Source organism: Mycobacterium sp. NGS34, from assembly GCF_059812845.1.
Genome location: NZ_JCALDM010000002.1, coordinates 224622 through 334054 on the forward strand (window position 1 = coordinate 224622; position 109433 = coordinate 334054).

Consider the following 109433-nt stretch of genomic DNA (forward strand, 5'->3'; position numbering starts at 1 on the left):
AGCGCGGTATCACGATCAACATCGCGCACGTCGAGTACCAGACCGAGAAGCGCCACTACGCGCACGTCGACGCCCCGGGTCACGCCGACTACATCAAGAACATGATCACCGGCGCCGCCCAGATGGACGGCGCGATCCTGGTGGTCGCCGCGACCGACGGCCCGATGCCGCAGACCCGCGAGCACGTGCTGCTGGCCCGCCAGGTCGGCGTGCCCTACATCCTGGTCGCGCTGAACAAGGCCGATGCCGTCGACGACGAGGAGCTGCTCGAGCTCGTCGAGCTGGAGGTCCGCGAGTTGCTGGCCGCCCAGGAGTTCGACGAGGACGCCCCGGTGGTGCGGGTATCCGCGCTGAAGGCGCTCGAGGGCGACGCGAAGTGGGTCGAGTCCGTCGAGGAGCTGATGAACGCGGTCGACGAGTCGATCCCGGACCCGGTCCGCGAGACCGACAAGCCGTTCCTGATGCCCGTCGAGGACGTCTTCACCATCACCGGCCGTGGCACGGTTGTCACCGGTCGTGTGGAGCGCGGCGTGGTCAACGTGAACGAGGAAGTCGAGATCGTCGGCATCCGCCCGACCACCACCAAGACCACCGTCACCGGTGTGGAGATGTTCCGCAAGCTGCTCGACCAGGGTCAGGCCGGTGACAACGTCGGTCTGCTGCTGCGTGGTATCAAGCGCGAGGACGTCGAGCGCGGCCAGGTCGTGACCAAGCCCGGCACCACCACGCCGCACACCGAGTTCGAGGGCCAGGTCTACATCCTGTCCAAGGACGAGGGCGGCCGCCACACGCCGTTCTTCAACAACTACCGCCCGCAGTTCTACTTCCGTACGACGGACGTGACCGGTGTGGTGACGCTGCCGGAGGGCACCGAGATGGTGATGCCCGGTGACAACACCAACATCACGGTCAAGCTGATCCAGCCCGTCGCCATGGACGAGGGCCTGCGGTTCGCGATCCGCGAGGGTGGCCGCACCGTCGGCGCCGGCCGGGTCGTGAAGATCATCAAGTAATTCGCTGTCACACGAGGCCCGGGCCGCCGATAACGGCAGCCCGGGCCTCGTGCTTTTCGGTCCCCGAATTGGCCCAAACTGGAGGCGGGCCGCGCGGGTTAATATAGATTCAGCTTATTGCGTCCGTGTCTAATGACCGGGCGATTATTGCTTTCGTCGGTGACGTGACCGGGAGGTTGGGATGTCGTTCGTTTTCGCGACGCCCGAATACCTGGCTGGAGCGGCATCCGACCTGGCGAACATCGGGTCGACCATCAGCTCGGCCAACGCGGCCGCGTTGGGCCCCACCTCCAGCGTCCTGGCCGCGGGCGCCGACGAGGTCTCGGCGGGCATAGCCGCGCTCTTCGACGCCCATTCGCAGGTCTATCAGGCGCTCAGCGCCCAGGCGGCACTGTTCCACCAGGAGTTTGTCAACCTCATGAGCAGCGGCGGGGTGCAGTATGCGCTCGCCGAGGCCACGAACGCGTCGCCGCTGCAGACCGTGGAGCAAGGCGCGATGAGCGTGGTGAGCGCCCCCGCCCAGGCCGCGGCGATGGCCGTCCAGGCGGGCACCGGCGCGGCGGGGGCCCCGACCGCCGCCGCCGGCGTCGCGCCCGGAGCGTTCGGCGCGGGCGGTAGCGGCGCGGCCGGCCAGCTGATCAGCAGCGTCGGCGCCGACCCCGGCGCGGCGGCCGTCGGCACCGGGGGATCGTTCAGTCCCGGCGGGGCCGGCCTCACGGCCAGCCTGGTCGCGGGTCAGAACTTCGGCGGCGTCCCCGCGGCCGGTGGGAGCGGCGCGCTGGCCGAGTCCGGCGCCGCCGCGGAGATCGCCGGCGCCGAAGACCTCGGTATCGGGGAGGCGGCCGCGGCCGCTCCGCCGATCACCCCGCTGGCGGGCCTGCCCACGACTGCATCCGCCGCCCCCGCCGCCGCGGTACGACCCGGCACGCCGGCCTACTCTCCCGCACCGGCCGGGACGTCCGAGCCCGCCGAGGAGTGACGGGCGCTCGCTTTGCGAGCGTGGCGCTGGCGACAGCGTTAATCTGACACGGACTTCCCAGCGAGACGAGGAGAGACACGTGTTGGCGCGCTACCTGAAGGCACAGTTGATCGTTTTGCTGTGCGGCGGCCTGGTCGGGCCGATCTTTTTGATCGTCTACTTCACCATGGGTTTCGGTGACCTGCTCGCGTGGATGCTCTACGTCGGCCTGCTGATCACCGTCGCCGACGTGGTGATCGCGATCGCGCTGGCCAACTTCGGGGCGAAGTCGTCCGCCAAGAACGCCGAGCTCGAGCAGAGCGGCGTGCTGGCGCTCGCCCAGATCACCGGGCTCACCGAGACGGGGACATGGATCAACAACCAGCAGGTGGTCAAGGTGCACCTGCACATCTCCGGGCCGGGCTTCCTGCCGTTCGACAGCGAGGACCGCGTCATCGCCCACCTCACCCGGCTCGGCAATCTCAACGCCCGCAAGGTGGTGGTCCTGGTCAACCCGACCACCCAGGAATACCGCATCGACTGGGAGCGCAGCGCCCTGGTCAACGGGCTGGTGCCCGCGCAGTTCACCCTGAGCGAGGACAACCGGACCTACGACCTGAGCGGGCAGGCCGGCCCGCTGATGGAGATCCTGCAGATCCTGAAGGCCAACAACGTGCCGCTCAACCAGGCGGGCGACCTGCGGTCCAATCCGGTCCTGCGTCAGCAGATCTCGGCCGTGGTCCGCCGGGCGGCCGAACAACAGGCCCCGGCCCCCCAGCCCGCCGCGGCGGGCGGTCCCGCACCCGCCGCCACGCCCCAGCAGCCGTCGATCGCGCAGCGGCTCCAAGAGCTGGAGACGCTGCGGGCCAGCGGCGCGCTGACCGACCAGGAGTACAACAGCCGGCGGGCCCAGATCATCTCCGAAATCTGAATCCGGCCCGCATTAGAACACGTTTCAGTTCCGCTGCTAGCCTGTCCTCGTGGCTGCACAGGTTGGATCACTGCAAGGACGGGTGGCGTTCGTTACCGGCGCCGCCCGGGCGCAGGGACGGTCGCACGCGGTGCGGCTCGCCCGGGAGGGCGCGGACATCATCGCGCTCGACATCTGCGCGCGCGCTTCGGACACCCTGACCTACACCCCGGCGTCGCCCGAGGATCTCAGCGAGACCGTCCGCCTGGTCGAAGCCGAGGGCCGCAAGGTGCTGGCCCGCGAGGTCGACATCCGGGACGACGCCGCGCTGCGTCAACTGGTGGCCGACGGCGTCGAACAATTCGGGCGGCTCGACATCCTGGTCGCCAACGCCGGGGTGCTCGGCTGGGGCCGGGTCTGGGAACTCACCGACGAGCAGTGGGACACCGTGATCGGGATCAACCTGACCGGCACCTGGCGCACCCTGCGCGCCGCGATTCCCGCGATGATCGAGGCCGGCAATGGCGGTTCCATCGTCGTCGTCAGCTCGTCCGCGGGCCTGAAGGCCACGCCCGGCAACGGCCATTACGCCGCCAGCAAATTCGGGCTCACCGGCCTGACCAACACTCTGGCGATCGAACTCGGCGAATACGGCATCCGGGTCAACTCCATCCACCCCTACTCGGTCGAAACCCCGATGATTGAGCCCGAGGCGATGATGGAAATCTTTGCCAAGCACCCGCGCTACGTGCACAGCTTCCCGCCAATGCCGATGCAGTACAAGGGATTCATGACGCCGGACGAGGTGTCCGACGTCGTCGTCTGGTTGGCCGGTGACGGCTCGGGCACACTGTCGGGCACGCAGGTCCCCGTCGACAAGGGCGCGTTGAAGTACTGACCGGCCACCGTGGTATGAACTCCACGTGACTGAAAAGGGTGTCGTGATCGTCGGCGGCGGATTGGCCGCCGCCCGGACCGCTGAGCAACTGCGCCGGTCCGAATACGCCGGCCGCATCACGATCGTCAGCGACGAGGTGCACCTGCCCTACGACCGCCCGCCGCTGTCCAAGGAGGTGCTGCGCAAAGAGGTCGACGACGTGGCCCTCAAACCGCGCGAGTGGTACGACGAGAAGGACATCACGCTGCGGCTGGGTGCCGCGGCCACCGCGCTCGACACGGCCAAGCAGACGGTGACGCTGTCCGACGGAACCGCGCTCGGCTACGACGAGCTCGTCATCGCCACCGGGCTGGTGCCCCGGCGCATTCCGGCGTTCGGCGACCTGGACGGCATTCGGGTGCTGCGCTCGTTCGACGAGAGCATGGCGTTGCGCGAGCACGCGTCCGCCGCGCAGCGCGCCGTCGTCGTCGGCGCCGGTTTCATCGGCTGCGAGGTCGCGGCCAGCCTGCGCAGCCTGGGCGTGGACGTGGTGCTGGTCGAACCGCAGCCGACGCCGCTGGCGGCGATACTCGGCGAGCGGATCGGACAGCTGGTTGCGCGGCTGCATCGCGACGAGGGCGTCGACGTGCGCCTCGGGCTCGGGGTGGCGGAGGTGCGGGGCGAGGGCCACGTCGACACCGTGGTGCTGACCGACGGGACGGAGCTCGCCGCCGACCTGGTCGTGGTCGGCATCGGATCGCGACCTGCGACCGAGTGGCTTCAGGGCAGCGGCGTCGATGTCGACAACGGCGTCATCTGCGACGAGGCCGGGCGCACCAGCGCGCCGAACGTGTGGGCGCTCGGCGACGTCGCCTCCTGGCGCGACACGACGGGACACCAAGCGCGCGTGGAACATTGGAGCAACGTCGCCGACCAGGCCCGCGTGGTGGTGCCCGCGATGCTCGGGCAGGACGTGCCGTCGGCCGTGGTGGTGCCGTATTTCTGGAGCGACCAGTACGACGTCAAGATCCAGTGCCTGGGCGAGCCCGAGGCCACCGACACCGTCCACCTCGTCGAGGACGACGGCCGCAAGTTCCTGGCCTACTACGAGCGCGACGGGGTGCTGGTCGGCGTGGTCGGCGGCGGGATGCCCGGCAAGGTCATGAAGGTCCGCGCCAAGATCGCCGCCGCCGCACCCATCGCCGAGGTGCTGGGCTGACGCCCGCATGCCCCGGCTCGCGATACTCGACGACTACGCCGGCGTGGCGCTCGACCTCGCCGACTGGTCTCCGGTGCGAACCCATTGTGAGATAACGGTTTTCGACCGACACCTGTCCGAGGCGGAGGCGGTCGAGGCGTTGCGGCCCTTCGAGGTGATCTGCACGCTGCGCGAGCGGATGGCGTTGCCGCGCACGCTCATCGAGCGGCTGCCCAACCTCAAGCTGATCACCATCGTCGGCCGGAGCCTGCCGAACCTGGACATGGCCGCGGCCACCGAGCGCGGCGTGCTGGTCGCCCACTCGGACTTCGCCAACCCGCGATTCTCCTCGGTTCGCGACGCGACCCCGGAACTGGCCTGGGGCCTCTTGATCGCGACGGTGCGCAATCTGGCCGAGGAGCACCGGCGGATGCGCGACGGGGGATGGCAGGCGAGCACCGGTATGACGTTGTCCGGCAAGACGCTCGGGCTGCTGGGCCTGGGCCGGACCGGCAAGCGGATGGCCGAATACGCGAAAGCCTTTGGCATGCGGGTTATTGCGTGGAGCCAGAACCTCACCGACGAGGCCGCCGCGGCGGCCGGCGCCCGCCGGGTCGACAAGGCCGTCCTGTTCACCGAATCCGACGTGGTCTCGATCCACCTGGTGCTCTCCGAGCGCACCCGCGGGCTGGTCGGTCAACCCGAGCTGGCCCTGATGAAGCCGCAGGCCTACCTGATCAACACCTCGCGCGGGCCGATCGTGGACGAGGCCGCGCTGATCGACGCGCTGGCCATGGGGCGGATCGCGGGTGCCGGGCTCGACGTCTACGACACCGAACCGCCGCCGCCCGACCATCCGCTGCGGGCGCTGGCGAACGTGACGCTGTCTCCCCACCTCGGCTACGTCACCCGCGAAATGCTCGGCGCCTTCTACGAAGACACCGTCGAGGCCGTCGTCGCCTGGCTGGACGGGGCGCCGGTCCGGATCGCCAACCCCGAGGCCCAGAACTAGTTCGGCGAAACCTACTGCCAATTCACCGGCGGGCCGTGCGGATGGCACTCGGCGAGGACCGCGAGCTCGCCACCCGGCCAGCGGCGGGCCCGCACCAAGAATCGGATCGGCGCGCCGGGGCCGTCCCGCGCGGGCTCCAGCGTCAGGTGCGCGAACGGGGACCGGGTGTCGGCCTGCCCGCCGAGCGCCTCGATCCCGTCGCGGACCGCGGCGCGCTCCTCGCCGGACAGGTACTGCCAGGTGATCGAATGCCACAGCACGGTCAGCGCTCCGGCGGCAAGGGTCAGGCCGGCCACCGCCTCGGCCGCCGTCCGGCGCTCGAGGGGCGCCGGGACGTTCCGGGCGACGGCGATGGCGCCGCGCAGCCGGCGCAACCGCTCGTCCTGGTCGGGCCAGACGTAGCTCAACGCGGTCACTTCGCCCTCGGCGCCGGTGACGTCGACGGGCGCGATGTCGTAGCCGTTTCGCTCGACGATGCGCAGGGAGCCGTCGGGCGGCAGGGTGCCGCGCCACGCGTCGTCGATGGTGACCGGTGAGTCGGGCTGTCCCCACCGGCCGGCCTGGTGGCGGTAGTGGTAGTGGTCGGCGCGCATGTTCAGCCCCGCGCTCGACCCGATCTCGAAAAGCCTTATCGGCAAATCTAATCCGCGGTTGAGCCGCAGCAGCCCACCGATCAGCGCGGCGGATCGCCCCACCTCGTTGGTCTGCGGCGGCTGCGCAAGCGCGGCGCGCAGCGGGTCGGCGTTTTCCCCCGCGGTGCGCAGGATTTCGGGCCACGCGTTGGCCGCGTCCCAGGCGCCGCCCGTGCTGGGATACCAGCGGCGCAACTGCGGCGCCCGGCCGTCGAGCACCAACCGGTGCAGCCCGCCCAGCAGCCGGAGCGGCACCGCGTGGCGCGAGGGTGCGTCCTCGTGGCCGGACAGGATGGTCGCGAAGACGCCGCCGGCTTCGACGTCGGCGGCCACCAGCTCGAAGAGCTCCCCGTACATCGGGGAGCCGGAGACCGCGCAGAACCCGCCCTGCGAGCGCAGCATGTGCAGCAGGTGCTCGGTGCCCCCGCTCATCGGTCCAGCCTTTCCAGCCCGGCCCCGACGACGTCGAATGCGTCGCCGAGAGCGGCCGGCAGCGGGACGGATTCGTCCGAGAGCCAGTGCTCGTAGGCGCTCAACGCCACCCCGAGCATCGTCCAGGCGACGGTCTGCGGCAGCGGGTCGGTCGTCTTGACCCCCAGCCGGTGGGCCACGAAGCCCGCCATCACCTCGCGCCAGCCGGCGTACATGGTCATCGAATAGGCCTGCAGCTCAGCGGTTTCCAGGATGACCCGCATGCGCTGGCGGTGCCGGACTGTCTCGCACTCGTCGAAGGTGTTGAACGCCAACAGGGCCCCGCGCAGCGCCTCGTCGAGGGGCACCCGCGGATCGACGTTGTCGAGCAGGTCGCGCAGGTGCGCCAGGTGGGCGTCGAAGTCGCCCCACAGGATCGCGTTCTTGGACGCGTAATAGCGAAACAGCGTGCGCCGGGCGATGCCGGCCGCGTGCGCGACGTCGTCGACGCTCACGTCGGCGAACCCCCGGGAGGCGAACAGGTCGAGGGCCACGTCGGTGATGTGCCCCGGCGTCGTCGAACGGCGCCGGCCCACTCGCGGCTGCGGCATCTTCAGACCCGCCCTTCCATTGCGGCACTCGATGCCATATTGTGTCCAGAACGATCCATCGTTGTCGAGTCCCAAGCGGGAGGAAAAGTTTCATGGAGCACGAAAACGAGACCCAGACCGAGCTCGTCACCGAGACCCTCGTGGAAGAGGTGTCCATTGACGGGATGTGCGGGGTCTACTGATCCGCGTGTTCGACCCCGATCGCGGCTGGCGGCTGCATCCGCAGGTGGCGGTGCGGCCGGAGCCGTTCGGCGCCCTGCTCTATCACTTCGGCACCCGCAAGCTGTCCTTCCTGAAGAACCGCACCATCCTCACCGTGGTGCGGTCGCTGGCCGACCACCCCGATGTCCGGTCGGCCTGCCGCGCCGCGGGCGTCGACGACCCGGGGCAGGAGCCGTACCTGCACGCGCTGGGTGTGCTGGCGGATTCAAAGATGTTGGTACTTCAGGAGGCTCAATGACCGTCACGGTTCCGCGGCTGATCGAGCAGTTCGAGCGCGGGCTGGACGCCCCGATCTGCCTGACGTGGGAGCTGACCTACGCGTGCAACCTGGCGTGCGTGCACTGCCTCTCGTCGTCGGGCAAGCGCGACCCGCGCGAGCTGTCCACCCGCCAGTGCATGGACATCATCGACGAGCTGGAACGCATGCAGGTGTTCTACGTCAACATCGGCGGCGGCGAACCCACCGTGCGGCCCGACTTCTGGGAGCTGGTCGACTACGCGACCGCGCACCACGTCGGCGTGAAGTTCTCGACCAACGGCGTCCGGATCACCCCGCAGGTCGCGGCGCGCCTGGCGGCCAGTGACTACGTCGACGTCCAGATCTCGCTCGACGGCGCCACCGCGGAGGTCAACGACGCCGTCCGCGGCGCCGGCTCGTTCGCGATGGCGGTGCGGGCGCTGGAGAACCTGGCCGAGGCGGGATTTCGGGACGCGAAGATCTCGGTCGTCGTCACCCGGCACAACGTCGACCAGCTCGACGAATTCGCCGCGCTGGCAAGCCGTTACGGCGCCACGCTGCGGATCACCCGGCTGCGGCCCTCGGGTCGGGGCGCCGACGTGTGGGAAGAGCTGCACCCCACCGCCGCCCAGCAGGTCCAGCTCTACGACTGGCTGGTCGCCAAGGGGGAGCGGGTGCTCACCGGTGACTCCTTCTTCCACCTCGCGCCGCTCGGCTCCTCCGGCGCCCTGGCCGGTCTGAACATGTGCGGCGCCGGCCGGGTGGTGTGCCTGATCGACCCCGTTGGCGATGTCTACGCCTGCCCGTTCGCCATCCACGACCGGTTCCTGGCCGGAAACATCCTGTCCGACGGGGGATTTGACAACGTCTGGAAGAACGCACCGCTGTTTCGCGAACTCCGCGAACCGCAGTCGGCGGGGGCCTGCGGCAGCTGCGGGCACTACGACAGCTGCCGGGGCGGCTGCATGGCGGCCAAGTTCTTCACCGGCCTGCCGATGGACGGGCCCGACCCCGAATGCGTCCAAGGCCACAGCGAGCAGGCGCTGACGCGCGATCGCGACACGCCGCGGCCCCGTGCCGACCACTCCCGGGGCCGACCGATCAGCGAGCCGGTGCCGCTCACCCTGTCCATGCGACCGCCGGCGCGGCTGTGCAACGAAAGTCCCGTATAGCCGTGGCACACCAATGGTTCGAAACGGTCGCCATCGCCCAGCAGCGCGCGAAACGGCGGCTGCCGAAATCCGTTTATTCGGCGCTGCTTGCGGGCAGCGAAAAGGGAATCACCGTCGCGGGCAACGTCGAAGCGTTTAGCGAACTCGGATTCGCCCCCCACGTGGTCGGCGCGCCGGAAAAGCGCGACCAATCGACTACCGTTATGGGACAGGATATTTCGTTGCCGGTAGTCATTTCGCCGACCGGCGTCCAGGCCGTCGATCCGGACGGCGAGGTGGCCGTCGCGCGGGCGGCGGCGGCGCGCGGAACGGCGATGGGGCTGTCCTCGTTCGCCAGCAAGCCGATCGAAGAGGTCATCGTCGCGAACCCCAAACTCTTCTTCCAGGTGTACTGGCTCGGCGGGCGCGACGCCATCGCCGAGCGCGTGGAACGGGCGCGCCAGGCTGGCGCGGTCGGTTTGATCGTCACCACCGACTGGTCGTTCTCGCACGGGCGCGACTGGGGCAGTCCGAAGATCCCCGAAGAGATGAACCTGCGGACCATCCTGCGGCAGTCTCCGGAGGCGGTCTTCAAGCCCCGTTGGCTGTGGAAGTACGGCAAGACGCTGCGCCCGCCGGACCTGCGGGTGCCCAACCAGGCGCGCCGCGGCGAGGCCGGTCCGCCGTTCTTCGCCGCGTACGGGGAGTGGATGGGCACCCCGCCGCCGACCTGGGACGACATCGCCTGGCTGCGTGAGCTGTGGGGCGGACCGTTCATGCTCAAGGGCGTAATGCGCGTCGACGATGCCAAAAGGGCTGTGGACGCGGGTGTTTCGGCGATCTCGGTGTCGAACCACGGCGGCAACAACCTGGACGGCACGCCGGCGTCGATCCGCGCCCTGCCCGCCGTGGCCGCCGCGGTGGGGGACCAGGTCGAGGTGTTGCTCGACGGCGGCATCCGCCGCGGCAGCGACGTCGTAAAGGCGGTGGCGCTTGGGGCGCGCGCGGTGATGATCGGCCGGGCGTACCTGTGGGGCCTCGCGGCCGGCGGCCAGGCCGGCGTGGAGAACGTCCTCGACATCTTGCGCGGGGGGATCGACTCGGCGCTGATGGGTCTGGGGCGTTCCTCGGTGCACGACCTCAGCCCGGACGACCTCTTGGTGCCGGCCGGCTTCGCCCGGGCGCTCGGGGTGCCGCCGGCCTAAACCTGGGCACGTCGGGCCTTTTTCCCAAGATTGAGCATGAGCCGTTTTCACCAACGACGCGAAATGGCCCTCTAGCGTGAATCGACGGCGGCGAAAATTGTGGTGCTCGCGAGGCAACCGTGACGGACGAGCCATCAAATTCGGCCGCTTGGTGAACGGCCCAGAAAAAAATTATTTTGTAGGGTCAACAATTGGTGCACGCCAGGTGAATTCGTCCTACCATCAGCCAGTGCCCGTACTCGGCGAATTAGCAACGATGGCGTCGAGCCAGCTATTTGGCACCTCACCCTCATTAATGGTCCCGCTGGGGTCGACCGAACAACACGGTCCGCACCTCCCGCTGGACACCGATACCCGGATTGCGACGGCGGTCGCCCGCGGCGCCCGGGCCCGCCTGGAACAGGACTGGTTGGTGGCGCCGGCCATCGCCTACGGCGCCAGCGGCGAGCACCAAGACTTCGCCGGAACGATCTCGATCGGCACCGAAGCCCTGACGGCGCTGCTGGTGGAGTACGGCAGGTCAGCGGCGTGCTGGGCCCCGCGGATCCTCTTCGTCAACGGCCACGGCGGCAACGTCGGCGCGCTGCGCTGCGCGGTGAGCGCGCTGCGCGCCGAGGGCCGGGACGCCGCCTGGTGCCCCTGCGTCGCCCCCGGCGGCGACGCCCACGCCGGCCATACCGAAACGTCGGTGTTGCTCCATATCTCGCCGGCCGACGTGCTGACCGACCGGTGGCTCACCGGCAACCGGGCGCCGTTGGGAGACCTGCTCCCCGCGATGCGCCGGGGGGGCGTCGCGGCGGTCAGCCGGGTCGGGGTGTTGGGGGACCCGACGACCGCGACGGCCGCCGAGGGCAAGCGCATCTTCGCCGAGATGGTCGACGACTGTGTCCGTCGAGTCGCCCGGTGGTCACCCGGGCCCGACGGGATGATCACATGACGGCTACCCGGTTGCCGGACGGGTTCGCCGTCCAGGTCGATCGCCGCGTGCGGGTGCTCGGCGACGGCTCCGCCCTGCTGGGCGGCTCACCGACGCGCCTGCTGAAGTTGGCGCCCGCCGCCCAGAGCATGCTCTCCGACGGCCGGCTGAAGGTTCGCGACGACGTCAGCGCCCAGCTGGCCCGCACCCTGCTGGACGCCACCGTGGCGCACCCGCGCCCGGCGGGCGGCCCGTCGCACCGCGATGTGACGGTAGTTATCCCGGTGCGGGACAACGTCTCCGGGGTGCGACGCCTGGTCAGTTCGCTGCGCGGGTTGCGCGTCATCGTGGTCGACGACGGGTCGTTCCCCCCGATCGGGCCGGAGGACTTCATCGGCGCGCACTGCGACGTCGAGGTGCTGCGCCACGCCCACAGCAAGGGTCCGGCGGCGGCGCGCAACACCGGGCTGGCCGCCTGCACCACTGACTTCGTGGCGTTTCTGGACTCCGACGTCACGCCGCGCCGCGGGTGGCTGGAGGCCCTGCTCGGTCACTTCTGCGATCCGACCGTCGCCCTGGTCGCGCCGCGCATCGTCGGTCTGTCGCACAGCGAGAACGTGGTGGCGCGCTACGAGGCGGTGCACTCGTCCCTGGACCTGGGGGAGCGCGAGGCCCCGGTGCTGCCCCACAGCACGGTGTCCTACGTGCCCAGCGCGGCGATCATCTGCCGCCGCTCGGCCATCCGCGGCGTCGGCGGCTTCGACGAGACGATGCAGTCCGGCGAGGACGTCGACCTGTGCTGGCGGCTCATCGAAGCGGGCGCCCGGCTGCGTTACGAGCCGATCGCGCAGGTGGCCCACGATCACCGCACCGATGTACGGGATTGGCTCGCGCGCAAGGCCTTTTACGGCGGTTCGGCGGCCCCGCTGTCCGTTCGCCACCCAGACAAGACGGCCCCGGTGGTGATCTCCGGCTGGGCGCTGATGGCCTGGATCCTCGTCGCGTTGGGGACGAGCCTCAGCCAGCTCGCCTCGATCGTCGTCGCGCTGCTGACGGGACGGCGGATCGCCAAGGCGATGCGCGGCGCCGACACCTCGCTGGTGGACGTCCTCACGATCGCGACCCGCGGACTGTGGTCGGCGGCGCTGCAGCTGGCGTCGGCCCTGTGCCGGCACTACTGGCCGCTGGCATTGGTCGCGGCCATCCTGTCGCGCCACTGCAGACGGGTCGTCCTGGTGGCCGCCGTCATGGACGGCGTGGTGGACTGGCTGCGCCGCCGGGACGCCACCGGCGACGACGCCGAACCCATCGGGCTGCTGACCTACGTGTTGCTCAAGCGGGTCGACGACCTGGCCTACGGCCTCGGGCTGTGGTGGGGCGTGGCGCGCGAACGCAACGTGCGCGCGCTCAAGCCGCAGATTCGCACCTGACCGCACCGTGGCCGCCCCGCACAGCGATGTGCTGATCGTCGGCGCCGGCAGTGCTGGATCCGTTGTTGCCGAACGCCTTTCCGCCGACCCCGCCCGCACCGTCACGGTCCTGGAGGCCGGCCCCGCGCTCGCCGACCCGGAGCTGCTCGCCCTGACCGCCAACGGGCTGCAGCTGCCGATCGGGGTCGGCAGCCCGCTGGCCCGGCGCTACCTGACCACGCTCACCGATCGGCACGCCCTCAAGCTGCCGATCGTGCGCGGGGCCACGGTCGGCGGGTCGGGCGCGATCAACGGCGGTTACTTCTGCCGCGCGCTGCCGCGCGACTTCGATGGGGCCGGCGTTCCCGGCTGGGCCTGGCCGGACGTGCTCGAGCACTTCCGCGCCATCGAAACCGACCTCGATTTCGACGGTCCCGCCCACGGTAAGTCTGGGCCGATCGCGGTGCGCCGAACGCGCGAAATGACCGGCACCACAGAAACTTTCATCGCGGCGGCCGAGGGCGCCGGATTTGCGTGGATCGAGGACCTCAATGATGCGGGGCCGCAACTGGTTTCGGGCCTTGGTGCGGTCCCGCTGAACATCGTCGACGGCGTGCGCACCGGATCCGGGGCCGCGTACCTGCTGCCGGCGCTCGGCCGGCCCAACCTGACATTGCTGGAGCGGACCCGCGCGGTGCGACTGCGTTTCGCGGGCGCGGCCGCGGTGGGCGTCGACGTGATCGGACCGCAGGGCCGGGCGACGCTTTCCGCCGACCGAATCGTGCTGTGCGCCGGCGCCATTGAGTCGGCGCACCTGCTGATGCTGTCCGGCGTCGGTGACGAAGCGACGCTGCGTGCGGTGGGCGTCCGGGTGGTGGCGCCGCTGCCGGTCGCGACGTCGTTCAGCGACCACCCCGAGTGGGTGTTGCCGACGAACTGGGCGGTGGCCCCTGGCCGGCCCGTGGTGGAGGTCGTGCTCAGCACCGCCGACGGGATCGAGATCCGCCCGTACACAGGCGGGTTCGTGGCGATGACGGGCGACGGCACCGCGGGCCACCCCGACTGGCCGCACATCGGGGTGGCGCTCATGCGGCCGCGGGCGCGCGGGCGCATCACGCTCGCCTCGCCGGACCCCGTGGTGCCGCCGCACATCGAGCATCGCTACGACAGCGAGCCCGACGACGTCGCCGCGCTGCGCCGGGGCAGTGAACTGGCCCGCGAGTTGGCCGGTGCCGCAACGTCTGTCGGGTCGCCCGTGTGGTCGACGTCGCAACACCTGTGTGGCACCGCGCCGATGGGTGCCGTCGTCGACCCGCGCTGCCGGGTCTATGGCATCGAGAACCTTTGGGTGATCGATGGGTCGATCCTGCCCGAGATCACCAGCCGCGGACCGCACGCGACGATCGTGATGCTCGGTCACCGGGCAGCGGAGTTCGTCGCGTGAGCAAGCCACGAACCGTGCGCGCAGCTAAATAACCACGGCCACCATGCATTCCGTGGTCGTGATGAGGTGCGAATCAGTCTTCGTACGGTGAGATCAGGCCCGGCACCGGCGCTGCGGCCGGCTGTTCCTCTTGCGCAGCGGCCGAGGCTGCCGGGGAATAGGCCGGGGTCGCCGGGGAGTAGTTCGGTGTCGCCGCGGGAGCCGCCGTCAACGGCGTGCCGATCGGCATCGCCTGCGCCGCCGTCGCCGGAGAGAATGCCGGCGCTTCCACCGGCGCTTCGACCGGCGCCGCCGCGACCGGCGCGCCGGCGGCGGCCGGCGTGACGACCTGCGCGGCCGCGGGAGCATAGGCCGGGGTGCTGGCCGGGGCGATCGGCGCGGCCGCCGGCGCCGCCGCCGGCGCCGCCGCGAGTGGCGTGCCGGTCGGCGCCAGCGCCACCGGTGCCGCGGGAGCCGGCGTGGCCGCGGCCGCCGGCGTGACCGCTGCCGCCGGCGTGACCGCGGGCGCGGCCGCGGCCGGCGCAGTGCCACCGGCGACCCCCGCCGCTGCCGCCGGCACTCCCGCCACCGTGGATCCCGCCGAGGCCGCGGTGCCGGCCAGCGGCTGCGCGCTCGACAGCGCCTGGCCGGGGACATTGCCGGTCACCATGTTCTGCACGGTTTGCAGGGGAGAGGCGTTCGCCGCCTCGGTGAGGGCGTATTGCTCGGCGCCGGCGCTCATCAGCTGGACGAACTGGGTGTGGAAGGCCTGTGCCGCGGAGCTGAGCGCTTGAAAGGTCTGCGCATGCGCGTCGAACAGGCTCGCGATGCTCGCCGATACCTCGTCGGCGCCCGCGGGCAGCACGCTGGAGACCGGACCCAAAGCGGCTGAATTGGCGTCGCTGATCATGGAGCCGATGTTCGCCAAGTCCGTTGCGGCGTTGGCCACATACTCGGGCGCTGCGATCACATACGACATTCGGCTCCCCCGGCTGTCTCGACGTCGTCCGCCTCCCCATCACGGACACCGCCTCCGCAGACTATCGCCCACGCGGGGTCTCCCGAGGCGTTTTCGGCGGATCTTCACCGCGCATTCGCCGGCGGTCGGGTCACACCCGATTACCGCACGTGGGGCGGGCCGCGCCGCAGCGCGACCCGCCCCGAAAGATGCGGCGACATTCATGCTGCCCACGTAGATGGCCACGACAAGTGGCGGGCGCGCGGCCGACTTTCCGTCAGGCGCGAACTCTGCGTCGCAATGTTCGTGGACGGCACGACGTCCCGGTTGCGAATATCACCTCCCTTCAGCGATCCGCGATCCGCACACGATCCTCGGAGGCGATCGCTCCCGTAGAACCGGCGCCTGTTTGCTGCAAGAGTCGATACCCATCAACACCACACCCACCTCAACCCGCGAGATGACCTGTACCTGTCGATATATATTTTGAAATACCACGACGAGCAGCCGTGCGCAAGTATCCGAGCCGACCCGGTGGACGCTGGCGGAAAAATTCAGGTCGAGCGGGCTCCGCTCACCGACCACCGGTCAGTCGGTGTCGTTCCCCGGCAGCGACATTGGGCGTTCAGCGGGACGGTTCTCGATGCCGGCCGACGCCCTGGCCGGCCCGGTGGAAGAGCCGGCGCACGAGCCTCAGCTGCCGCCCGTCGCGGCCCGGAGCCCACAGCCCGATGAGGACCGCCGCGCCGGCGACGATCACGGCCAGGACCGTGGTCGAGGCGTGCATCGCCGTCATGAACGCCGCTTTGCTGACCTCGGCCAGCTGGCCACCCTGCGGCCCCAGCTTCCCGGCCACCTCGACCGCCTTGGCCAGTGAATCGGCCGCGGGGCCGCGCACCGCGGCGGGGAAGCCCGCCAATCTCGGTGCGAGCTCGTGTGAGTAGCGGCCGGCCAGTATCGAGCCGGCCACGGCGATCCCCAGGGCCCCGCCCATCTCTCGCGACGTGTCGTTGACCGCGGACGCGACGCCCTGCTTTTGGTCGGGAACCGCACCCATGATCGCCGAGGTCGTTGGCGCGGTGCAGAATCCGATGCCGGTGCTCAGGATCAACGTGGGCCACGCCATCTCGAGGAAAGTCGAGTGGAGGTCGAGCGTCCGCATGCAGAGGAACCCGACGGCCATCGTCAACGTGCCCACGAACAAGACGAGCCGCAGGCCGAACTTCGGCACATACCAAAACGACAGCGCCGAGAAAATGCCCAGCGGGACCATGAACGGACCGAACGCCACCGCCGTCATCAGCGGCGAATAACCCATGATCTGCTGCACGTACTGCATGCCCAGGTAGAAGAAACCGAACGTCGCGCCGAACAGGATGACGATCGTCGCCACCCCGGTGGCGAAACCGGGATCGCCGAAGAGCCGCACGTCAAGAAGCGGGTGCCTCGTCCGGAATTCGACGACGCCGAACACGGCCGCGATGATCGCCCCCGCGACGAGCCCGCCCAAGACCAGGGGATCGCTCCAGCCGCGGTCGGGCGCCTCCAGGATCGCGGCGACCGCGATTGCGACGGCCGCGCCGATCAGGACCGCGCCCAGCGAATCGATCCGGGGCGCGTCGTGCTCGCGCGACGACGCGACGGTGCACGCCAGCGCGAAGATCACCAGGCCGGCGACGCCCAACGACCAAAAGATCGCGTGCCAGTCCCAAAAGCGAAGCAGCAGACCGGATCCGAACATGCCCAGCACCCCGCCGGAACCGGCGGTGCCGGCCCAGATCCCGACGGCCTTGATGCGGTCTTCCTTCGGATACGCCACAGTCAGCAGCGACAGCGTCGCCGGCATCACGAAGGCGGCGCCGACGCCGGCGACCGCCCGGCCCGCGATGATCTGCAGCGGGCTGTGCAACAGCGCCGGCGTGGCCGACCCGAGGGCGAAAATGACCAAACCGATGAGCAACGCGCCCCGCCTGCCGTACCGGTCGCCGATCGCCCCGGCGGGCAGCAGCAAGCAGGCCAGCGCCACGGTGTAGCCGTCGACGATCCAGGTCAGCTGCGACTGGGTCGCCGAGGTGGCGACCGCGAGGTCGCCCAGGGCGGTGTTCAGCGCCGTCATCGACGCGACCACCAGCCCGACGCCCATGCAGGCGACGGCCAGGGTCCAAGTTCGGGCGCGGGGACTACCCCCGAGGCGCGCTACATCAGTACGCTGATCAGGCCGTACCAGCGCTTCGACCATATAAATGCGCCTCCTAACGGGGGCGTAGACAGACTTTCGAGACTCTTGGTCTTGTAGGTAGACCCATAGTCTCGGTTCCAAACCGGGAGGTAGCTCACAATTACCGGCGGAAGTACCGATCCCCGTCCGGCGCGGTCCAGGGCCCGTTTGCTCGAGGCCGCGGCCGCGCTGCTGCGATCGGGGGGTCCCAGCGCGGTGACCGTCGATGCGGTCACTCGTAGCGCCAATGTCGCGAGGGCGACCCTGTATCGCCACTTCCCGAGCGGAAACGATTTGCTGGCGGCGGCATTCAACAGCCTGATACCGCCGCCGCCGATGCCACCGTCCGAAGGCTCGCTGCGCGAGCGCCTGATCGGGTTGGTGCTGGCCCAGGCCGAGACCGTGGCGCAGGCGCCGGCGCTGTTGACGGCCATGTCGTGGCTGTCGCTGGGCCGCGACCTGGACGGGTTGCCGGCCCACAGCGCCTCGATCACCACGTTGCGCGAGCGCATCGCCCAGCAGTACGCCGCCCCGTTCGACGCGGTTTTCGACAGCCCCGAGGCCGCCGCCGAACTGGGCGAGGTCGACCGGTCGCGTGCGATCGCGCTGCTGATCGGCCCGCTGATGCTGGGGCGCCTGTCGACCCTGCCCGACTTCGACTATCGCGAGTGCGCGCGCGCCTCCGTCGATGGTTTCCTGCACGTGCAGCGGGCCCAGCAGAGGGCCGACGCGGCGACCACGGAATCGGCCGGCGCCTGAGTCCCGGCGACGTTTGCCCGGGATTTGGCCAAACCCATGATCTGAGGCATACTGTTCGGGTTGCCTTGCGCCGGGTTCTGCCTGGCCGGGCATACGACCAGCGCCCAACCGGGCGCGTCCGGTCCCATCCTCGGAGCGCGACTTAATTTCGGCCGCGAACGAGGCTGCGTGAGGGTGACACGCCCGACCGCGGGGGCCGGTGGACCACGACAGGTAAACAGCGGCGCAACACCGGCGCGACGCTCGACCGGCCCAAGATTGGGCCGCCGATTGGCGCGCCGGGGCACCAGGCCCGGACACGGGCTTTAACAGGAGTGAGGGTAGGAGAAAGCGTGGCGGGACAGAAGATCCGCATCAGGCTTAAGGCCTACGACCATGAGGCCATCGACGCATCGGCGCGAAAGATCGTCGAGACCGTCGTCCGCACGGGTGCCAGCGTCGTAGGTCCGGTGCCGCTGCCGACCGAGAAGAACGTGTACTGCGTCATCCGCTCCCCGCACAAGTACAAGGACTCGCGGGAGCACTTCGAGATGCGTACGCACAAGCGGTTGATTGACATCCTCGATCCGACGCCGAAGACGGTCGACGCGCTGATGCGCATCGACCTTCCGGCCAGTGTCGACGTCAACATCCAGTAGGAGATCCAGACTCATGGCACGAAAAGGCATTCTGGGTACCAAGCTGGGCATGACGCAGGTGTTCGACGAGAACAACCGGGTCGTGCCGGTGACGGTGGTCAAGGCCGGTCCCAACGTGGTGACGCGCATCCGCACGCCGGAGCGCGACGGCTACAGCGCCGTGCAGTTGGCGTACGGCGAGATCAGCCCGCGCAAGGTCAACAAGCCGGTCACCGGTCAGTACACGGCGGCGGGCGTCAACCCGCGCCGCTTCCTGGCCGAGCTGCGGCTGGACAACCCCGACGCCGCCGCCGAATACGAGGTCGGCCAGGAGCTGACGGCGGAGATCTTCGCCGACGGCGCCTACGTCGACGTGACCGGCACCTCCAAGGGGAAGGGCTTCGCCGGCACCATGAAGCGGCATGGCTTCCGCGGCCAGGGCGCCAGCCACGGTGCCCAGGCGGTGCACCGCCGGCCGGGTTCCATCGGAGGCTGCGCCACCCCGGCGCGGGTCTTCAAGGGCACCCGGATGGCCGGCCGGATGGGCAACGACCGGGTGACCGTGCAGAACCTGTTGGTGCACAAGGTCGATACCGAGAACGGCGTGCTGTTGATCAAGGGTGCGGTCCCCGGCCGCACCGGCGGGCTCGTGATGGTCCGCAGCGCGATCAAACGAGGTGAGAACTGATGGCTCTCAAGATTGAAGTCAAGACGCCGGACGGCAAGGTCGACGGCTCCGTCGAGCTGCCCGCCGAATTGTTCGACGCCCCGGCCAATATCGCGCTCATGCATCAGGTGGTCACCGCGCAGCGGGCGGCCGCCCGGCAGGGCACGCACTCGACCAAGACGCGCGGCGACGTCAGCGGTGGCGGTCGCAAGCCCTACCGGCAGAAGGGCACGGGACGCGCCCGCCAGGGTTCGACCCGGGCGCCGCAGTTCACCGGTGGTGGCACCGTGCACGGCCCGAAGCCACGGGACTACAGCCAGCGCACGCCCAAGAAGATGATCGCCGCGGCGTTGCGCGGCGCTCTCTCGGACCGGGCGCGCAACGGGCGCATCCACGCGGTCACCGAGTTGGTCGCGGGCCAGACCCCGTCGACCAAGAGCGCCAAGGCATTTCTGGGCACGCTGACCGATCGCAAGCAGGTGCTGCTGGTCATCGGCCGCGCCGACGAAACCGGTGCGAAGAGCGTGCGCAACCTGCCCGGCGTGCACGTCCTGGCGCCCGACCAGCTGAACACCTACGACGTGTTGCGCTCCGACGACGTGGTGTTCAGCGTCGAGGCCCTCAACGCCTACATCGCGGCCAACACCGCCAACACCAGCTCCGCCGAGGAGGTTTCGGCCTGATGGCGACCATCGCTGACCCGCGGGACATCATCCTGGCGCCGGTCATCTCCGAGAAGTCCTACTCACTGTTGGACGACAACGTGTACACGTTCGTGGTGCACCCCGACTCGAACAAGACGCAGATCAAGATCGCCATCGAGAAGATCTTCTCCGTCAAGGTCGCGTCGGTGAACACCGCGAACCGGCAGGGCAAGCGCAAGCGCACCCGGACCGGCTACGGCAAGCGCAAGGGCACCAAGCGCGCCATCGTCACCCTGGCCCCGGGCAGCAAGCCGATCGACCTCTTCGGCGCACCGAGCTAGCCGAGCGCGAGAGAAAGACCTGATTAGACATGGCAATTCGTAAGTACAAGCCGACGACCCCGGGTCGCCGCGGCGCCAGTGTGTCCGACTTCGCCGAGATCACCCGTTCGGAGCCGGAGAAGTCCCTGGTGCGCCCGCTGCACGGGCACGGTGGACGCAATGCCCACGGCCGGATCACCACCCGGCACAAGGGTGGCGGCCACAAGCGCGCCTACCGGGTGATCGACTTCCGTCGTAACGACAAGGACGGCGTCAACGCGAAGGTCGCGCACATCGAGTACGACCCGAACCGCACCGCCAACATCGCGCTGCTGCACTTCCTGGACGGCGAGAAGCGCTACATCATTGCCCCGCTTGGGCTCTCGCAGGGCGACGTGGTGGAGTCGGGCCCCAACGCCGACATCAAGCCAGGCAACAACCTGCCGCTGCGCAACATCCCGGCCGGTACCTTGGTGCACGCCGTGGAGCTGCGCCCTGGTGGCGGCGCCAAGCTCGCGCGCTCGGCCGGGTCGAGCATCCAGCTGCTCGGCAAGGAGGGCAGCTACGCGTCGCTGCGGATGCCCAGCGGCGAGATCCGCCGCGTCGACGTGCGCTGCCGCGCCACGGTCGGCGAGGTGGGCAACGCCGAGCAGGCAAACATCAACTGGGGCAAGGCCGGTCGCATGCGGTGGAAGGGCAAGCGCCCGTCCGTCCGTGGTGTCGTGATGAACCCGGTCGACCACCCGCACGGCGGTGGTGAGGGCAAGACCTCCGGTGGCCGCCACCCGGTCAGCCCGTGGGGCAAGCCGGAGGGCCGCACCCGTCACCCGAACAAGCAGAGCAACAAGCTCATCGTCCGACGCCGGCGCACCGGCAAGAAGCACTCGCGGTAGGAGTAGCCACCCATGCCACGCAGCCTGAAAAAGGGACCGTTCGTCGACGACCACCTGCTCAAGAAGGTGGACGTGCAGAACGAGAAGAACAGCAAGCAGGTCATCAAGACCTGGTCGCGTCGTTCGACGATCATTCCCGACTTCATCGGCCACACCTTCGCCGTGCACGACGGGCGCAAGCACGTCCCGGTGTTCGTCACCGAGGCGATGGTGGGCCACAAGCTCGGCGAGTTCGCCCCGACGCGCACCTTCAAAGGGCACATCAAGGATGATCGGAAGGCCAAGCGGCGATGACCACAACTGAGTTTCCGTCCGCGGTCGCCAAAGCGCGGTTCGTGCGGGTGTCGCCGACCAAGGCGCGCCGGGTGATCGACCTGGTGCGCGGCAAGTCGGTGGAAGACGCGCTCGACATCCTGCGCTGGGCGCCGCAGGCCGCCAGCGAGCCGGTCGCCAAGGTGATCGCCAGCGCCGCGGCCAACGCGCAGAACAACAACGGCCTGGACCCGGCGACGCTGGTGGTCGCCACCGTGTACGCCGACGAGGGACCGACGGCCAAGCGCATCCGTCCGCGCGCCCAGGGCCGCGCGTTCCGGATTCGCCGGCGCACCAGCCACATCACGGTCGTGGTGGAAAGCCGCCCCGCCTCCGGCGAGCGGTCGGCGAAGTCCACGCGGGCGCGCCGCGCCGAGGCCAGCAAGGCGGCGGCGAAGGCGCCGGCCAAGACGGCCCCGGCCAAGAAGGCTCCCGCCAAGAAGGCGCCGGCCGCCAAGAAGGCCCCGGCAAAAAAGGCCCCGGCCAAGGCTTCTGAGGCTTCTGAAGCGAAGGGAGGCTCAGACTAGTGGGCCAGAAGATCAATCCGCACGGCTTCCGGCTCGGCATCACCACGGACTGGAAGTCCCGCTGGTACGCCGACAAGCAGTACGCCGACTACGTCAAGGAAGACGTCGCGATCCGCCGGCTGCTGTCCACGGGCCTGGAGCGCGCCGGCATCGCCGACGTGGAGATCGAGCGCACCCGCGACCGGGTTCGCGTCGACATCCACACCGCGCGTCCCGGCATCGTCATCGGCCGCCGCGGCACCGAGGCCGACCGGATCCGGGCCGACCTGGAGAAGCTGACCGGCAAGCAGGTCCAGCTCAACATCCTCGAGGTCAAAAACCCCGAATCGCAAGCACAATTGGTGGCGCAAGGCGTCGCCGAGCAGTTGAGCAACCGCGTGGCGTTCCGCCGCGCGATGCGCAAGGCCATTCAGTCGGCGATGCGGCAGCCCAACGTCAAGGGCATCCGGGTGCAGTGCTCCGGCCGCCTCGGCGGCGCGGAGATGAGCCGCTCGGAGTTCTACCGCGAGGGCCGGGTGCCGCTGCACACCCTGCGCGCCGACATCGACTACGGCCTGTACGAGGCCAAGACCACCTTCGGCCGCATCGGCGTGAAGGTGTGGATCTACAAGGGCGACATCGTCGGCGGCAAGCGCGAATTGACCGCCGCCGCCCCGGCGGGCGCCGACCGTCCGCGCCGCGAGCGGCCGTCGGGCACGCGTCCGCGGCGCAGTGGGGCGTCGGGCACCACGGCGACCAGCACCGAGGCCGGCCGTGCCGCGGGTGCGGAGGACCAAGCAGCGCCCCCGGCCGAGGCCGCGCCGGCCCCCGAACCGCAGAGTACGGAGAGCTGAATCATGTTGATTCCCCGCAAGGTCAAGCACCGCAAGCAACACCACCCGCGCCAGCGCGGCATCGCCAGCGGCGGCACGCAGGTTAACTTCGGTGACTACGGCATCCAGGCGCTCGAGCACGCGTATGTGACCAACCGGCAGATCGAGTCGGCTCGTATCGCGATCAACCGGCACATCAAGCGTGGCGGCAAGGTGTGGATCAACGTGTTCCCCGACCGCCCGCTGACCAAGAAGCCCGCCGAAACCCGGATGGGTTCGGGTAAGGGCTCCCCCGAGTGGTGGGTGGTCAACGTCAAGCCCGGCCGGGTGCTGTTCGAGCTCAGCTACCCCAACGAGCAGACCGCCCGCGCGGCGCTCACCCGCGCAATCCACAAGCTGCCGATCAAGGCACGCATCGTGACCCGAGAGGATCAGTTCTGATGGCACTGGGCATTTCGCCGGGCGAACTGCGCGAGCTCACCGAAGAGGAGCTCACCGACCGCCTGCGCGAATCCAAGGAGGAGCTGTTCAACCTGCGCTTCCAGATGGCGACCGGGCAGCTCACCAACAACCGCCGGCTCCGCACGGTCCGTCACGAAATCGCGCGCGTTTACACCGTGCTGCGCGAACGGGAACTGGGCCTCGCTAGCGGACCCGACGGCACCGACGGAACTAAGGATTCGTGATGGCAGAAGCTAAGAAGGCGCCCGCCAAGGCCGCTCCCAAGAAGGCCGCTCCCAAGAGCGCCGACGGCGCGTCGAAGGACAAGGGCCCCAAGCACACTCCGGCCAACCCGAAGACGCGCGGGCGGCGCAAGGTGCGCATCGGCTATGTCGTGAGCGACAAGATGCAGAAGACCATCGTGGTCGAGCTGGAAGACCGCATGCGGCACCCGTTGTACGGCAAGATCATCCGGACCACCAAGAAGGTCAAGGCGCACGACGAGAACAGCACCGCCGGCATCGGCGACCGCGTCTCGCTGATGGAGACGCGCCCGACGTCGGCGACCAAGCGCTGGCGGCTCGTCGAGATCCTCGAGAAGGCCAAGTAGCCGGGACCCAACCGGTCTTAGCCCGCGGTCCTCACCGCGATGCCGTCGAGCAGCTGTCCCAACCCGGAGCGGAACTCGGCGCGGTGGTCGGCGTCCGCGCCGTCGAAAGCCCCCGCCTCGAGCGCCGCCGACAATGCGGGGAATCGGTCCGCGTCGATCACCCGGCGCAGCAGGGCGGGGTAGTGGGGGCCGTCGACGGGCGCGGCCTCGATCGCCAGCGCCGCGGCTCCCCGAACGAAATGCAGCACCGCCATGACCGCGGCCAGCTTGTCGCGCTCGGCCAAATTCGTATCGCACAGCGTCGCGAGCCCGGCGTCCAGCCACGCCAACTGGCCCGGATCGGCGGGAGGCCCGGCCGAGGCGGCTTGCAACACCCACGGATGCCGGTGATAGACGTCCCATAGCCCCGTGGCCCAATCGGCAAGAGCGCTACGCCAATCCGCTGGATCCGACGGCGCGGGGGGCGGCCCCGGTGCCGACGACAGCATGAACGTGACCAATTCGTCCTTGTTGGCCACGTGGCGGTACAGCGACATGGTGCCGCAGCCCAGCCGCTCGGCAAGCCGGGCCATCGATAGGGCGCCCAGCCCGTCGGCGTCGGCCAGCTCCACCGCCGCGGCGACGATGCGCTCCCGATTCAGACCCCGCGTCCGACGGCCGGGCGCGGGCTCGCGCCAGAGCACCTCCAGGGCGCGGGGCAGATCCTCGTCGGACATCACCGCCAGCGTAATCGAGTGGACCGCCCAACGCGTATGACATACGCTATGCGTATGCCATACGCAAAACTGACTCCCGCCCTGACCGTGGTTGTCGCCGCCTTCCTCGCCTACTCCCTGCCGCCGTACTTCACCGGGCGCACGCGCGTGCCGGCCACGTTCGCGCTGCACTATCCGCTGCTGGTGGGCCACGTGATGTTCGCCGGCGTCGCGATGGCGGCCGCCGTGCTGCAGATCTGGCCCGGGCTGCGGACCCGCCGGCCCGCGCTGCACCGACGCGTGGGGCGGGTCTATTTCGGGGCCGCCACCGCGGCCGCCGTGTGCGCGATGGCCATCGGGGCGGCGACGCCGTTCGGCCCGTTCCTGGCGGCCAGCAACGTCTGTCTGGCGTCGCTGTGGCTGTGGTTCACGATCAACGGCTACCTCGCGGCGCGGCAGCGCCGGTTCGCCGAGCATCGGCGGCACATGCTCACCAGCGCGACGCTCGCGCTGTCGGTCATCACCAACCGGATCTGGACGCCGATCCTGTTCATCACGCTGCAGCCGTTGCGCGGCAGCGTCTTTAGCGGCAACGCGGAGCATTACCTGTGGTTCGTGGCCGGTCTCGGGGCGTGGCTGGGGTGGACGATTCCCTTCGCGAGTGCGCGATGGTGGCTGCGTCGCAAGCCGGTGACGCCGTCGCCGATTCCTCAGCCAACGGACACATCGCGGGTGTAATCTCCGGGCGACCTTCATCGAGCGCTATCCACCCCGGGGCGAGGCTGGAATGACAACGGAATTCAACGGCAAGATCGAGCTGGACATCCGCGATTCGGAGGCGGACTGGGGGCCGTACGCGGCCCCGACGGCGCCGGAGAACTCGCCGAACATTCTGTATCTGGTGTGGGATGACACCGGGATCGCGACGTGGGACTGCTTCGGCGGCCTGGTCGAGATGCCCGCCATGACCCGCATCGCCGAGCGCGGGGTGCGGCTCTCGCAGTTCCACACCACCGCGCTGTGCTCGCCGACCCGGGCCTCGCTGTTGACCGGGCGCAACGCGACCACGGTCGGCATGGCCACCATCGAGGAGTTCACCGACGGCTTCCCCAACTGCAACGGGCGAATCCCGATGGACACCGCGTTGCTGTCCGAGGCGCTCGCCGAACGCGGCTACAACACCTACTGCGTCGGCAAGTGGCACCTGACACCGTTGGAAGAGTCGAATCTCGCGTCGACGAAACGGCATTGGCCGACCTCGCGCGGATTCGAGCGGTTCTACGGGTTCATGGGCGGCGAGACCGACCAGTGGTACCCGGACCTGGTGTACGACAACCACCCGGTCAACCCGCCGGCCACCCCGGAGGACGGCTATCACCTCTCCAAGGACATCGCGGACAAGACCATCGAGTTCATCCGCGACGCCAAGGTGATCGCGCCGGACAAGCCGTGGTTCAGCTACGTGTGCCCCGGCGCGGGCCACGCGCCGCACCACGTGTTCAAGGAGTGGGCAGACAAATACGCCGGCAAGTTCGACATGGGCTACGAGCGCTACCGCGAGATCGTGCTGGAGAACCAGAAGGCGATCGGCATCGTCCCGCCCGACACCGAACTGTCCCCGGTGAACCCCTATCTCGACGTGAAGGGACCCGGCGGCGAACCCTGGCCCATGCAGGACACCGTGCGGCCGTGGGACTCCCTGGGTGATGAAGAGAAGAAGCTGTTCAGCCGGATGGCCGAGGTGTTCGCCGGTTTCCTGAGCTATACCGACGCCCAGATCGGCCGCATCCTCGACTATCTCGAGGAGTCCGGGCAGCTGGACGACACGATCATCGTGGTGATCTCTGACAACGGCGCCAGCGGTGAGGGCGGGCCGAACGGGTCGGTCAACGAGGGCAAGTTCTTCAACGGCTACATCGACACCGTCGAGGAGAGCATGAAGCTCTTCGACCACCTGGGTGGGCCGGAGACCTACAACCATTACCCGATCGGGTGGGCGATGGCCTTCAACACCCCGTACAAGCTGTACAAGCGCTACGCCTCCCACGAGGGCGGCATCGCCGACACCGCGATCGTTTCGTGGCCCCACGGGATTGCGGCGCACGGCGAGGTCCGCGACAACTACGTCAATGTCTGCGACATCACCCCGACCGTCTACGACCTGCTCGGCATGACGCCGCCCGAACAGGTCAAGGGCATCACGCAGAAACCTCTGGACGGCGTGAGTTTCAAAGCGGCCCTTGCGGATCCGAATGCCGACACCGGCAAGAAGACCCAGTTCTACACCATGCTGGGCACGCGAGGGATCTGGCATAAGGGCTGGTTCGCCAACACCGTCCATGCCGCCACGCCCGCGGGCTGGTCGCACTTCGACGCCGACCGCTGGGAGCTGTTCCATATCGAGGCGGACCGCAGCCAGTGCCACGACCTGGCCGCCGAGCAACCCGAAAAGCTCGAAGAGCTCAAGGCGCTGTGGTATTCCGAGGCCGCCAAGTACAACGGGCTGCCCTTGTCGGACCTGAACATCATCGAGACGATGATGCGCTCGCGGCCCTACCTGGTCGGCGAACGGTCCAGCTACACCTACTATCCCGACTGCGCCGACGTCGGCATCGGCGCCGCCGCCGAGATCCGGGGGCGCTCGTTCGCCCTGCTGGCCGACGTGACCGTCGACACCACCGGCGCCGAGGGCGTGCTGTACAAGCAGGGCGGCGCCCACGGCGGGCACGTGCTGTTCGTCCAGGACGGCCGGCTGCACTACGTCTACAACTTCCTCGGTGAGCGCCAACAGCTGGTTTCCTCGTCCGGCCCGGTGCCGCTGGGCCGGCACCTGCTGGGGGTTCGCTACGAGCGGACCGGAACCGTCGAGAACAGCCACACCCCGCTCGGTGACCTGACGCTGTTCGTCGACGCCGAGGTGGTCGGCACACTCGCTGAGGTCAGCACCCACCCGGGCACGTTCGGACTGGCCGGGGCGGGAATCACCGTCGGGCGCAACGGCGGTTCGGGGGTGTCCAGCCGGTACAAGGCGCCGTTCACGTTTACCGGCGGCACCATCGCCGAGGTCACCGTCGACTTCTCGGGCCGGCCGTACGAGGACGTGGAACGGGAACTCGCGCTTGCGTTTTCGCGCGACTGAGCTGGCGGTCGGCCTGCTCTGTCTGGCAACGGGCGTCGTCGTCGGTTGCGAGAAGACCACGGGCGGCACCGCCGTGCGACCCAGTGCGCCCAGGCTGTCCGACCCGGCCGAGCCGGTGCCCGGCATCCAAGTCACGGTGCCCGACCACATCCCGCCCAACGCCGTGGCATGCTTTCCGCCGCCGCCCGCCAGCGGGACCATGGCGAGGGCCTGGGTGCCGGACCCGGTGGCGCCGGTGATCGTCCTGCCCCTGCCCGACGGCTGGAACTCGACCCGCGGCGCCGGGGACGTGGCGCTGACGTCGACCGGTCCCGACGGCATGTCGGTGCGGGTGACGATCGCGCCGACGGACCTCGATCCCGGCGGGGCATTCCTGCGCTACACCGCCGACCTGCGCACCAAGCAGCCCGGCGGCACCCTCACCGTCGCGGCCGCGCAATTCTGCAGTTACAGCAGCCAGGTGCTGACCGGCACCGTTCCGGGCGGGGTCGCCTTCGCCGACCGCATCACCCACATCTGGACCAACACGAAGGCGTACCTGGTGGCCGTCCAGCTGGACGGACCGGCGGGCGCGCCCGGATTCGACGCGGCGAAATCCACGGTGATGCAGCAATTTGCGGTCGTCATCCCCTGAAAAGGAGCGGTTTCAGGACCGGCGGGCGGTAGCATCTGGCCCCGTGATGCCCCAATGACCATCGAAGCACCCCCGCCACCGGCGCCACCCCAGGCGCGAGGTCCGCGTCTGGCGATCGCGTTCGGGATCATCGTCTTTCTCATCGTCATCTACGTGCTGTCGCTGATCGCGGTGCACCTGCTGGCGAAATCGGCGCCCCCGCTGCCGTCGGTGGACCTGAGCAAGGTCGAGGCCGAAGACAGCGTCGTGCAGGTCCGGCTCGAGAAACTGGATACCGTCGCCAACCGTTTGACGGTGAATGTCCTTGTCTACCCGAAGGATTCGCTGTACGACAAGAACTTCGGGGTGCTCACCACCGACGCCGCCGTGCGCCTTTACCCGGAGAACGACCTCGGCGACCTGCAGTACCCGGTCGGAAAGGCGCCGGCGCAGGTCAGCACCACCATCGAGGCGCATGGCGATCCCGGCAACTGGCCCTTCGACACCTACAAGACGGAGGTCATCGCGGCCGACGTGTTCACCGGCTCCGGGCAGAACCGCGAAAAGTCACCCGCGCGCCTCGAGGCAACCGGAAAGCTGGACGGCTGGGACGCCACCGTCACCCGCGTCCACGACCCCTCGGACTCCAACCCGGACATCCAGGACGACGTGATCATCACCCTGAAACGCGCCAAGGGCCCGCTGATCTTCGACATCGGCATCTGCCTCGTCCTCATCGCCCTGCCCGTGCTGGCGTTGTGGGTGGCCATTCCGGTGGCGTTGGGCAGGACCTCGTTCCTGCCGCCGATGGTGACGTGGTACGGCGCGATGCTGTTCGCCATCGTCCCGCTGCGCAGTATCCTGCCGGGTAGCCCGCCGTACGGTTCGTGGATCGACCAGGCCGTCGTGCTGTGGGTCCTGATCGGACTGGTCACCGCGATGGCCCTGTTCCTCTCCGGCTGGTGGCAGCAACGCGATCGAAGATCGCCGAAGAAGGGCTGATCGCCTACTCCGCGACTGCCGCGCCCGCCGAACTGATCGCGTCGACGGCGCTGGAGACCCGCGATTGGAAGTCGGGTGGCAGCGGGATGTAGCCGTTGCGCGCCAGCTCCACCTGGCCCGGCCCGATCGCCGCCTGCAGGAACGCCTTGACCGCCCTGGCGTCTTCGGCGTTGGGGTACTTCGAGCAGACGATCTCGTAGGTGGCCAGGACGATCGGGTAGACGTCGGGTTGAGCGGGGTTGTAGAACGACGAAATGTCGAGCACCAGGTTGTTGCCGGCGCCAGTGATCTTGGCGCCCATGATCGTCTTGCCGACCGTGTCGGTGCCGATCCGCACCGGACGCAGGGACCTGCGGCTCGCCGGGGTCTTGATCTCGGCGGCGAAAAGACCCTGCTGCAGCGCGAACGACAACTCGTTGTAACTGATCGCGCCCTCGGTGGTTTTCACGAGCTCCGAGGTGCCCTTGTTGCCGGCGGCGCCGATGCCGACCCCGCCCTTGAACGCCTTGCCGGTGCCCTGTTTCCACACCCCGCCGGACGCGGAGGACAGGTAGGACTGGAAGTTGTCGGTGGTACCCGAATCGTCGCTGCGGTAGACGACTTTGATGTCCTCGGCCGGCATGGACGTGTTGAACGCGGTAAGCGCCGGGTCGTCCCAACGGGTGATGGTGCCGTTGAAGATCTTGGCCAGGGTGGGCGCGTCGAGCACCAGGGAGTCGACGGCGCCGAGGTTGTAGGTGATGGCCAGCGGGCCGAACACCACGGGCAGGTTCCAGGCGTCGGCTCCGCCGCACCGCTGTTTGGCGGCGGCGTATTGATCGTCGGAAAGCGGTATGTCCGATCCGCCGAAATCTGTCTTTCCGGCCAGGAATTCTTTGATCCCCGCTCCCGACCCGTTGGCGGTGTAGTTGAGGTTCTGTCCCGGGCAGGCCCGGTGGTAGGCCTCGACGAACTTCGTCATCGCGTTCTGCTGCGCGGTCGAGCCGCTGGCGATCAGGGTCTGCTTGCCGCCGCAGTCGACCTTCGCGCCCGCGGCGTACGCCAGGGTGGCGTGGGAGTTGGTGCAAGCCGAGCTCACCATCGCGGCCGCGGCCAACAAGCTGATGGCGGCGGCTGAGCGCTTGTGCTTCACGGTGGTTGCCTCCCGGCGATGGATACACCTCAGACTTCTACAGCCACCGAATTAACAGGCAAACCAACAACGGATGAACTGGTCATCAATTGGGGCGGCCGCCGGTTTCGCTGGGTAGCGAACAACGGTTCGGCGGGTTGACGGAAATTACCTGATTGATGAAGTAAATTCCGATCCATCGCGCGGACGCGACCGGTTCGCTACGATCAATCCGCGCAGGGCCCGCCGAGTTGCCGCAATCCAACGGAGGTGTCGACCGATGACCCATCAAGCCCCACCGGCTCCGCCGCCTCCAACGCCACCGGAACAACCGGCCGCCGCACCCCCCGAGGCGCCCCCCGCTCGCGGCCGGAAGCGCACCCTGTTGGTGATCGGCATCCTGGTGGCGTTCCTCATCGTCTACGGCCTGTCGCTGTTCGGGGTCCATTTGCTGGCCAAATCGGCCGCACCGATCAAGCCGCCGGACTTGAACGCGACCGGCGACACCGTCGTTCTGGTGCGGCTGGAGAAGCTGGAAACCGTCGCGAATCGCCTGACGGTCAAGGTGCTCGTGATTCCCGAGGACTCCATGTTCGACAAGCGCCTCGACGTGCTGAAGACCGACACCGCCGTGCGGATGGACCCCGCGAACGACCTCGGTGACCTGCAATACCCGGCGGGCAAGTCGCCGGCGCAGGTCGCCACCACGATCGAGGCGCACGGCGATCCCAACAACTGGCCGTTCGACTCCTACAGCACCGACACCCTGTCGGCGGAGGTGCTCGTCGGGCAGGGCGACGCCCGCCAATACATACCGGCCCGGGTGGAAGTCACCGGGGCGCTGGACGGTTGGGACGTCAGCGTCCAGCGGGTGGGTGAAGCAAGCCAGGAGGCGGACCGCCCCGACAACGTGATCATCACGCTGCACCGGGCCAAGGGGCCGCTGATCTTCGACTTGGGCATCTGCCTGGTGCTGTTCGCCCTGCCCACCCTGGCTTTCGCCGTGGCCATCCAAATCGCGCTGGGCAGAAGGAAATTCGTGCCGCCCTTCGTGACCTGGTTCGCCGCCATGCTGTTCGCCGTGATCCCGATACGCAATTTCCTACCGGGGTCTCCGCCACCGGGTGCCTGGATCGACCAGGTCTTGGTGATTTGGGTGCTGATGGCGCTCGTCGCCGCGATGGCCCTGTACATGTTCACCTGGTACCGACAATCGGACTGAGGCCCGTCCTACCCTGAAGGGGTGCTTACCGAGCTGGTCGACCTGCCGGGCGGATCGTTTCGGATGGGCTCGACGAGCTTCTACCCCGAAGAGGCGCCCATCCACACCGTGACGGTCGGGCCGTTCGCGGTGGAGCGGCACCCGGTGACCAACGCGCAGTTTGCTGAATTCGTCTCCGCCACAGGCTATGTCACGGTGGCCGAGCGGCCGATCGACCCGGCGCTTTACCCGGGCGCGGATCCTGCAGACCTGGTTCCGGGCGCCATGGTCTTCCGCCCGACGGCGGGGCCGGTCGACCTGCGTGACTGGCGCCAGTGGTGGGCCTGGGTGCCGGGCGCCAGTTGGCGAAATCCGTTCGGGCCGGGCAGCGATCTCGCGGAACGGGCGGACCATCCGGTGGTGCAGGTGGCGTATCCCGACGCCACCGCGTATGCGCGGTGGGCCGGCCGGCGGCTGCCCACCGAGGCGGAGTGGGAGTACGCGGCCCGCGGCGGAAATTCGTGGACGTACGCCTGGGGAGAGGACGCGAATCCCGACGGTCGGCTGATGGCCAACACGTGGCAGGGAAAATTCCCGTACCGCAACGACGGCGCGCTCGGTTGGGTGGGGACCTCCCCGGTCGGGGCGTTCCCGCCCAACGGATTTGGGCTGCTCGACATGATCGGCAACGTGTGGGAGTGGACCGCCACCGAGTTTTCCGCGCACCACCGGCTCGACCAGCCGCCGAAAGCCTGTTGCGCACCCTCGGGACCTGCGGACCCGAGCGTCAGCCAGGCGCTGAAGGGCGGATCGCATCTCTGCGCGCCGGAATACTGCCACCGCTACCGGCCGGCCGCACGGTCGCCGCAGTCGCAGGACACCGCGACGACCCACATCGGGTTTCGCTGCGTGCTGGATGCGGCGTCGGGATAAGCTGCCTCGCGCCGGCCGGGCAGCAAACCGAGCCCCGATCTGCGCCGCACCTCAGGCGGCGAAAGCGACCGGCGGGTTACCGCCGGATGGACGGTAAGTGACGGACCTTCCATCGTCGCGCGCGGCCGCCGCGGATTCGCTAGCATCGCCACGTGTCGGCCGTCGACGAGCCAGATGTCATCAGCGGAGTGGCAGTGACCACCGAGGCCCCGACGACATCGGCCCCGCCGCCGCCCTCGGACGCGCCGCCCGCGCCCCCGCCGCCGCCGCGCAAGCAACGGTCGAAGCCGCGCATCGCGATCGGCATCGCCATCCTCGTGGTCGTCGTCTCGGCCTACGCCCTGTCGCTGTTCGGTGTCCATCAGCTGCAGGAGGCCGAGGCACCGCTTCCCCCACTGGACCTGAGCCAGGGTGGCGGCGACGCGACCATCGTGCAGCTGCGCCTCGAGGAACTCAAGACCACCGCGAATCGCCTAACGGTGAATGTGCTTGTCTATCCTGGGATTTCGGCCTACGACAACCGCCTCGACGTGCTGGGCACCGACGTCGGTGTGCGCCTGTATCCGACGAGCGACCTGGGGGACCTGCATTACCCGAGGGGGAAAGCCCCCGCCCAACTCAGCACGACCATCGAGGCGCACGGCGATCCCGGCAACTGGCCCTTCGATTCCTACAGCACCGAGCCGATCTCGGCCGATGCGTTCGTCGGCTCGGGCGACAACGTCAAGAAGGTGCCCGCCCGCGTCGAGGTAACCGGCGAGCTGGACGGGTGGGACGTCAGCGTCCACCGGGTGCACGACCCCGCCGCGCTGCCCACCCAACGCGGTTCCGACAACGGGAACGTGGTCGTCACCCTGAAGCGGGCCAAGGGGCCGCTGATCTTCGACCTCGGCATCTGCCTGGTGCTGATCAGCCTGCCCACCCTGGCGCTGTTGGTGGCAATCCCGATGGCGCTGGGCAGGCGTAAGTTCTTGCCGCCCTTCGCAACCTGGTACGCCGCGAACCTGTTCGCGATCGTCCCGTTGCGCAACATCCTGCCCGGCGCCCCACCGCCCGGTTCCTGGATCGACCAGGCCATCGTCCAGTGGGTGCTGATCGCGCTCGTGACGGCGATGAGCCTGTACATTTTCGCCTGGGTGCGGCAAGGGGACTGACGCTCCGGCGCGCCGGTTAACGGCCTTGTGTTAAAGCTGGTAGCACCGTGTGTTAAGAACTCGTAGCGGGGCTCGCTTCAAGGTGCCAGCAAACTGCTCCGTTGCTAGTCTCCGTCCGTGTCGGTTGAACGGGACGTCGTCGTAGCGCTGCCCACAAATGGCCACGGCGCTGCCCCCGCGGCACCAACCGCACCCGCCGACCCGCCCGCGCGTAAGCCGCGACGGCGCCACCTCTTCCTCGACATCTCGATCATCGTGGGCGTTGCCGTCGTCTACGTCCTGTCGCTGCTCGGGTATCACTGGCTGGCCACCGCACCGGGCCCGCTTCCCGACCCCGTACTGAACACCGCCGACGGCACCGTGGTCTTGATGCGTTTCGAGCAGCTGCACACCGTGGCGAACCGCCTCGACGTGAAGGTGCTTGTGATGCCGGACGATTCGATGATCAACAAGCGCCTCAACGTGTTGAACACCGACACCTCCGTGCGCATCTTTCCGCAGAACGACCTGGGAGACCTGCAGTACCCGGTGGGGAAGCTGCCGGCGCAGGTGGCCACCACCATCGAGGCCCACGGTGACCCCAGCGACTGGCCGTTCGACTCGTACCGGACCGACACCATCCAGTCCGACGTTCTCATCGGGTCCGGGGAAAACCGCGTACTGAAACCCGGTCGGGTCGAAGTGACCGGGAAGCTGGACGGCTGGGACATCTCCGCCACCCGGGTCGCGCGCAACCCGAGCGACCCCGATCGCCCGGACAACGTCGTCATCGAGCTGCACCGGGCCAAGGGCCCGCTGGTGTTCGACCTCGGGATCTGCCTGGTCCTCATCACGCTGCCCACGCTGGCGCTGTTCGTGGCCATTCAGATGCTGACCGGCCGACGGCAATTCCTGCCGCCCTTTTCCACCTGGTATGCCGCGATGCTGTTCGCCGTCGTGCCGTTGCGCAACATCCTGCCGGGGACCCCGCCCGCGGGTTCGTGGATCGACCAGGCCGTGGTGATCTGGGTGCTGATAGCGCTGGCCACCGCGCTGGTCCTCTATATCGCCGCCTGGTACCGACATTCGAGCTGACGCTCTTGTCGCAGGGCTGTGGCATACTCGAACACATGTTCGATGAACCGACCCGTGCCGAGGTGATCGCCCGGTTCGACGAAGAGATCGAGCGGTGCTATCCGTCGAAGACCGCGGAGTCTGCCGCGTTGATCGAGGAGATCTGCTCGGCGGCGCGGACCGAGAACCGTCAGGCGGCCGCGCAGTTGGATGCGATCGGGCGGTTGTTCGGCTACCGGCTCTCGCGGTGTTCGGACACCGAGGATTGGGCGATCGACACCATGGAGGCGGTGGCGGCCGAGGTGGGGGCGGCATTGCGGATCAGCCAGGGGCTCGCCGCGAGACGGCTGCGCTACGCCCGTGCCATGCGCGAGCGGCTGCCGCAGGTGGGGGAGGTGTTTGCCGCCGGGGATATCGATTACCGGTTGTTTCAGACGATCGTGTACCGCACGGATCTGATCGAGGATCCCGACGTGCTGGCGGGCGTGGATGCGCGGTTGGCGGCCAATGTGGCGCGCTGGCCCTCGATGAGCCGGGGCCGGCTAAGTGCCCAGGTGGACAAGATTGTCGCCAAGGCCGATGTGGATGCGGTGCGCCGGCGCGCCAAGGCTCAGCGGGATCGCGAGGTGTGGGTCGGCCCGGATCAGGATGGGCGGGCGGAGTTCGGTGGGGTGCTGTTGTCCCCGGATGCGCATGCGTTGGAGAAGCGGCTGAACGGGTTGGCTGCGACCGTGTGTGTGCATGACCCGCGTACCCGTGAGCAGCGTCGCGCTGATGCGTTGGGGGCGCTGGCCGCGGGCGCGGATCGGTTGGGGTGTCGGTGTGGGCGCCCCGATTGCGCGGCGGGGAAGCGCCCGCCGGCGGGTCCGGTGGTGATTCATGTGATCGCCGAGCAGGCCACCCTCGACGGGCGGGGCTCGGCGCCGGCCTCGGAGGTGGGTGCCGACGGGCTGATCCCGCCCGAACTGCTCGCCGAACTCGCGAAGTCGGCCAAGTTGACGCCGCTGATCCACCCCGGCGAGGCGCCGCCCGAGGACGGGTATGTGCCGTCGAAGGCGTTGGCCGATTTCGTGCGCTGCCGGGATCTGACGTGTCGCTGGCCGGGCTGCGATGCCCCGGCCACCGGCTGCGACCTGGATCATACGATCCCCTATGCCCAGGGCGGGGCCACGCACGCGTCAAATCTGAAGTGCTACTGCAGAACTCATCATTTGATCAAAACCTTCTTCGGCTGGGCCGAACAGCAACTCGCCGATGGGACGCTGATCCTGACTTCCCCGGCCGGGCACACCTACGTGACGACCCCGGGCAGCGCGCTGCTGTTCCCCAGCTTGTGTTATTCGGTGGGCGGGATGCCGACGCCCGAGGCCGACCCGGCCCCGGATTACTGCGGCGAGCGCACCGCGATGATGCCCAAACGCCGGCGCACCCGCGCCCAAGACCGCGCCTACCGCGTCGCCGCCGAACGCCGACACAACCGCGACGCCCGCACCGCCCGCCGGACCGAGGCCTGGAGCTACACCCTGCCCGCCCCACCCGCCGACGACGACGACGAACCCCCACCCTTCTAGGCGGTGGGTAGGTTTAATTCCCGAGGTCCGCGGTGCGTGGGCCTGCGGCTGTCCCCTTTCAGCAGCCCGTGGTCCCGGCCGGCCGAGCGCCCCGGCGTCTCCAACGCTGCGCGCCTTTCTAGGCGAATTTGGCTCTGAGCTGGTCGTCCCCTAGACTCTAGGGGTTGCCTTGGGCAGACCTCGGCCGGTGCGAATCGGCCCTGCGTGCCCTTCGGTGACAAAGACCGCGCATGTCAGGTGATTTCCTGCTGTGCAAACGTAACCAGGTCAGGAGATCGAGTGATTCAGCAGGAATCGCGGCTGAAGGTTGCCGACAACACCGGCGCCAAGGAGATCTTGTGCATCCGGGTGCTCGGCGGATCGTCGCGACGCTACGCCGGCATCGGTGACGTCATCGTCGCCACGGTCAAGGACGCCATCCCCGGCGGCAACGTCAAGCGCGGGGACGTCGTCAAGGCCGTCGTGGTGCGCACGGTCAAGGAGCGCCGGCGTCCGGACGGCAGCTACATCAAGTTCGACGAGAACGCCGCGGTGATCATCAAGCCGGACAACGACCCCCGCGGGACGCGCATCTTCGGGCCGGTCGGCCGCGAACTGCGCGAGAAGCGATTCATGAAGATCATCTCGCTGGCCCCGGAGGTGTTGTAGATGAAGGTCCACAAGGGCGACACCGTCCTCGTCATCGCGGGCAAGGACAAGGGCGCCAAGGGCAAGGTGCTGCAGGCCTACCCGGAGCGCAACCGCGTGCTGGTCGAGGGCGTCAACCGCATCAAGAAGCACACCGCGATTTCCACCAACCAGCGCGGCGCCCGCTCGGGCGGCATCGTCACGCAGGAAGCCCCGATCCACGTGTCCAACGTGATGGTGGTCGACTCGGACGGCAAACCCACCCGCATCGGCTACCGGGTGGACGAGGAAACCGGCAAGCGGGTCCGCGTCTCCAAGCGCAACGGCAAGGACATCTGATGACCACAGCAGAGAAGGTGCAGCCGCGCCTCAAAGAGCGCTACCGCAACGAGATTCGGGACGCGCTGCACAAGCAGTTCGGCTACGGCAACGTCATGCAGATCCCGACCATCACCAAGGTCGTCGTCAACATGGGGGTCGGCGACGCGGCACGCGACGCCAAGCTGATCAACGGTGCGGTCAACGACCTGGCGCTGATCACCGGCCAGAAGCCGGAGATCCGCAAGGCTCGAAAGTCCATCGCGCAGTTCAAGTTGCGCGAGGGCATGCCGATCGGCGCGCGGGTGACGCTGCGCGGGGACCGCATGTGGGAGTTCCTCGACCGGCTCACCTCGATCGCGCTGCCGCGTATCCGTGACTTCCGCGGGCTTTCGCCCAAGCAGTTCGACGGCGTCGGCAACTACACGTTCGGACTGGCCGAGCAGTCGGTGTTCCACGAGATCGACGTGGACAAGATCGACCGGGTCCGCGGCATGGACATCAACGTCGTCACCTCGGCGACGACCGACGACGAAGGACGAGCGCTGTTGCGAGCCCTCGGCTTTCCGTTCAAGGAGAACTGACTAGATGGCTAAAAAGGCACTGGTTAACAAGGCCGCGCGCAAGCCGAAGTTCGCGGTGCGCGGCTACACCCGCTGCAACAAGTGCGGACGCCCGCGCGCGGTGTTCCGCAAGTTCGGGCTCTGCAGGATCTGCCTGCGGGAGATGGCGCACGCGGGTGAGCTGCCCGGCGTGCAGAAGAGCAGCTGGTGACGGGACATAGGACTGAACTATGACGATGACGGACCCGATCGCAGACTTCCTGACGCGTCTGCGTAACGCCAATTCGGCGTATCACGACGAGGTGACGTTGCCGCACTCCAAGATCAAGGCCAACATCGCCCAGATCCTCAAGAACGAGGGCTACATCAACGACTTCCACACCGAGGACGCTCGGGTCGGCAAGTCGCTGGTCGTCCAGCTCAAGTACGGGCCGAGCCGGGAGCGCAGCATCGCCGGTTTGCGCCGCGTGTCCAAGCCGGGCTTGCGGGTATACGCGAAATCCACCAACCTGCCGCGCGTGCTCGGCGGACTGGGCGTGGCGATAATCTCGACCTCGTCGGGTCTGCTCACCGACCGCCAGGCAGCCAGACAGGGCGTGGGCGGCGAAGTCCTCGCGTACGTGTGGTGAGGGGTTAAAACATGTCGCGAATTGGTAAGCAGCCGGTTCCGGTTCCCACCGGAGTCGACGTAACGATCGAGGGCCAGAACGTCTCGGTGAAGGGCCCCAAGGGCACCCTGAATCTGACGGTGGCCGAACCGATCATGGTGGCGCGCAACGACGACGGCGCGATCGTGGTCACCCGGCCCAACGACGAGCGGCGCAACCGCTCGCTGCACGGGCTGTCGCGCACGCTGGTGTCCAACCTGGTCACCGGCGTGACGGAGGGCTACACCGTCAAGATGGAGATCTTCGGCGTCGGCTACCGCGTGCAGCTCAAGGGTTCCAACCTCGAGTTCGCGCTGGGCTACAGCCATCCGGTGGTGATCGAGGCGCCCGAGGGCATCACGTTCGCGGTCCAGTCGCCGACGAAGTTCACGATCACCGGGATCGACAAGCAGAAGGTCGGTCAGATCTCGGCGAACATCCGCCGCCTGCGCCGTCCCGACCCGTACAAGGGCAAGGGCGTGCGCTACGAGGGCGAGCAGATCCGCCGCAAGGTCGGAAAGACAGGTAAGTAGTCATGGCGCAAGCAAAGACAGCCGTCACCGCCGGAAAGCCGGTGGGGCAGAACGTATCCGCGACCAGGCGGGTCTCCCGGCTGCGCAGGCACGCGCGGCTGCGCAAGAAGCTGGCGGGCACCCCACAGCGTCCGCGGCTGGTGGTGAACCGCTCCGCGCGGCACATCCACGTGCAACTGGTCAACGACGAGAACGGCACCACGCTGGCCGCGGCGTCGTCGATCGAGTCGGACGTGCGCGGCCTGGACGGCGACAAGAAGGCGCGCAGCGTGCGGGTGGGTCAGTTGATCGCCGAGCGCGCCAAGGCGGCCGGCATCGACACCGTGGTCTTCGACCGCGGCGGCTACACCTACGGCGGACGGATCGCGGCGCTGGCGGATGCCGCGCGCGAGAACGGATTGCAATTCTGATGACAACTGGAAGGACCGCATAATGGCGGAACAGTCGGCCGGCGGGCAGGGCCCAGACAGCCGCGACAGCCGCGACTCGCGCGGTGACGGCCGCGACGGCCGCGGCCGGCGCGACGGTGGTGGCCGCGGCGGACGGGATCGCGACGGCGACAAGAGCAACTACCTCGAGCGGGTCGTCGCCATCAACCGCGTCTCGAAGGTGGTCAAGGGTGGACGGCGATTCAGCTTCACCGCGTTGGTCATCGTCGGTGACGGCAACGGCATGGTCGGCGTCGGCTACGGCAAGGCCAAGGAGGTGCCGGCCGCGATCGCCAAGGGCGTGGAGGAGGCCCGCAAGGGCTTCTTCCGGGTGCCGCTCATCGGCGGCACCATCACGCACCCGGTTCAGGGTGAGGCGGCCGCGGGCGTCGTGCTGCTGCGCCCCGCCAGCCCGGGTACCGGTGTCATCGCCGGCGGTGCGGCCCGTGCAGTGCTGGAATGCGCTGGGGTGCACGACATCCTGGCCAAGTCTTTGGGCAGCGACAACGCGATCAACGTGGTGCACGCAACGGTCGCCGCGCTCAAGCTCCTGCAGCGTCCCGAGGAGGTGGCCGCTCGCCGCGGACTGCCGATCGAGGACGTCGCCCCGGCCGGAATGTTGAAGGCGCGCCGGGAAAGCGACGCACTGGCCAGTGCGGCGGCTGCGCGTGAGGCTCAGATTTCGGGAGCGCAACCATGAGTCAGCTCAAGATCACCCAGGTGCGCAGCACCATCGGTGCCCGCTGGAAGCAGCGCGAAAGCCTGCGGACTCTGGGCCTGCGGCGGATCCGCCACTCGGTGGTCCGTGAGGACAACGCACAGACCCGCGGCCTGATCGCGGTGGTGCGCCACCTGGTGCAGGTGGAGGAGGCCAAATGACCATCAAACTGCACGACCTGAAGCCCGCGCCCGGGTCGAAGAAGGCGCGCACCCGGGTGGGTCGCGGCGAGGGCTCCAAGGGCAAGTCGGCCGGCCGCGGCACCAAGGGCACCAAGGCCCGCAAGAACGTGCCGGCGACCTTCGAGGGTGGCCAGATGCCGATTCACATGCGGCTGCCCAAGCTCAAGGGGTTCCGGAACCGGTTCCGCACCGAGTACGAGATCGTCAACGTCGGCGACATCAACCGGCTGTTCCCGCAGGGCGGTTCCGTCGGCGTGGACGAGCTGGTGGCCAAGGGCGCGGTTCGCCGCAACTCGCTGGTCAAGGTCCTCGGCGACGGCAAGCTGACCGTCAAGGTCGATCTGTCCGCGCACAAGTTCAGCGGCAGCGCGCGCGAGAAGATCACCGCGGCGGGCGGCTCGGTCACCGAGCTGTAATCAGCTCAGCTGCGGAATGACCTCCGCGGCAAGGCGTTCCATCTGTTCGCGGTTCTCGTCGACGTCGGGGCCGACGGGGTTGAGTAGCAGGTATTCGGCCCCCGCGTCGATCACCTCGCGCAGCCCGCGCGCCACGTCGTCGGGCGTGCCCGACACCGGCACGTTTTCGCCGCCGGGAATGGAATCGCCGTAGATGCGGTGGAGCCCTTCGAGGACGCGTTCGCGGGCTTTTGCGGCGTCGTCGTCGACCGTCAGGTAGACCCGCTTGCCAATGGTGAAGTGCGCGGGGTCTTTCCGCTGTTCGGCGAGCTCGCGGCGCACCACGGTGACGGCCCCGGCGAACGCCTCGGTGGTCGACGAGCCCGCGCCCAGAAATGAGTCGCCGTGGCGCACCGCCCTGGCCAGCGCCTTGGGGGCCAGCCCGCCGAACCAGATCGGCGGATGCGGCCGCTGCACCGGCTTGGGCTGGATCGGCACGTGGTCGACGTCGCGGAACCGGCCGTGAAACGTCACCCGGGGCTCGTCGGACCACGCCGCCTTCATCAGCTCCAGGCCCTCGGTGAAATACGAGATGTACGTTGCCTTTTCGACCCCGAAGGCGTCGAATCGGCGAAAGCCGCCACCGGCCCCGACGCCGAGGTCCAGCCGCCCGTGGCTGAGCCGGTCGACGGCGGTGGCCGACGACGCCAGCTGCAGCGGGTCGTGCAGGGACGAAACCAGGACGGCGACCCCGAGGCGCAGCCGCTCGGTGCAGGCGGCGCAATACGCCAGCAGCTCCAACGGCGCCAGTAGCGGCGCCTCGCCGATGACCTGCTCGAGCACCCAGCCGCCCTCGAACCCGAGCTCCTCGGCGCGGGCGAGGTAGGCGCGAAGGCCTGCGGCGTCGAAGCCGTCATAGTCGAATTGGGGGATCGCGATGGAAAACCTCACCCGACCACCGTACGGCGGCCGATCGGTAGGCTGCGAATATGTTCGGTTTCCTGCCTTCTGTCCCGGGACTCGATGACGTGCGCGCCCTGGCCGGCCGCGTCGACACGGCGCGCCACCACGGCGTGCCCAACGGCTGCGTGCTCGAATTCGACCTGCGCGCGGCGCCGCCGGAGACCACCGGTTTCGATCCCGTGGCGATGATCACCGGGGGCAGCCGACCGCTGTCGCTGCGCGACACCGTCGCGGCGATCCACCGCGCGGCCGAGGACCCGCGGGTCGCCGGGCTCATCGCGCGCGTGCAGCTCGCGGCGGCGCCGCCGGCGGCGGTCCAGGAACTGCGGGAGGCGATCGCGGCGTTCAGCGCCGTCAAGCCCTCGTTGGCGTGGGCCGAGACCTACCCGGGCACGCTGTCCTACTACCTGGCTTCGGCGTTCGGCGAGGTGTGGATGCAGTCCTCGGGAAGCGTCGGCCTGATCGGATTCGCGAGCAACGCCATGTTCCTGCGCGACGCGCTCGACAAGGCGGGGATCGAAGCCCAAATCATCGCGACGGGCGAATACAAGTCGGCGGCAAACCTTTTGACCGAGGGTGGCTTCACCGAGGCCCACCGCGAGGCCGTCACGCGGATGCTGCAAAGCCTGCAGGAACAGGTGTGGCGGGCGGTCGCGGAGTCGCGCAAGGTCGAGCCCACGGCGCTCGACGAGTTGGCCGACCGGGGCCCGCTCCTGCGCGACGAAGCGGTGGCCTCGGGCCTCGTCGACCGAATCGGATTCCGCGACGAAGCCTACGCGCGGATCGCGGAACTGGTTGGTGTGCAGGATGTTTCGGACGACAACACGCCGCCCCGGCTCTACCTGGCGCGCTACGCCGGCGCGGCCCGGCCGCGACTGAGCCCGCCCGTGCCGTCGGTCCCCGGCCGCCGGCCCAAGCCGACGCTGGCCGTGATCACCGTCGACGGCACGATCGTCACCGGACGCGGCGGCCCGCAGTTCCTGCCGCTGGGCACGTCGACGGCCGGCGCCGACACCATCGCGGCGGCGCTGCGCGAGGCAGCCGCCGACGATTCGGTGTCCGCGATCGTGCTGCGGGTGGACAGCCCGGGGGGTGCGGTCATCGCGTCGGAAACGATCTGGCGCGAGGTGGCGCGGGCGCGCGAGCGCGGCAAGCCGGTGGTGGCGTCGATGGGTGCCGTCGCCGCGTCCGGCGGCTACTACGTCGCGATGGGCGCCGACGCGATCCTGGCGAATCCGGGCACGATCACCGGCTCGATCGGCGTGATCACCGGCAAGCTGGTGGTGCGCGATCTCAAGGATCGCCTGGGGGTCGCGTCGGACACGGTGCGCACCAACGCGAATGCCGACGCCTGGTCGATCGACGCGCCGTTCACCCCGGAGCAGCGCCGGCACCGTGAGGCCGAGGCCGAACTCCTCTACCACGACTTCGTGGAACGGGTCGCCGAGGGCCGCAACCTGAGCGCCGAAGCCGTGGAAGCCGTTGCACGGGGCCGGGTCTGGACCGGCGCCGACGCGCTGGAACGCGGCCTGGTCGACGAGCTCGGCGGCTTCCGGGCCGCGGTGCGCCGGGCCAAGGTCCTCGCGGGCCTGGACGGGGACGCCGAGGTGCGCCTCGTCAGCTATCCGGGGTCGTCGCTGCTGGACCTGGTGCGGCCGCGGGCCTCGTCGCAACCGGCCGCCGCGTCGCTGGGGGCGCTGTTTGGTCGCGCGATCGCCGGGATGGTCGACAACGTCGGCCAGACGCTGAGCGGTACAAGCGCGCTGTGGCTGGGCAACTCGCGCCTCTAGCTCAACCTGCCGCTGATGAAGATGATCTCGCCGAGCGGATCGTCCTGCTCCGGGGGCGGCACCTCGATGTCGTTGCGCCGGAACAGCTCCGTGCGCTCGACGCCCTCGACGTCCCATCCCTTGGACCGCAGGTAGTCGACGACGTGGTTGCGTTCGCCGGTGTAGACCAGCGACGCCATGTCGATGTCCACGCCGTGCTCCCGGAAAACGCCGGCCATGTCCTGCACCCGGCTGGGGTCGAAATCGATGATGCCGGGCACGAATTCGGTCGCGACGGTGCTGCCGGGCGCGCTGAGCGCGGTGATGTTGTCGAACAGCAGATCCTGGGCCTCCGGCGGCAGGTAGATCAGCAGGCCCTCGGCCAGCCACGCGGTCGGCGCCGTCGTGTCCAGTCCGGCGGCGCGCAGCGCGGCGGGCCAGTCCTGCCGCAGATCGACGGCGATGGTGCGCCGGGTGGCGGTGGGTTCGGCGCCGATGCCGGCCAGCGTGGTCGTCTTGAACTCGATCACCTGCGGCTGGTCGAGCTCGTAGACCACGGTGCCGTCCGGCCACGGCAGCCGGAAGGCGCGCGAGTCCAGGCCGGACGCCAGGATGACCGCCTGGCGCACGCCGGTGCCGACGGAGTCGATGAAGTAATCATCGAAATACTTGGTGCGCACCGCCATTCCGTCGGCCATCGCCTGCATGCGCGCCGGCGACGCGTTCTCGAACGCGTCGAGGTCGAGCTCGCCGTCCAGCATCTTGGTGAACAGGTCCACCCCGACCGCGCGCACCAGCGGCTCGGCGAACGGGTCGTTGATCAGGCCTCGGGGGTCCCTGGTCGCCATGGCGCGGCCGGCCGCGACCATCGTCGCGGTCACGCCCACACTGGAGGCCAGGTCCCAATTGTCGTCATGAGCGCGTGGCATAGGCGAAACCCTACTTGAGGGTCGCGGCCACGTAGCTGAGGTCACCGAAGGCGGCCGTCATCGCGTCCTCGGGGAACTCAAACCCATTGTGGGCGTACAGCTCCCGGGCCGGATAGGCCGTCACCTGCCAGCCGTGGGCGGTCAGGTAGTCGCCGACGACGTTGCGCTCGCCCCGGTAGAACAGGTCGGCAGGGTCGAGGTTGAGACCGAGGCGCCGCCACCGCTCGGAGATCTGCTGCAGGCGCTCGTCGGTAAACGCGTTCGGGTTGGGGACGTGTTCGGTGGCCAACCGGCTGCCCGGCGCGGACAGAGCGGTGATGTGGTCGAACAGCCGGTCCTGGGCGTCGGGCGGCAGGTAGGGCAGCAGGCCCTCGGCGCTCCACGCCGTCGGCGCCGTGACGTCGAAGCCGCCCTGGCGCAACGCGGCCGGCCAGTCGTCGCGCAGGTCGATCGCGATCGTGCGGTGCTCGGCGGTGGGGTCGGCGCCGAGCCCGGCCAGCGTGCCGGTCTTGAACGCGATGACCTGAGGCTGGTCGATCTCGTAGACCACCGTCCCGGCCGGCCAGGGCAACCGGTAGGCCCTGGTGTCCAGGCCGGAGGCCAGGATCACCGCCTGGCGCACTCCGTCGGCGGTGGCGCCGGTGAAGAAATCGTCGAAGAACCTGGTGCGCACCGTGATCTGTTCGCGACGGGTCTTCCGGTTGAACAGCGCGTCGTCCTCGAATTCGAGTTCGCCGTCGATGATGCGGATGAAGGGGTCCAGCCCGACGGCGCGAACCAGGGGATCGGCGAACGGGTCGTCGAGCAGCGGATCGGGTCCCTGCGAGGCCATCGCGCGGGACGCCGCGACCATGGTGGCCGTCGCCCCCACGCTGGACGCCGGTCCCCAGCTGTCGCCGTCGGTGCGGCCCTCACTCATGGATGCCGCTCACGTAGAGCACGTCGCCCATGCGCGTGTCGTCACCCTCCAGGGGCGGAAGGTCGTTGGCCGCGAACAGGTCTCGGATGCTGACGCCTTCCAGCGCCCAACCGCGCTCCCTGAGGTAGGAAGCCGCCTCGTTGCGCTCCCCGAAGTAGACCAGCCCGGCCATGTCCAGCTCGAATCCGTGCGCGCGCCAGCGTTCGGAGATGCGCTGCATGCGTTCCTTCAGCTTTTCCTCGTCCCCGGGCTCGCGGGTCGGCGCGCTTTCGGTCGCCACCCGGCTGCCCGGCGCGCTGAGTTCGGTGATGGTGTCCAGCAGGCGGTCCTGCGCCTCCGGCGGCAGGTAGCCCAGCAGGCCCTCGGCGCTCCATGCGGTCGGCCGGGTCGGGTCGAATCCGGCGGCGCGCAGGGCGGCGGGCCAGTCGTCGCGCAGGTCGACGGCGACCACCCGCCGATAGGCGGTCGGGGCGGCGCCGAGCTCGGCCAGCGTGCGGGACTTGAACTCGATGACCTGCGGCTGGTCGACCTCGTAGACCACGGTCCCGGCGGGCCAGTCCAACCGGTACGCGCGGGAGTCCAGCCCCGAGGCCAGGATCACCACCTGCTTGACGCCGGCCCGCGTCGCGCTCAGGAAGAACTCGTCGAAGAACTTGGTGCGCACCGCCATGTTGTCGGCCATCCGCGACATCGCCCCCGGGGACCCGTCGGTGCCGTCGTGTACGTCGTTCAGGTCGCCCGGATTCAGCTCGCCGGTCGCCAGCCGGGTGAGCAGGTCCACGCCGACGGCGCGGACCAGCGGCTCGGCGAACGGGTCGTCGATCAGCGGACGATCGGCGCGGCTCGCCACGGCGCGGGCGGCCGCGACCATCGTCGCGGTCATGCCGACGCTGGAGGCGAGGTCCCAGGTGTCGCCCTCATACCTGGTGGAACTCATGCACTGCCCCTGTTCGGAAGTAGTTAATCTAATATTTAGCCGATATAACAAGCTTCTACCACTGTACGCTTCCCGCAATTCGCGGCAACCTTGACGGATGACGTACGCAACCCCTTTCCAGGCCGCCGGAAAACGGGTGCTGATCACGGGTGCGTCGTCGGGTCTGGGGGCGGCCCTGGCCCGTCGGCTGGCGACCCAAGGGGCGGTCGTGGGGCTGATCGCCCGCCGCCGGGATCGCCTGGCCGAGGTGCTGGCCGACTGCCGGCAGACCTCGCCGGGATCGGCGATGTGGGTGGCCGACCTGGCGGACACCGCCACGCTGCGCGAGCTGGCAACGCGGGCGTGGGACGCGCTCGGCGGCGTCGACGTGCTGATCAACAACGCCGCGATCCCGAAGCGCCGCCCGGTCGCGGGCCTGGAGCCCGACGAGGTCGAGGTCGTGATGCGGGTGAACTTCTTCGCTCCGATGCGCCTCACGCTGGCCCTGCTGCCCCGGATGCTGGAACGCGGCTCCGGTCTGATCGTCAACGTGTCCAGCGTTGGCGGCCGGCTCGGCATCATCCACGAAACCGCCTACTGTGCAAGCAAGTTCGCGCTGTGCGGCTGGAGCGAGGCGATGGCCGTCGACCTGCACGGCAGCGGCGTCGCCGTGAAGCTGATCGAGCCGGGGCCCGTCGACACCGAGATCTGGGACCATCCGGGCAGCGAGGAACCGCTATACCGGGGCCCCAAGGTGCCCGCCGACGAGGTGGCAGCGGGCATCGTCGAGGCGCTGGGGGGCGACACGTTCGAGCACTACGTTCCGGATATGAAAGCGGTCGTGGACGCCAAGAACGCCGACCTCGACGCGTTCATCGCCGGTTCGGCTGGGATGGCGCCGCGATGAGGGCACTCGTGTTCGGCGTGCCGCCGGAACCGTCGCCGGGACCCGACGACGCACTGACCCACAGCCCGGTCGCATTGCGCGAAGTCGCGGATCCACGACTGCCGCACGAGGATTGGGTGCTCACCCGGCCGCGGCTGACCGGCATCTGCGGGTCGGACTCGAAGCAGATCCTGATGGACTTCGGCGAGGCCGACGCCGACAACGCCATGTCCGCTTTCTGCTCTTTCCCCCAAGTCATGGGGCACGAGGTGGTCGCCGATGTGGTGGCGATGGGGCCCGGGGCGCGGGGGCTGGAGGTCGGCCAGCGGGTGGTGCTCAACCCGTGGCTGTCGTGCGGGCCGCGCGGCATCGAACCGCCCTGTCCCGCTTGCGAATCCGGTGACTACAGCCTGTGCTGGAGCTTCACCGACGGCGACATCAAGCCCGGCATCCACACCGGGGTGTCGGCCGACGTGACGGGCGGCTACGCCGAACTGATGCCCGCGCACGACAGCATGCTCTTCCCGGTCCCGGATTCCGTGCCCGACGAGCTGGCGGTGTTCGCCGACCCGTTTTCGGTGTCCCTGCACGCCATCACCCGCCACCCGCCGCCAGCCGAAGGCCGGGTGCTGGTGTACGGCGCGGGCTCGCTGGGGCTGTGCGCGGTCGCGATCCTGCGGGCGCTCTACCCCGGCGTGGCCGTCGCGGTGGTCGCACGGTTCGATGCGCAAAAGGAACTGGCCCGCCGGTTCGGGGCCGCGTTAGTGGTCGATCACGAACCGCGCCTGGCCGTCATCGAGGAACTGGCCGAGTGGGGCGGCGGCCGGCTGCACCAGCCGCTGCTGGGCCTGCCGATGGCCTACCCGGGGGCGCTCGACGTCGTCTACGACACCGTCGGCAAGCCGGAGACGTTCGAGGTCGGGGTGCGGGTGCTGCGGGCCCGCGGGACGTTGGTGAAGGCCGGCGTGCACGCGCCCGGCCGCTGGGAGTGGAGTCCCTTGTATTTCAAGGAGATCAGCTGGGTGGGGTCGAACGCGTTCGGCGTCGAGGAGGTGGAGGGCGAGCGCAAGCACGCCATCGCCCACTACCTGGACCTCGCCGCCGCCGGCCGGGTGGATTTGCGTCCGATGCTGACCCACACCTTCGGCCTCGAGCAGTGGCGCGACGCCTTCCTGGCGATCGCCAACCAGGCCGACAGCGGCGCGGTCAAGGTCGCGTTCGACCAGCGTTAGGCCCGATGTCACGCACCCCGTGAATCGCGATGTCGATGGCGCGTTCGACCGCGACGCGCAGCTGTTGGCCATTGCCGCCCTCCTGCAGGCACACCAGCGCAGCGGCGATGGCCGCCCCCATGACCGAGCCGATGACGGCGGCCGCGGCCGCCGGGTCGAGCGTGTCGGGATAGGCGCCCTGCAGCGCCCCGGCGAGTTGGTTTTCGGCGAGGAAGTAGCGATGCAGCGTGGCCGCTTGGACGGCGGGCACCGACATGATCATCGGCATCCGGACTCCGGCCAGGCCGCCCTCGACCTCCTCGGTGAGGGCGTCGGCCAGCATGTGTTGCATTGCGGCCACGAGCACCTCGGCCATCGGGGCATCCGGTCCGCGCCGCTCGATCAACGCAACCGCGGCGTCGATCCGCCGCGCCAGGTGGGGGAAAAGGACCTCGTCCTTGCTCGTGAAGTAGTTGAAGAAGGTCTTGGTGGAAACGCCCGCGGCCGCGGCGATCTCGGCCACCGTCGTCCGTTCGTAGCCCTTCGCCTCGAACAGGCGCATGGCCGCGACGATCAGTTCCCGCCTGGTCTGCTGCCGCTTGCGTTCCCGCAGGCTTGTCCTGTCGGCCGTCATCGATCCTTTCCAATTATTACATTAGATGTAAGCTTATATCAGATGTAATTTTTTGGCGTGGGCGCACCGGAGAGGATTGGTTATGCAGCGGTTCGAGGGCGCGGTGGCGATCGTCACCGGCGGCGGGATGGGTTTGGGCGAGGCGCTGAGTGAGGAGCTTGGGCGTCGTGGTGCCACGGTCGTGGTCGCCGATGTCGACGGCGACGCCGCCCGTCAGGTGGCGGGGCGCCTCGAGCAAAGCGGGGCGGACGCAGCCGCCGTGCGGGTGGACATGGCCGACGAAACCGAGGTGGCCAAGCTGGTCGACGGCGCAGTGGCCGAATACGGACGCGTCGACTACATGATCAACAATGCCGGCATCGCGATCGGCGGGGATTCGCGCGACCTCTCCATGCAGCAGTGGCGCCGCGTGCTCGACGTCGACTTGCTCGGCGTGGTGTACGGGACGATGCACGCGTATCAGGTCATGGCGCGCCAGGGCCACGGCCACATCGTGAACATTTCATCGCTCAGTGGGCTGGTTCCGCAGCCGGGCAACGTTCCCTACTGCACCAGCAAGCATGGGATCGTGGGACTTTCGCTTTCGTTGCGCGCCGAGGGAGCGGACCTCGGCGTGCGGGTCAGCGCGGCATGCCCGGGCGACATGAAGACGAAAATCTACGACAACATGGTCGTGGTCAACATGCCGCGCGAGCGGGTGGCGACGCTGAGCCGGCGCACTCATTACCTGATGCCCCAGATGAGCGCGCCGGCCGCGGCCCGCGCGATACTGCGAGGTGTGGACCACAACCGGCCGCTGATCGTGTTTCCCGCTGCGGTTCAGGTCATTTGGCACTTGTACCGCCGGTTCCCGGGCCTGTTCTATCGAATCAATGTCCACCGCATGAGGCTGTTTCGCGGCCTTCGGATTGATCAGGGGCGCGTGGCGCGGTAGTAGTTCAATTGCCCCAGGACGCGGTGGGGCGTCGACGCGAGCTCGCTGCACTCGAATCCCGCCGCGCTCAGCAGCCGGGGAATCGCGCCGCCGAGGTTTCCGGCCGCATGGGGATTGCGCCTGATCAGCCGCGCCATGGGGCCGCCGTCGGTCGCCACGTCCCCGCCGATGTCGACCAGGTGCAGCCTGCCGCCCGGGCGCAGGACCCGGAAGATCTCCTCCACCGCAGCGGCTTTCGCGTCGTCGTGGACATGGTGCAGCATCATCGACGAGAGCACCCGGTCGAACTCGCCGTCGGAGTAGGGCAGCCGCTCGGCGTAGCCGTGTTCGAAACGGATGTCGTTCGCCTTGCGTCGCGCCCGGTCGAGCGCCCGCGGGTCGGGGTCGATTCCCGTGACGTCGGCGGCGGGGTGGGCGCGCTTGACTCGGGTGGTGAGATTACCGGTGCCGCAACCGATTTCCAGTACGCGCTGGCCGGCGGCGAGTTCGGCCTGCGCGATCAGGGTGCCGTAGACCTTCGGCATTCCCAACAGGCGGGCGAACAGGTCGTAGCAGGGCAGCAGCGCGTCGTGTCCGGCGGCGGGCAGGTAGTCATGTGGATGATGTTTTGTCATACTCATCATGATGAAACGCTAATTCGCAGCTGAGTTGGCTGATCTTTGGCAAAACTAGGACTATCTTTCGCGTCATGACTCAACCCGCTCGGATGATTCGGCACCGCCGGGGCGTGCCAATCTACGGGTATCGGACCGGTCCGGACACGCCTCCGGTGTCGGTGCTCCGGGCCGGGCGGGAAGACCTGCCCGAGCAAGGCCGGCACATTCACGAATTCCCGGCGCTGTGGTACACCCCCGACTCGGGCGACGTGTATGTGCTGGCGGCCGGCGCCGTGATCGACCCCGCCCAGGTGGTGGGCCGTGTGGATGCGGGCGTCGGCGTCTTCTTCGATCCCGCGGCGCTGGGCGAGGACGGGCGGTCGCCGTGGCCGGCGTGGCGGGCGCATCCGCTGCTGTTCCCGTTCCTGCACGGTCGATCGGGCGGGCTGCTGCGGCTGGAAGTGCCCGCGGACCGGCGGTCGGCGTGGGAGGGCGCGATCGCGTCGATCGAGACCGAACTGACCGCGCGCCGGGACGGTTACCAGCAGGCGGCGCTGGCGCATCTCACGCTGCTGCTGATCGACCTCGCCCGGCTCGCCGTCGACGTGGTCGGCGACCTGCGGCGCAGCGGCGAACCGCTGCTGGCCGAGGTGTTCGCGGTGATCGACCGGCGCCACGCCGAGCCGCTGTCGCTGCGCGACGTGGCCGGCGAACTCGGGATCACACCGGCGCACCTGACCACCGTGGTTCGGCGCCGCACCGGACGCACCGTGCAGGAGTGGATCATCGAACGCCGGATGGCCGAGGCCCGCACGTTGCTGGCCGAGACGGATCTGCCGATCGCGGAGGTCGCCGGGCGGGTCGGAATCGGCGACCCCGGCTATTTCAGCCGGCTGTTCGGCCGGACGCACGGCGCCTCGCCCCGCGCGTGGCGCGGGTCAAACCGTTAGTGCCCCTTTGGATCCGGCGATCGGCAGGTCGATCGGGGTGATGACACCGGGTGCCGCGTCGCACACGAACGGGATGGCGTTGACCGCCGCGATGGCGGTGCTGTCCATCAACACGGTCATCACGTCGTCCCCGGGTTCGCCGAACCGGATCGTCGCGTCGACGCGCGGCTGGCCCTCGATCACCACGCTGAAACCCTTGGGGTCGGTCCATTTCGGCTCTAGCGCGTCGTCGCTCATCGTCCAGCAGATGGCCAGCTCGACCACCGGGCGCCCGCCGCGATGGCCGCGATAGGTTCGGCGCTGTCCACCGGCCGTGCCGGCGGCGTAATCCACCCACCCCAGATTCAGGTCCCGGGTCAGCACCGCGGGCTCGACGAATGCGTCCTTGGAGTCGAGCTCGACACCCATCATGGCGGCGATCATGTCCAGCGTCTCGAAGTAGCCCAGGCCGTATCGTTGCGCCGCGGGGTCGAGATGCGTCACCGGCTCGCGTGGGGTCTTGCCGAATCCGAGCACCTTCCACACGTCCGGTACGGGATAGGTTGTGCAGTCCAGAGTTTCGACGAGCTTGACGCTGTGCACCCGCCGGCATGCGCCGGTGAGGAAGCCGGCCACGACGTTGATGAAGCCCGGCTCGAATCCCGTTCCCAGAAACGTCGCGCCGCCTTGCTGCGCGGCCTCCTCGAGCGCCGGGAGTTCGACCGGGTGATGGGACCCGGTCACGAAATCCCCGGTGGTGACGACGTTGATGCCACGGCGCAGCATCCTTTCCACCAGGTCGTAGTCGATGGCGCGGGGCATGTAACACACGCAGTCGGGCCGAAGCTCGAACAACGCGTCGGCGTCGTCGGTCGCGGCGACACCGACGGGGGCCTGGTCGGCCAGTTCACCCGCGTCGCGTCCCACCTTGTCGGAACCGAACGCATGGACGCCGACCACGTCGAAGTCGTCGCGCTCGAGCATGGCGCCGAGCGCCCGCCTGCCGATGTTGCCGGTCGACCACTGGACCACTCGGTACGCCATGGCTCACACCGTATCCGTGTCCAGCCATTTATCGACCTCGAATCGGTCCTCGACGGCGCGGATGGTCGCGCCGCCGTGACCCGGGTAGTGCGCGGGAATCACGGCGGCCTTCGCCTCGACTGCCTCGGTGAAGATCCGGCGGCGGGTCACCGCGGCGGCCGGCGCGTCGACGTCGAAGGCGCAGGCGTCGGCGGGCCGGCGCAGTTGCAGGGGGCTGTGGGTGAGGTCGCCGACGAAGACCGCGGGCCGGCCCGCGTCCAGCCACAGCACGGAGGATCCCGGCGTGTGCCCGGGCGCGGGGCGCAGCCGCAGCGACGGGCTGATCTGGTAGTCGTCCGACCACTGGACGAGCTGGCCCGCCCCGTCGATGGGCGCGACGCTGTCGGCGAACACGAGCCTGTCACCGGGCTCCTGGCCCGCGGGCCCGTCGGGGCAGAAGTGGCGGTAGTCGGCCGCCGGCGCCAGGTATCGGGCGTTGGGGAACGTCGGCACCCAGGCGCCGTCGTCGAGCATGGTGTTCCACCCGACGTGATCGGAGTGGATGTGGGTGTTGACGACGACGTCGACGGCGTCGCGGTCGACGCCCGCCGCCTGCAGCGCCGCCAGGAAGCCGGTGTTCAGGCGGTCCAGGGGCGGCATGTGCGGGCGCTCGCGGTCGTTGCCGACGCCGGTGTCCACGACCACGGTCAGCCCGTCGACCTCGATCACCCAGCTCTGGACCGCGATGTGCCACTGATCGGTCGCGGGGTCGAAGAAGTCCGGCACCAGCAGGTCGGCGTTGTCCCGCCATCCCGCCGGCGGCGTCTGCGGGAAACAGTGCGTGCCCAGGTCGAATTGGAGTTCGGCGACGCGCGCCACGCTCGCGCGGCCGAACCGGACCCCGCGCATCTAGGCGTTGGCGCGCAGGTAGTCGTACACGCCGGCGAAGTTGCGGTTCACCTCGTCGGGGATGGGCACCGGACCGCCGAGAGCCCTTGCACCCCAAACGATTTGGGCCGTCCGCTCGACCAGTGCGGTGATGTGCAGGACCTTGTCGGGTCGCGGGCCGACGGCCACCAGGCCGTGGTTGGCGATCAACGCGGCGCCCCGGCCCTCGAGCGCCTTGACCGCGTTGGTGCCGACCTCGGGCGTGCCGGACGCCGCGTAGTCCGTGCAGCGGACCTCCCCGCCGCAGTAGACGGCGAACTCGTCGATGCAGGCCGGAATGGGTTGGTGCGCAATGGCGAACATCGTCGCCCACACCGGGTGGCTGTGGATGACGCTGCCGATGTCGTCGAACGCCTGGTAGCACGCCAGGTGCAGCTTCGCCTCCGACGACGGGAAGCGGCCCTCGGCGGCGTGCACCACCTCGCCCTGCGGGTCGATCAGCACCAGGTCGTCCAGCTGCATGTCGCGGTAGTCGACCGACGACGGGGTGATGACGATGTTGCCGTCGGAGCGGCGCGCCGAGATGTTGCCGGCGGTCCCTTCGACCAGGCCGCGGCGCAGCATGTCCTTGGCCGCGTCCAGCACGGCGTCTTCGGGGTTCGCCACCGATTTCATGGGCCCAGCACCTCCGGGTTGACGATATGGGTGGGCGTCTTGCCGCTCAGCAGCGCTTCCAGGTCGTCGGCCACCATCTGCGCCTGCCGGGCCTCAGTGTTCCACGTCGCCCCGCCGATGTGGGGCGTCAGCACGACATTGGGCATGGAAGTCAACGGGTGATCGGCCGGCAGCCATTCGCCGACGAAGTGGTCCAGCCCGGCGGCGGCCACCTTGCCGGCGTGCAGCGCCTCGACGAGCGCGTCGGTGTCGTGCAGCTGGGCCCGGGCGGTGTTGAGGAAGACCACGCCGTCGCGCATGGCCGCGAACTGCCGCGCGCCGATCATGCCGGCGGTGTCGTCGGTGACGGGCGCGTGCAGGGACACCACGTCGGACTCGGCGAGCAGCTCGTCGAGGCCGTGCCGGGCCTCGTCGTTGTACGGGTCGTGGGCGATCACCCGCATGCCCAGCCCGGCCAGCCGCCACCGGGTGGCGCGGCCGACGGCGCCGAGGCCCACCAGCCCGGCGGTGCGCCCGGCGATCTCCCAGCCGCGGAACCGCTGATACGGGATGGTGCCGTCGCGAAAGATGTTGCCGCCGCGGACATCCGCGTCGGCGGTCAGCAGGTGCCGCGTCGCGGCCAGCAGCAGCGCCACCGCCATCTCGGCGACCGCGTCGGCGTTGCGGGCCGGGGTGTTCAGCACCGGGATGCCGGCCGCGGTGGCGCCGTCGATGTCGACGTTGTTCGGGTCGCCGCGGGTCGAGGCCACGGCGATCAGGCCCTGCTCGAACACCGGGCCGCGGACCGAGTCGCCCTCCACCACAACGACATCGGCGGATTCGGCGGCGATCCGCTCGGCCAGCTGCTCGGGGCTGTAGATCCGTAGCGGGGTCTGCTCGATCCAGGGGTCGTACACCACGTCGGCCAGCTGCCGGAGCTTGTCGAACCCGGGTCCCCGCAGCGGCGCGGTGACCAGGGCGCGCGGTCTTGATGTCACAGACGCCAATGCTGGCGTACGGTGACGCCCGTGTCACGTGATGGCGTCACAATCGGCGTCGATGTCGGCAGCACCGCGGTCAAGGCGGTGGCCGCCGACGCGGACGGCCGGGTGACCGCGCGGGTGCGCATTCCGCACCAGCTGCGGGTGCCGGCGCCCGATCGGCTCGAGCACGACGCCGACGAGGCGTGGCGGCGGGGGCCGGTGGCGGCGCTGGAGCGCCTTGCCCCCGGACCCGACGTCCACGCGGTGGCCGTGTCGGCGATGGTGCCGTCGCTGACCGCCGTCGACGCCGCGGGCAGGCCGCTGACCCCCGGGCTGCTGTACGGCGACGCCAGGGGCCGGGTCCCGGGCTCCGACGACAAGCCGCTTCCGGCGCTGGGCGAGGCCGCCGAATTCCTGCGCTGGACGACGGCCCAGGCGCCCGGCGCGGCCGGGTACTGGCCCGCGCCCGCGGTGGCCAACCACGCGCTGGCGGGCGAGGCGGTGATGGACGTCGCGACTGCCGCCACCGCCTTCCCGCTGTTCGACGGGACCGGCTGGGACCCGGCGGCGTGCGCTGACTGCGGCGCGTCCGTCGAGCAGATGCCCCGGGTGGAGACGATCGGCACGGCCGCGGGGCAGCTTCCCGGTTCGGGCGCCGTGCTGGCGATCGGGGCGATCGACGCCCTGTGCGAACAGATCGTGGCCGGCGCCGACCGCGACGGCGACGTGCTCGTGCTGTGCGGCACCACCCTGATCGTGTGGAACACGATCGCCGAGGCGCGGCAGGTGCCCGGCCTGTGGACCATCCCGCACACCGCCCCGGGCAAGAGCCAGATCGGCGGCGCCAGCAACGCGGGCGGCCTGTTCCTCGGCTGGGTGGAGCGGCTGCTCGGCCCGGGCGATCCGGGCACCGCCGACCCGCGCCGCGTGCCGGTGTGGTCGCCCTACATCCGCGGGGAGCGCACGCCGTTCCACGACCCGGATCGCCGGGCCGTGCTCGACGCCCTCGACCTCACCCACGACCCGGCCGCGGTGCGGCGGGCCGCCTACGAGGCGGCGGGCTTCGTCGTGCGTCAGCTCATCGAGCTGGGCGGGGCGCCGGTGGCGCGCATCGTGGCCTCCGGCGGCGGCACGCGGGTCGGGCCGTGGATGCAGGCCATCGCCGACGCCACCGGCCGGCCGGTGGAGGTGTCCGCCGTGGCCGAGGGCGCGGCGCTGGGCGCCGCCTTCCTGGGCCGGATGGCGGCCGGCCTGGAGACCTCGATCACCGACGCGGGCCGGTGGGCCCGCACCGAACGCGTCGTCGAGCCCGATCCCGCCTGGGCGAGCGCGGTCGAGGACCGCTATCGCCGGTTCCTGGAACTGTCTAGGCTGGTGCGATGACTGACCAAGACCGCAAAGCCGCCCGTCGGGAGATCGCCGACGCCCTGTTGAAAGCCCTCGAACGTCGGCACGAAATCGCCGACGTCGTGGTGGAGTCCGAGGACAAGACGGCGGCGGTGGAGGCGATCGTCCGCCTGCTCGACACGTCCCACCTGGCCGCCGAGGCGGTGATGGGGATGTCGTTCGCGCAGCTCACCATCGACTCGCGCCGAAAGATCCTGGCCGAGTTGGAAGACCTCAACAAGCAGCTGAGCTTCACCCTGGGGGAGCGGCCCGCGAGTTCGGGGGAGACCCTCGAACTTCGGCCGTTCTCCGCCGCCGCCGACCGCGACATCTTCGCCGCCCGCACCGAGGACGTCGGCGCCGCGGGCGACGGGTCCGGCGGGCCGGCGGGCAACCTCGACGACGAGATCCGTGCGGCGCTGGGCCGCGTCGGCGACGAGGAGGCCGCGTGGTTCGTGGCGGTCGACTCGGGCGAGAAGGTCGGGATGGTGTTCGGCGAGCTGCTCGGCGGCGAGGTGAACGTGCGGATCTGGATTCACCCCGAGCACCGCAAGAAGGGTTACGGCACCGCCGCGCTGCGCAAGTCGCGCACGGAGCTGGCGTGGTGCTTCCCCGCCGTGCCGCTGGTGGTCCGGACGCCGCCGGCCAGGCCCAGCTAGCGCCGTCAGGGTTAAGTCAGCGTGGCGGTGACGGCGATGATGTTTCGCAGCTGCGATTCCTCGTCGTCGGGGAAGACGCGGCCGTAGTCGGCGAAGAACTCCCGCCGTGGCCGGGTGCCTACCTGCCAGCCCTTGCCGGCCAGGTAGTCGACGACGTTGCTGCGCTCGCCGTCGAAGAACAGCCCGGACAGGTCGATGTCGCAGCCCAGATTGGCCCACCGCTCGTTGAATTGCTGCGCGCGTTGCGACATCGTGCGGCCGGTGTCGCCGTGGTATTCGGTGGCCAGCTTGCTGCCGGGCGCGCTGAGCTCGGTGACGTTGTCGAAGAGCCGGTCCTGGGCGTCGGGCGGAAGGTACATCAGCAAGCCTTCGGCGCTCCAGGACGTGGGCTGCGACGGATCAAACCCGCTGCGGCGCAACGCTTCCGGCCAATTGTCTCGCAGATCGACGGCGACGGTGCGCCGGTCTGCGGTCGGGGCGGCCCCCAGGTTGGCCATTGCGGCGGTCTTGAACTCGACGACCTTGGGCTGGTCGACCTCGTAGACCACGCTGCCGGGCGGCCAGGCCAACCGGTAGGCGCGCACGTCGAGGCCGGCGGCCAGGATCACCGACTGGCGGATGCCGTCGCGGGCGGCGTTGAGGAAGAAATCGTCGAAGAACCGCGTGCGCACCGCCATCGAGTCGGTCTCAAGTTGCAGGTCCCGTTCGCCGCCGTCGTCCGCGCCCGGGGCGACCTCGCCGTCGATCAGGCGGACGAAGAAGTCGAGGCCGACCGCGCGCACCAGCGGCGCCGCGAAGGGGTCGTCGATGATCGCGTCGGGCTCCGTGCTGGCCAGCGCGCGGGCCGCGGCGACCATCGTCGCCGTCGCGCCGACGCTCGAGGCCAAATCCCAGCTGTCCTGATCGGTTCGCGTCATGGTGCTCCCATTTATTTAGCCAATGCAATGAGCCACCGAAACTCTACGCCTCGCGGCTGACGGCAACGGGTGGCAAAGGGTGGCAAAGGGTGTTGAAAGGACCTGCCCCATTCAACTGTTAGTCTCGTACACGGTTTGACGCGCGGCGCCGTACGTCCTGGCCTGCGGGTGTTAGGCGCGAGACGCAGGACGCAGGAGGAAGAGTGCTTTCGGCTTTCATCTCATCGCTGCGGACAGTCGACCTGAGACGGAAGATCCTCTTCACGCTTGGCATCGTCCTTCTCTATCGGGTCGGCGCCGCATTGCCCTCTCCGGGTGTGAACTACCCGAACGTGCAGCAGTGCATCAAGGAGGCGAGCGGCGGCGAGGCCGGGCAGATCTACTCGCTGATCAACCTGTTCTCCGGCGGCGCGCTGCTCAAGCTCACGGTGTTCGCCGTGGGCGTGATGCCCTACATCACGGCGAGCATCATCGTGCAGCTGCTGACCGTGGTCATCCCCCGCTTCGAGGAATTGCGCAAAGAGGGCCAGTCCGGCCAGGCGAAGATGACCCAGTACACCCGCTATCTGGCCATCGCGCTGGCCGTCCTGCAGGCCACCAGCATCGTGGCGCTGGCGGCCAACGGCGGGCTGCTGCAGGGCTGCTCGCTGGACATCATCGCCGACCAGAAGATCTTCACGCTGGTCGTCATCGTGCTGGTGATGACGGCCGGGGCGGCCCTGGTGATGTGGATGGGCGAGCTGGTCACCGAACGCGGGATCGGCAACGGCATGTCGCTGCTGATCTTCGTCGGCATCGCGGCGCGCATCCCGGCCGAGGGCAAGTCCATCCTGGACAGCCGCGGCGGGATCATCTTCGCGGCCGTCTGCGGCGCCGCGCTGCTCATCATCGTCGGCGTGGTCTTCGTCGAGCAGGGCCAGCGCCGGATCCCGGTGCAGTACGCCAAGCGCATGGTGGGCCGGCGCATGTACGGCGGAACGTCGACGTATTTGCCGCTGAAGGTCAACCAGGCCGGCGTCATCCCGGTCATTTTCGCGTCGTCGCTGATCTACATTCCGCACCTGATCACCCAGCTGGTCCGCAGCGGCAGCGGCGGCGTGGGCAACAGTTGGTGGGACAAGTTCGTCGGCAGTTATCTGTCGGACCCGAGCGACCCGGTCTACATCAGCATCTACTTCGGCCTGATCATCTTCTTCACGTACTTCTACGTGTCGATCACGTTCAACCCCGACGAGCGTGCCGACGAGATGAAGAAGTTCGGCGGCTTCATTCCCGGCATCCGGCCGGGCAAGCCGACCGCGGATTATCTGCGTTACGTGCTGAGCAGGATCACGCTGCCGGGCTCGATCTACCTGGGTGCGATTTCCGTGTTGCCCAATCTGTTCCTGCAGATCGGCAATGGCGGAGCGGTTCAAAATTTGCCGTTTGGCGGTACGGCGGTTTTGATCATGATTGGTGTCGGTTTGGATACGGTCAAGCAAATCGAGAGCCAACTCATGCAGCGCAACTACGAAGGGTTCCTCAAGTGAGAGTGGTTTTGCTCGGACCGCCCGGGGCGGGCAAGGGGACGCAGGCCGAAAAGCTCGCCGAAAAGCTTGGCATCCCGCAAATCTCCACCGGGGAGCTCTTCCGGAACAACATCGAAAACGGGACCAAACTCGGAGTGGAGGCCAAGCGCTACCTGGACGCCGGTGACCTGGTGCCCTCCGAGCTGACCAACCAGCTCGTCGACGACCGGCTCGACGACGCGGACTGCGCCAACGGCTTCATCCTGGACGGCTACCCGCGCTCGCTCGAGCAGGCCAAGGCGCTGCACGAGATGCTCGAGCGCCGCGGGTGCGACATCGACGCGGTGGTCGAGTTCCGGGTCTCGCAGGACGAGCTGCTGGCGCGGCTCAAGGGCCGCGGCCGGGCCGACGACACCGACGACGTCATCCTCAACCGCATGAAGGTCTACCGCGACGAGACCGCGCCGCTGCTGGAGTACTACAGCGACGAACTGAAGACGGTCGACGCCGTCGGCACGGTGGACGAGGTGTTCGCCCGCGCGCTGCAAGCGCTGGGCAAGTAGTCATGAGCGCGCTGGCGCGGCTGCGGAGTCGCAGGGTCGTGCCGCAGCGCAGCCCCGGTGAGCTCGACGCGATGGCGGCGGCCGGCGCCGTGGTGGCCAACGCGCTGCACGCGGTCCATGCTGCCGCGGTCGCGGGGGCGTCGACCCTGAGCCTGGACGAAATCGCCGAGTCGGTGATCCGCGAGGCCGGGGCGGTCCCGTCGTTCCTGGGCTATCACGGCTACCCGGCGTCGATCTGCGCGTCGGTCAATGACCGGGTGGTGCACGGCATCCCGTCCGCCGCGGAGATCCTGGCCCCCGGTGACCTGGTGTCCATCGACTGCGGCGCGGTGCTGGACGGCTGGCACGGCGACGCCGCCATCACGTTCGGGGTCGGCGCGCTGGACGCGGCCGACGAGGCGCTGTGCGACGCGACCAGGGAGTCGCTGCAGGCCGGCATCTCGGCGATGGTCGTCGGCAACCGGCTGACCGACGTGGCGCACGCCATCGAAATGGGCACGCGCGCCGCCGCCGCCCGCTACGGGCTCGCGTTCGGGATCGTGGAGGGCTACGGGGGCCACGGCATCGGCCGGCAAATGCACATGGACCCGTTCCTGCCCAACGAGGGCTCGCCGGGGCGGGGGCCGCTGCTGGCCCCGGGCTCGGTGCTGGCCATCGAGCCCATGCTGACGCTGGGAACCAGCAAAACCAGGGTGCTCGACGACGAATGGACCGTCACGACCTCCGACGGGTCGCGCGCGGCGCATTGGGAGCACACCGTCGCGGTGACCGAAACCGGGCCGCGCATCCTGACGCTCGGTTGAATGGCCCGGCTTCTCCTCGGCCGCGTGCCGCCGGCCGCATCGTCGCCGGGCGGCCTGAACTAAACGCCTGCTCCACTCGTTTCAGAGGGCAGGAGGTGATCGAGTGGCTCGTGTGGCCGGCACTCGGGGGGCGTCCGGGGCAGCCGAGGCCGCTCTGATGAAGGCGCTCTACGACGAACACGCCGCGGTCTTGTGGCGCTATGCGCTCCGGTTGACGGGGGACGCCAGCCAGGCCGAGGACGTTGTCCAGGAGACGCTGTTGCGGGCCTGGCAGCATCCGGAGGTCATCGGCGACACCGAGAGATCGGCGCGGGCATGGTTGTTCACCGTCGCCCGCAACATGATCATCGACGACCGACGCAGCGCCAGGTACCGCAACGTCGTCGGTTCGCTGGACGAATCGGGGGCGCCCGAACAATCGACGCCCGACGAGGTGAACGCGGCGCTGGACCGGCTGCTGATAGCCGAGGCCATGACGCAGCTGTCCGCCGAGCACCGGGCGGTGATCGACCGGTCCTACTACCGCGGTTGGACGACCGCGCAGATTGCTGCGGACCTGGAGATCGCTGAAGGAACAGTGAAGTCGCGATTACACTATGCCGTGCGGGCATTGCGGCTCACTCTGCAGGAACTTGGAGTCACGCGATGACCATCCAGACGGTCATCGGCTCCGAATACTTGATGGGTGACAGGAGATGGACGAGATGAGGACGCCGCTACGTGGCATCGGCCCGCCGGGTGACAACCACTTTGACAAAGAGGTGTTCGGTTTGGCCGCGCAAGACGACGACCGCTACGCGATGTGGGATGCCGCATACGTGTTGGGGTCGCTGTCGGCCTCCGACCGACGTGAGTTCGAGGCGCACATGGCCGGCTGCCCGGCATGCCGGGAGGCCGTCGCCGATCTGAGCGGCGTGCCGGCCCTGCTCTCCCAGCTCGACCGCGACCAGGTGGCCGCGATGGACGAGCCCGGGCGCACGGCGACGGCGGCGCCGGAGATCTCGCCGGAGTTGTTGCCCTCGTTGCTGGCAACGGTGCGCTGGCGACGGCGCCGCACCCGGGTCACGACGTGGGTGGCATCGTCCGCCGCGGCCGCGGTGCTGGGGATCGGCGTGCTGGTCGGGGTGCAGGGGAACTCGGCGCCCGCGCAGCAGGTGGCCGCGTCCTCGCAGCCGATGTCGCAGATCGGCACCACCCTGTTGGCCTCCACGGTGCAGCTGTCCAGCCAGCACTGGGGGACGTCGATCAATCTGAAGTGTGTCTGCCTGGCTCCGCTTAACGCGCACCACGACACGCTGGCGATGGTCGTGGTGGGTCGCGACGGCAGCCAAACCCGGTTGGCGACGTGGGTGGCCGAGCCCGGTCACACCGCGACGCCGGCGGCCAGCATCTCGACGCCGGTCGACCAGATCGCCGCCGTGCAAGTGGTTTCCGCTGACAGCGGGCAGGTTCTGCTGCAGCGTTCGCTGTAAAGCCCCGGTAAAACAAGGCGCGCGGTGAACTCAAGTTCACCGCGCGTCGTGTTACAGGCATGCCCAGGAAGCAGCGAGTGGTCGACCACATCGTCGAGCGGCTCGCCTCGGCCGGCGTCGACCACATCTTCGGTGTCGACGGCGCCAACATCGAGGACCTCTACGACGCCGCGCACTTCCGGACCGACATCACCGCCGTGCTGGCGAAGCACGAATTCTCCGCCGCCGCCATGGCTGACGGGTACAGCCGCAGCGGCGCCGGGCTGGGCTCCGGGCTGGGCGTGGTCGCGGCGACGTCGGGCGGCGGGGCGCTGAATCTCATTGCGGCCCTTGGTGAGTCGCTGACAAGCCGGGTTCCGGTGCTGGCCCTGGTCGGCCAAACCCCAACCACCATGGACGGCCGGGGCAGCTTTCAGGACACCAGCGGCGAGAACGGCTCACTGAACGCGCAGGCGCTGTTTTCCGCGGTGTCGGTGTCGTGCGAGCGGGTGCTGCGCCCCGCCGACGCCGGGCCGGCCCTGTCGCGGGCGATCGCCGCCGCGCGCACCGGCGGCCCAGCGGTGCTGTTGCTGCCCAAGGACATTCAGCAGGGCAGCGTGATTTGCGGGCACAACGGGTGGCCCACCGACGACCTGCGTCCCATCGGCAACCCGCATCCGATCGTCGGACCGTTACGCGACGCGAACGGCCCGGTCACCATCATCGTCGGCGAGCAGGTCGCCCGCGACAACGCCCGCGCCGAGCTCGAGGCCCTGCGCGCGGTGTTGCGGGCGCGGGTGGCGACCGTGCCCGACGCCAAGGACGTCGCCGGCACACCGGGTCTCGGGTCGTCGTCCGCGCTCGGGGTGACCGGTGTGATGGGCCACCCCGGTGTGGTTGAAGCGGTGGCCGACAGCGCCGTGTGCCTGGTGGTCGGCACGCGCCTGTCGGTCACCGCGCGCACCGGGCTCGACGACGCCCTGGCGGCGGTGCCGACCGTCTCGATCGGCTCGGCGCCGCCGTACGTGCCGTGCACGCACGTGCACACCGACGACCTGCGCGGCTCGCTGCGCATGCTGACCCAGGCGTTGTCCGGGCCGGGACGGCCGGCCAAGGTGCGGGTGCCCGACGCGGTGCGGCGCACCGAATTGTCCCCGCCGCCGTGCGACGGGCCCGGGGTGCGTTATCGCGACGCGATGGCCGTGCTGGACGGCTGCCTGCCCGACGGCGCGGACATCGTCGTGGACGCCGGCAACACCGGCGCCGCGGCGATCCACTACCTGCCGGCCCGCCGGGACGGCAGGTTCGCGGTCGCGCTGGGCATGGGCGGCATGGGCTACAGCTTCGGCGCCGGTATCGGGATGGCCTTCGGTCGCGCGAACAGCGGGCGGCCCCCCGGGCGCACCGTGGTGATCGCCGGGGACGGCGCGTTTTTCATGCACGGCATGGAGGTGCACACCGCGGTGCACTACCGGCTGCCGGTGACGTTCGTGGTCTTCAACAACAACGCCCACGCCATGTGCGTGACCCGCGAGCAGCTCTTCTACGACGACCTCTACAGCTACAACCGGTTCCGGGCCAGCCGGCTGGGCGCCGGGCTGGCCGCGATGTTCCCGGGGCTGACGTCCGTCGACGTCGACGACATCGATCACCTGGCCGCCTGGATGCGCGCGGTGCTCGCCACCGACGGGCCCTCCGTCGTCAGCGTCGAATGCGCCGCCGACGAGATGCCGCCATTCGGACCATTTCTCACTCAACTCGCAAAGGAGAACCGGATCGATGTCGCTGCCAGCGCTTGAGGACATCCCGACGCCGCTGGACGGTGTGACCCGAATCGAAACCAGTCCAAGGGAAAAGGCCACCCCGATCATCATGGACATGATGCGGTCGGTCTACCCGCACGACCAGGTCTTCGGGGAGTACTGCACCGTCAACGATTACGTCGACTGCCCGCCCGACGAGTTGTACGAGTACATGTCCGACACCCGCAGCCTCGAGGAGTGGACCTACAGCCTGCGCGGCTTCACCCCGACGGACGAACCCGGTCTGTGGCTGGCCCACGACCGGCTGGGCTCGGAGACCGAGATCTACACGCGGACCGTCGCCAACCCGCAGGCCCGCACCGTGGACTACCACTGCGCGTGGGACCAGGGCAAGCACCTGTGGATGATCTACCTGATGCGCGTCGTCGACGCGCAGACGGTCCTCGACAAGCCGGGTTCCGTTGTGCTGTGGACGAATTGCCATCACCCGTTCTACGACGAAAACCCGTACCCGGAGACGGCGCCGCCGCAGCGGCCGGTGTGGGTCGGCGACTTCTGGGACATGTTCGGCGCCGGCCACCTGCTGGAGCTGAAGAACCTCAAGGCCATCGCCGAGTACCGCCACCGCAACGGGCTGCCGGTGACCCCCAAATGGATGAGATGAGTTGGCCATGAGCAAGCCGAGCGTGAGCCTGATCGACGTCTCCACCTATCTGCCGGGCGAGCCGATCCCCGCCGAGTACTACGCGCAATTCGCCGAATCCGACGACCTGCGCGACAATCTCATGTTCCGGGCCCCTAAGTTTCGCCACCACGTCGCGCCGGAGGAAAGCTCGATCGACATGATCGAGCGGGCGGTGGCCGGCCTGGTCGAGCGGCACGGCCACGACGCCGTCGAGGGCGCCGACGTGCTGATCACCCACACGCAGGTGCCGGACATGGCGTTCTACGGGCAGGGCGGCGGCATCGCGCACCGGCTGGGCATGCGACCGTCGTGGGTGCTCGACCTGAACAACGGCGGATGCGCCGCATTCGTGTTGGCGCTCAACGTGGCCCGCAAGCTGCTGGCCTCGGGCGAGGGGCACACCGCGCTAATCGCGATCGCGCAGAACGCCGCCGGCCAGTTCTTCGATCAGCCGACGATCCGCCGCAAGGCGCAGTCGGCGGTGCCCGGCGACGGGGCCGCGGCGGCCCTGGTCACCGTCGGCGATCAATCCCCGATCCTCGATGTGGAGTGCCGCACCTACGGCGAATACGCCGGCGAGATGACGCTGTCCTTCGACCCGCCCCGCAAGTGGTGGCAGGCGGGACCCGGCGAGGGCTCGATCGGTTTCACCGAAAGCAAGATCACCAAGGTGCTGGCCCGCGGCAACCGGCAGGTGCCCGAAGTGGCGCTGGCGGTCTGCGACCGAATCGGGCTGTCCGCCAAAGACATCGACCTGCTGGTGACCAACCAGCCCAACCGGGCGTTCCTGCGCAACTGGCGCGAGGCCCTCGAGCTGCCCCCCGAACGCCATCGCGACACCTTCGAGCAGTGCGGCAACCTGTTCGGCGCCGGGATCCCGGTCAACCTCGACCACGCGATATCCGACGGTCAGGTCAAGGCGGGCGACGTGGTCATGATGGCGGCCTTCGCCCACGCCGGTGACTTCGCCGGCGCCGCGGCGGTGCGCTGGGGCGGGCGGGGCTGATGCAACCCGTCCGCAGCCCGTTCGCCGACGACATCGACGAGGCCTTTCCCACCGCGATCGACCCGCTTGCGTTGTCGCTCAACGAGAATCCGTTCCCGCCGTTGCCGGCGGTGCGCTCGGCGCTGATCCGCTCCATCTACGCGGTCAACCGCTATCCGGAGTTCCTGCCCGAACGGCTGCGGGGCCTGATCGGCGGCCACGTCGGCCTGCCCGCCGAGCAGGTGGTGCTGGGTGCCGGCGCGACGGGCGTGGCGTTGCAGGCGTTGCACGCGCTGACCGCCCCGGGTGACACCGTGGCGATGGCGTCGCCGACGTTCGACGGGTATCCGATCATCGCGCGGATGTCGCGGCTCAACCCGCTGCTCGTTCCCCTCGACACGGACGGCCACAACGACCTCGACGGGCTGGCCGACGCCGCGGCGGAGGCCCGGGTGGTGGTGATCTGCCGCCCGCACAACCCGACCGGCACGCTCGAGGGCGCAAACGACGTGGTGCGGTTCCTGCGCCGGGTGCCTGCCGACACCGTCGTGCTGCTCGACGAGGCCTACATCGAGTTCGCCGCGCCCGAGCATCGCATCGACGTCGCGGCGCTGCTCGCGGGTTTCGGCAACGTCGTGGTGCTGCGGACGTTCTCCAAGGCCTACGGGCTGGCCGGGCTGCGCATCGGCTACGGGCTGGCGTCGCCGGAGCTGGCCGCCACCCTGTGGTCCCAGCAGTTGCCGTTCGGCATCGCGCTCACCAGCCTGCTCGCGGTGGCGGCGTCTTACGAAGCCGAAGAGCAACTGCAGCAACGCATCCAGTCGATCAACGCCGAACGCCGCTATCTGCGGATGCGGCTGAGCGCGTTGGACGTCTACACCACCGATGCCCATGCGAACTTCATGTACCTGCCCTTGAGGGGCGGGCGGGGTCCGTCATGGCAAGAGGTGTTCGCGGACAGCGGGCTGCACGTGCGCCACTACCCGGACGGCGGCGCCAGGATCACCGTGGGCAACCGCGCGTCGACCCTGGCGGTGCTGGCGGCCATAGGAAAGGTCCCGATTCGGTCCCAGATGCGGTAAGAAAGGGCGTGGCCGCATCGAGCTCGAAACGCGATCCCATCGCCGCGGCACGGGCCAACTGGGAGCGCGCCGGGTGGGGTGACGTGTCGGAGGGCATGGTCGCCGTCACCTCCGTGATGCGCGCCCACCAGATCATGCTGGCCCGCGTCGAGACCGCGCTGCGCCCGTATGACCTGAGCTTTTCCCGCTACGAATTGCTGCGGCTGCTGGCGTTCAGCCGCACCGGTGCGCTGCCGATCACCAAGGCGTCTGATCGCCTGCAGGTGCACGTCACCAGCGTGACCCACGCCATCCGCCGGCTGGAGGCCGACGGGCTGGTACGCCGGGTGCCGCACCCCACCGACGGGCGCACGACGCTGGTGGCCATCACCGACCTCGGCCGCTCCACCGTCGAGGACGCGACCGTCACGCTCAACGAGCAGGTGTTCGCCGACATCGGTATGGACGCCGCCGAGTCCGCGGCGCTGGTGTCGTCCATCGAAACGTTGCGCCGCAATGCGGGCGACTTCTGACTGAAGCGAGAGGAAGGCGGGACCGTGGACCCACTAGTTGCTCATCAGCGCGCTCAGGAAGCGTTCGCCGGCGTCCTCGCCAAAGTCAGTCCGGATCGGTATCGCGGCCCAACGCCGTGCTCCGAGTGGACGATTCGTGACCTGATCGAGCACGTCATCGGCGGCAACGAGCGCGTCGCGATCTGGGCGGGCAGCACCGACAAGCCGGCCGCCCGGCCCGACGACATCCGCGCGGCGCACCGGGCCGCCGCCGCGGCCGCGCAGGAGGTCTTCGCCCGACCGGACGGGATGTCCACGATGTTCAAGCTGCCGTTCGGGGAGGTCCCCGGACAAATATTCATCGGGATGCGCACCAGCGACGTGCTGACCCACGCATGGGATCTCGCGGCCGCCACCGGCCAGTCCACCGATTTGGATCCCGAGCTGGCGGCCGAGCAGCTCGCCGCCGTGCGCGCGTTCGTGGGCCCCGAGTTCCGCGGCCCGGACAAACCGTTCGGTCCGGAACAGCCGTGCTCGGCCGAGAGCCCCCCGGCCGATCAGCTGGCCGCGTTCCTCGGGCGAAAGGCGCAGTGACTCAGCTGCTGCGCAGCATCTCGATGACGGCGCTGAAGTCCTTGTCGGCGTGGTCGGCCGCGAATTTGGCGTAGATCTCGGCGGCGTGGGTGCCCAGCGGCGCGGCCGAACCGGTCGAGGTGACCGCGTCCATCGCCAGGCCCAGGTCCTTGTTCATCAGCGCGGTCGCGAAACCGGGCTTGAAGTCGTTGTTGGCCGGCGAGGTCGGAACCGGGCCCGGCACCGGGCAATTGGTGTGCACCGCCCAGCAATTGCCCGTCGCGCCGGTGATGACGTCGAACAGCGATTGCGCGGACAGCCCGAGCTTCTCGGCCAGCACGAACGCCTCACCGACCGCGATCTGCTGCACCGCCAGCACCATGTTGTTGCACACCTTGGCGGCCTGGCCGGCGCCGGCGGCGCCGCAGTGAATGACCTTGCCCGCCATGGGTTCCAGGACGATACGGGCGCGCTGCACCGCGGCCTCGTCGCCGCCGACCATGAACGCCAGCGTCCCCGCGACCGCGCCCTTCACCCCGCCGGAGACCGGCGCGTCCAGCTGCGCGACGCCGTGCCCCTCGGCCAGCGCGTGCACCTCGCGCGCGTCGCTGACCGAGATGGTGGAGCTGTCGATGAACAGCGCGCCCGCCCGCGCGGCGGGCAGGATGTCGGCGTAGCAGCGCTTGACGATGTCGCCGTTGGGCAGCATGGTGATGACCACGTCGGCCCCGTCGACCGCTTCGGCGGCGCTGTCGAAGCCGGTCACGCCGGCCTCGACCGCCGCGGACAACGCCGCCGGCACGGGATCGAATCCGCGCACCGCGTGCTTGGCCGCAACGAGATTCGTCGCCATGGGCAGGCCCATGTGGCCCAGCCCCAGGAAGGCCACCGTCAGGTGCTCGGTCATCTGAAGACCTTTCTATGCGGTTGCGCGGACCCGGGCGGCCTCGGCCCGGCCGATGACCACCCGCATGATCTCGTTGGTGCCTTCCAGGATCCGGTGCACCCGCAGGTCGCGGACGATCTTCTCCAGACCGTACTCGCGCAGGTAGCCGTAGCCGCCGTGCAGTTGCAGGGCCTTGTCGGCGACGTCGAAGCAGGTGTCGGTGACGTAGCGCTTGGCCATCGCGCACAGCTCGACCTTGTCGGGGTCGTCGGTGTCCAGCGCATCCGCGGCCCGCCACAGCATCATTCGCGAGGTCTCCAGCCCGGTGGCCATGTCGGCCAGGGTGAACCGGACGGTCGGCTCGTCGAGCAGGGAGGAGCCGAAGGCGTGGCGCTCGCGCACGTACGCGCCGGCCTTGTCGAAGGCGGACTGCGCGCCGCCCAGCGAGCACGCCGCGATGTTGAGCCGGCCGCCGTTGAGGCCGTTCATGGCGATGCCGAACCCGGCGCCCTCGCCGTCGGCGCCGCCCAGCATCGCGTCGGCGGGCACCCGCACCCCGTCGAGGATCACCTGCGCGGTGGGCTGGGCGTGCCAGCCCATCTTCTCTTCGTGGGCGCCGAAACTCAGCCCGGGCGAGTCCTTTTCGACGATGAAGGCGGATATCCCGCGCGGGCCCGGTTTTTCTGGCCCACCGGTTCGTGCCATCACCACGTAGACGTCCGAGGCGCCCGCGCCGGAGATGAACTGCTTGACGCCGTCGAGCACGTAGTCGCCGCCCTGCTTGACGGCGCGGGTGGCAAGCGCGCCGGCGTCCGACCCGGCGCCGGGCTCGGTGAGGCAGTAGCTGGCGATGACGTCCATCGGCGCCAGGCGCGGGATCCACTCCTTGCGTTGTTCGGCGGTGCCGAAGCTGTCGATCATCCACGCGCACATGTTGTGGATCGACAGGAACGCGGCGATGGTCGGGCAGGCGATGGCCAGCTGCTCGAAGATGCGCACCCCGTCGAGCCGCCGCAGCCCGCTGCCGCCGACGTCGTCGCGGCAGTAGATCGCCGCCATGCCGAGCTCGGCGGCCTCGCGCAGCACGTCGGTCGGAAAGTGCTTGCTGGCATCCCATTCCAGGGTGTGCGGCGCAAGGCGCTTGGCGGCGAACGCGGCGGCCGTCTCGGTGATGACCCGCTCGTCATCGTTCAGGGTGAACATGTTGTGGCGTCTAATTCATTGTCGGGATGACGAATTCGGCGCCGTCCTTGATGCCGGACGGCCACCGCGACGTCACGGTCTTGGTCTTGGTGTAGAAGATGATCGACGAGGGGCCGTGCTGGTTCAGGTCGCCGAAGCCGGAGCGCTTCCAGCCGCCGAAGGTGTGGTAGGCCACCGGGACCGGGATCGGCACGTTGACGCCCACCATGCCCACCTGCACCCGCGAGACGAAGTCGCGGGCGGTGTCGCCGTCGCGGGTGAAGACCGCCACGCCGTTGCCGTACTCGTGCTCCGAGGGCAGCCGCAGGGCCTCCTCGTAGTCGTGGGCGCGCACGATGCACAGCACCGGCCCGAAGATCTCGTCGGTGTAGATGGACATCTCGGGGGTGACGTGGTCGAACAGCGTCGGGCCGATGAAGAAACCGCCCTCCAGGTTCGCGTCGCCGAACGTCAGGTCATCGCTGCCGCGCTCGCGCCCATCGATCACCAATTCGGCGCCGGCGTCCACGCCCTGGCCGATGTAGTCGCGCACCCGCGCCAGCGCGGCGTCGGTGACCAGCGGGCCGTAGTCGGCCTTGGGGTCCAGGCTGTGGCCCACCCGCAGGTTGTTGATTCGCTCGATCAGCCTGGCGCGCAAGCGATCCGCGGTCTGCTCGCCGACGGGCACGGCGACGCTGATGGCCATGCAGCGTTCGCCGGCGCTGCCGTACCCGGCGCCGATCAGCGCGTCGACGGCCTGGTCGAGGTCGGCGTCGGGCATCACGATCATGTGGTTCTTGGCGCCGCCGAAGCACTGCGACCGCTTGCCGGTGGCCGCGGCCGTCGAATAGATGTACTGCGCGATGTCGGAGCTGCCGACGAAGCCGACGGCCTTGATGTCGGGGTGGTGCAGGATCGCGTCGACGGCCTCCTTGTCGCCGTGCACCACCTGGAAGACGCCCGGCGGCAGGCCGGCCTCGAGGAACAACTCGGCCAGGCGCACCGGGACCGACGGGTCGCGCTCACTGGGCTTGAGCACGAACGCGTTTCCGCACGCCAGCGCCGGGCCGGCCTTCCACAGGGGGATCATCGCCGGGAAGTTGAACGGCGTGATGCCCGCGACCACGCCCAGGGGCTGGCGCAGCGAGTAGACGTCGATGCCCGGGCCCGCGCCCTCGCTGTACTCGCCCTTGAGCAGGTGCGGGATCCCGAGGCAGAACTCGATGACCTCGATGCCGCGCTGGATGTCGCCCTTGGAGTCGGCCACCGTCTTGCCGTGCTCGAGCGACAGCAGCTCGGCGAGCTCGTCGCTGTTGGAGTTGACCAGCTCGATGAAGCGCATCATCACCCGGGCGCGGCGCTGTGGATTCCATGCCGCCCAATCCTTTTGGGCCTCGACGGCCGAGGCCACCGCCGCGTCGACGTCGGCCTTGCCGGCCATCGGGACTTTCGCCTGCACCTCGCCGGTGCTGGGGTTCAATACGTCGGCGGTGCGGGAGGACTGGCCGGCGGTGCGCTTCCCGTCGATGAAGTGCGGGATCTGTGTGGTCATGACTATCCCCGTAAGTGTCTGAACGTGGAGGTGGTACACCCAAGATTACTTGGATATCCTAGTAAATCCGGGCAGCGTTGGCAAGCGGTGGCCATCCGCCCAGGTGAACTGCGAGCGGTCCTGGATCGTGTTAGTGCTGTGGCCCTGAATTCTCGGCGCCCAAGAACACGACAGGAGATCGCGGATGACGACAGAGACCCGGGACGGCCCGGACGCCGTTGTCATCGGCGCGGGTCCCGCCGGTCTGGCCGTCGCACGCCAACTCGATCATCAGCATGGCATCAAAGCGCTCGTGCTCGACCGCGCGGCCGCGCCGGCGATCTCGTGGCGCACGCGCTACGACAATTTCCGTCTCAACACCACCGGGTTCTTGTCGCACCTTCCCGGGCAACGCATTCCGTTGAACGCCGGCCGTTGGCCGACCAAGGAGGACATGGTCCGCTATTTCGATCGCTACATTCAGCGGCAGAACATCGCGATCAGCCTCGGATGTGAAGTCCGTCGCGTCGACCGGGTCGGGGGAGGCTGGCGACTCGACACGTCGTCCGGTGAGATCCGAACCCCGGCAATCGTCCTCGCCACGGGCAACTACAGCGCGCCGACCATCCCCGCGTGGCCCGGAGTTGCTCGATTCACCGGCGAGATCGTCCACTCCGGGGACTTCACCAACGCCTGGCCGTACCGCGGCCGCGACGTCCTCGTCGTCGGCGCGGGCAATTCGGCCGCCGACATCGCCGTTCAGCTCGCCAACGACGGCGCGGGACGGATCTGGCTCGCGGTGCGCACCCCGCCGCACCTGGTGCGGCGGGCCATCGGGCCGTTTCCATCGGATATCTTCCTCGAGCTGTTCTCGAGGGTTCCCGCGCGCGTCATCGATCCGGTGATCGCGCGGATGAACCGGGTGATGTTCGGTGACCTGTCGGCCTACGGCTTCGGCCGGCCGACGCTCGGGCTCAAGGCGACGGTGGAGCAACGAGGCCGCATCCCGACGCTGGCCGACGAGCTCGTCGGCTTTGTGCGGATCGGGCGCGTCGAGGTCGTCGGCGCCGTCACGGCGCTCGAATCCGACGGCGTCATTCTCGCCGACGGCACGTCGGTGGCGCCGCAGGCGATCATCGCCGCCACCGGGTTCGGCACGGATCTCGACCGACTGGTCGGGCATCTCGACGTCCTGGACGAGCACGGCAACCCCCGCGGGGGATTTGCCTCGCACGTCGGCGACGGAATGTTCGCGATCGGGTACGGCATTCCGCCCAATGGCCCACTGCGGGCAATCCGCATGCACTCGACACCGCTGGCCGCCGAGGTCGCGTTCTACCTGAAGCGGATTGGTTCATCCGCCCGCGAGGCGCTCGCCGATGTGCCAGCGGATCTCGTGGCTTCGGGTCAGAAAAGCAGAGGGGCACAGTGATTTTACTTTCCACCGAAAAGACGTTCTTTCGTGGCGCGGAGGGCTACGAACGGGCCCGTCGGGAAACAGTATGGAATGGCCTTCTGCCGGAACGCTTTCCCGACGTGATCGTGCAGGCGCACGACACCGACGACGTCGTCGCGGCGATCCGCTATGCGCGGGCCAACGGATATCACGTCGGCATACGTTCCGGCGGGCACAGCTGGACGGCCAGTCACCTGCGCGACGGCGGTCTGCTGCTCGACGTCAGCCGCCTCGATCATTGCACGGTCGAACCGGACCGGATGACCGCGGACGTCGGCCCGGGCAAGGTCGCCAGCGTCTTCGCGGCGGAACTGGACGCACAAGGGCTGTTCTTTCCCGCCGGTCATTGCGAAGGCATTTGCCTCGGGGGCTATCTGTTGCAGGGCGGATACGGCTGGAACGGACCGGTGGTCGGGCCGGCATGCGAGAGCGTGCTCGGGCTGGACGTCGTCACCGCCGACGGTGAACGGATCTACTGCGACCCCGACAATCATCCAGACATGTATTGGGCGGCCCGCGGCTCTGGACCGGGCTTCTTCGGTGTGGTCACCTCGTTCAAACTGCGGGTTCACCCGCGTCCGGCGGTCTGGGGCACCTGCCTGTACATGTATCCGATCGAGGTCGCCGACGAGGTGTTCGCCTGGGGACGCTCGCTCATTCCCGAGATCGACGACCGCGTCGAATTGCAGATCCACACCGCGCGTAGCTTTCCCGGAGCCGGGCTCGACCAACCCGGGATCACGATCGCCTCGCCGGTCTTCGCCGACTCGGAGGAAGAGGCGATGAAGGCCCTTGCCCCGCTGGGCACTTGCCCGGTCATCGACAAGGCGATCGTCAACCTTCCCTATGCGCCGACAACTTTGGCCAATTGGTACACCGCCGTGATGACCAGCTACCCGAAGGGCTATCGGTATATCGCCGACAACATGTTCACGTCGGCCTCCGCCGACGAACTGCTGCCGGGCATCCGCAAAATCATCGAGACCATGCCGCCGCACCCCTCGCATTTCATCTTCACGGGCTGGAAGACGGCGCCGGAGCGCGCGGACATGGTGTACGGCGTCGAAGACGAGGTCTACATGGCGCTTTACACCATCTGGCAGGATCCGGCCGACGACGAGCGGTACCGGGACTGGGCCGCGTCCAACATGGCGGCGATGTCGCACCTGGCGACCGGCAGCTCGCTTGCCGACGAGAATCTCTGCCGGCGTCCGGCGCGATTCATCGCCGAATCCAACATGGCTCGCCTCGACAAGGTGCGCTCCGCCTACGACCCCGAGAATCGATTCCACAGCTGGCTGCGCGGCGCCTGAACCAAGCGGGCGTCTGGATCGTTTCATTAGTAGGGCCGTTCACCCTCGCCCGAACACGCATCATTGAAGTAGAGCCGCAGCGCACGACGCGACGACGCTCTACCGGCCATCCGAATGGCCGTCAGCCACGAAATATCCTGCGCACCAAAAGATGTCCCAGGAGATGGGAGTTATACGACAATGCCGCAATGGCGGCCCGGGACACCGATCGGCGGTGGCCTATCCGGGCATGACGAATACGCGATGTGGGATGCCGCATACGTGCTGGGGGCCCTGTTGCCCGCCGAACGACGGGAATTCGAGGCGCACCTGGCCGAATGCCCGTTGTGCCGCAGTGCCGTTGGCGAGCTCAACGGCATGCCGGCCCTGCTGTCGCAGCTGGGTCGCGACGAGATGGTCGCGATCGAAGAGAACGACGGCGGCGGTGCGCAACCGCTCCCGCCCGACGAGTTGCTGCCGTCGCTGCTGGCCAAGGTCGCCTGGCGGCGGCGCCGGTCGCGCATCGCGACTTGGGCGGCCGGGACCGTCGCGGCCGCGGTGCTGGCGATCGGTGTGTTCGTCGGCCTTGCCGGCCAATCCTCGACAACCGCTCCGACGCCGCCGCAGGCGAGCGTGTCGGTTCAGCCGATGGCGCAGATCGGAACGGACAAGCTGGCCTCGACGGTGTCCCTGAGCGGCCAGCGGTGGGGAACGTCCATCTCGATGAAGTGCGTCTGCCTGGCCCCGCTGAACTCCCATCACGACACGCTGGCGATGGTCGTGGTGGCCCGTGACGGCAGCCGGACCCGGTTGGCAACCTGGGTGGCGAACCCGGGCCACACCGCGATGCCCGCCGCCAGTACTTCAACACGTGTCGATCAAATCGCTTCTGTGCAAGTGATTTCCGTCGACGACGGCCAGGTCCTTTTGGAGCGTTCGTTGTGAATTTTCCGGCGCCGGGTGAACTGAAGTCACTCAACGGTCGTGTTAGAAGCAGATACCCAAGTTAGGTGAGCACATGCCCAGGCAACACAGGGTGGTAGACCACATCGTCGAGCACCTCGCGAGAATCGACAGCGATTACATATTCGGCGTCGACGGTGCCAACATCGAAGATCTCTACGACGCAGCACATTTCAATTCGGACATCACCGCGGTGTTGGCCAAGCACGAGTTCTCCGCGGCCACGATGGCCGACGGGTACAGCCGCAGCGGCGCCGGTTTGGGCGTGGTGGCGGCGACCTCTGGCGGAGGTGCGCTGAATCTCATTCCAGGCCTTGGAGAATCGTTTGCCAGTCGGGTGCCGGTGTTGGCATTGGTCGGTCAGCCCGCGACCACGATGGACGGTCAAGGCAGCTTCCAAGACACCAGTGGCCGAAACGGATCATTGAACGCCGAGGCGCTGTTTTCTGCGGTGTCGGTCTTTTGCCGGCGGGTCCTGACCCCCGACGATATCGTTTCGGCGCTGCCCAGCGCCATAGCGGCGGCGCGGACCGGCGGTCCGGCAGTGTTGCTGCTGCCCAAGGATATTCAGCAGGCACAGGTCGGCATCAACGGCTACGGTGGTCACGGCCGGCGTGGCTTCGAAGGTCCGCGGGCGCGCACGGGTGATCCGCACGCGATCGCGCGCGCCCTGCAGCGAGCGACCGGACCCATCACCATCATCGCCGGCGAACAGGTCGCGCGTGACGACGCACGGTCCGAACTCGAGGAATTGCGGGCCCTGCTGCGCGCACAGGTAGCCTGTGTTCCCGACGCCAAAGATGTCGCCGGCACACCAGGTTTCGGCTCGTCATCAGCGCTCGGCGTGACCGGCGTGATGGGGCATCCGGGTGTGCTCGACGCGGTCGCGGCGAGCGCCGTATGCCTCGTGGTCGGCACCCGACTGTCGGTGACCGCCCGCGCCGGCCTCGACGACGCGCTCGCGACGGTGCGGACGGTCTCGATCGGGTCGGCACCCCCATACCTGCCGTGCACGCACGTGCACACCGAGGACCTACGAGGATCGCTGACGATGCTGACCCGGGCGTTGTCCGGGCGGGGACGGCCACGGGGACTGCGCGTGCCCGATTTCGTCGCGGACACCGAACTCAGTCCACCTCCCTTCGCCGGTGCGGGGGTGCGCTACCGCGACGCAATGGTCGCGCTCGATCGCGTGTTGCCCGACGGAACCGACATCGTCGTCGACGCCGGCAACACCGGCGCGGCCGCGATCCATCACCTCCCCGTTCGCCGGGGCGGTCGGTTCGCGGTCGCGCTTGGCATGGGCGGCATGGGCTACAGCTTCGGCGCCGGCATCGGGATGGCCTTCGGCCGAGCGACGAACCGCGGGCCCAGCCGTCGCACCGTGGTGATCGCCGGGGACGGGGCGTTCTTCATGCACGGCATGGAGGTGCACACCGCGGTGCAGTACCGGCTGCCGGTGACGTTCGTGCTGTTCAACAACAACTCCCACGCCATGTGCGTGACCCGCGAACAGCTTTTCTACGACGACCTGTACAGCTACAACCGGTTCGTGTCCAGCCACCTGGCGGCCGGTCTGGCGAGCATGTTCCCCGGGTTGTCTTCGGTCGACGTCTCCGACATCGACGCACTGCCCGCCGCACTGCAACGGGCGATGACCGTCGACGGTCCGTCCGTGGTCAGCGTCGAATGCGCCGCCGACGAAATCCCGCCGTTCGCGGCGTTCATGAGCGGAAAACCCGCCAATCACGTTGTCAACCAACAGATCACAACACCACAAGGAGAACCGGTTCCATGTCCCTAGCAGCGCTTGACGATATCGCCGTGCACAGCGGCAGCAGCGATCCGATCGAGGGAGTGGTCCGTATCGAGACCTCGCCGCTCGAGGAGACCGCTCCGATGTTCATGTCGAAGATGCGGTCGGTGTATCCGCACGACGAGGTCTTCGGCCAGTACTGCACGGTCAACGACTACGTCGATTGCCCACCCGACGAGCTGTTCGAATACCTGGCCGACACCCGCAGCCTGGAGGAGTGGACCTATACCCTGCGTGACTTCACCCCGACCGGACAGCCCGGCCTCTGGTTGGCCTACGACCGGTTGCTTCCGGACACCAAGATCTACACCCGCACGGTGGCCAACGCGCAGGCCCGCACCGTCGACTACCACTGCGCCTGGGACCAGAGCGAGCACCTGTGGATGATTTACCTGATGCGGGTCGTCGACGCGCAGGTGGTGCTCGGCAAGCCCGGTTCCGTTGTGCTGTGGACCAATTGCCGCCACCCGTTCTATGACCACAACCCGTATCCGGAGGCGGGCCCGCCGGAGCGCACCGGCTGGGTGGGCGACTTCTGGGACATATTCGGTGCCGGTCACGGGCTGGAACTGAACAACCTCAAGTCGATCGCCGAATACCGCCACCGCAACGGACTGCCGGTCACGCCTGAATGGATGAGTACATCATGAACCAGCCCGCCGTCAGCCTCACCGACGTTTCCACCTATCTGCCCGGCCAACCCATCGGCGCCGACTACTACGCGAACTTCGCCGGCTCGGACGACCTGGCGGCCAACCTGATGTTCCGCGCGCCGAAGTTCCGCCATCACGTCGGGCCGGACGAAACCGCGACCGACATGATCGAGCGAGCCGCACGCGGCCTGATTGAACGGCACGGCCAGGACGTCATCGCGAACGTCGACGTGCTGATCACCCACGCCCAGATGCCCGACATGCCGTTCTACGGCGGGGGCGGCGCGATCGCCCACCGCTTGGGCATGCGTCCCAACTGGGTGCTGGACCTGCACAACGGCGGCTGCGCGGCGTTCGTGTTGGCTCTCAACGTGGCCCGCCAGCTGCTCGCGTCCGGTCAAGGCAGCACCGCCCTGATCGCGATCGCTCAGAACGCGGCCGGCCAGGTCTTCGACCAGCCCGGGGTGCGGCGCAAGGCGCAGGCCTCGGTTCCGGGTGACGGCGCCGCGGTCGCACTGGTGACGCTGTCGGATCGCTCACCGATCCTCGACATCGAGTGTCGCACCTACGGCGAATACGCCGGCGACATGACGCTCGCGATCGACCCTCCCCGCAAGTGGTGGCAGCCCGGCCCGGGCGAGGCCTCCATCGGGTTCACCGAAACCAAGATCGCCAAGGTGCTCGCCCGCGGCAACCGGCAGGTCCCCGAGGTCGCGCTGGCGGTCTGCGATCGAATCGGCCTGCCGTCCAAGGACATCGACCTGCTGGTCACCAATCAGCCCAACCGGGTGTTCCTACGCAACTGGCGCGAGGCGCTCGAGGTGCCGCGCGAACGTCATCGCGACACCTTTGACGAGTGCGGCAACCTGTTCGGCGCGGGAATCCCGATCAACCTGGATCGTGCGATATCAGACGGTCAGGTCAAGACCGGCGACGTCGTGATGATGGCCGCATTCGCCCACGCCGGTGACTTCGCCGGCGCGGCGGCGGTCCGCTGGGGCGGGCGAGGCTGATGCTATCCCTGCTGCAGGCGAGCCCGGCCACCGCGGAGGTCCTTGACGCGCTGCCAAACGCGACCGATCCATTCGCGTTGTCGCTCAACGAGAATCCATTTCCGCCGCTACCGTCGGTGCGCTCGGCGCTGATCCGCTCGATCGACGTCGCCAACCGGTATCCGGAGTTCCTGCCCGAACGGCTGCGCCGCTTGATCGCCGGTCATATCGGGGTCAGCGACGAGCAGGTGGTGCTGGGATCGGGTGCGAGCGGCGTGGTGATGCAGGTCCTGCACGCGGTGACGCAGCCGGGTGACCGGATTGTGCTGAGCGAGCCGAATTTCGACGGCTATCCGATCTTCGCCCAAATGGCCCGCCTGACATCGGTCACCGTTCCGCTCGACAAACGCGGCCACCACGACCTGGACGTAATGGCCGAAGCGGCGGCGGACGCCAGGGTCGTCGTCTTGTGTCGGCCCCACAACCCGACCGGCACCCTGGAACCCGTCGCGGATGTGCAACGATTCCTGCGGCGGGTGCCGGCCGACACGATCGTGCTGCTCGACGAGGCTTACGTCGAGTTTATCGCCCCCCAGCACCGCATCGACGCACCCGGCCTGATCCGGCGCTTTCCGAATGTCGTGGTGTTGCGGACGTTCTCGAAGGCCTACGGATTGGCCGGCCTTCGTATCGGGTACGGGTTCTCCGCACCGGAATTGGCCAAGACGCTGTGGGGGATGCAATTGCCGTTTGGCATGGGCATCACCAGCCTGGTCGCGGTGGCGGCGTGCTACGACGCCGAAGACCAGTTGCGGCAACGCATTTTGCGAATCAGCGGTGAGCGCGATTACCTGAACCGGCGCCTTCGGGCAAGGGGCGTATACACCACCGACGGGCACGCCAACTTCGTGTACCTGCCCGCCGCCGCGCGAGGATGGCGAGAGGTCTTCGGCGAAAGCGGGGTCAAGGCCCGGTACTACCCGGACGGCGCCGCCCGGATCACCGTCGGAGGCCGCGCGTCCACTCAAGCGGTGCTGGCCGCGGTGGCCAAGTCGACGCCGCGGTGAACTTCTCATCGAGCTCCCGCGTGATAGTAGTGGGAGGTCTTGAAGATGAATCCACTACTGACACTTTACTTTTCAGGGGGGATGTCGCTCTTTGGAGTCGGCCTGCTAAAGCTGCAGGCGCGACTCGAGCGATGGGATTACCAACGGCATGCCGAGGACTGAAGTGAGCCGCTCCGCGAAGCTTCGGATCCTCGTCGTCGGCGCGGGTGTGGGTGGCATTTCGGTCGCCCGAGGCTTGTTGCGTGATGGGCATGACGTCACCGTCTTCGAACGGCGGCCGAATGTCGAGGCGGGTGGCGGCGCGGTCACCATCTGGTCCAATGGGTCGACCGTGCTGGGGCAGCTGGGGGTCGATATGGACCGGGCCGGTCAGTCGCTGTCCACCGTGCGGGTCGTGACGGCCACGGGTCGCCCGGTCACCGTGATGGATCTGACTTCGATGGTGGACCGGCTGGGCGCGCCGGTTCGGATGGTCCCGCGCCGAATCCTGCTTGAGCGGCTGCTGGAAGGCTTTCCGACCGATCGCATCCGGTGCAATGCCCGTGCGGTCGGGGTCGTCAGTACGCGAGACGGAGTTCGGCTCGAGTTCGAAGACGGCAGCTCGGCCGAAGGAGATCTCCTGATCGGAGCGGATGGCCTGCACTCGATGGTTCGAGAAATCGTCGGCGCGCGGCCGGCCGAGCCCACCGGCTGGTGCAGCTGGCAGGGACTGGTCACCCTTCCGCGTATCGCCGACAAGCATGTCGCACAAATGATTATCGGCGAGCGCGGAAACATCGGGCTGTGGCCGGCTGGAGGTTCGGACCTGCAGTGGTGGTTCGACCTGCCGTGGTCGCCGGACTTCGTCAGACCCCGACGTCCGATCGAGATGATCCGGTCCAATTTCAAAGGATGGTCCGACGCGGCCGATCAAGTGCTCGCGACTTTGACCGACGAGGATCTGGCCCGTTCGCCGTTTCCGCATTTTCGGCATCCGATCCCCCGCTCGGGCCGGGGCGCGGTCACGTTGCTCGGCGATGCCGCACACACGATGCCGCCCACGCTCGCGCAGGGGACCAACCAGGCGCTGCTCGACACGATGGTGCTGTGCAAGGCGCTTTCGGATTTCGTCAAGGGCGTCGATGGAGCGCGCGGCAACAACCATGACCTCTCGGGCGCGCTGCGCCGGTACGAGAACACCCGGCGACGCAAGGTCAAGGCCGTGTCCTGGGTGACCACGCAGCAGGTGTCGCGCAGCGAGACCGCACTGCGGCCGGCGGCGATGATCTCGGACCGGTTCATGACCTGGGCACTGACAACGTTCCTTCGTTCGGTGAGCCACCGCAGGATATCGGCGGAGATCGGCAGAAACCTCGGGGCCGCAGCCGCCACCCGACTTGTCGATGCCCCATGATGTCTTCAACCTTCAAGACCACCAAGGTGCCACCCGCCAAGCTGGCCCGCGCCGTCGAGTGGATTCGCCACTGCCTGTATCGGCTCCATCAACGGCTGACGCCCGCGCCCGCGGCGATGATGGAGATGATCGTTGCCACCTGGACATCGCAGGCGATCACCGTGGCGGCCCAACTCGGTGTCGCCGATGCCCTGACCAACGGACCGCTGCCGATCGAGGAGCTGGCCGCCCGGGTGGGCGCCGACGCGGACGCGCTGCGCCGGCTGCTGCGCGCCCTGATCGGCAAGGGCATCTTCCGTCGCCGCCGCGACGGACGTTATGAGCTGAATCCCCTTGCCGGCACCCTCCGTTCGGATGCACCGATCTCGATGACCTGGGCGGCGCAGTTCTACGGTTCGGCCGAACAGCGCGAACGCTGGACCCTGATGGTGGACTCGATCCGAACCGGGAGGACGGTCGTCCCCGCGCTGCGCGGCAAGGAGAGTTTCGAGTATTTCGCCGGGGATCCCGAGCTTGCCGAACTGTTCAACCAGACGATGACGAGCGTTTCGGAACTAACGGACGGGACGGTGGTCGCCGGCTACGACTTCAGCGCGTATCCGACGATCGTCGACGTGGGCGGCGGGCACGGTCCACTGCTGGCCGCCATCCTGACGGGAGCGCCGGCCTCGCGGGGCGTGCTTTACGACCTGCCGCGGGTGGTCGCCGACGCCCCGAACCTGTTGCGCGAGCACAACGTCGCCGACCGGGTGCGCATCGCTGCGGGGTCGTTTTTCGACAGCGTTCCCGACGGTGGTGACGCCTACATCCTCAAGAACATCATCCACGACTGGCCCGACGAAAAGGCCCTGCAGATCCTGCGCAACGTCCGCGCGGCGGCCGGTCCCCGCGCCACGGTGTTGCTCGTCGAATTGGTCATCCCCAGGCACGATCGTGACTTCCCGGGCAAATGGGTGGATCTGGAGATGCTGCTCAATTTGGGGGCCCGCGAACGCACCGCCGCCGAGTACCGAGACCTGCTCGGCCAGGCCGGGTTTCGGATGACACGGCTGGTGCAGACCGCCTCACCCCTCAGCGTGGTCGAGGCCCGAGCGGCGTAACCAACGAACCCTCACACCGGGTAGTTCCCGGCCTCCAGGTCCTCCAGCAGGCTCGGATGGGTGGGCCGCCAATCGAATTTCTCCTGGGTCAGTTGGCTCGTTGCCGGCTGGTCCACGGCGAAGACGGCGCCGAGAAATCCGAAGTGCTCGGCGGGGACCGACGCCGCCGGGAGATCGAGCTGGTGCCCGATGGCCTCGGCGAGCGCGCGCATCGGGTCGCCCTCGTCGCCGACGGCGTGCGCCACCGTGCCGGGGTCGGCCTCTTCGAGAACCAGACGGAACAGCCGGGCGGCGTCGAGGACGTGCACGGCCGGCCAGCGCTGGGTGCCGTCGCCGACGTACCCGGACACCCCGGTCCGCCGGGCGGCCTCGACGAGCAGGGAGGCGAACCCGCAGGGGCCGGCCGCCCGGTGCACGGACCGGGGGAGGCGGACCACCGCCGACCGGACGTCGTCGCCGGCCAGTTCCAGGGCGGCGCGGGCGTTTCGGCCGCGCCCGCCGATGGGCCCGTCGGTGGGCATCGGGTCGTGCTCGGTGGAGGCCCGGCCGGCGACCGGCGGCGTGCCCGAGGCCATGACGAACGGCTTGCCCGTACCGGCGAGGGCGGCGCCGAAGGTGTCGACGGCGGCCGCCTCCTGGGCGACCGCCCGCTCGAAGTCGTCGAAGTGCAGGAAGGCGAGGTGGACGACGCCGTCGGACTCCTTGGCGCCGACGCGCAGGCTCTCGGGGTCGTCGAGGTCGCCGCGCACCACGTCGGCCCCCATGGCGGTGGCGGCCCGGGCCGACGCGTCGGAGCGGGCCAGCGCCACGACCTCGTGGCCCGCGCCGATCAGCTCGGGGACGACGGCCGAGCCGACCCCGCCGGTGGCACCTGTGACGAAAACTCGCATGACACACTCCTCAAGTGATGGGACTGATGTCTCATCACGCTACCACGGTGATGGGACAAAGGTCTCATCGCTACCATGACGCCATGCCTCGATGGGAACCCGATGCGCGCGCCCGGCTGGTCGAGGCCGCGCTGCATCTTTTCTCCGAGCAGGGCTACGACCGAACCACCGTCGCCGAGATCGCCGATCGGGCCGGCCTGACCAAAAGCACCTTCTTCCGCTATTTCCCCGACAAGCGGGAGGTGCTGGCGGCCGGGCAGGAGGCGTTGTCGCAATTGCTGACCGAGGGCATCGCCTCGGCCCCCGCGGACGCCACCCCGCTCGCCGCGGTCGCCGCCGGGCTGGAGCGTGCTTCCGGGGCGATGACCCCACTCAATCGCGAGCTCGCCCCCCGGGTGAAGGCCGTCATCGCCACCAGCGCCGAACTGCAGGAGCGCGACGCGCTCAAACAGGTCGGCCTCGCCGCGGCCATGGCGAACGCGCTGCGGGCCCGGGGCGTGCCGGATCGGGCGGCTGCCCTGGCCGCCGAGCTGGGTGGGCTCGCGTTCAAAGAGGCGTTCGCCGAATGGATTACGACCGACGGCGACCGGAGCCTGGGCGAACTCGCCCGCGCGGCCCTGGAGGACCTGCGCACTGCGGCGGCCGAAATCCGCTGAAGTGGTCGCGGGCCGATTAGCCTTTAGTCCGTATGCGCACCATCGAGGCCGACTACCTCGTAGTCGGCGCGGGCGCCATGGGGATGGCGTTCATCGACACGCTGGTCACCGAAACCGGGGCAAGCGTGGTGCTGGTGGACCGCCACCATCAGCCCGGTGGGCACTGGACCATGGCCTACCCGTTCGTGCGGCTACATCAGCCGTCGGCGTTCTACGGCGTCAACTCGCTGCCCCTGGGCAGCGACACGATCGACCAAGTCGGCTGGAACCAAGGGCTTTACGAGTTGGCGACCGCCGGTGAGGTGTGCGCCTACTACGACCACGTCATGCGCCAGCGGTTCCTGCCGACCGGGCGGGTCGCCTACTTCCCGATGAGCGAATACCGCGGTGCCGGCCGGTTTACCACGCTGGCCGGCGCCGACTACGCCGTCGACGTGACGCGCCGCGTCGTCGACGCCACCTACATGCGGGTCGTGGTTCCCTCGATGCGCCCGCCGCCCTACCGGGTGGCGGCCGGTGTGGACTGCGTCGCGCCCAACGAGCTGCCCCGGCTGGCCGCCCGCCGCCACTACGTCGTCGTCGGGGCCGGCAAGACCGGCATCGACGCCTGCCTGTGGCTGCTGGGCCAGGGCATCGAGCCGGAGCGGCTGACGTGGATCATGCCGCGGGACTCGTGGCTGCTGGATCGCGCGACGCTGCAGCCGGGACCGTTGTTCGCCGACGGGATCAAGGCCACCCTCACCGCGCAGCTGCAGGCGGTTCGGGACGCGGTGTCGGTCGACGACCTGTTCGTCCGCCTCGAGGAGGCCGGCGCGCTGCTGCGGATCGACCCGGCGGTCCGGCCGGCCATGTACCGCTGCGCGACCGTCACGCACGCCGAGTTGGAGCAGCTGCGCCGCATCACCGACGTGGTGCGCATGGGCCATCTGCTGCGCGCCGACGCCGGCGAGGCCGTCCTCGAGGGCGGCGCCGTGCCCGTGGACGCCTCGGCGCTGTACGTCGACTGCACCGCCGACGGCGCCGAGAAGCGGCCCGCCACACCGATTTTCGACGGGGCGGGAATCACGCTGCAGAGCGTGCGCGGGTGCCAGCAGGTGTTCAGCGCCGCACTGGTCGCCCACGTCGAGGCCGCGTACCCCGACGACGCCGTGAAGAACGAGCTGTGCGACCCATTGCCGCATCCCGACACCGACCTCGACTGGCTGCGCATCACCCGGGCCTACTACCGCAACCAGCTGCGCTGGCTCGACGACCCGGACTTGACCGCCTGGCTCGCCGCGGCGCGCCTGGACGTGTTCGGCCGGCTGGTGGGCGACTCGCTGGCGCCGGCGTCGGCGAAGCCGCGGGTGCGCGAGCGGCTGCTGGGCATGGCCAAGTCGGCCCTGTCGGCCACCGCCGCGAAACTGGACGAGCTGATGGCCTCGGAAGCCGACGCGTGTAACCCGGTCCGATATTGAATCGGTGAAGGAGGACCGTGGCGGCGCAAAACGACCCCAAGAACCCGCTAGTCTCGCGACCGCTGCGCGCGGTGCCCGACAGTGGTTATGAGAGCTATCCCGACTGGGAAGCGGTGTACTCCGACAACGCGTCCTGGGTGTACCGCACGTTGTTCGCGCGGGTGGGCAACCGTGCCGACGCAGAGGACCTCACCGCCGAGGTATTTCTGGCGGCGCTGCGGCCGCTGCGCCTGACCGCGAGCGTCGGCGAGGTGCGCGCCTACCTGCGGGCCACGGCGCGAACCGTGCTGGCCGCGCATTGGCGCGAGACCATGGGCCGGGAGATAACCTCCATCGACGACATCGAACAACCACCCGAGAGCGAGGAGGCGATCAGCACCGCGCCCCAGCGCGTCGCCCGGGTTCTCGACAATCTGCCGGACCGGTACCGCCAGATCCTGGAAATTCGCTTTCTGCAAGGAAGTTCGATCAAGGAGTCCGCCGCCGAGCTTGGGATCAGCGTCGCCAATGCCAAGGTGCTGCAGCACCGCGCCCTGCGGCTGGCGGCACAGGTGAACGAGGGAGGGCCACGATGAACGCGCGAGGGTTGCGGCGGTATGTCGACGACCTGCTGCGGGGTCGCCGGCCGAAGCCGTTCGCGCCCGACGACTTCGAGGCGGCGCAGATCCGCACCGCGATCGAGCTGCGGGCGGCGGGGCAGGCGGACACCGAACCGCGTCAGGAGTTCCTCACCGACCTGCACCGGCGCCTGGCCGAGCAGATGGACGGCGCGCCGGCACCGGCGGCGCCCAAGCAGAGCACGACGCGCCGCCAGGTCATCGTGGGTACGTCGGCCGCCGCGGCGGCCGCGGCCGCCGCCGTTTCCATCGATCGCGCCCTGATCGGCGGCCCTGCCCAGGGCCCCGCCGTCGCGGGCGAGCTGACGCCGAACGACGGCAGCTGGCAGCGGGTCGCGGCGAGCTCGGAGGTGCCCGACGGCGTCATGCACCCATTCGACCTCGGCTCGGTCAGCGGGTTCGTCCACCGCGTCGACGGCAAGCCTCAGGCCATCTCCGGCGTCTGCACCCACCAGGGCTGCCGGCTCTGGTTCGACGCCCAGGACGACGCGCTGCACTGCCCGTGCCACACCACGTCGTTCTCACCCAGCGGGCAGGTACGCACCCACCAGTTGCCGATCGCTCCAAAGCCATTGCCCGCGCTGATGGTTCGCGAGGTCGACGGCGTGATCGAGGTGTTCGCCCCGCCCCGTCGGGACGTGTAACCCGCCGCCATATCTCTTGGCATGAACATCGCCAAGCTTCGAAAACATGTGGTCGCGGCGTCGGCCGTCGGGGTGCTGCTGGCCGGCTGCTCGTCGTCGCCGCCCGCCGGGCAGCCGCCGTCGGTGACCTTCGGATCGAACGCCAGCGGCACGGCCGGAATGCCGGGCATGAGCGGGATGCCGTCGGCGCCGGGTCCGTCGGCCGGCGCGGGATCGGCGACGGGGTCGCCGGCCGCGGCCGCGGGCGACCAGGTGACCATCGACAACTTCGCCTTCGCGCCGGCCACCCTGACCGTCAAGGCGGGCGGCACGGTCACGTGGACCAACAAAGACGAGGAACCGCACACGGTCGCCGCGGCAGACGGGTCGTTCAAGTCGCCCGGCATGGGCACCGGTGCCACCTTCTCGCACACCTTTCCCACGGCGGGGAAGTTCGACTACGTCTGCTCGATTCACCCGATGATGCACGGCACGGTGGTGGTGACGGGATGAACAGCAGCACGGACCCGAACACGATGACCCGCCGGCAGCTCATCCGGCACTCGGCGTGGTTCGGCGCGGCGGTGGGATTCGCCGTCGTCGGCGGCGAGGTGATCTCGCACGTCGCCGGCACGGCTTCGGCCACGCACACCAGCGCCCGGCCCGCGCTGCGCTTCGCCCAGGTGAGTGACAGCCACATCGGGTTTTCCGGCCCGCCCAACCCGGACGTCGCCGGCACCTTCGGCCACGCCATCGATCAGATCAATGGCCTTGGGTACGCACCGGATTTCGTCATCCACACCGGCGACCTCACCCACCTGTCGACCCCCGAGCAGTTCGACCAGGTCAAGCAGATGCTCACCAAGGTGCAGACCCCGCACGTGTTCACGGTCCCCGGCGAACACGACTCGGTGGACGACGCGGGGCAGAAGTACCGCAGCGTGTTCGGCGCGGGGACCCGCGGCGACGGCTGGTATAGCTTCGACATCGCGGGTGTGCACGTGATCGCGTTGGTGAACACCCTGAACCTGAAGAAGCTGGGGCACTTGGGCGTCGACCAGTTGGAGTTCGTCGAGAAGGATGTCGCGGGGTTGTCCAGCGACACGCCCATCATCGTGTTCAGCCACATCCCGTTGTTCGCGATGTACCCGGACTGGGGCTGGGGCACCGACGACGCCACCCAGGCGCTGAGCTACCTGAGCCGGTTCTCATCGGTGACGTGCCTCAACGGTCATGTGCACCAACTGTTTTCCAAAACAGAAGGCAATGTGACGTTCTACAGCGGGACGACGACCGCGTACCCGCTGCCCCATCCGGGTGACGGGCCGGCGCCCAAGCCGGTCACGCTGCCGGCGGGCAAGCTGCACGACGCGCTGGGGATCCGCGAGGTCAACTACACCAAGGGCCAGGCCGCCCTCGCACTGAAAGAGACCAAGCTGCAATGAACATCTTCCTCCGGCTCGCGCTGGCCGCCTCCCTGGCTGTCAGCGCCTTCAGCCACGCCTACCTGTATATCCATGGCTACCAGCACATCCCGATGATCGGCACCAGCTTTCTGATCCAGGCCAGCGTCTCGTTCTCGCTGGCCCTGCTGGTGGCCGCGGGCGGACCCTGGTGGCTCGAATGGTCGGCCGCGGGTTTGGCCGGCGGCTCCCTGGTCGCTTTCGTGCTGTCGAGAACCGTTGGGCTGTTCGGCTTTACCGAGCGTGGCTGGGACCCGGCGCCGCATGCGGCACTGTCCGTGGTCTCCGAGGCGCTGTGCGTGCTGCTGTGGGCGGCCGCCCTCGTCGGGTCGCTGCGGTCGAAGCGCAATGTCGGCGGGCGCCTTCCAACCGTGGAAGCGACTACCGCGGCGGCTTAGGCCTCAGCTATCAAAGGTCATGGTCCCCGTGCCGCCGGGGCTGTAGGAGAGGTAGATCGGATCCTGGAGGAACGGCGCGATCCCGGTGTTGAAGGTGCCGCCCAGGAAACTCGATACGACGGCCGTCTGTTGCGCCCCGACCGTCGTCGTGTACAGCAGCGTCCCGCCGGTGGTGTAGACGGAAATGGTGGTCCCCGCCGGCAGGTATCCGCCGACGTTGGGTGGGTTGAGGGCGGTGGGGACGTCCCCGCCCAAACCCCCGGAATCGATGTACGCGTTGCTGGTCGTTTGGAGGGCCCCGTTGTTGATGCGCACCTCCAGGGTGGTGACCGGCGCCCCGGTCACCGAGGCATGGGCGGGCAGTGGGTTGGGGCCGAACTCCATTACGCCCGCGGGTTCGTCGATGAGCACGCCCTGACCGATGGCGCCCGGCAACGCCGTCACGGGGCTGCTGCTCAGGGGTCCGCCAGGGTTGACCCCCACCCCCAGGATGGCGGGCAGCTGCGAGGTCGAATAGGCGACACCGTTCAGGGTTGCGGAGGTGACGACGGCGACGGTGGTCGGCGAGGTGACGAGCCCGTTGCCGAAATTCACTGTCGTCGAATAGGTTTTGAAGTTTTCGATCAGCTGGTTACCGGGTTCGCCGTACGTGACGCTGCCCTGCCCGGTCACCGCGCCGAGGGTCTGCGTGTTCACGTCTTGTGGCGGCAGGATGAGGCCCCTGGACCCCGTGTCGAGGATCGCGGACACCGTCGGCCCGCCGCCGACCGACACGCTCGCGTAGAGGTCTTGACCCTGCAACTGGATCGGGACGGTGGCCGGGCCCGGCGAGCCGGCGGCCCCGGCGGCACCCCACAACAGGCCGCCGCGGCCGCCGGCGCCGCCGAGCGCGGCGGGGCCACCCGTCCCGCCGGTCCCGCCGTTTCCGAGGAGCAGGCCCGCGGGCCCACCGGCGCCGCCGGGCGCTCCCGTGGCGGTGCTGTTGCCGCCGTTGCCGCCGTTGCCGGCCAAGATTCCGCCCGGGCCGCCGGGCGTGCCCACTCCTTGGGCCGTCGTTATCCCGTTGGCGCCGTTGCCGATCAGCGGGCGCCCCAGCAGCGTGTCGGTCGGCGCGTTGATCACCGCCAGCACGTCCTGCTGGAGCGCCTCGAGCGGTGTGGCGTTGGCCGCCTCGGTGGCCGCGTAGGCGCCCGCGCCCGCGGTGAGGGTCTGCACCAGCTGCGCGTGAAACGCCCCGGCTTGGGCGCTCAGCGCCTGATACGCCGAGGCGTATTGCGAAAACATCGCCGCGATGGCCGTCGAGACCTCGTCGCCGGCCGCCGCGAGCAGACCCGTTGTGGGGGCCGCCGCCGCGGCCTGGGCCGCGCTGACCGTCGACCCGAGGTTCGCCAAAGTTGTTGTCGCATCAGCCATTACTTCGGGAACCGCCAACAAAAGCGACATCCGACCCCTCCAGCAACGACACGTGAAGCGGTCGCGGCCCGACTACTGCGACATGCGAATAATAACGAGTTCGGGTGGCGGAAGCGCCCGTTTTCACCGGGATCGCAAACGATGTCAATTTCAACGGCAATTCAGCAGCGGCAAACAGACCGTTTGCGGTTTAGGTATCGAAGGTCATTGTCCCGAAACCGGTTGGGCTGTAGGAGAGGTAGACCGGATGCTGGAGGAACGGCGCGATCCCGGTGTTGAAGAAACCCCCCAGTAAACTCGACGCGACGCTCGTCTGCTGAGCCCCGACCGTCGTGGTGTACAGCAGCGTCGTCCCGTCGGGGGTGTAGACGGAGACGGTGGTTCCCGCCGGAAGGTATCCACCCGAGTTGGGCGGCCCCAGGTTGTCGGGCACGGAGCCGCCCAGACCGCCGGAATCGATGTACGCGCCGGTGGTTTGTTGCAGGGCGCCGTTATTGATCCGGATGTCGAGGGTGGTGATCGGGGCCCCCGTCACCGACGCGTACGACGGTAGCGGGTTGGGACCAAAGTTGACGGTCCCCGCGGGCTCGTTGATGAGCAGACCCTGACCGAAGGCGCCCGGCAACGCCGTCACCGGGCTGGTGTTGGTCGGACCGTAACCGTTGGCGCCGACGCCCAGGATGGCGGGCGCCTGCGATGCCGGATAGGAGAAGATGAAGTTCTGGGTTATGGAGGTGACGACGGCGACGGTCGTCGGTGCGGTCACGATTCCGTTCCCGAAATTCACCGTCGTCGTGTAGGTGTCGTAATACTCGGTCAGGTAGTTGCCGAATCCGCCGTACGTAATGCTGCCCTGTCCCGTGGCGGTGCCGAGGCTGGCGATGTTGACATCCTGGGGCGGCAGGATGAGACCTCTGGATCCGGTGTCGAGGATCACCGGGACACTCGGCCCCCCGCCGACCGAGATATTCACGTACAGGTCTTGGCCTTGCAGCTGGAGCGGGATGGTGGCCAGGCCGGGAGCGCCCGTGGCCCCGGGCGCGCCCAACAAGCTGCCCGGGCCGCCGGCGCCGCCGAGCGCGGCGGGGCCACCCGTCCCGCCGGTCCCGCCGTTTCCGAGGAGCAGGCCCGCGGGACCGCCGGCACCGCCGGTCGCCCCGGGGGCGGTGCTGTTGCCGCCGTTTCCGCCGTTGCCGGCCAGGATTCCGCCCGGACCGCCGGGAGTGCCAACCCCCTGGGCATTCGTTATGCCGTTGGCTCCGTTGCCGATTAGCGGGCGTCCCAGCAGCGTGTTGGTCGGCGCATTGATCAGTCCCAACAGGTCTTGTTGGAGCGTATCGAGCGGCGTGGCGTTGGCCGCCTCGGTGGCCGCGTAGGCGCTCGCTCCCGCGGTGAGGGCCTGCACGAACTGCGTGTGAAACGCCGCGGCTTGGATGCTCAGCGCCTGATACGCCGAGGCGTACTGAGAAAACGTCGCCGCGATGGCCGTCGACACCTCGTCGCCGGCAGCCGCGAGTACGCCGGTCGTGGGCGCCGCAGCGGCCGCTTGGGCCGCGCTGATCGTCGACCTGAGGTTGGCCAAAGTCGTTGTCGCATCAGCCATTACGTCCGGAACCGCCAACAAGAACGACATCCGACCCCTCCAGCAACGGCACGTGAAGCGGTCGCGGCCCGACTACAGCGACAAGCGGATGTTAACGCTTCTATCTGGCGAAAGTGGTTGTTTTCGGCGGGAATTCGGCCACGCGGCGACGATCAGTAGGTTGTGTGCTGCATTGCGCGTAGGCGTCTCATCGAGAGCCGCGCGGCCTGCGTCGAGATGGCCGGTGAGAGGCGGTCCAGGTACCAAAATGCCTTCCACCACCCCGGCACGATGATGATCATGGCATTGCGCGACACCGCCCGCAGGACGCGCTCGGCGAACCTCTCGGGCGCCATGGGCCGCATCGGCTCCCAAAACTTGAGCAACGCCTCGTCGCTGGCGCCGGTCTTGGTCATCCGCCCGTAGGTGCCGCCGGTGAGGATCGGGGTCTTGATCGCGCCGGGACAGAGCACCGACACCCTGACGCCGTGGTGCTCGGCCTCCACCCGCAGCGCCCGTGAGATCGCCACGACGGCGTGCTTGGCGGCGGTGTAGCTCACCGCGCCGGGGGAGGGGAGCAGGCCGGCCATCGACGCCGTGTTCACGATGTGGCCCGAGCGCTGCCGGATCATGATCGGATACACCGCCTGGATGCCGTGCACCACGCCGAGCAGATTCACGTCGAACACGTCGGTCCAGTCTTCGAGGGCGTACGAGTCCACCTCGCCGCCCACCCCGATGCCGGCATTGTTGAACAGGTAGTCGACCCGCCCGGATTGCCGCACCGCCTCGCCGAGGGCGCGCTCGAACGCCGGGTAGTCGCGCACGTCGAGGTCGATCGCGTGCGCCTTGGCGGGGCCGCTGTTCAGGCGGTCCGCCAGTTCCTGCGCCGCGTCGAGTTGACGATCGGCGATCCAGACTTCGGCGCCGCCGTCGACCAGCTTGGCGGCCAGCGCGGCGCCGATGCCCGACGCGCCGCCGGTGACGAATGCGACCTTGCCGGTGAAGCTCACGCTTCGCTGAGTTCCCTACGCAGGCCGGCGGCGAACTGTTGCGTTTCCTCCCAGGTGGGCAGGAGGCCGGCGGCGCGCACTTCCTCGAAGCTGGGCGCCACGGCGTCGCGGTCGGACAGCGTCGGGGTGGCCCCGTCGACCAGCGGCCAGTCGATCGCCAGGGTCGGGTCCGTCGCGCAGATGGTGTGCTCGCGTTGCGGGTTGTATTCCGACGAGCACAGGTACATGATCGTCGAATTGTCTTCCAGTGCAAGGAATCCGTGCCCGAGGCCCTCGGAGATGTAGATGCTCCGGTGGTCCTGGCCGTCGAGCAGGACCGAGTCCCATTGCCCGAACGTCGGTGACCCGACCCGGGTGTCGACGACGACGTCGAAGACCGAACCGGACACGCAGGTCACGTATTTCGCCTGGCTGGGTGGAAGCTGCGCGAAATGCACGCCACGCAACACCCCGGCCGACGACACCGAGCAGTTGGCCTGCCGGACGTTCAGGCGGTGGCCGGCGAACGCGGTGAAGTCGCGGTCGGTGAGCCATTCGAAGAAATAGCCGCGGGAATCGCCGTGAATGGTGGGGGTGATCTCCCAGGCGCCGGGGACTTTCAGCTCGCGAACTTTCATGTCACTGACCTCGTTCTTCGTAGCGGCCCTCGGTGGCTTCCTTGAGGGGCCGCCACCACGACTCGTTCGCGCGGTACCAGTCGATGGTGGCGCGCAGGCCCTCCTCAAAGTTGGCATGCTTTGGCGTCCAGCCCAATTCGTTGTACAGCGTGGTCGGGTCGATCGCGTATCGCAGGTCGTGGCCGACGCGGTCGGTGACGTGGTCGAAGTCGTCGGGATCGCGGTCCAGCGCCTGCAGGATCGCGCGCATGACCGTCAGGTTGTCGCGCTCGCCCTCGGCGGCGATGAGGTAGGTCCGGCCGTTCTCACCCTTTTCCAGGATTCGCCGGACCGCGCTGTTGTGGTCCTCGACGTGGATCCAGTCCCGAACGTTGGCGCCCGCGCCGTACAGCTTGGGGCGGCGCCCGGTGAGCACGTTGGTGATCTGGCGCGGGATGAACTTTTCGACGTGCTGATACGGCCCGTAGTTGTTCGAGCAATTCGAGATCGTCGCGCGCACGCCGTAGGACCGCACCCAGGCTCGCACCAGCAGGTCGCTGGCGGCTTTGGTCGCCGAGTACGGGCTGGACGGGTTGTAGGGCGTCGACTCGGTGAATCGGCTGGGCTCGTCGAGCTCCAGATCGCCGTAGACCTCGTCGGTGGAGACGTGGTGCAGCCGGACATCGTGGCGCCGCACCGCCTGCAGGATCGCGAAGGTCCCGACCACATTGGTCTGCAGGGTCGTCCACGGGTCTTCCAGGGAGTTGTCGACGTGGGTCTCGGCGGCGAAGTGCACGACCGCGTCGGACTCGGCGACCAGCGCGGCGACCAGCGCGGCGTCGGCGATGTCGCCCTTCACCACCGTGATGGAGTCCTCGACGTCGGCCAGGGACTCGCGCCGCCCGGCATAGGTAAAGGCGTCGAGCACCGTCACGGAATCCTCGGGGTGCTCCCGCACCGTGCTGTGCACGAAATTCGCGCCGATGAATCCGGCGCCCCCGGTGACCAGCAATCGCATGGTCACACACCCTAACCGAGCCGGATGATCAGTTTGGGGCAGTTAGCCCTAATGGCCCGGCCAGCTCGCTCAGCGCCGAAAGCAGCGCCTCGTCGTTCGCCGTCCCCAGCACCTGGATAGCCACGTGGTCGGCGCCGGCCTCGCAATGTTCACCGAGGCGCCGCGCGATGGCCTCCGGGGTGCCGTGGGCCACCACCGCGTCGATCAGCTTGTCGCTGCCGGGCCTGCGCACGTCGTCCTGGGTGAATCCGAGCCGCAGCCAGTTGTTCACGTAGTTGGAGAGCCCCAGGTAGCGTTCGGCGGTCTTTCGGCCGATGGCGCGTGCCTCGTCGACGTCGGTGGACAGCACCACCTTGTGCTCGGGCGCCAAAAACACCGAGTGGCCCACCTGCTCGCGCGCCTTGGCGGTGTGTTCGGGGGTGGTCAGGTACGGGTGCGCGCCGGCGGCGCGCTCGGCCGCCAGCCGCAGCACCCGCGGCCCCAGCGCCGCGAGCACCCGGCGGCTGGTGGGCACCATCGCGGCGTCGAGCGTGTCGAGGTAGCCGACCAGGGCGTCGTAGGGCTTGACGTACTCCTCGGTGCGCTCGCGGTGGCCCGCCCCGACGCCGAGCACAAACCTGCCTGGGTGGGCGGCCTCGATGCGCGCGAAGGACTCGGCGACCGCCGGCGCCGGGGCCGACCAGATGTTGACGATCCCGGTCGCCAGCTGCAGCGAGCTCGTCCGCGCGAGGGCGGGCCCGACCCAGGCCAGCTCGGCGTCCGGCGAGCCGCCGATCCACACGGCGCCGTAGCCGAGCGCCTCGATCCCGGCGGCCAGCTCGGGCGTGATCGAGCGGGTGGCCAGCCAGACGCCGAACCGGCCGAGGTCGGGTTTCAGTGCAACTGCTTCGGTCATGCGCGTCCCCCCTCGCGTCCGCTAGCCCAGTCCGAGCGGCCCCGCCAATTCGGCCAGCGCCGAGACCAGGTTTTCATCCTTGGTGAGGACCTGCACGGGCACGTGGTCGGCGCCCGCGTCCAGGTGCTCTTTGAGCCGCGCGGCGATCTGCTCCGGCGTGCCGTAGGCCACCACCGAATCGACCAGGCGGTCGCTGCCCGGGCGGACGACTTCGTCCTCGCCGAAGCCGAGCCGCTTCCAGCTGTTGCGGTAGTTGGCGAGGTTGAAGTAGATGTCGAGCGCCTTGCGGCCGACGGCGCGGGCCTCTTCCGCGTCGGTGGTCAGTACCACCTTGTGTTCGGGCGCCAGGAACGCCGACGGGCCGATCAGCTCGCGGGCCTGTGCGGTGTGCTCGGGGGTGGTCAGGTAGGGGTGCGCGCCGGCGGTGCGTTCGCCCGCCAGCCTCAGCACCCGGGGCCCCAGGGCCGCCACCACCCGCCGGTCGGCCGGCACGCCGTACTCGTCGAGCTGCTCGAGATAGTTGACCAGGGCGTCGTAGGGCTTCTGGTACTCGCTGATGGCCTCGCGGTGCCCGACGCCGATGCCCAGCAGGAAGCGGCCGGGGTAGGCCCCCTCGATGCGGTGGAACGACTCGGCCACCGGCCCCGCGGCCGCCGTCCAGATGTTGACGATGCCGGTGGCCACCTGCAGGGTGCTCGTGGCCTCGAGGATGGGCTCGACCCAGGCCAGCTCGGCGGGCGGGGAACCGCCCACCCACACGGCCCCGTAACCCAGGGATTCGATTTCTGTGGCTTGCTGGGGCGTGACGCCGCGTCCGAACGATCCGAACCGGCCGAGGTTGGGCTTGGTCATGGTTGTTCCCAACCGGCCGGGTGATGCGGCTATTCCGGGGGTTCGAGCGGCAGCAGCACGATGAAGCGCGTGTCGCCCGGCACCGATTCCACGCGCAGGTCCCCCCGATGGTTCTTGACGACGATGTTGAACGCGAGGTCCAGCCCCAGGCCGGTGCCTTCCCCGAACGGTTTGGTGGTGAAGAACGGTTCGAAGATGCGGTCGCGCACGTCGTCGGGGATCCCCGGCCCGGTGTCACAGATCTCGATTCGGGCCATGTTGCCCTGCCGGCCGGTGCGGATGGTCAGGGTGCCGCCCCCGTCGCGCATCGCGGCGAGCGCGTTGTCGATGATGTTGGTCCATACCTGGTTGAGATCGCCTGGGTAGCAAGGGATTTGGGGAAGCGATTTGTCGAATTCCTTGACCACCTGGACTTTGGTCTCGGTGCTCGCATGCGGTCCCAACCGGTCGGCGAACATCGTGAGCGTGCTGTGCAGCAGTTCGTGGACGTCGGCCACCTGGAACGGGGCGCGGTCCATCTGCGAATACTGCTTGGCGTCGGCGACGAGCGCCGAGATCCGCTTGCTCGCCTCCAGGATCTGGTTCAGCAGCAGCTCGCCCTCGACGGTGTAGGTCAGCCAGCGGATGGCCTTCTCCAGCGACGTCGACGATCCGAGCTCCTCGGTCGCCGCGGCGATGCGTTCCAGCCAATCGGTGTCGATGCCGCCCTCGACGAACGTCGGGGCGATGTCCCAGCCGCCCTCGACGCCATGGTCTTCCAGCCATTCGCCGACGGCGTCCTCCAGGTCGGCCGTCTCGATCGCGGTCATGTTCACCGATGCCGATTTGGCCACCTGGGCCGCGACCTCTTCCTGCAGCCGCACCAGCGCCCGCAGCGCCTCGGGGGTGACGGTCCCGTCGGCGAGCATGGCGAGCTTCTGGCGCATGCCGGCCACCCGCTGCCGCAGCTCGGAGGCCGCGCGGACGGTGGCGGCGGCCGGGTTGTTCAGCTGGTGGGTCAGCCCGGCGGACAGCTGGCCGAGCGCCAGCAGTTTCTCCCGGTTGTCGATGATGCGGCGGGTGCGCTCGAGGCCGACCGCCATCCCGTCGAGCAGGTGGACCGCCATCGGAAACTGGTCCTGCATGAAGTCAGCGAACGCGGGCGCGTCGAGCACGAAGAACCGGGACGGCTTGGTGACGTACACGCTCGCGTCGTAGCTCTGTTGCGCCAAGTTGCCGGTGAAGGCCCGCCACGCGCCCGCATACACCCCGCGCTGGGAGGTCCGGTTCGTCTCGATCTCCTGGCCACCCGAGAGCTTCGACATCGCCAGTTCGCCCTCGATCAGGACGTACAGGCAGGTAGCGGGTTCGCCCTCGACGCAGATCGGGCCGGGTTGGTAGGTCTCGACGTGCCCGCTGGCGCACAAGGCTTCGAGCTGCTCGTCGGAGAGGGCCTCGAACAGGAACAGGCTGCGCAGCTCGCCGGGCTGACAGGGCGTCTCGGTCATGATTCCGCGAGGTAGCGATGCACCAGCATCACCGCCATCGATCCCTCGCCGACGGCGGCGGCGACGCGCTTGGCGGACTCAGCCCGGACGTCGCCGGTGGCGAACACGCCGGGGACGCTGGTCTCCAGGTGGTGCGGTGGCCGGTCCAGCGTCCAGCCGCACACGTTGCGCAGATCCGGCCCGGTGAGGACGAAGCCGTGGTCGTCGCGGGCGACCACCCCGTCCAGCCAGTCGGTGCGCGGCGCCGCCCCGATGAAAATGAACATCCGCGCGCAGGTGACGTCCTGGGTGTCCCCGGTTTTGTTGTCGACCAGGGTCAGCCGCTGCAGGTGGTCGTCCCCGACGGCGCGGCGCACCTCGGTGCAGGTCCGCACGGTGATGTTGGGTCGCTGCTCGATCTGCTGGATCAGGTAGTACGACATCGAGGCCTCGAGCGACGGGCCGCGCACCACGATGGTCACCGACTTGGCCTCGCGCGACAGGTACATCGCGGCCTGCCCGGCGGAGTTGGCGCCGCCGACGACGTAGACCTCCTCGCCCGCGCACTCCGACGCGACGGAGACGGCCGCCCCGTAGTAGACACCGCGTCCGGTCAGCTCGCCGCAGCCCTCGGCGGGCAGCTGGCGATACGCGACGCCGGTGGCCAGGATCACCGCGTGCGCATCGATGGAGCCGCCGTCGGCGAACCGCACGGTGCGCTTGGAGCCGTTCACCGCCAGCGCCGTCGCGGTGCGGGCGGTGATGAGTTCGGCGCCGAACTTCTCGGCCTGCCGGCGCGCGCGGTCGGCCAGCTGGCCCCCCGACACCCCGTCGGGGAAGCCGAGGTAGTTCTCGATGCGTGAGCTCTGGCCCGCCTGCCCGCCCGTCGCGGTGCGTTCGATCAGCACCGTGCGCAGCCCCTCGGACGCGCCGTAGACGGCGGCGGCCAGGCCCGCGGGTCCGCCGCCGATGACGATCAGGTCGTAGAACTCCTGCGACGGGGTGGTGGTGAGGCCCAGGGTGTCGGCCAGCTGCGCGTCGGTCGGTTCGACGAGGGTGTCGCCGCGCTCGGTGACGACGACCGGAAGCCGCAGGCAATCGGCGCCGGCGGCCTTCAGCAGCCGCTCGCCGTCGGGGTCGTCGGCCATGAACCACGAGTAGTGCAGCCCGTTGCGGGCCAGGAAGTCGCGCACCTGCCAGGACCGCTCCGACCAGCGGTGCCCGATCACCTTGGTGTGCGGGATGGCGTGTTCCGGGGCCGCCCGCCAGGCGTCCAGCAGCCCGTCGATGACGGGGTAGAACTTCTCCTGCGGCGGGTCCCACGGTTTGAGCAGGTAGTGGTCGAGGTCGACGACGTTGATCGCGTCGATGGCGGCGTGGGTGTCGGCGTAGGCGGTGAGCAGCACGCGGCGCGCGGACGGGTACAGGTCCATCGCCTGTTCGAGGAATTCGATGCCGCTCATCTGCGGCATCCGGTAGTCGGCGATGAGCACCGCGACGGTCTCGCCGCGCAGCTTGAGCTCCTTGAGCGTCTCCAGGGCGTCGGGGCCCGATTCGGCACGCACGATGCGGTGCCGGTCGCCGTAGTGGCGACGCAGGTCGCGGGCGACCGCGCGGGAGACGGAGGGATCGTCGTCGACGGTCAGCAGGACGGGTTTGCGGGACTCTGCGGTAAGGTTCGCGGGGCTGGTCATCGCCGTCAAGTATGCCCTCGTCAGGCCCGGTTCGGCAGGTCGTGAAGGCGGGGCCGATTTCTCCGGCAGCGATTTTGGGTAAGGCTCGTTACCAGGTATCATTGACCAACGGTGCGGTTTCCGCGCCGACTTTTTGTGTGCCCCGTCCCTAGGAATTTCCTGTCACCGGCTCACGTTCGAAGTCGGTGTATATCTCGCGCCGACGCGGGCGCTAAAGCGAACGAAACGAATGACGAGGATTTCTGACAAGTATGGCCAAGAAGGACGGCGCCATCGAGGTCGAGGGCCGCGTGGTCGAGCCCCTGCCCAATGCGATGTTCCGCATTGAGCTGGAGAACGGCCACAAGGTGCTCGCCCACATCAGCGGCAAGATGCGGCAGCACTACATCCGCATCCTGCCCGAGGACCGGGTGGTGGTGGAGTTGTCTCCCTACGACCTGTCCCGGGGCCGCATCGTGTACCGGTACAAGTAACCAACGAACGACGAGAACAGGATCGAAAAGCCGTGAAGGTCAACCCCAGCGTGAAGCCGATTTGCGACAAGTGCAGGGTGATCCGTCGGCATGGGCGGGTCATGGTGATCTGCTCGGATCCGCGCCACAAGCAGCGGCAGGGCTAGCGGCGATCGCAAGCTCGGCGTAGCCGGGCGCAGCGGGTCGCCGCCATGTACCGAGCCCGCCTGCTGAAACAACTAAATGATGACCTCCCAGCACCACTGAGCGAATACGTCGCTCATCCACGCCCGGACGGAGGCCGGGCCCCGCCTCAAAGTTTGGAGCGGGAACGGGCTGGGATCAGACCTCCGCCTAGAAAAAGAGGAAACGCCACCTATGGCTCGACTAGTAGGCGTCGATCTCCCGCGCGACAAGCGGATGGAGATCGCGCTGACGTACATCTTCGGCGTCGGCCGTACCCGCGCCAACGAAATCCTGGCCGCCACCGGCATCGACAAGGACCTGCGCACCCGGGACCTCACCGATGACCAGGTGACCCACCTGCGTGACTACATCGAGGCCAACCTCAAGGTCGAGGGTGACCTGCGCCGCGAGGTGCAGGCCGACATCCGCCGCAAGATCGAGATCGGCTGCTACCAGGGCCTGCGGCACCGCCGCGGCCTGCCGGTGCGCGGCCAGCGCACCAAGACCAACGCGCGCACCCGCAAGGGCCCCAAGCGCACCATCGCAGGCAAGAAGAAGGCCAGGTAGAACCGAATGCCACCAGCAAAGAAAGCGCAGGCGACGTCCGCTAAGAAGGGGCAGCACAAGACCCGCAAGCGGGAAAAGAAGAACATTCCGCACGGCGCCGCGCACATCAAGAGCACGTTCAACAACACGATCGTGACGATCACCGACCCGCAGGGCAACGTCATCGCCTGGGCGTCGTCGGGTCACGTCGGCTTCAAGGGTTCGCGCAAGTCGACGCCGTTCGCGGCGCAGCTGGCCGCCGAGAACGCGGCGCGCAAGGCCCAGGAGCACGGCGTGCGCAAGGTCGACGTGTTCGTGAAGGGCCCGGGCTCGGGCCGCGAGACCGCGATCCGGTCGCTGCAGGCCGCCGGCCTGGAGGTGGGCGCGATCTCCGACGTCACCCCGCAGCCGCACAACGGATGCCGACCGCCGAAGCGCAGAAGGGTCTAGGAACAATCATGGCTCGTTACACCGGACCCATCACCCGCAAGTCGCGCCGGCTGCGCACCGACCTCGTCGGTGGCGACCAGGCCTTCGAGAAGCGCCCCTACCCGCCCGGCCAGCACGGCCGCGCGCGGATCAAGGAGAGCGAGTACCTGCTGCAGTTGCAGGAGAAGCAGAAGGCCCGCTTCACCTACGGCGTGATGGAAAAGCAGTTCCGCCGCTACTACGAAGAGGCCGTGCGGCAGCCCGGCAAGACCGGTGAGGAGCTGCTGCGCATCCTCGAGAGCCGGCTGGACAACGTCGTCTACCGCGCCGGGCTGGCGCGCACCCGACGGATGGCCCGCCAGCTGGTGAGCCACGGCCACTTCTCGGTGAACGGCGTGAAGGTCGACGTTCCCAGCTACCGGGTGTCGCAGTACGACATCATCGAGGTGCGGGACGGCTCGCTGAACACGGTGCCGTTCCAGATCGCGCGGGAGACGGCGGGCGACCGCCCGATCCCGAGCTGGCTGCAGGTCGTGGGGGAGCGCCAGCGCATCCTCATCCACCAGCTGCCCGAGCGCGCGCAGATCGACGTGCCGCTGACCGAGCAGCTGATCGTCGAGTACTACTCGAAGTAAAGAACTTTCGGGCCGCCCGGCTCGAAACCTTAGGCGGCATCAAATAGCGGGTGCCGAGAAGGAGAAGAAGAAACACCATGCTGATCTCACAGCGACCCACCCTGTCCGAGGAAATCGTCACAGACACCCGGTCCCAGTTCGTCATCGAGCCGCTGGAGCCCGGATTCGGTTACACCCTGGGCAATTCGCTGCGGCGCACGCTGCTGTCGTCGATTCCCGGCGCGGCCGTCACCAGCATCCGCATCGACGGGGTGCTGCACGAGTTCACCACCGTGCCCGGCGTGAAGGAAGACGTCACCGACATCATCCTGAACCTCAAGGGCCTGGTCGTGTCCTCCGAGGAGGACGAGCCCGTCACCATGTACCTGCGCAAGCAGGGCCCGGGCGAGGTCACCGCGGGTGACATCGTGCCGCCCGCCGGTGTGACGGTGCACAACCCCGCCATGCACATCGCGACGCTGAACGACAAGGGCAAGCTCGAGGTCGAGCTCGTCGTCGAGCGCGGCCGCGGCTACGTGCCGGCCGTGCAAAACCGCGCGTCGGGAGCCGAAATCGGCCGCATCCCGGTCGATTCCATCTACTCGCCGGTGCTCAAGGTCACCTACAAGGTGGATGCCACCCGTGTCGAGCAGCGCACCGACTTCGACAAGCTGATCCTGGACGTGGAGACCAAGAGTTCGATCACCCCGCGCGACGCGCTGGCGTCGGCGGGCAAGACGCTGGTCGAATTGTTCGGCCTGGCACGCGAACTCAACGTCGAGGCCGAGGGCATCGAGATCGGGCCGTCGCCGGCCGAGGCCGACCACATCGCCTCGTTCGCGCTGCCGATCGACGACCTGGACCTGACCGTGCGGTCCTACAACTGCCTCAAGCGCGAGGGTGTGCACACCGTCGGCGAGCTGGTCAGCCGCACCGAGTCCGACCTGCTCGACATCCGCAACTTCGGGCAGAAGTCCATCGACGAGGTGAAGGTCAAGCTGCACCAGCTCGGCCTGTCGCTCAAGGACAGCCCGGCCACCTTCGACCCGTCGGAGGTCGCGGGTTACGACGTCGCCACCGGCACCTGGTCCACCGAGGCCGCCTACGACGACCAGGACTACGCGGAAACCGAACAGCTCTAAATACGAGTCCGTCCCGGCCCTACCTGATACGGGGGTCGGCCCCACTTAGGAGATAGCGCAATGCCCAAGCCCACCAAGGGCCCTCGCCTCGGCGGGTCGTCTTCGCACCAGAAGGCACTGTTGGCCAACCTGGCCACGTCGCTGTTCGAGCACGGCCGGATCAAGACGACCGAGCCCAAGGCTCGTGCGCTGCGGCCGTACGCGGAGAAGCTGATCACGCACGCCAAGAAGGGCACGCTGCACAACCGTCGTGAGGTGATGAAGAAGATCCGCGACAAGGACGTGGTGCACGCCCTGTTCGCGGAGATCGGGCCGTTCTTCGCCGACCGCAACGGCGGCTACACCCGCATCATCAAGGTCGAGGCGCGCAAGGGCGACAACGCCCCGATGGCCGTGATCGAGCTGGTCCGGGAGAAGACGGTGACGTCGGAGGCCGACCGGGCGCGCCGCGTGAAGGCGTCCAAGAAGGCGGCACCCGTGGCCGCGGCGGCGGCGCCGCAGGCCGCCGTCGAGCCCGAGGAGGCCGTCGGCCCGACGGCCGACGAGGTCACCGAGCCGGCCGAGACCGAGGCGACGGAGACCGAGGCCACGCCGGCCGAGGCCGCCGCTGAGGAGAAGCATGACGAGGCCGTGGCCGCGAGGGCCGAGGCCGAGGCCGCCGAGGCGAACGACGAGGCTGACGAGAGTTAGCGACCCGGATTTTCAGGTCCGTCTGCGGCTTGACATCGCCTACGACGGAACGGAATTCGCCGGCTGGGCAACCCAGGCCGGACAGCGGACCGTCGCCGGCGTCCTCGACGAGGCGCTGACGACGGTTTTCCGCACTCCGGTGCGGCTGCGCGCGGCGGGGCGCACCGACACGGGTGTCCACGCCACCGCGCAGGTCGCACACGTCGACGTGCCCGCCGACGCGTTGCCGAACGCCTATCCGCGCTCCCCACACACTGGCGAGCCCGAGTTTTTGCCGTTGGTGCGCCGGCTCGGCCGGTTCCTGCCCACCGACGTCCGGGTGCTCGAAATCGCCCGCGCCCCCGAAGGTTTCGACGCCCGGTTCTCGGCGCTGCGCCGGCATTATGCGTACAGGCTGTCGACGGCGGCCTACGGCGTGGAGCCGCAGCAGGCGCGCTATGTCACCGCCTGGCCGCGTGACCTCGACATCGACGCGATGGCCTCGGCCTCGCGAGACCTGTTGGGGCTGCACGACTTCGCGGCGTTCTGCCGGCAGCGGGAGAACGCCACCACCATCCGCGACCTGCAGCGGCTGGACTGGTCGCGCGACGGCGATCTGATCACCGCGCACGTCACCGCCGACGCGTTCTGCTGGTCGATGGTGCGCTCGCTGATCGGCGCACTGCTGGCCGTCGGCGAGCACCGCCGCCCGACCTCATGGTGCCGCGATCTGCTGTCCGCCACCGAGCGGTCCAGCGACTTCGCCGCCGCGCCGGCGCACGGGCTGACGCTGATCGGCGTCGATTACCCGCCCGACGACGAACTGGCCGCGCGGATCCTGATCACGCGGGATTTGCGCACGCGAGGCTAGCGGCGATCGCGAGCGCGGCCGCGGCGATCGCAAGCGCGGCGTAGCCGGGCGCAGCGGGTCGCCGCTAGGGCACCAGCCGGGCGAAGCGGGTCGCCGCCATCGGGTTCAGACGCGGCTGGCGACGAAACTCGCGGCCTGGTTGGTCAATCCGGGCACGTAGCTCAGGTGCGCGCTCCACTTGTTGCCGTTGGAGCAGATCGGGTCGCCGGTGTTGCACAGGTCGATGGTCTTGCCGTCGAAGTTCGGGGTGATCGCGCTCATCAGGCCGCCCGCCCGGGCCGACGGGTTCCCGAACAGGGCGACGGCGGCGACGTGATCGGCGGCCTTGGCGGGCAACGGGTCACGGAAGCCGAAGCCGGCAAGCGGTGCCGCGGTGACGATGTCGATGACGGCCGCGCCCTGCGAGTACCCGCCGAGCACGATCTTGGTGTTGGGGCAGTTGCCGGCCATCTGCTGGATGTGGTTGCTGGCGTCGTTCGCGCCGTCCGTGGCGGCCAGGAAGTCCTTGTTGGCCGGGTAGTTAACGCCGTACGAGCCAACGCTTTTCCGGGTGTTCTGGCGCAGTGATGACACGAAGGCCTGGCCCACCTTCCCGACGCCCGGCGGCTCGTCGGTGCCCCGCGCGAACACCACCTCGACGTCCGGGCACGCCGCCGAGGCCAGCGGTAACAGCTTAGGGACGACGAAAACCGCGACCGCCGCAAGGAATGCGACGGTCAGCCCCAAGCGGATAAGCCTCACACGACGAGGCTACGGGCCCAAAATCAAGCCCCGATAACGATTTAGACAAGCGGCGCTTGAGGATTCGGCGTATCCGGGGTGTTGGGCGTGACGGGTGCGTTCGGCGACGGCACGGTTCCGGGAACCGACGGGCCGGGCACCGACGGGACGGAGCCCGGGGTCTGCGGCCCGTAACCCGGCGTCTGCGGGCCGTAGCCCGGGGTCTGCGGGTAGGTCCCGGCCATCAGTTTGGACGCGACGAAGGACGCGGCCTGCGTGGTGTACAGGGGGACGTAGCCCTCGGTGTGACCGCTCCACTCGTTGCCCTGGCCCGCGTGGCAGATCGGGTCCTCCGGGTTGCACAGGTCGATCGCCTTGGACCCGAGCATCGCGCTTGCGACGGGGAGCGATCCGCCGGCGCGGTCGGCCACGTCGCCGAAGGTGGCGACGGCGGCGATGTTCTTGGCGTACTCCGGCGGCAGCGCGTTGCCCCAGTTGATGCCGCCGATCGGGACGCCGGCGACGATGTCCATCACCGACGCGCCCTGCGAGTAGCCGCCCAGCACGATCTTGACGTTCGGGCACTTCGCCACCGCCGCCTTGACGCGGTTGATGGTGTCGTTGGCGCCGTCGCCGCCGTGCAGCTGCAGCTTGCTGGCCGCGTAGTTCACCCCGTAGGTGTCGTACGTCAGGCCGGGGGTGTCCTGCTTCAGCGCGTCGACGAACGCGTCGCCGACGCGGCCCATGCCGGGCGGCTCGTTGGTGCCGCGGGCAAAGATGACCTCTACGTTCGGGCAGTCATCTGCGGACGCGACCGGAATAGCGGGTGGGGACATGAGCAGGCCGGCGGTGGTGAGCACTGCGGAAACCCCCGGGCCTACCCAGCGAATTAAACGGTGGGAAGACACGCCGAAATATTACCCGCAAGCAGCGAACACCGAAAATTCGCCGGCCTGTGGATAACGGGCGCCGCCGCCGTCTACCTGCGGCTTAACTGGAGCCGGGAGACTTATTCCACAAATTTGCCGAGGGTATTTTGGACCGTTCGCGGGTGCGCCAGCCGACCACTTGGGTGCAAATCAGCGCTCATCGATTTCTGCTGCGCCGCGTCGAGCGCGCATTGCTGGGCCGCGATGTTCACGCCACGAACGGGTCGCTGCCGGCGCCGCTCGCGGTCGGGTGCGTGGTGGCGGCCGTCGCGCTGGTGGGCTGCGCCTTGCCGGGGTTGTTGCGGCCGCACGCGGACCTCGGTCGGGCGCAGATCGTGATGGGCCAGCAATCCGGGGCGTTGTACGTGCGCGTGGGCGATACCTGGCACCCGGTGCTGAACCTGGCGTCGGCCCGGTTGATCGCGGCGACTCCCGCCAACCCGCAGCCGGCGCGCGAGTCCGACCTGGCTCGCACCAAACGCGGTCCCCTGCTCGGCATTCCGGGCGCGCCGCAGCTGCTCGGTGAGCCGCTGTCGGCGGACGAATCGGCCTGGACGATCTGCGATGCCGAGGAGACCGGCGCGGCGACGGTCGTCGTCGGGCCCACCGGCCCGACGGTTCACCGCCTGGCTTCCGACCAAGGGCTCCTGGTGGCGCCCCCCGCTGGCTCGCCGGCCTACCTGCTCTACAACGGTCAACGAGCCGTGGTCGACCTCGGCGACACCGCGGTCGTGCGCGCGCTCCGGCTGGAGGGCCGCGCGCCGCGGCTCGTGTCGCAATCGGTGCTGAACGCGGTGCCGGAGGCGCCGCCGCTCAGCGCACCGAGGGTCCGCGGCGCGGGAGGCGCGGCGGCCGGGATGCCCGGAGTTCCGGTCGGCAGCGTGCTGCGCGTCGCCCGCGGCGACGGCGACGAGTTCTACGTCGTCCTGCCCGGCGGGGTCCAGCGCATCGGCCGGGTGGCCGCCGATGTCCTGCGCTTCAGCGATTCGCGGGGCACGGCCAACGCCGTCCCGGTGGCCCCCGATGCGATCCGCGCCGCGGGAATCGTGAACACGCTGCCGGTGGCCAGCTTCCCCGACCTGGCGCCGGCGTTGGCCGCGGGCAGCACCGTGTGCGTCACGTCGACGCGCGGGCCATCGGGGAGTTACGACGTCGCTTTCCTGGCGGGCAGCGGCCAGCCGCTGCCGGCCGGTCGGGCGCCGGTGACCTTGTCGCGGGCCGACGGCCGGGGTCCCGCGCTGGACGCGGCCTATCTGCCGCCGGGCCGGACCGCCTACGTCCGGGACGACAACCGCAGTGGCACAAGATATCTCGTCACCGATACCGGGGTGCGGTTCGCGATCCACGACGACGACGCGGCACACGATCTCGGTCTGCGGGCACCGGTTCCGGCGCCGTGGCCGATGCTCGCGGCCCTGCCGTCCGGACCCGAATTGAGCAGGCGCAACGCGTCAGTCGCACGGGACACGGTGGCGGGAGGCCCGTAACCGGGCGGCCGCGAGGGTTCCCGCCAACGCGACAAGGCAGATTGCCGCGCCGCGCAGCGCCGTATCCCGGGCATGCGCATCCGGCCGCCTCGGTGGTGGCGGCGCGGTGACGGGCACCGGCGCCGGTGTCGGCTTGGACGTCGTCGTCGGCGGACCGGTGTCGGTGCTGACCGTGGCCGGCGCGTCGATGGTGCCGTTTCCGACGAGCGGATCCCGCCCGGCGGGTGGGTGGTGCGCGGTCGAGGTGATGCGCCCCATCACCTGCCGCGCGGTCAATGCGGGGAACCGGGCTCGGATCAGGGCCGCCAGCCCACTGACCAGGGGTGCGGCATAACTGGTGCCCGAAACCGGCTTCGAACCGAGCGCGGCCACGTCCTCGCCGGTGGCCGCGACGTCCACCCAGGGTCCCGCGAGCGTGAACGGCGACGGCGCGCCCTCGGCGTCGACCGACCCGACGGTGAGCACATAGTCGTCGTACCAGGCCGGACTGGCGATGACCGTGGCCGTCTGCCACGTTGCGTCGGGTCGCTGCGGCGGACACGGGCCCGCGCCGGCGGTGTTGCCCGCCGCGGCCACCACGACGGCGTTCTTGACGTCGACCGCGTACGCGAGGGCGGCGCCCACCGCTCGGTCGTCGAGCGGCGAGGCGACGGGAACGCATGCGACGGACGAAATGTTGATCACGGATGCCCCGAGATCGGCGGCCGTGCGGATTGCTTTCGCCATGGTGTCGACGTCGCCCACCCCGCCTCGGGAACGGTCGCCGGCGGGAACGAACTTCGCGCTGGACTGCCGGATGCCGATCAGCGTGGCCTCCGGCGCCACTCCGCTGAGGATTCCGGCCACCAGGGTGCCGTGCGCGTCGCAATCCTGGGTGCCGTCGCCGGTGAACACGTAGTCGCCCCCGGGCACTACCTCGGGCAGCCGCGGATGGCGCGAGACGCCGGTGTCGATGACCGCGACCCGCTGTCCCGCGCCGCGGGTCAGCTGCCAGACCCTGGTCAGGTCGACGAGATCCGGCGGCGGGTCGGGCCGTGCGGACGAATCCTCCGTGATCGTCGCGCAGACTTCGCGCTGCACGCTCGGTGCCGTCGGGGCGGGCAGCCCCGGCTTGGGCAGCCACTTGTCCTCGACTTCCGGCGGCGAAACCGCTTGCGCCGAAGGCATTCCGAGCTGGCATGCCGACGCGAGCGCCGAAACGGCCAGGAGGCGCGCGACGCGTGAGGCATTCACCGGAAGCTCAATCCACGAACGGCGGTGTATAACCCGCACACCCATGAGGTCACGGGCACCAGCGCCACCAGCGCCAGGCACTCCAGCACCTCGACGCTGCGGCGCAGCAGGGGCGGGAGCGATATCGTGGGAGCGACGAAGCCCAGGTAGATCGCCGCGGCGGCCAACGTGGCCGTCATCGCGGCCAGCCATGATCCGCCCCGCAGCGTGCTCAGCGCCACGACGCCGAAAGTCACTGCCACGATGGCGATTCCGCAACCGAGGAACACGAGCGTTCTGCTCCCGTCATCCGAACGCGCGCGCAGCATCAGCAATGCGCCGGTGAGCGCGCCGAAGGCGATGCAGCACAGCCGCGGTGCGCCGGCGAGCACGGTGACGATGGCGCCCACGGCGGCCACCGACAGGAAGGCGGCGAGCAAGCCGGCCAACCAGTTGTCCGCGCGGATCGCCCTGGCGTCCACGTCCGGTGCGACTGACTGCGGTGACAGGCCGGCCAGCGTGATCGACACCCGCGGCGCCACGCCCAGCAGGCCGAGGGACGCCAACGCGGATACCGAACCGATCGCGCGCAGCGGTGCGGCGGTGATGACCCCGGCCAAGGCGGCCAGGGCGACGATCGTCGCGACGCACGCGAGCGCGGCCAATGGGACCGCGCCGCAACCCGATACGCGCGACGCCAGCACCGAGGCCGCCGCCGTCGCCGTGGCGGCCAGCACCACGTTTGCCGGACCGGGGCCGCCGGGCACGGCCAGAAATCCTGCGACCCCGGCGAATACGGCGGCGATTACGTTCAACGCGAGCCCGGCGATGGCGTCCCCGTATGCGCGGTGTGCGACCGCGGCGACGAGCAGAGCCAGCAGGCCCGTCGATGCCGCCATGCCGACGGTGGCGCCGGTGGCGTTGGCGCTGAATGCGTTCCGGATGAGCGCCAGCGCACCGATGCCCGCCAAACAGGCCGCCGCGAGGGCGCTCGCCACCCGTGTCGCTTGCCGGCGCCGGACGGGGGGCCAGCTTCGACCCGCGGCATCGAGGGTCGCGGACACGGCCTCGGCTACGTCGTCGTAATGGGGAGGGGACGGCGGGGCGGAGGATTGGGTCAGAACCAGGACGGCGCCGTCTCGGATACCGTTCTGCGCCAACGTTGCCGATGTGATCAACGGCGCCGCACCCGGGCACGACAGCTGGTAGCGTCGCGCCTCCAGCCCCCCGGAGGCCTCGACACCGTGTCCGTCCAGGATGTCGAC

Annotated in this window: 121 protein-coding genes (2 of these 121 cut by a window edge); 87 read left to right on the top strand and 34 right to left on the bottom strand. The window is 69.0% G+C overall.

What is annotated here, in order from left to right; genetic code table 11:
* The 6 genes from tuf to AC5Y7V_RS05985 form a co-directional block, all read left to right on the top strand.
* Window positions 1-1013, top strand: the 3' portion of a protein-coding gene (tuf, locus tag AC5Y7V_RS05960; RefSeq protein ID WP_499879125.1) for an elongation factor Tu. Its footprint begins 178 nt before the window's first position; only the last 1013 of its 1191 coding nucleotides appear in the window; its start codon lies off the left edge, out of view; its stop codon occupies window positions 1011-1013.
* A gap of 181 nt (window positions 1014-1194) precedes the next feature.
* Complete coding sequence (locus AC5Y7V_RS05965) at window positions 1195-1992, top strand: PE family protein (RefSeq protein ID WP_499879126.1); 798 nt, start codon at window positions 1195-1197, stop codon at window positions 1990-1992.
* Window positions 1993-2071: 79 nt separating this feature from the next.
* Window positions 2072-2902, top strand: coding sequence for an SHOCT domain-containing protein (locus AC5Y7V_RS05970; protein ID WP_499879127.1), 831 nt, complete (start codon window positions 2072-2074; stop codon window positions 2900-2902).
* A 49-nt stretch (window positions 2903-2951) separates the two neighbouring features.
* Complete coding sequence (locus AC5Y7V_RS05975) at window positions 2952-3779, top strand: mycofactocin-coupled SDR family oxidoreductase (protein WP_499879128.1); 828 nt, start codon at window positions 2952-2954, stop codon at window positions 3777-3779.
* A gap of 25 nt (window positions 3780-3804) precedes the next feature.
* Window positions 3805-4977, top strand: a complete 1173-nt coding sequence (locus AC5Y7V_RS05980) for an NAD(P)/FAD-dependent oxidoreductase (protein WP_499879129.1) — start codon at window positions 3805-3807, stop codon at window positions 4975-4977.
* A gap of 7 nt (window positions 4978-4984) precedes the next feature.
* Entirely contained in the window at window positions 4985-5968 is a 984-nt protein-coding gene (locus tag AC5Y7V_RS05985) for a D-2-hydroxyacid dehydrogenase family protein (protein WP_499879130.1), read from the top strand.
* 11 nt (window positions 5969-5979) lie between these two features.
* Here the strand turns inward: AC5Y7V_RS05985 and AC5Y7V_RS05990 are convergent, their stop codons facing one another.
* Both AC5Y7V_RS05990 and mftR read right to left on the bottom strand, forming a co-directional pair.
* Window positions 5980-7032 (bottom strand): DUF2332 domain-containing protein, encoded by a 1053-nt coding sequence (locus tag AC5Y7V_RS05990; RefSeq protein ID WP_499879131.1) that lies wholly within the window; start codon window positions 7030-7032, stop codon window positions 5980-5982.
* Window positions 7029-7622: a mycofactocin system transcriptional regulator MftR gene (gene mftR / locus AC5Y7V_RS05995; protein ID WP_499879132.1), complete on the bottom strand. Its 594-nt coding sequence runs from the start codon at window positions 7620-7622 to the stop codon at window positions 7029-7031. Before mftR ends, AC5Y7V_RS05990 begins: the two co-directional genes overlap by 4 nt.
* A gap of 92 nt (window positions 7623-7714) precedes the next feature.
* Here mftR and mftA point away from each other — a divergent pair, with 92 nt between their 5' ends.
* From mftA to mftG, 7 genes are all read left to right on the top strand, one after another.
* On the top strand, window positions 7715-7804 hold the full coding sequence (mftA, locus tag AC5Y7V_RS06000) for a mycofactocin precursor MftA (protein ID WP_499879133.1): 90 nt from the start codon (window positions 7715-7717) through the stop codon (window positions 7802-7804).
* A 5-nt stretch (window positions 7805-7809) separates the two neighbouring features.
* Window positions 7810-8082: a mycofactocin biosynthesis chaperone MftB gene (gene mftB, locus AC5Y7V_RS06005; RefSeq protein WP_499879134.1), complete on the top strand. Its 273-nt coding sequence runs from the start codon at window positions 7810-7812 to the stop codon at window positions 8080-8082.
* Window positions 8079-9254: a mycofactocin radical SAM maturase gene (gene mftC / locus AC5Y7V_RS06010; RefSeq protein WP_499879135.1), complete on the top strand. Its 1176-nt coding sequence runs from the start codon at window positions 8079-8081 to the stop codon at window positions 9252-9254. Before mftB ends, mftC begins: the two co-directional genes overlap by 4 nt.
* Before the next feature lie 2 nt (window positions 9255-9256).
* Window positions 9257-10438, top strand: coding sequence for a pre-mycofactocin synthase MftD (gene mftD, locus AC5Y7V_RS06015; protein ID WP_499879136.1), 1182 nt, complete (start codon window positions 9257-9259; stop codon window positions 10436-10438).
* Window positions 10439-10643: 205 nt separating this feature from the next.
* Window positions 10644-11375, top strand: a complete 732-nt coding sequence (mftE, locus tag AC5Y7V_RS06020) for a mycofactocin biosynthesis peptidyl-dipeptidase MftE (protein ID WP_499879137.1) — start codon at window positions 10644-10646, stop codon at window positions 11373-11375.
* Entirely contained in the window at window positions 11372-12784 is a 1413-nt protein-coding gene (mftF, locus tag AC5Y7V_RS06025) for a mycofactocin biosynthesis glycosyltransferase MftF (protein WP_499879138.1), read from the top strand. The genes mftE and mftF overlap by 4 nt, the downstream gene beginning before the upstream one ends.
* Window positions 12785-12791: 7 nt before the next feature.
* On the top strand, window positions 12792-14207 hold the full coding sequence (gene mftG, locus AC5Y7V_RS06030) for a mycofactocin dehydrogenase MftG (protein ID WP_499879139.1): 1416 nt from the start codon (window positions 12792-12794) through the stop codon (window positions 14205-14207).
* Window positions 14208-14280: 73 nt separating this feature from the next.
* Here mftG and AC5Y7V_RS06035 read toward each other — a convergent pair whose 3' ends face one another.
* Together AC5Y7V_RS06035 and AC5Y7V_RS06040 are read right to left on the bottom strand one after the other, a co-directional pair.
* Window positions 14281-15165 (bottom strand): PE family protein, encoded by an 885-nt coding sequence (locus AC5Y7V_RS06035; protein WP_499879140.1) that lies wholly within the window; start codon window positions 15163-15165, stop codon window positions 14281-14283.
* Between the two features lie 604 nt (window positions 15166-15769).
* Window positions 15770-17383, bottom strand: coding sequence for an MFS transporter (locus AC5Y7V_RS06040; protein WP_499879141.1), 1614 nt, complete (start codon window positions 17381-17383; stop codon window positions 15770-15772).
* A gap of 147 nt (window positions 17384-17530) precedes the next feature.
* Here AC5Y7V_RS06040 and AC5Y7V_RS06045 point away from each other — a divergent pair, with 147 nt between their 5' ends.
* The 12 genes from AC5Y7V_RS06045 (at window position 17531) to rpsQ (ending at window position 23964) form a co-directional block, all read left to right on the top strand.
* Window positions 17531-18121, top strand: coding sequence for a TetR/AcrR family transcriptional regulator (locus AC5Y7V_RS06045; RefSeq protein ID WP_499879142.1), 591 nt, complete (start codon window positions 17531-17533; stop codon window positions 18119-18121).
* Between the two features lie 332 nt (window positions 18122-18453).
* Window positions 18454-18759: a 30S ribosomal protein S10 gene (gene rpsJ, locus AC5Y7V_RS06050; protein WP_003873519.1), complete on the top strand. Its 306-nt coding sequence runs from the start codon at window positions 18454-18456 to the stop codon at window positions 18757-18759.
* Window positions 18760-18772: 13 nt separating this feature from the next.
* On the top strand, window positions 18773-19426 hold the full coding sequence (rplC, locus tag AC5Y7V_RS06055) for a 50S ribosomal protein L3 (RefSeq protein WP_067012928.1): 654 nt from the start codon (window positions 18773-18775) through the stop codon (window positions 19424-19426).
* The gene (rplD, locus tag AC5Y7V_RS06060) at window positions 19426-20088 is read left to right on the top strand and encodes a 50S ribosomal protein L4 (protein WP_499879143.1); all 663 of its coding nucleotides are present in this window, start codon (window positions 19426-19428) and stop codon (window positions 20086-20088) included. Before rplC ends, rplD begins: the two co-directional genes overlap by 1 nt.
* Entirely contained in the window at window positions 20088-20390 is a 303-nt protein-coding gene (gene rplW, locus AC5Y7V_RS06065) for a 50S ribosomal protein L23 (protein ID WP_067012931.1), read from the top strand. Before rplD ends, rplW begins: the two co-directional genes overlap by 1 nt.
* Window positions 20391-20419: 29 nt before the next feature.
* On the top strand, window positions 20420-21262 hold the full coding sequence (gene rplB, locus AC5Y7V_RS06070) for a 50S ribosomal protein L2 (protein ID WP_085190746.1): 843 nt from the start codon (window positions 20420-20422) through the stop codon (window positions 21260-21262).
* Between the two features lie 12 nt (window positions 21263-21274).
* On the top strand, window positions 21275-21556 hold the full coding sequence (gene rpsS / locus AC5Y7V_RS06075) for a 30S ribosomal protein S19 (protein ID WP_025738376.1): 282 nt from the start codon (window positions 21275-21277) through the stop codon (window positions 21554-21556).
* Window positions 21553-22101 carry a 50S ribosomal protein L22 gene (gene rplV, locus AC5Y7V_RS06080; protein ID WP_499879144.1) on the top strand — a complete coding sequence of 183 codons (549 nt, stop codon included), beginning with the start codon at window positions 21553-21555 and terminating at the stop codon, window positions 22099-22101. Before rpsS ends, rplV begins: the two co-directional genes overlap by 4 nt.
* Window positions 22101-22934 carry a 30S ribosomal protein S3 gene (gene rpsC / locus AC5Y7V_RS06085; RefSeq protein WP_499879145.1) on the top strand — a complete coding sequence of 278 codons (834 nt, stop codon included), beginning with the start codon at window positions 22101-22103 and terminating at the stop codon, window positions 22932-22934. The genes rplV and rpsC overlap by 1 nt, the downstream gene beginning before the upstream one ends.
* A gap of 3 nt (window positions 22935-22937) precedes the next feature.
* Window positions 22938-23354: a 50S ribosomal protein L16 gene (rplP, locus tag AC5Y7V_RS06090; RefSeq protein WP_067012938.1), complete on the top strand. Its 417-nt coding sequence runs from the start codon at window positions 22938-22940 to the stop codon at window positions 23352-23354.
* Window positions 23354-23599 carry a 50S ribosomal protein L29 gene (gene rpmC, locus AC5Y7V_RS06095; protein ID WP_499879146.1) on the top strand — a complete coding sequence of 82 codons (246 nt, stop codon included), beginning with the start codon at window positions 23354-23356 and terminating at the stop codon, window positions 23597-23599. The genes rplP and rpmC overlap by 1 nt, the downstream gene beginning before the upstream one ends.
* Window positions 23596-23964, top strand: coding sequence for a 30S ribosomal protein S17 (gene rpsQ / locus AC5Y7V_RS06100; protein WP_499879147.1), 369 nt, complete (start codon window positions 23596-23598; stop codon window positions 23962-23964). Before rpmC ends, rpsQ begins: the two co-directional genes overlap by 4 nt.
* Before the next feature lie 17 nt (window positions 23965-23981).
* Here the strand turns inward: rpsQ and AC5Y7V_RS06105 are convergent, their stop codons facing one another.
* The gene (locus AC5Y7V_RS06105; RefSeq protein ID WP_499879148.1) at window positions 23982-24680 is read right to left on the bottom strand and encodes a TetR/AcrR family transcriptional regulator; all 699 of its coding nucleotides are present in this window, start codon (window positions 24678-24680) and stop codon (window positions 23982-23984) included.
* 48 nt (window positions 24681-24728) lie between these two features.
* On the opposite strand from AC5Y7V_RS06105, the gene AC5Y7V_RS06110 reads away from it, so the two are divergent.
* Genes AC5Y7V_RS06110 through AC5Y7V_RS06125 form a run of 4 tightly spaced genes read left to right on the top strand, consistent with a single transcriptional unit; the run spans window position 24729 to window position 29413 of the window.
* Window positions 24729-25397 carry a DUF2306 domain-containing protein gene (locus tag AC5Y7V_RS06110; RefSeq protein ID WP_499879149.1) on the top strand — a complete coding sequence of 223 codons (669 nt, stop codon included), beginning with the start codon at window positions 24729-24731 and terminating at the stop codon, window positions 25395-25397.
* Window positions 25398-25446: 49 nt separating this feature from the next.
* Window positions 25447-27798, top strand: coding sequence for an arylsulfatase (locus AC5Y7V_RS06115; RefSeq protein WP_499879150.1), 2352 nt, complete (start codon window positions 25447-25449; stop codon window positions 27796-27798).
* Window positions 27779-28432, top strand: coding sequence for a hypothetical protein (locus AC5Y7V_RS06120; RefSeq protein ID WP_499879151.1), 654 nt, complete (start codon window positions 27779-27781; stop codon window positions 28430-28432). The genes AC5Y7V_RS06115 and AC5Y7V_RS06120 overlap by 20 nt, the downstream gene beginning before the upstream one ends.
* Before the next feature lie 54 nt (window positions 28433-28486).
* Window positions 28487-29413 (top strand): DUF4436 domain-containing protein, encoded by a 927-nt coding sequence (locus AC5Y7V_RS06125; RefSeq protein WP_499879152.1) that lies wholly within the window; start codon window positions 28487-28489, stop codon window positions 29411-29413.
* Window positions 29414-29417: 4 nt separating this feature from the next.
* Here AC5Y7V_RS06125 and pstS read toward each other — a convergent pair whose 3' ends face one another.
* A complete protein-coding gene (pstS, locus tag AC5Y7V_RS06130; protein WP_499879153.1) occupies window positions 29418-30545 on the bottom strand; it encodes a phosphate ABC transporter substrate-binding protein PstS in 1128 nt (375 codons plus the stop codon).
* Between the two features lie 259 nt (window positions 30546-30804).
* Here pstS and AC5Y7V_RS06135 point away from each other — a divergent pair, with 259 nt between their 5' ends.
* The 15 genes from AC5Y7V_RS06135 to rplO all read left to right on the top strand — a co-directional run bounded on the left by AC5Y7V_RS06135 (window position 30805) and on the right by rplO (window position 40868).
* The gene (locus AC5Y7V_RS06135) at window positions 30805-31746 is read left to right on the top strand and encodes a DUF4436 domain-containing protein (protein WP_499879154.1); all 942 of its coding nucleotides are present in this window, start codon (window positions 30805-30807) and stop codon (window positions 31744-31746) included.
* Between the two features lie 21 nt (window positions 31747-31767).
* Window positions 31768-32658: a formylglycine-generating enzyme family protein gene (locus AC5Y7V_RS06140; RefSeq protein ID WP_499879155.1), complete on the top strand. Its 891-nt coding sequence runs from the start codon at window positions 31768-31770 to the stop codon at window positions 32656-32658.
* Between the two features lie 194 nt (window positions 32659-32852).
* The gene (locus AC5Y7V_RS06145) at window positions 32853-33812 is read left to right on the top strand and encodes a DUF4436 domain-containing protein (protein WP_499879625.1); all 960 of its coding nucleotides are present in this window, start codon (window positions 32853-32855) and stop codon (window positions 33810-33812) included.
* A gap of 147 nt (window positions 33813-33959) precedes the next feature.
* Complete coding sequence (locus tag AC5Y7V_RS06150; RefSeq protein WP_499879626.1) at window positions 33960-34886, top strand: DUF4436 domain-containing protein; 927 nt, start codon at window positions 33960-33962, stop codon at window positions 34884-34886.
* A 35-nt stretch (window positions 34887-34921) separates the two neighbouring features.
* Entirely contained in the window at window positions 34922-36436 is a 1515-nt protein-coding gene (locus AC5Y7V_RS06155; protein ID WP_499879156.1) for an HNH endonuclease signature motif containing protein, read from the top strand.
* Window positions 36437-36715: 279 nt separating this feature from the next.
* Window positions 36716-37084 (top strand): 50S ribosomal protein L14, encoded by a 369-nt coding sequence (gene rplN, locus AC5Y7V_RS06160; protein ID WP_003403649.1) that lies wholly within the window; start codon window positions 36716-36718, stop codon window positions 37082-37084.
* Window positions 37085-37402, top strand: a complete 318-nt coding sequence (gene rplX / locus AC5Y7V_RS06165; protein WP_067158792.1) for a 50S ribosomal protein L24 — start codon at window positions 37085-37087, stop codon at window positions 37400-37402.
* Window positions 37402-37965, top strand: a complete 564-nt coding sequence (rplE, locus tag AC5Y7V_RS06170; RefSeq protein ID WP_067158794.1) for a 50S ribosomal protein L5 — start codon at window positions 37402-37404, stop codon at window positions 37963-37965. Before rplX ends, rplE begins: the two co-directional genes overlap by 1 nt.
* A gap of 4 nt (window positions 37966-37969) precedes the next feature.
* Entirely contained in the window at window positions 37970-38155 is a 186-nt protein-coding gene (locus AC5Y7V_RS06175) for a type Z 30S ribosomal protein S14 (RefSeq protein WP_003873499.1), read from the top strand.
* A gap of 19 nt (window positions 38156-38174) precedes the next feature.
* A complete protein-coding gene (rpsH, locus tag AC5Y7V_RS06180; protein ID WP_067158795.1) occupies window positions 38175-38573 on the top strand; it encodes a 30S ribosomal protein S8 in 399 nt (132 codons plus the stop codon).
* 11 nt (window positions 38574-38584) lie between these two features.
* On the top strand, window positions 38585-39124 hold the full coding sequence (rplF, locus tag AC5Y7V_RS06185) for a 50S ribosomal protein L6 (RefSeq protein WP_499879157.1): 540 nt from the start codon (window positions 38585-38587) through the stop codon (window positions 39122-39124).
* Between the two features lie 41 nt (window positions 39125-39165).
* On the top strand, window positions 39166-39534 hold the full coding sequence (rplR, locus tag AC5Y7V_RS06190) for a 50S ribosomal protein L18 (RefSeq protein ID WP_499879627.1): 369 nt from the start codon (window positions 39166-39168) through the stop codon (window positions 39532-39534).
* A gap of 22 nt (window positions 39535-39556) precedes the next feature.
* The gene (gene rpsE / locus AC5Y7V_RS06195; RefSeq protein WP_499879158.1) at window positions 39557-40252 is read left to right on the top strand and encodes a 30S ribosomal protein S5; all 696 of its coding nucleotides are present in this window, start codon (window positions 39557-39559) and stop codon (window positions 40250-40252) included.
* The gene (gene rpmD, locus AC5Y7V_RS06200) at window positions 40249-40431 is read left to right on the top strand and encodes a 50S ribosomal protein L30 (RefSeq protein ID WP_067006248.1); all 183 of its coding nucleotides are present in this window, start codon (window positions 40249-40251) and stop codon (window positions 40429-40431) included. The genes rpsE and rpmD overlap by 4 nt, the downstream gene beginning before the upstream one ends.
* Window positions 40428-40868 carry a 50S ribosomal protein L15 gene (rplO, locus tag AC5Y7V_RS06205; protein ID WP_067006245.1) on the top strand — a complete coding sequence of 147 codons (441 nt, stop codon included), beginning with the start codon at window positions 40428-40430 and terminating at the stop codon, window positions 40866-40868. The genes rpmD and rplO overlap by 4 nt, the downstream gene beginning before the upstream one ends.
* On the opposite strand, the gene AC5Y7V_RS06210 is transcribed toward rplO, so the two are convergent.
* A complete protein-coding gene (locus AC5Y7V_RS06210) occupies window positions 40869-41798 on the bottom strand; it encodes an LLM class flavin-dependent oxidoreductase (protein ID WP_499879159.1) in 930 nt (309 codons plus the stop codon).
* Between the two features lie 38 nt (window positions 41799-41836).
* Between AC5Y7V_RS06210 and sppA the strand changes: the two genes are divergently transcribed.
* On the top strand, window positions 41837-43600 hold the full coding sequence (sppA, locus tag AC5Y7V_RS06215; protein WP_499879160.1) for a signal peptide peptidase SppA: 1764 nt from the start codon (window positions 41837-41839) through the stop codon (window positions 43598-43600).
* Here sppA and AC5Y7V_RS06220 read toward each other — a convergent pair.
* The 3 genes from AC5Y7V_RS06220 to AC5Y7V_RS06230 are packed head-to-tail and all read right to left on the bottom strand — an operon-like array spanning window position 43597 to window position 46364.
* Complete coding sequence (locus AC5Y7V_RS06220; RefSeq protein ID WP_499879161.1) at window positions 43597-44508, bottom strand: class I SAM-dependent methyltransferase; 912 nt, start codon at window positions 44506-44508, stop codon at window positions 43597-43599. The two genes, sppA and AC5Y7V_RS06220, sit on opposite strands and share 4 nt — an antisense overlap.
* Before the next feature lie 10 nt (window positions 44509-44518).
* A complete protein-coding gene (locus tag AC5Y7V_RS06225; RefSeq protein WP_499879162.1) occupies window positions 44519-45427 on the bottom strand; it encodes a class I SAM-dependent methyltransferase in 909 nt (302 codons plus the stop codon).
* On the bottom strand, window positions 45420-46364 hold the full coding sequence (locus AC5Y7V_RS06230) for a class I SAM-dependent methyltransferase (RefSeq protein WP_499879163.1): 945 nt from the start codon (window positions 46362-46364) through the stop codon (window positions 45420-45422). Before AC5Y7V_RS06230 ends, AC5Y7V_RS06225 begins: the two co-directional genes overlap by 8 nt.
* Before the next feature lie 97 nt (window positions 46365-46461).
* Between AC5Y7V_RS06230 and AC5Y7V_RS06235 the strand changes: the two genes are divergently transcribed.
* Both AC5Y7V_RS06235 and AC5Y7V_RS06240 read left to right on the top strand, forming a co-directional pair.
* A complete protein-coding gene (locus tag AC5Y7V_RS06235; protein WP_499879164.1) occupies window positions 46462-47250 on the top strand; it encodes an SDR family NAD(P)-dependent oxidoreductase in 789 nt (262 codons plus the stop codon).
* On the top strand, window positions 47247-48461 hold the full coding sequence (locus AC5Y7V_RS06240) for a zinc-dependent alcohol dehydrogenase (RefSeq protein ID WP_499879165.1): 1215 nt from the start codon (window positions 47247-47249) through the stop codon (window positions 48459-48461). Before AC5Y7V_RS06235 ends, AC5Y7V_RS06240 begins: the two co-directional genes overlap by 4 nt.
* On the opposite strand, the gene AC5Y7V_RS06245 is transcribed toward AC5Y7V_RS06240, so the two are convergent.
* A complete protein-coding gene (locus tag AC5Y7V_RS06245) occupies window positions 48436-49074 on the bottom strand; it encodes a TetR/AcrR family transcriptional regulator (protein WP_499879166.1) in 639 nt (212 codons plus the stop codon). The two genes, AC5Y7V_RS06240 and AC5Y7V_RS06245, sit on opposite strands and share 26 nt — an antisense overlap.
* 82 nt (window positions 49075-49156) lie before the next feature.
* On the opposite strand from AC5Y7V_RS06245, the gene AC5Y7V_RS06250 reads away from it, so the two are divergent.
* A complete protein-coding gene (locus AC5Y7V_RS06250) occupies window positions 49157-50008 on the top strand; it encodes an SDR family NAD(P)-dependent oxidoreductase (RefSeq protein WP_499879167.1) in 852 nt (283 codons plus the stop codon).
* Here the strand turns inward: AC5Y7V_RS06250 and AC5Y7V_RS06255 are convergent.
* The gene (locus AC5Y7V_RS06255) at window positions 49987-50622 is read right to left on the bottom strand and encodes a class I SAM-dependent methyltransferase (protein ID WP_499879168.1); all 636 of its coding nucleotides are present in this window, start codon (window positions 50620-50622) and stop codon (window positions 49987-49989) included. The genes AC5Y7V_RS06250 and AC5Y7V_RS06255 overlap by 22 nt on opposite strands.
* A gap of 74 nt (window positions 50623-50696) precedes the next feature.
* Between AC5Y7V_RS06255 and AC5Y7V_RS06260 the strand changes: the two genes are divergently transcribed.
* Window positions 50697-51554 (top strand): helix-turn-helix transcriptional regulator, encoded by an 858-nt coding sequence (locus AC5Y7V_RS06260; protein ID WP_499879169.1) that lies wholly within the window; start codon window positions 50697-50699, stop codon window positions 51552-51554.
* Here the strand turns inward: AC5Y7V_RS06260 and AC5Y7V_RS06265 are convergent.
* The 4 genes from AC5Y7V_RS06265 to AC5Y7V_RS06280 are packed head-to-tail and all read right to left on the bottom strand — an operon-like array spanning window position 51543 to window position 55096.
* Window positions 51543-52577, bottom strand: a complete 1035-nt coding sequence (locus AC5Y7V_RS06265; protein WP_499879170.1) for an NAD(P)H-dependent amine dehydrogenase family protein — start codon at window positions 52575-52577, stop codon at window positions 51543-51545. The genes AC5Y7V_RS06260 and AC5Y7V_RS06265 overlap by 12 nt on opposite strands.
* Window positions 52578-52580: 3 nt before the next feature.
* Window positions 52581-53465, bottom strand: a complete 885-nt coding sequence (locus AC5Y7V_RS06270; protein ID WP_499879171.1) for an MBL fold metallo-hydrolase — start codon at window positions 53463-53465, stop codon at window positions 52581-52583.
* Window positions 53466-54119: an L-fuculose-phosphate aldolase gene (locus tag AC5Y7V_RS06275; RefSeq protein WP_499879172.1), complete on the bottom strand. Its 654-nt coding sequence runs from the start codon at window positions 54117-54119 to the stop codon at window positions 53466-53468.
* A complete protein-coding gene (locus AC5Y7V_RS06280; protein WP_499879173.1) occupies window positions 54116-55096 on the bottom strand; it encodes an NAD(P)-dependent oxidoreductase in 981 nt (326 codons plus the stop codon). The genes AC5Y7V_RS06275 and AC5Y7V_RS06280 overlap by 4 nt, the downstream gene beginning before the upstream one ends.
* A 30-nt stretch (window positions 55097-55126) precedes the next feature.
* On the opposite strand from AC5Y7V_RS06280, the gene AC5Y7V_RS06285 reads away from it, so the two are divergent.
* Together AC5Y7V_RS06285 and AC5Y7V_RS06290 are read left to right on the top strand one after the other, a co-directional pair.
* On the top strand, window positions 55127-56464 hold the full coding sequence (locus AC5Y7V_RS06285) for a xylulokinase (RefSeq protein WP_499879174.1): 1338 nt from the start codon (window positions 55127-55129) through the stop codon (window positions 56462-56464).
* The gene (locus AC5Y7V_RS06290; protein WP_499879175.1) at window positions 56461-57126 is read left to right on the top strand and encodes a GNAT family N-acetyltransferase; all 666 of its coding nucleotides are present in this window, start codon (window positions 56461-56463) and stop codon (window positions 57124-57126) included. Before AC5Y7V_RS06285 ends, AC5Y7V_RS06290 begins: the two co-directional genes overlap by 4 nt.
* Before the next feature lie 11 nt (window positions 57127-57137).
* Here AC5Y7V_RS06290 and AC5Y7V_RS06295 read toward each other — a convergent pair whose 3' ends face one another.
* On the bottom strand, window positions 57138-58043 hold the full coding sequence (locus AC5Y7V_RS06295) for a class I SAM-dependent methyltransferase (RefSeq protein WP_499879176.1): 906 nt from the start codon (window positions 58041-58043) through the stop codon (window positions 57138-57140).
* 203 nt (window positions 58044-58246) lie between these two features.
* On the opposite strand from AC5Y7V_RS06295, the gene secY reads away from it, so the two are divergent.
* The 11 genes from secY (at window position 58247) to AC5Y7V_RS06350 (ending at window position 67968) form a co-directional block, all read left to right on the top strand.
* Window positions 58247-59572: a preprotein translocase subunit SecY gene (gene secY, locus AC5Y7V_RS06300; RefSeq protein ID WP_499879177.1), complete on the top strand. Its 1326-nt coding sequence runs from the start codon at window positions 58247-58249 to the stop codon at window positions 59570-59572.
* On the top strand, window positions 59569-60114 hold the full coding sequence (locus AC5Y7V_RS06305; protein WP_499879178.1) for an adenylate kinase: 546 nt from the start codon (window positions 59569-59571) through the stop codon (window positions 60112-60114). The genes secY and AC5Y7V_RS06305 overlap by 4 nt, the downstream gene beginning before the upstream one ends.
* Before the next feature lie 2 nt (window positions 60115-60116).
* Window positions 60117-60917 (top strand): type I methionyl aminopeptidase, encoded by an 801-nt coding sequence (map, locus tag AC5Y7V_RS06310; protein WP_499879179.1) that lies wholly within the window; start codon window positions 60117-60119, stop codon window positions 60915-60917.
* 103 nt (window positions 60918-61020) lie between these two features.
* Window positions 61021-61566: a sigma-70 family RNA polymerase sigma factor gene (locus AC5Y7V_RS06315; RefSeq protein WP_499879180.1), complete on the top strand. Its 546-nt coding sequence runs from the start codon at window positions 61021-61023 to the stop codon at window positions 61564-61566.
* Between the two features lie 46 nt (window positions 61567-61612).
* Window positions 61613-62389, top strand: a complete 777-nt coding sequence (locus AC5Y7V_RS06320; protein WP_499879181.1) for an anti-sigma factor family protein — start codon at window positions 61613-61615, stop codon at window positions 62387-62389.
* 59 nt (window positions 62390-62448) lie between these two features.
* Entirely contained in the window at window positions 62449-64167 is a 1719-nt protein-coding gene (locus AC5Y7V_RS06325) for a thiamine pyrophosphate-binding protein (RefSeq protein ID WP_499879182.1), read from the top strand.
* Entirely contained in the window at window positions 64148-64795 is a 648-nt protein-coding gene (locus AC5Y7V_RS06330) for an SRPBCC family protein (RefSeq protein WP_499879183.1), read from the top strand. Before AC5Y7V_RS06325 ends, AC5Y7V_RS06330 begins: the two co-directional genes overlap by 20 nt.
* Before the next feature lie 7 nt (window positions 64796-64802).
* Window positions 64803-65822: a 3-oxoacyl-ACP synthase III family protein gene (locus AC5Y7V_RS06335; protein ID WP_499879184.1), complete on the top strand. Its 1020-nt coding sequence runs from the start codon at window positions 64803-64805 to the stop codon at window positions 65820-65822.
* Window positions 65822-66883: a pyridoxal phosphate-dependent aminotransferase gene (locus AC5Y7V_RS06340; protein WP_499879185.1), complete on the top strand. Its 1062-nt coding sequence runs from the start codon at window positions 65822-65824 to the stop codon at window positions 66881-66883. The genes AC5Y7V_RS06335 and AC5Y7V_RS06340 overlap by 1 nt, the downstream gene beginning before the upstream one ends.
* Window positions 66884-66891: 8 nt before the next feature.
* The gene (locus AC5Y7V_RS06345; RefSeq protein WP_499879186.1) at window positions 66892-67395 is read left to right on the top strand and encodes a MarR family winged helix-turn-helix transcriptional regulator; all 504 of its coding nucleotides are present in this window, start codon (window positions 66892-66894) and stop codon (window positions 67393-67395) included.
* A 24-nt stretch (window positions 67396-67419) separates the two neighbouring features.
* On the top strand, window positions 67420-67968 hold the full coding sequence (locus AC5Y7V_RS06350) for a TIGR03086 family metal-binding protein (RefSeq protein WP_499879187.1): 549 nt from the start codon (window positions 67420-67422) through the stop codon (window positions 67966-67968).
* 1 nt (window position 67969) lies between these two features.
* Here the strand turns inward: AC5Y7V_RS06350 and mmsB are convergent, their stop codons facing one another.
* From mmsB to AC5Y7V_RS06365, 3 genes are read right to left on the bottom strand one after another with little or no spacing between them, the layout of a single operon-like run.
* Entirely contained in the window at window positions 67970-68854 is an 885-nt protein-coding gene (mmsB, locus tag AC5Y7V_RS06355) for a 3-hydroxyisobutyrate dehydrogenase (protein WP_499879188.1), read from the bottom strand.
* A 12-nt stretch (window positions 68855-68866) separates the two neighbouring features.
* A complete protein-coding gene (locus AC5Y7V_RS06360; protein ID WP_499879189.1) occupies window positions 68867-70036 on the bottom strand; it encodes an isobutyryl-CoA dehydrogenase in 1170 nt (389 codons plus the stop codon).
* A gap of 10 nt (window positions 70037-70046) precedes the next feature.
* On the bottom strand, window positions 70047-71567 hold the full coding sequence (locus tag AC5Y7V_RS06365) for a CoA-acylating methylmalonate-semialdehyde dehydrogenase (protein WP_499879190.1): 1521 nt from the start codon (window positions 71565-71567) through the stop codon (window positions 70047-70049).
* 184 nt (window positions 71568-71751) lie between these two features.
* On the opposite strand from AC5Y7V_RS06365, the gene AC5Y7V_RS06370 reads away from it, so the two are divergent.
* From AC5Y7V_RS06370 to AC5Y7V_RS06410, 9 genes are all read left to right on the top strand, one after another.
* A complete protein-coding gene (locus tag AC5Y7V_RS06370) occupies window positions 71752-72978 on the top strand; it encodes a flavin-containing monooxygenase (protein WP_499879191.1) in 1227 nt (408 codons plus the stop codon).
* Window positions 72975-74315 (top strand): FAD-binding oxidoreductase, encoded by a 1341-nt coding sequence (locus AC5Y7V_RS06375; protein WP_499879192.1) that lies wholly within the window; start codon window positions 72975-72977, stop codon window positions 74313-74315. Before AC5Y7V_RS06370 ends, AC5Y7V_RS06375 begins: the two co-directional genes overlap by 4 nt.
* 180 nt (window positions 74316-74495) lie before the next feature.
* The gene (locus tag AC5Y7V_RS06380) at window positions 74496-75239 is read left to right on the top strand and encodes a zf-HC2 domain-containing protein (protein ID WP_499879193.1); all 744 of its coding nucleotides are present in this window, start codon (window positions 74496-74498) and stop codon (window positions 75237-75239) included.
* A 73-nt stretch (window positions 75240-75312) separates the two neighbouring features.
* A complete protein-coding gene (locus AC5Y7V_RS06385) occupies window positions 75313-77061 on the top strand; it encodes a thiamine pyrophosphate-binding protein (protein WP_499879194.1) in 1749 nt (582 codons plus the stop codon).
* Entirely contained in the window at window positions 77052-77723 is a 672-nt protein-coding gene (locus tag AC5Y7V_RS06390; protein WP_499879195.1) for a DUF8713 domain-containing protein, read from the top strand. Before AC5Y7V_RS06385 ends, AC5Y7V_RS06390 begins: the two co-directional genes overlap by 10 nt.
* The gene (locus tag AC5Y7V_RS06395) at window positions 77720-78739 is read left to right on the top strand and encodes a 3-oxoacyl-ACP synthase III family protein (protein WP_499879196.1); all 1020 of its coding nucleotides are present in this window, start codon (window positions 77720-77722) and stop codon (window positions 78737-78739) included. The genes AC5Y7V_RS06390 and AC5Y7V_RS06395 overlap by 4 nt, the downstream gene beginning before the upstream one ends.
* Window positions 78739-79785 carry a pyridoxal phosphate-dependent aminotransferase gene (locus AC5Y7V_RS06400; RefSeq protein ID WP_499879197.1) on the top strand — a complete coding sequence of 349 codons (1047 nt, stop codon included), beginning with the start codon at window positions 78739-78741 and terminating at the stop codon, window positions 79783-79785. Before AC5Y7V_RS06395 ends, AC5Y7V_RS06400 begins: the two co-directional genes overlap by 1 nt.
* 148 nt (window positions 79786-79933) lie before the next feature.
* Window positions 79934-81178, top strand: a complete 1245-nt coding sequence (locus tag AC5Y7V_RS06405) for an FAD-dependent oxidoreductase (RefSeq protein ID WP_499879198.1) — start codon at window positions 79934-79936, stop codon at window positions 81176-81178.
* Window positions 81175-82278 carry a methyltransferase gene (locus AC5Y7V_RS06410; RefSeq protein WP_499879199.1) on the top strand — a complete coding sequence of 368 codons (1104 nt, stop codon included), beginning with the start codon at window positions 81175-81177 and terminating at the stop codon, window positions 82276-82278. Before AC5Y7V_RS06405 ends, AC5Y7V_RS06410 begins: the two co-directional genes overlap by 4 nt.
* Window positions 82279-82289: 11 nt before the next feature.
* Here AC5Y7V_RS06410 and AC5Y7V_RS06415 read toward each other — a convergent pair whose 3' ends face one another.
* Window positions 82290-83168: an SDR family oxidoreductase gene (locus AC5Y7V_RS06415; RefSeq protein ID WP_499879200.1), complete on the bottom strand. Its 879-nt coding sequence runs from the start codon at window positions 83166-83168 to the stop codon at window positions 82290-82292.
* An 83-nt stretch (window positions 83169-83251) separates the two neighbouring features.
* Here AC5Y7V_RS06415 and AC5Y7V_RS06420 point away from each other — a divergent pair, with 83 nt between their 5' ends.
* From AC5Y7V_RS06420 to AC5Y7V_RS06450, 7 genes are read left to right on the top strand one after another with little or no spacing between them, the layout of a single operon-like run.
* The gene (locus AC5Y7V_RS06420) at window positions 83252-83824 is read left to right on the top strand and encodes a TetR/AcrR family transcriptional regulator (protein WP_499879201.1); all 573 of its coding nucleotides are present in this window, start codon (window positions 83252-83254) and stop codon (window positions 83822-83824) included.
* 32 nt (window positions 83825-83856) lie between these two features.
* Window positions 83857-85281, top strand: coding sequence for an NAD(P)-binding protein (locus AC5Y7V_RS06425; RefSeq protein WP_499879202.1), 1425 nt, complete (start codon window positions 83857-83859; stop codon window positions 85279-85281).
* Between the two features lie 17 nt (window positions 85282-85298).
* Window positions 85299-85856, top strand: coding sequence for an RNA polymerase sigma factor (locus tag AC5Y7V_RS06430; protein ID WP_499879203.1), 558 nt, complete (start codon window positions 85299-85301; stop codon window positions 85854-85856).
* Window positions 85853-86542 carry a Rieske (2Fe-2S) protein gene (locus AC5Y7V_RS06435; protein ID WP_499879204.1) on the top strand — a complete coding sequence of 230 codons (690 nt, stop codon included), beginning with the start codon at window positions 85853-85855 and terminating at the stop codon, window positions 86540-86542. Before AC5Y7V_RS06430 ends, AC5Y7V_RS06435 begins: the two co-directional genes overlap by 4 nt.
* Before the next feature lie 21 nt (window positions 86543-86563).
* Window positions 86564-87034, top strand: a complete 471-nt coding sequence (locus AC5Y7V_RS06440; protein WP_499879205.1) for a cupredoxin domain-containing protein — start codon at window positions 86564-86566, stop codon at window positions 87032-87034.
* Window positions 87031-87966 (top strand): metallophosphoesterase family protein, encoded by a 936-nt coding sequence (locus AC5Y7V_RS06445; RefSeq protein WP_499879206.1) that lies wholly within the window; start codon window positions 87031-87033, stop codon window positions 87964-87966. Before AC5Y7V_RS06440 ends, AC5Y7V_RS06445 begins: the two co-directional genes overlap by 4 nt.
* A complete protein-coding gene (locus AC5Y7V_RS06450) occupies window positions 87963-88382 on the top strand; it encodes a hypothetical protein (protein ID WP_499879207.1) in 420 nt (139 codons plus the stop codon). The genes AC5Y7V_RS06445 and AC5Y7V_RS06450 overlap by 4 nt, the downstream gene beginning before the upstream one ends.
* A gap of 3 nt (window positions 88383-88385) precedes the next feature.
* On the opposite strand, the gene AC5Y7V_RS06455 is transcribed toward AC5Y7V_RS06450, so the two are convergent.
* From AC5Y7V_RS06455 to AC5Y7V_RS06495, 9 genes are all read right to left on the bottom strand, one after another.
* Window positions 88386-89825 (bottom strand): PecA family PE domain-processing aspartic protease, encoded by a 1440-nt coding sequence (locus AC5Y7V_RS06455; protein ID WP_499879208.1) that lies wholly within the window; start codon window positions 89823-89825, stop codon window positions 88386-88388.
* A gap of 160 nt (window positions 89826-89985) precedes the next feature.
* Entirely contained in the window at window positions 89986-91428 is a 1443-nt protein-coding gene (locus AC5Y7V_RS06460) for a PecA family PE domain-processing aspartic protease (protein ID WP_499879209.1), read from the bottom strand.
* A 122-nt stretch (window positions 91429-91550) separates the two neighbouring features.
* The gene (locus AC5Y7V_RS06465) at window positions 91551-92390 is read right to left on the bottom strand and encodes an SDR family oxidoreductase (protein ID WP_499879210.1); all 840 of its coding nucleotides are present in this window, start codon (window positions 92388-92390) and stop codon (window positions 91551-91553) included.
* Complete coding sequence (gene rfbC, locus AC5Y7V_RS06470) at window positions 92387-93007, bottom strand: dTDP-4-dehydrorhamnose 3,5-epimerase (RefSeq protein ID WP_499879211.1); 621 nt, start codon at window positions 93005-93007, stop codon at window positions 92387-92389. The genes AC5Y7V_RS06465 and rfbC overlap by 4 nt, the downstream gene beginning before the upstream one ends.
* Window position 93008: 1 nt before the next feature.
* Entirely contained in the window at window positions 93009-94004 is a 996-nt protein-coding gene (rfbB, locus tag AC5Y7V_RS06475) for a dTDP-glucose 4,6-dehydratase (protein WP_066933882.1), read from the bottom strand.
* A gap of 28 nt (window positions 94005-94032) precedes the next feature.
* Window positions 94033-94899, bottom strand: coding sequence for an LLM class F420-dependent oxidoreductase (locus tag AC5Y7V_RS06480; protein ID WP_499879212.1), 867 nt, complete (start codon window positions 94897-94899; stop codon window positions 94033-94035).
* A 21-nt stretch (window positions 94900-94920) separates the two neighbouring features.
* Entirely contained in the window at window positions 94921-95751 is an 831-nt protein-coding gene (locus tag AC5Y7V_RS06485; RefSeq protein ID WP_499879213.1) for an LLM class F420-dependent oxidoreductase, read from the bottom strand.
* A gap of 29 nt (window positions 95752-95780) precedes the next feature.
* A complete protein-coding gene (locus tag AC5Y7V_RS06490) occupies window positions 95781-97238 on the bottom strand; it encodes an ATP-binding protein (RefSeq protein ID WP_499879214.1) in 1458 nt (485 codons plus the stop codon).
* Complete coding sequence (locus AC5Y7V_RS06495; protein WP_499879215.1) at window positions 97235-98911, bottom strand: NAD(P)/FAD-dependent oxidoreductase; 1677 nt, start codon at window positions 98909-98911, stop codon at window positions 97235-97237. The genes AC5Y7V_RS06490 and AC5Y7V_RS06495 overlap by 4 nt, the downstream gene beginning before the upstream one ends.
* A gap of 251 nt (window positions 98912-99162) precedes the next feature.
* Here AC5Y7V_RS06495 and infA point away from each other — a divergent pair, with 251 nt between their 5' ends.
* The 8 genes from infA (at window position 99163) to truA (ending at window position 103820) form a co-directional block, all read left to right on the top strand.
* Entirely contained in the window at window positions 99163-99384 is a 222-nt protein-coding gene (gene infA, locus AC5Y7V_RS06500) for a translation initiation factor IF-1 (protein ID WP_003418601.1), read from the top strand.
* A 32-nt stretch (window positions 99385-99416) separates the two neighbouring features.
* On the top strand, window positions 99417-99530 hold the full coding sequence (gene rpmJ / locus AC5Y7V_RS06505) for a 50S ribosomal protein L36 (protein ID WP_003879483.1): 114 nt from the start codon (window positions 99417-99419) through the stop codon (window positions 99528-99530).
* A 211-nt stretch (window positions 99531-99741) separates the two neighbouring features.
* Window positions 99742-100116 (top strand): 30S ribosomal protein S13, encoded by a 375-nt coding sequence (gene rpsM, locus AC5Y7V_RS06510; protein ID WP_066907568.1) that lies wholly within the window; start codon window positions 99742-99744, stop codon window positions 100114-100116.
* A 6-nt stretch (window positions 100117-100122) separates the two neighbouring features.
* Complete coding sequence (gene rpsK / locus AC5Y7V_RS06515; RefSeq protein WP_499879216.1) at window positions 100123-100545, top strand: 30S ribosomal protein S11; 423 nt, start codon at window positions 100123-100125, stop codon at window positions 100543-100545.
* 8 nt (window positions 100546-100553) lie between these two features.
* Complete coding sequence (rpsD, locus tag AC5Y7V_RS06520) at window positions 100554-101159, top strand: 30S ribosomal protein S4 (RefSeq protein ID WP_066933864.1); 606 nt, start codon at window positions 100554-100556, stop codon at window positions 101157-101159.
* 77 nt (window positions 101160-101236) lie between these two features.
* The gene (locus tag AC5Y7V_RS06525) at window positions 101237-102280 is read left to right on the top strand and encodes a DNA-directed RNA polymerase subunit alpha (RefSeq protein ID WP_066933861.1); all 1044 of its coding nucleotides are present in this window, start codon (window positions 101237-101239) and stop codon (window positions 102278-102280) included.
* Window positions 102281-102340: 60 nt separating this feature from the next.
* Entirely contained in the window at window positions 102341-102970 is a 630-nt protein-coding gene (rplQ, locus tag AC5Y7V_RS06530; protein ID WP_499879217.1) for a 50S ribosomal protein L17, read from the top strand.
* On the top strand, window positions 102900-103820 hold the full coding sequence (truA, locus tag AC5Y7V_RS06535) for a tRNA pseudouridine(38-40) synthase TruA (protein WP_499879218.1): 921 nt from the start codon (window positions 102900-102902) through the stop codon (window positions 103818-103820). Before rplQ ends, truA begins: the two co-directional genes overlap by 71 nt.
* 105 nt (window positions 103821-103925) lie before the next feature.
* On the opposite strand, the gene AC5Y7V_RS06540 is transcribed toward truA, so the two are convergent.
* Window positions 103926-104546, bottom strand: a complete 621-nt coding sequence (locus tag AC5Y7V_RS06540) for a cutinase family protein (protein WP_499879628.1) — start codon at window positions 104544-104546, stop codon at window positions 103926-103928.
* 56 nt (window positions 104547-104602) lie between these two features.
* A complete protein-coding gene (locus tag AC5Y7V_RS06545; RefSeq protein WP_499879219.1) occupies window positions 104603-105448 on the bottom strand; it encodes a cutinase family protein in 846 nt (281 codons plus the stop codon).
* A gap of 143 nt (window positions 105449-105591) precedes the next feature.
* Here AC5Y7V_RS06545 and eccB point away from each other — a divergent pair, with 143 nt between their 5' ends.
* Window positions 105592-106956: a type VII secretion protein EccB gene (eccB, locus tag AC5Y7V_RS06550; RefSeq protein ID WP_499879220.1), complete on the top strand. Its 1365-nt coding sequence runs from the start codon at window positions 105592-105594 to the stop codon at window positions 106954-106956.
* On the opposite strand, the gene mycP is transcribed toward eccB, so the two are convergent.
* Window positions 106921-108189, bottom strand: a complete 1269-nt coding sequence (gene mycP, locus AC5Y7V_RS06555) for a type VII secretion-associated serine protease mycosin (RefSeq protein WP_499879221.1) — start codon at window positions 108187-108189, stop codon at window positions 106921-106923. The genes eccB and mycP overlap by 36 nt on opposite strands.
* Window positions 108186-109433, bottom strand: partial view of a type VII secretion integral membrane protein EccD gene (eccD, locus tag AC5Y7V_RS06560; protein ID WP_499879222.1) — the 3' portion only. The gene runs 81 nt beyond the window's last position; the window shows 1248 of its 1329 coding nt (coding positions 82-1329); the start codon falls outside the window, past its right edge; its stop codon occupies window positions 108186-108188. Before eccD ends, mycP begins: the two co-directional genes overlap by 4 nt.

What these genes read in the sequence shown, in the direction of transcription:
- AC5Y7V_RS05965 (WP_499879126.1), top strand. Translation starts at nt 1,195, where the DNA reads ATGTCGTTCGTTTTCGCGACGCCCGAATACCTGGCTGGAGCGGCATCC.
- AC5Y7V_RS05985 (WP_499879130.1), top strand. Translation starts at nt 4,985, where the DNA reads ATGCCCCGGCTCGCGATACTCGACGACTACGCCGGCGTGGCGCTCGAC.
- AC5Y7V_RS05990 (WP_499879131.1), bottom strand. Translation starts at nt 7,032, where the DNA reads ATGAGCGGGGGCACCGAGCACCTGCTGCACATGCTGCGCTCGCAGGGC.
- mftR (WP_499879132.1), bottom strand. Translation starts at nt 7,622, where the DNA reads ATGCCGCAGCCGCGAGTGGGCCGGCGCCGTTCGACGACGCCGGGGCAC.
- mftA (WP_499879133.1), top strand. Translation starts at nt 7,715, where the DNA reads ATGGAGCACGAAAACGAGACCCAGACCGAGCTCGTCACCGAGACCCTC.
- mftC (WP_499879135.1), top strand. Translation starts at nt 8,079, where the DNA reads ATGACCGTCACGGTTCCGCGGCTGATCGAGCAGTTCGAGCGCGGGCTG.
- mftF (WP_499879138.1), top strand. Translation starts at nt 11,372, where the DNA reads ATGACGGCTACCCGGTTGCCGGACGGGTTCGCCGTCCAGGTCGATCGC.
- AC5Y7V_RS06035 (WP_499879140.1), bottom strand. Translation starts at nt 15,165, where the DNA reads ATGTCGTATGTGATCGCAGCGCCCGAGTATGTGGCCAACGCCGCAACG.
- AC5Y7V_RS06040 (WP_499879141.1), bottom strand. Translation starts at nt 17,383, where the DNA reads ATGGTCGAAGCGCTGGTACGGCCTGATCAGCGTACTGATGTAGCGCGC.
- rplC (WP_067012928.1), top strand. Translation starts at nt 18,773, where the DNA reads ATGGCACGAAAAGGCATTCTGGGTACCAAGCTGGGCATGACGCAGGTG.
- rplD (WP_499879143.1), top strand. Translation starts at nt 19,426, where the DNA reads ATGGCTCTCAAGATTGAAGTCAAGACGCCGGACGGCAAGGTCGACGGC.
- rplW (WP_067012931.1), top strand. Translation starts at nt 20,088, where the DNA reads ATGGCGACCATCGCTGACCCGCGGGACATCATCCTGGCGCCGGTCATC.
- rplB (WP_085190746.1), top strand. Translation starts at nt 20,420, where the DNA reads ATGGCAATTCGTAAGTACAAGCCGACGACCCCGGGTCGCCGCGGCGCC.
- rpsS (WP_025738376.1), top strand. Translation starts at nt 21,275, where the DNA reads ATGCCACGCAGCCTGAAAAAGGGACCGTTCGTCGACGACCACCTGCTC.
- rplV (WP_499879144.1), top strand. Translation starts at nt 21,553, where the DNA reads ATGACCACAACTGAGTTTCCGTCCGCGGTCGCCAAAGCGCGGTTCGTG.
- rplP (WP_067012938.1), top strand. Translation starts at nt 22,938, where the DNA reads ATGTTGATTCCCCGCAAGGTCAAGCACCGCAAGCAACACCACCCGCGC.
- rpmC (WP_499879146.1), top strand. Translation starts at nt 23,354, where the DNA reads ATGGCACTGGGCATTTCGCCGGGCGAACTGCGCGAGCTCACCGAAGAG.
- AC5Y7V_RS06105 (WP_499879148.1), bottom strand. Translation starts at nt 24,680, where the DNA reads ATGTCCGACGAGGATCTGCCCCGCGCCCTGGAGGTGCTCTGGCGCGAG.
- AC5Y7V_RS06110 (WP_499879149.1), top strand. Translation starts at nt 24,729, where the DNA reads ATGCGTATGCCATACGCAAAACTGACTCCCGCCCTGACCGTGGTTGTC.
- AC5Y7V_RS06115 (WP_499879150.1), top strand. Translation starts at nt 25,447, where the DNA reads ATGACAACGGAATTCAACGGCAAGATCGAGCTGGACATCCGCGATTCG.
- AC5Y7V_RS06125 (WP_499879152.1), top strand. Translation starts at nt 28,487, where the DNA reads ATGACCATCGAAGCACCCCCGCCACCGGCGCCACCCCAGGCGCGAGGT.
- AC5Y7V_RS06135 (WP_499879154.1), top strand. Translation starts at nt 30,805, where the DNA reads ATGACCCATCAAGCCCCACCGGCTCCGCCGCCTCCAACGCCACCGGAA.
- AC5Y7V_RS06155 (WP_499879156.1), top strand. Translation starts at nt 34,922, where the DNA reads ATGTTCGATGAACCGACCCGTGCCGAGGTGATCGCCCGGTTCGACGAA.
- rplX (WP_067158792.1), top strand. Translation starts at nt 37,085, where the DNA reads ATGAAGGTCCACAAGGGCGACACCGTCCTCGTCATCGCGGGCAAGGAC.
- rplE (WP_067158794.1), top strand. Translation starts at nt 37,402, where the DNA reads ATGACCACAGCAGAGAAGGTGCAGCCGCGCCTCAAAGAGCGCTACCGC.
- AC5Y7V_RS06175 (WP_003873499.1), top strand. Translation starts at nt 37,970, where the DNA reads ATGGCTAAAAAGGCACTGGTTAACAAGGCCGCGCGCAAGCCGAAGTTC.
- rpsH (WP_067158795.1), top strand. Translation starts at nt 38,175, where the DNA reads ATGACGATGACGGACCCGATCGCAGACTTCCTGACGCGTCTGCGTAAC.
- rplF (WP_499879157.1), top strand. Translation starts at nt 38,585, where the DNA reads ATGTCGCGAATTGGTAAGCAGCCGGTTCCGGTTCCCACCGGAGTCGAC.
- rpsE (WP_499879158.1), top strand. Translation starts at nt 39,557, where the DNA reads ATGGCGGAACAGTCGGCCGGCGGGCAGGGCCCAGACAGCCGCGACAGC.
- rpmD (WP_067006248.1), top strand. Translation starts at nt 40,249, where the DNA reads ATGAGTCAGCTCAAGATCACCCAGGTGCGCAGCACCATCGGTGCCCGC.
- rplO (WP_067006245.1), top strand. Translation starts at nt 40,428, where the DNA reads ATGACCATCAAACTGCACGACCTGAAGCCCGCGCCCGGGTCGAAGAAG.
- sppA (WP_499879160.1), top strand. Translation starts at nt 41,837, where the DNA reads ATGTTCGGTTTCCTGCCTTCTGTCCCGGGACTCGATGACGTGCGCGCC.
- AC5Y7V_RS06220 (WP_499879161.1), bottom strand. Translation starts at nt 44,508, where the DNA reads ATGCCACGCGCTCATGACGACAATTGGGACCTGGCCTCCAGTGTGGGC.
- AC5Y7V_RS06225 (WP_499879162.1), bottom strand. Translation starts at nt 45,427, where the DNA reads ATGAGTGAGGGCCGCACCGACGGCGACAGCTGGGGACCGGCGTCCAGC.
- AC5Y7V_RS06230 (WP_499879163.1), bottom strand. Translation starts at nt 46,364, where the DNA reads ATGAGTTCCACCAGGTATGAGGGCGACACCTGGGACCTCGCCTCCAGC.
- AC5Y7V_RS06235 (WP_499879164.1), top strand. Translation starts at nt 46,462, where the DNA reads ATGACGTACGCAACCCCTTTCCAGGCCGCCGGAAAACGGGTGCTGATC.
- AC5Y7V_RS06240 (WP_499879165.1), top strand. Translation starts at nt 47,247, where the DNA reads ATGAGGGCACTCGTGTTCGGCGTGCCGCCGGAACCGTCGCCGGGACCC.
- AC5Y7V_RS06245 (WP_499879166.1), bottom strand. Translation starts at nt 49,074, where the DNA reads ATGACGGCCGACAGGACAAGCCTGCGGGAACGCAAGCGGCAGCAGACC.
- AC5Y7V_RS06250 (WP_499879167.1), top strand. Translation starts at nt 49,157, where the DNA reads ATGCAGCGGTTCGAGGGCGCGGTGGCGATCGTCACCGGCGGCGGGATG.
- AC5Y7V_RS06255 (WP_499879168.1), bottom strand. Translation starts at nt 50,622, where the DNA reads ATGACAAAACATCATCCACATGACTACCTGCCCGCCGCCGGACACGAC.
- AC5Y7V_RS06260 (WP_499879169.1), top strand. Translation starts at nt 50,697, where the DNA reads ATGACTCAACCCGCTCGGATGATTCGGCACCGCCGGGGCGTGCCAATC.
- AC5Y7V_RS06265 (WP_499879170.1), bottom strand. Translation starts at nt 52,577, where the DNA reads ATGGCGTACCGAGTGGTCCAGTGGTCGACCGGCAACATCGGCAGGCGG.
- AC5Y7V_RS06270 (WP_499879171.1), bottom strand. Translation starts at nt 53,465, where the DNA reads ATGCGCGGGGTCCGGTTCGGCCGCGCGAGCGTGGCGCGCGTCGCCGAA.
- AC5Y7V_RS06275 (WP_499879172.1), bottom strand. Translation starts at nt 54,119, where the DNA reads ATGAAATCGGTGGCGAACCCCGAAGACGCCGTGCTGGACGCGGCCAAG.
- AC5Y7V_RS06290 (WP_499879175.1), top strand. Translation starts at nt 56,461, where the DNA reads ATGACTGACCAAGACCGCAAAGCCGCCCGTCGGGAGATCGCCGACGCC.
- AC5Y7V_RS06295 (WP_499879176.1), bottom strand. Translation starts at nt 58,043, where the DNA reads ATGACGCGAACCGATCAGGACAGCTGGGATTTGGCCTCGAGCGTCGGC.
- map (WP_499879179.1), top strand. Translation starts at nt 60,117, where the DNA reads ATGAGCGCGCTGGCGCGGCTGCGGAGTCGCAGGGTCGTGCCGCAGCGC.
- AC5Y7V_RS06320 (WP_499879181.1), top strand. Translation starts at nt 61,613, where the DNA reads ATGGACGAGATGAGGACGCCGCTACGTGGCATCGGCCCGCCGGGTGAC.
- AC5Y7V_RS06325 (WP_499879182.1), top strand. Translation starts at nt 62,449, where the DNA reads ATGCCCAGGAAGCAGCGAGTGGTCGACCACATCGTCGAGCGGCTCGCC.
- AC5Y7V_RS06330 (WP_499879183.1), top strand. Translation starts at nt 64,148, where the DNA reads ATGTCGCTGCCAGCGCTTGAGGACATCCCGACGCCGCTGGACGGTGTG.
- AC5Y7V_RS06335 (WP_499879184.1), top strand. Translation starts at nt 64,803, where the DNA reads ATGAGCAAGCCGAGCGTGAGCCTGATCGACGTCTCCACCTATCTGCCG.
- AC5Y7V_RS06340 (WP_499879185.1), top strand. Translation starts at nt 65,822, where the DNA reads ATGCAACCCGTCCGCAGCCCGTTCGCCGACGACATCGACGAGGCCTTT.
- mmsB (WP_499879188.1), bottom strand. Translation starts at nt 68,854, where the DNA reads ATGACCGAGCACCTGACGGTGGCCTTCCTGGGGCTGGGCCACATGGGC.
- AC5Y7V_RS06360 (WP_499879189.1), bottom strand. Translation starts at nt 70,036, where the DNA reads ATGTTCACCCTGAACGATGACGAGCGGGTCATCACCGAGACGGCCGCC.
- AC5Y7V_RS06365 (WP_499879190.1), bottom strand. Translation starts at nt 71,567, where the DNA reads ATGACCACACAGATCCCGCACTTCATCGACGGGAAGCGCACCGCCGGC.
- AC5Y7V_RS06370 (WP_499879191.1), top strand. Translation starts at nt 71,752, where the DNA reads ATGACGACAGAGACCCGGGACGGCCCGGACGCCGTTGTCATCGGCGCG.
- AC5Y7V_RS06380 (WP_499879193.1), top strand. Translation starts at nt 74,496, where the DNA reads ATGCCGCAATGGCGGCCCGGGACACCGATCGGCGGTGGCCTATCCGGG.
- AC5Y7V_RS06385 (WP_499879194.1), top strand. Translation starts at nt 75,313, where the DNA reads ATGCCCAGGCAACACAGGGTGGTAGACCACATCGTCGAGCACCTCGCG.
- AC5Y7V_RS06390 (WP_499879195.1), top strand. Translation starts at nt 77,052, where the DNA reads ATGTCCCTAGCAGCGCTTGACGATATCGCCGTGCACAGCGGCAGCAGC.
- AC5Y7V_RS06395 (WP_499879196.1), top strand. Translation starts at nt 77,720, where the DNA reads ATGAACCAGCCCGCCGTCAGCCTCACCGACGTTTCCACCTATCTGCCC.
- AC5Y7V_RS06400 (WP_499879197.1), top strand. Translation starts at nt 78,739, where the DNA reads ATGCTATCCCTGCTGCAGGCGAGCCCGGCCACCGCGGAGGTCCTTGAC.
- AC5Y7V_RS06405 (WP_499879198.1), top strand. Translation starts at nt 79,934, where the DNA reads ATGCCGAGGACTGAAGTGAGCCGCTCCGCGAAGCTTCGGATCCTCGTC.
- AC5Y7V_RS06410 (WP_499879199.1), top strand. Translation starts at nt 81,175, where the DNA reads ATGATGTCTTCAACCTTCAAGACCACCAAGGTGCCACCCGCCAAGCTG.
- AC5Y7V_RS06415 (WP_499879200.1), bottom strand. Translation starts at nt 83,168, where the DNA reads ATGCGAGTTTTCGTCACAGGTGCCACCGGCGGGGTCGGCTCGGCCGTC.
- AC5Y7V_RS06420 (WP_499879201.1), top strand. Translation starts at nt 83,252, where the DNA reads ATGCCTCGATGGGAACCCGATGCGCGCGCCCGGCTGGTCGAGGCCGCG.
- AC5Y7V_RS06425 (WP_499879202.1), top strand. Translation starts at nt 83,857, where the DNA reads ATGCGCACCATCGAGGCCGACTACCTCGTAGTCGGCGCGGGCGCCATG.
- AC5Y7V_RS06435 (WP_499879204.1), top strand. Translation starts at nt 85,853, where the DNA reads ATGAACGCGCGAGGGTTGCGGCGGTATGTCGACGACCTGCTGCGGGGT.
- AC5Y7V_RS06440 (WP_499879205.1), top strand. Translation starts at nt 86,564, where the DNA reads ATGAACATCGCCAAGCTTCGAAAACATGTGGTCGCGGCGTCGGCCGTC.
- AC5Y7V_RS06445 (WP_499879206.1), top strand. Translation starts at nt 87,031, where the DNA reads ATGAACAGCAGCACGGACCCGAACACGATGACCCGCCGGCAGCTCATC.
- AC5Y7V_RS06450 (WP_499879207.1), top strand. Translation starts at nt 87,963, where the DNA reads ATGAACATCTTCCTCCGGCTCGCGCTGGCCGCCTCCCTGGCTGTCAGC.
- AC5Y7V_RS06455 (WP_499879208.1), bottom strand. Translation starts at nt 89,825, where the DNA reads ATGTCGCTTTTGTTGGCGGTTCCCGAAGTAATGGCTGATGCGACAACA.
- AC5Y7V_RS06460 (WP_499879209.1), bottom strand. Translation starts at nt 91,428, where the DNA reads ATGTCGTTCTTGTTGGCGGTTCCGGACGTAATGGCTGATGCGACAACG.
- rfbC (WP_499879211.1), bottom strand. Translation starts at nt 93,007, where the DNA reads ATGAAAGTTCGCGAGCTGAAAGTCCCCGGCGCCTGGGAGATCACCCCC.
- rfbB (WP_066933882.1), bottom strand. Translation starts at nt 94,004, where the DNA reads ATGCGATTGCTGGTCACCGGGGGCGCCGGATTCATCGGCGCGAATTTC.
- AC5Y7V_RS06480 (WP_499879212.1), bottom strand. Translation starts at nt 94,899, where the DNA reads ATGACCGAAGCAGTTGCACTGAAACCCGACCTCGGCCGGTTCGGCGTC.
- AC5Y7V_RS06485 (WP_499879213.1), bottom strand. Translation starts at nt 95,751, where the DNA reads ATGACCAAGCCCAACCTCGGCCGGTTCGGATCGTTCGGACGCGGCGTC.
- AC5Y7V_RS06490 (WP_499879214.1), bottom strand. Translation starts at nt 97,238, where the DNA reads ATGACCGAGACGCCCTGTCAGCCCGGCGAGCTGCGCAGCCTGTTCCTG.
- AC5Y7V_RS06495 (WP_499879215.1), bottom strand. Translation starts at nt 98,911, where the DNA reads ATGACCAGCCCCGCGAACCTTACCGCAGAGTCCCGCAAACCCGTCCTG.
- infA (WP_003418601.1), top strand. Translation starts at nt 99,163, where the DNA reads ATGGCCAAGAAGGACGGCGCCATCGAGGTCGAGGGCCGCGTGGTCGAG.
- rpsM (WP_066907568.1), top strand. Translation starts at nt 99,742, where the DNA reads ATGGCTCGACTAGTAGGCGTCGATCTCCCGCGCGACAAGCGGATGGAG.
- rpsK (WP_499879216.1), top strand. Translation starts at nt 100,123, where the DNA reads ATGCCACCAGCAAAGAAAGCGCAGGCGACGTCCGCTAAGAAGGGGCAG.
- rpsD (WP_066933864.1), top strand. Translation starts at nt 100,554, where the DNA reads ATGGCTCGTTACACCGGACCCATCACCCGCAAGTCGCGCCGGCTGCGC.
- AC5Y7V_RS06525 (WP_066933861.1), top strand. Translation starts at nt 101,237, where the DNA reads ATGCTGATCTCACAGCGACCCACCCTGTCCGAGGAAATCGTCACAGAC.
- rplQ (WP_499879217.1), top strand. Translation starts at nt 102,341, where the DNA reads ATGCCCAAGCCCACCAAGGGCCCTCGCCTCGGCGGGTCGTCTTCGCAC.
- truA (WP_499879218.1), top strand. Translation starts at nt 102,900, where the DNA reads ATGACGAGGCCGTGGCCGCGAGGGCCGAGGCCGAGGCCGCCGAGGCGA.